The sequence below is a fragment of the Streptomyces cinnabarinus genome (assembly GCF_027270315.1).
GTDB lineage: Bacteria > Actinomycetota > Actinomycetes > Streptomycetales > Streptomycetaceae > Streptomyces > Streptomyces cinnabarinus.
Genome location: NZ_CP114413.1, coordinates 7,916,539 through 8,028,965, shown reverse-complemented (window position 1 = coordinate 8,028,965; position 112,427 = coordinate 7,916,539). Strand labels below are relative to the sequence as shown.

At 72.2% G+C, this 112,427-nt stretch carries 99 protein-coding genes and 2 pseudogenes (2 of these 101 only partly in view); 38 read left to right on the top strand and 63 right to left on the bottom strand.

Annotated features, from left to right (window positions below):
* Positions 1 to 849, bottom strand: the 5' portion of a protein-coding gene (locus tag STRCI_RS36215; RefSeq protein ID WP_269663216.1) for a dihydrolipoyl dehydrogenase family protein. The gene continues 585 nt to the left of window position 1, outside the view; 849 of the gene's 1,434 nt are visible here — the first part of the coding sequence; it begins with the start codon at positions 847 to 849; its stop codon lies beyond the left edge, outside the window.
* A gap of 140 nt (positions 850 to 989) precedes the next feature.
* On the opposite strand from STRCI_RS36215, the gene trxA reads away from it, so the two are divergent.
* Entirely contained in the window at positions 990 to 1,376 is a 387-nt protein-coding gene (trxA, locus tag STRCI_RS36210; protein ID WP_269663215.1) for a thioredoxin, read from the top strand.
* Positions 1,377 to 1,391: 15 nt separating this feature from the next.
* Here trxA and STRCI_RS36205 read toward each other — a convergent pair whose 3' ends face one another.
* The 4 genes from STRCI_RS36205 to STRCI_RS36190 are packed head-to-tail and all read right to left on the bottom strand — an operon-like array spanning position 1,392 to position 5,805.
* Positions 1,392 to 2,828, bottom strand: coding sequence for an aldehyde dehydrogenase family protein (locus STRCI_RS36205; protein ID WP_269663214.1), 1,437 nt, complete (start codon positions 2,826 to 2,828; stop codon positions 1,392 to 1,394).
* 17 nt (positions 2,829 to 2,845) lie between these two features.
* Positions 2,846 to 4,036: a 4-hydroxybenzoate 3-monooxygenase gene (locus tag STRCI_RS36200; protein WP_269663213.1), complete on the bottom strand. Its 1,191-nt coding sequence runs from the start codon at positions 4,034 to 4,036 to the stop codon at positions 2,846 to 2,848.
* Positions 4,037 to 4,054: 18 nt separating this feature from the next.
* Positions 4,055 to 5,068: a LacI family DNA-binding transcriptional regulator gene (locus tag STRCI_RS36195; RefSeq protein ID WP_269663212.1), complete on the bottom strand. Its 1,014-nt coding sequence runs from the start codon at positions 5,066 to 5,068 to the stop codon at positions 4,055 to 4,057.
* 56 nt (positions 5,069 to 5,124) lie between these two features.
* Positions 5,125 to 5,805, bottom strand: a complete 681-nt coding sequence (locus tag STRCI_RS36190; protein ID WP_269663211.1) for a TetR/AcrR family transcriptional regulator — start codon at positions 5,803 to 5,805, stop codon at positions 5,125 to 5,127.
* A gap of 100 nt (positions 5,806 to 5,905) precedes the next feature.
* On the opposite strand from STRCI_RS36190, the gene STRCI_RS36185 reads away from it, so the two are divergent.
* The gene (locus STRCI_RS36185) at positions 5,906 to 6,469 is read left to right on the top strand and encodes an NAD(P)H-dependent oxidoreductase (RefSeq protein WP_269663210.1); all 564 of its coding nucleotides are present in this window, start codon (positions 5,906 to 5,908) and stop codon (positions 6,467 to 6,469) included.
* A 66-nt stretch (positions 6,470 to 6,535) separates the two neighbouring features.
* Here the strand turns inward: STRCI_RS36185 and STRCI_RS36180 are convergent, their stop codons facing one another.
* Positions 6,536 to 7,417 carry an LLM class F420-dependent oxidoreductase gene (locus tag STRCI_RS36180; RefSeq protein ID WP_269663209.1) on the bottom strand — a complete coding sequence of 294 codons (882 nt, stop codon included), beginning with the start codon at positions 7,415 to 7,417 and terminating at the stop codon, positions 6,536 to 6,538.
* Positions 7,418 to 7,570: 153 nt separating this feature from the next.
* On the opposite strand from STRCI_RS36180, the gene STRCI_RS36175 reads away from it, so the two are divergent.
* From STRCI_RS36175 to STRCI_RS36165, 3 genes and pseudogenes are all read left to right on the top strand, one after another.
* Entirely contained in the window at positions 7,571 to 8,494 is a 924-nt protein-coding gene (locus STRCI_RS36175; protein ID WP_269663208.1) for an FkbM family methyltransferase, read from the top strand.
* Positions 8,495 to 8,594: 100 nt separating this feature from the next.
* A pseudogene (locus STRCI_RS36170) lies at positions 8,595 to 9,169 on the top strand (IS607 family transposase).
* On the top strand, positions 9,162 to 10,808 hold the full coding sequence (locus tag STRCI_RS36165; protein ID WP_269663207.1) for an IS200/IS605 family accessory protein TnpB-related protein: 1,647 nt from the start codon (positions 9,162 to 9,164) through the stop codon (positions 10,806 to 10,808). Before STRCI_RS36170 ends, STRCI_RS36165 begins: the two are co-directional and overlap by 8 nt.
* Here the strand turns inward: STRCI_RS36165 and STRCI_RS36160 are convergent.
* Together STRCI_RS36160 and STRCI_RS36155 are read right to left on the bottom strand one after the other, a co-directional pair.
* Positions 10,796 to 11,461: a response regulator transcription factor gene (locus STRCI_RS36160; protein ID WP_269663206.1), complete on the bottom strand. Its 666-nt coding sequence runs from the start codon at positions 11,459 to 11,461 to the stop codon at positions 10,796 to 10,798. The genes STRCI_RS36165 and STRCI_RS36160 overlap by 13 nt on opposite strands.
* Entirely contained in the window at positions 11,458 to 12,633 is a 1,176-nt protein-coding gene (locus tag STRCI_RS36155) for a sensor histidine kinase (protein ID WP_269663205.1), read from the bottom strand. Before STRCI_RS36155 ends, STRCI_RS36160 begins: the two co-directional genes overlap by 4 nt.
* 167 nt (positions 12,634 to 12,800) lie before the next feature.
* Here STRCI_RS36155 and STRCI_RS36150 point away from each other — a divergent pair, with 167 nt between their 5' ends.
* Entirely contained in the window at positions 12,801 to 13,400 is a 600-nt protein-coding gene (locus tag STRCI_RS36150; protein WP_269663204.1) for a DUF308 domain-containing protein, read from the top strand.
* A 30-nt stretch (positions 13,401 to 13,430) separates the two neighbouring features.
* Here the strand turns inward: STRCI_RS36150 and STRCI_RS36145 are convergent, their stop codons facing one another.
* The gene (locus STRCI_RS36145) at positions 13,431 to 14,399 is read right to left on the bottom strand and encodes a helix-turn-helix domain-containing protein (protein WP_269663203.1); all 969 of its coding nucleotides are present in this window, start codon (positions 14,397 to 14,399) and stop codon (positions 13,431 to 13,433) included.
* A 100-nt stretch (positions 14,400 to 14,499) separates the two neighbouring features.
* On the opposite strand from STRCI_RS36145, the gene STRCI_RS36140 reads away from it, so the two are divergent.
* Positions 14,500 to 15,525, top strand: coding sequence for an NAD(P)H-binding protein (locus tag STRCI_RS36140; RefSeq protein ID WP_269663202.1), 1,026 nt, complete (start codon positions 14,500 to 14,502; stop codon positions 15,523 to 15,525).
* A 16-nt stretch (positions 15,526 to 15,541) separates the two neighbouring features.
* On the opposite strand, the gene STRCI_RS36135 is transcribed toward STRCI_RS36140, so the two are convergent.
* Both STRCI_RS36135 and STRCI_RS36130 read right to left on the bottom strand, forming a co-directional pair.
* Positions 15,542 to 15,988: a hypothetical protein gene (locus tag STRCI_RS36135; RefSeq protein ID WP_269663201.1), complete on the bottom strand. Its 447-nt coding sequence runs from the start codon at positions 15,986 to 15,988 to the stop codon at positions 15,542 to 15,544.
* 120 nt (positions 15,989 to 16,108) lie between these two features.
* Positions 16,109 to 16,468 carry a hypothetical protein gene (locus tag STRCI_RS36130; protein WP_269663200.1) on the bottom strand — a complete coding sequence of 120 codons (360 nt, stop codon included), beginning with the start codon at positions 16,466 to 16,468 and terminating at the stop codon, positions 16,109 to 16,111.
* A gap of 194 nt (positions 16,469 to 16,662) precedes the next feature.
* On the opposite strand from STRCI_RS36130, the gene STRCI_RS36125 reads away from it, so the two are divergent.
* Positions 16,663 to 17,121: a MarR family winged helix-turn-helix transcriptional regulator gene (locus STRCI_RS36125; protein ID WP_269663199.1), complete on the top strand. Its 459-nt coding sequence runs from the start codon at positions 16,663 to 16,665 to the stop codon at positions 17,119 to 17,121.
* 9 nt (positions 17,122 to 17,130) lie between these two features.
* On the opposite strand, the gene STRCI_RS36120 is transcribed toward STRCI_RS36125, so the two are convergent.
* The 6 genes from STRCI_RS36120 to STRCI_RS36095 form a co-directional block, all read right to left on the bottom strand.
* Positions 17,131 to 18,000, bottom strand: a complete 870-nt coding sequence (locus tag STRCI_RS36120; RefSeq protein ID WP_269663198.1) for a fructosamine kinase family protein — start codon at positions 17,998 to 18,000, stop codon at positions 17,131 to 17,133.
* A gap of 207 nt (positions 18,001 to 18,207) precedes the next feature.
* The gene (locus tag STRCI_RS36115; protein ID WP_269663197.1) at positions 18,208 to 19,071 is read right to left on the bottom strand and encodes a trypsin-like serine protease; all 864 of its coding nucleotides are present in this window, start codon (positions 19,069 to 19,071) and stop codon (positions 18,208 to 18,210) included.
* Positions 19,072 to 19,167: 96 nt separating this feature from the next.
* Positions 19,168 to 20,349, bottom strand: a complete 1,182-nt coding sequence (locus STRCI_RS36110) for a cation:proton antiporter (protein WP_269663196.1) — start codon at positions 20,347 to 20,349, stop codon at positions 19,168 to 19,170.
* Between the two features lie 164 nt (positions 20,350 to 20,513).
* Entirely contained in the window at positions 20,514 to 22,187 is a 1,674-nt protein-coding gene (locus STRCI_RS36105; RefSeq protein WP_269663195.1) for a tetratricopeptide repeat protein, read from the bottom strand.
* 85 nt (positions 22,188 to 22,272) lie between these two features.
* The gene (locus STRCI_RS36100; protein ID WP_269663194.1) at positions 22,273 to 23,478 is read right to left on the bottom strand and encodes an MFS transporter; all 1,206 of its coding nucleotides are present in this window, start codon (positions 23,476 to 23,478) and stop codon (positions 22,273 to 22,275) included.
* Positions 23,475 to 24,053, bottom strand: coding sequence for a helix-turn-helix domain-containing protein (locus STRCI_RS36095; RefSeq protein ID WP_269663193.1), 579 nt, complete (start codon positions 24,051 to 24,053; stop codon positions 23,475 to 23,477). The genes STRCI_RS36100 and STRCI_RS36095 overlap by 4 nt, the downstream gene beginning before the upstream one ends.
* A 7-nt stretch (positions 24,054 to 24,060) precedes the next feature.
* Between STRCI_RS36095 and STRCI_RS36090 the strand changes: the two genes are divergently transcribed.
* Positions 24,061 to 24,579 (top strand): GNAT family N-acetyltransferase, encoded by a 519-nt coding sequence (locus STRCI_RS36090; protein WP_269663192.1) that lies wholly within the window; start codon positions 24,061 to 24,063, stop codon positions 24,577 to 24,579.
* A 38-nt stretch (positions 24,580 to 24,617) separates the two neighbouring features.
* Here the strand turns inward: STRCI_RS36090 and STRCI_RS36085 are convergent, their stop codons facing one another.
* The 6 genes and pseudogenes from STRCI_RS36085 to pgm form a co-directional block, all read right to left on the bottom strand.
* Complete coding sequence (locus STRCI_RS36085; RefSeq protein ID WP_269663191.1) at positions 24,618 to 25,265, bottom strand: tetratricopeptide repeat protein; 648 nt, start codon at positions 25,263 to 25,265, stop codon at positions 24,618 to 24,620.
* A 70-nt stretch (positions 25,266 to 25,335) separates the two neighbouring features.
* Positions 25,336 to 27,816, bottom strand: a complete 2,481-nt coding sequence (locus STRCI_RS36080; RefSeq protein WP_269663190.1) for a hypothetical protein — start codon at positions 27,814 to 27,816, stop codon at positions 25,336 to 25,338.
* On the bottom strand, positions 27,809 to 28,153 hold the full coding sequence (locus STRCI_RS43425) for an STAS domain-containing protein (protein WP_336298853.1): 345 nt from the start codon (positions 28,151 to 28,153) through the stop codon (positions 27,809 to 27,811). Before STRCI_RS43425 ends, STRCI_RS36080 begins: the two co-directional genes overlap by 8 nt.
* 144 nt (positions 28,154 to 28,297) lie before the next feature.
* Positions 28,298 to 28,609: pseudogene (locus STRCI_RS43420) on the bottom strand (anti-sigma factor antagonist); the annotation flags it as partial.
* 43 nt (positions 28,610 to 28,652) lie between these two features.
* Positions 28,653 to 29,234 carry a hypothetical protein gene (locus STRCI_RS36070; protein WP_269663188.1) on the bottom strand — a complete coding sequence of 194 codons (582 nt, stop codon included), beginning with the start codon at positions 29,232 to 29,234 and terminating at the stop codon, positions 28,653 to 28,655.
* A 1-nt stretch (position 29,235) separates the two neighbouring features.
* Positions 29,236 to 30,876 carry a phosphoglucomutase (alpha-D-glucose-1,6-bisphosphate-dependent) gene (gene pgm, locus STRCI_RS36065; protein WP_269663187.1) on the bottom strand — a complete coding sequence of 547 codons (1,641 nt, stop codon included), beginning with the start codon at positions 30,874 to 30,876 and terminating at the stop codon, positions 29,236 to 29,238.
* A 145-nt stretch (positions 30,877 to 31,021) separates the two neighbouring features.
* On the opposite strand from pgm, the gene STRCI_RS36060 reads away from it, so the two are divergent.
* Positions 31,022 to 31,660, top strand: a complete 639-nt coding sequence (locus STRCI_RS36060; RefSeq protein ID WP_269663186.1) for a class I SAM-dependent methyltransferase — start codon at positions 31,022 to 31,024, stop codon at positions 31,658 to 31,660.
* Positions 31,661 to 31,663: 3 nt separating this feature from the next.
* Here the strand turns inward: STRCI_RS36060 and STRCI_RS36055 are convergent, their stop codons facing one another.
* The 3 genes from STRCI_RS36055 to STRCI_RS36045 form a co-directional block, all read right to left on the bottom strand.
* Positions 31,664 to 35,038, bottom strand: coding sequence for a pyruvate carboxylase (locus tag STRCI_RS36055; RefSeq protein WP_269663185.1), 3,375 nt, complete (start codon positions 35,036 to 35,038; stop codon positions 31,664 to 31,666).
* Positions 35,039 to 35,177: 139 nt separating this feature from the next.
* Positions 35,178 to 36,254, bottom strand: coding sequence for a hypothetical protein (locus STRCI_RS36050; RefSeq protein WP_269663184.1), 1,077 nt, complete (start codon positions 36,252 to 36,254; stop codon positions 35,178 to 35,180).
* Between the two features lie 93 nt (positions 36,255 to 36,347).
* Positions 36,348 to 36,674: a hypothetical protein gene (locus tag STRCI_RS36045; protein ID WP_269663183.1), complete on the bottom strand. Its 327-nt coding sequence runs from the start codon at positions 36,672 to 36,674 to the stop codon at positions 36,348 to 36,350.
* A 201-nt stretch (positions 36,675 to 36,875) separates the two neighbouring features.
* Here STRCI_RS36045 and STRCI_RS36040 point away from each other — a divergent pair, with 201 nt between their 5' ends.
* Positions 36,876 to 39,707, top strand: a complete 2,832-nt coding sequence (locus tag STRCI_RS36040; protein WP_269663182.1) for an AfsR/SARP family transcriptional regulator — start codon at positions 36,876 to 36,878, stop codon at positions 39,705 to 39,707.
* Positions 39,708 to 39,712: 5 nt separating this feature from the next.
* Here the strand turns inward: STRCI_RS36040 and STRCI_RS36035 are convergent, their stop codons facing one another.
* From STRCI_RS36035 to STRCI_RS36025, 3 genes are all read right to left on the bottom strand, one after another.
* Complete coding sequence (locus STRCI_RS36035; protein WP_269663181.1) at positions 39,713 to 40,258, bottom strand: sigma-70 family RNA polymerase sigma factor; 546 nt, start codon at positions 40,256 to 40,258, stop codon at positions 39,713 to 39,715.
* 118 nt (positions 40,259 to 40,376) lie between these two features.
* Entirely contained in the window at positions 40,377 to 41,159 is a 783-nt protein-coding gene (locus STRCI_RS36030) for a hypothetical protein (protein WP_269663180.1), read from the bottom strand.
* Between the two features lie 15 nt (positions 41,160 to 41,174).
* Positions 41,175 to 41,969, bottom strand: coding sequence for a transglycosylase SLT domain-containing protein (locus tag STRCI_RS36025; RefSeq protein WP_269663179.1), 795 nt, complete (start codon positions 41,967 to 41,969; stop codon positions 41,175 to 41,177).
* Positions 41,970 to 42,464: 495 nt separating this feature from the next.
* Between STRCI_RS36025 and STRCI_RS36020 the strand changes: the two genes are divergently transcribed.
* The 8 genes from STRCI_RS36020 (at position 42,465) to STRCI_RS35985 (ending at position 50,548) form a co-directional block, all read left to right on the top strand.
* The gene (locus STRCI_RS36020; RefSeq protein WP_269663178.1) at positions 42,465 to 42,827 is read left to right on the top strand and encodes a hypothetical protein; all 363 of its coding nucleotides are present in this window, start codon (positions 42,465 to 42,467) and stop codon (positions 42,825 to 42,827) included.
* A complete protein-coding gene (locus STRCI_RS36015; RefSeq protein ID WP_269663177.1) occupies positions 42,824 to 43,081 on the top strand; it encodes a hypothetical protein in 258 nt (85 codons plus the stop codon). The genes STRCI_RS36020 and STRCI_RS36015 overlap by 4 nt, the downstream gene beginning before the upstream one ends.
* A gap of 74 nt (positions 43,082 to 43,155) precedes the next feature.
* Positions 43,156 to 43,461: a hypothetical protein gene (locus STRCI_RS36010; protein WP_269663176.1), complete on the top strand. Its 306-nt coding sequence runs from the start codon at positions 43,156 to 43,158 to the stop codon at positions 43,459 to 43,461.
* A gap of 17 nt (positions 43,462 to 43,478) precedes the next feature.
* Positions 43,479 to 44,237, top strand: coding sequence for a DUF8175 domain-containg protein (locus tag STRCI_RS36005; protein ID WP_269663175.1), 759 nt, complete (start codon positions 43,479 to 43,481; stop codon positions 44,235 to 44,237).
* Position 44,238: 1 nt separating this feature from the next.
* A complete protein-coding gene (locus STRCI_RS36000) occupies positions 44,239 to 45,471 on the top strand; it encodes a hypothetical protein (RefSeq protein WP_269663174.1) in 1,233 nt (410 codons plus the stop codon).
* Positions 45,472 to 45,621: 150 nt separating this feature from the next.
* Positions 45,622 to 47,115 (top strand): SCO6880 family protein, encoded by a 1,494-nt coding sequence (locus STRCI_RS35995; protein WP_269663173.1) that lies wholly within the window; start codon positions 45,622 to 45,624, stop codon positions 47,113 to 47,115.
* Complete coding sequence (locus STRCI_RS35990) at positions 47,112 to 48,785, top strand: ATP/GTP-binding protein (protein ID WP_269663172.1); 1,674 nt, start codon at positions 47,112 to 47,114, stop codon at positions 48,783 to 48,785. Before STRCI_RS35995 ends, STRCI_RS35990 begins: the two co-directional genes overlap by 4 nt.
* Positions 48,782 to 50,548 carry a type IV secretory system conjugative DNA transfer family protein gene (locus STRCI_RS35985; protein ID WP_269663171.1) on the top strand — a complete coding sequence of 589 codons (1,767 nt, stop codon included), beginning with the start codon at positions 48,782 to 48,784 and terminating at the stop codon, positions 50,546 to 50,548. Before STRCI_RS35990 ends, STRCI_RS35985 begins: the two co-directional genes overlap by 4 nt.
* On the opposite strand, the gene STRCI_RS35980 is transcribed toward STRCI_RS35985, so the two are convergent.
* Both STRCI_RS35980 and STRCI_RS35975 read right to left on the bottom strand, forming a co-directional pair.
* Entirely contained in the window at positions 50,496 to 51,674 is a 1,179-nt protein-coding gene (locus STRCI_RS35980) for a DUF418 domain-containing protein (protein ID WP_269663170.1), read from the bottom strand. The two genes, STRCI_RS35985 and STRCI_RS35980, sit on opposite strands and share 53 nt — an antisense overlap.
* A 20-nt stretch (positions 51,675 to 51,694) precedes the next feature.
* Positions 51,695 to 52,087 (bottom strand): hypothetical protein, encoded by a 393-nt coding sequence (locus STRCI_RS35975; RefSeq protein ID WP_269663169.1) that lies wholly within the window; start codon positions 52,085 to 52,087, stop codon positions 51,695 to 51,697.
* A 140-nt stretch (positions 52,088 to 52,227) separates the two neighbouring features.
* Here STRCI_RS35975 and STRCI_RS35970 point away from each other — a divergent pair, with 140 nt between their 5' ends.
* Complete coding sequence (locus STRCI_RS35970) at positions 52,228 to 53,256, top strand: C40 family peptidase (RefSeq protein ID WP_269663168.1); 1,029 nt, start codon at positions 52,228 to 52,230, stop codon at positions 53,254 to 53,256.
* 314 nt (positions 53,257 to 53,570) lie between these two features.
* Here the strand turns inward: STRCI_RS35970 and STRCI_RS35965 are convergent, their stop codons facing one another.
* A complete protein-coding gene (locus STRCI_RS35965) occupies positions 53,571 to 53,957 on the bottom strand; it encodes a DUF4913 domain-containing protein (RefSeq protein ID WP_269663167.1) in 387 nt (128 codons plus the stop codon).
* Between the two features lie 143 nt (positions 53,958 to 54,100).
* Between STRCI_RS35965 and STRCI_RS35960 the strand changes: the two genes are divergently transcribed.
* Positions 54,101 to 55,702, top strand: a complete 1,602-nt coding sequence (locus STRCI_RS35960; RefSeq protein ID WP_269663166.1) for a hypothetical protein — start codon at positions 54,101 to 54,103, stop codon at positions 55,700 to 55,702.
* Positions 55,703 to 55,767: 65 nt separating this feature from the next.
* On the opposite strand, the gene STRCI_RS35955 is transcribed toward STRCI_RS35960, so the two are convergent.
* Entirely contained in the window at positions 55,768 to 57,210 is a 1,443-nt protein-coding gene (locus STRCI_RS35955) for a hypothetical protein (protein WP_269663165.1), read from the bottom strand.
* Positions 57,211 to 57,375: 165 nt separating this feature from the next.
* On the opposite strand from STRCI_RS35955, the gene STRCI_RS35950 reads away from it, so the two are divergent.
* Complete coding sequence (locus STRCI_RS35950; protein ID WP_269663164.1) at positions 57,376 to 57,813, top strand: DUF4913 domain-containing protein; 438 nt, start codon at positions 57,376 to 57,378, stop codon at positions 57,811 to 57,813.
* Between the two features lie 83 nt (positions 57,814 to 57,896).
* The gene (locus tag STRCI_RS35945) at positions 57,897 to 58,727 is read left to right on the top strand and encodes a hypothetical protein (RefSeq protein WP_269663163.1); all 831 of its coding nucleotides are present in this window, start codon (positions 57,897 to 57,899) and stop codon (positions 58,725 to 58,727) included.
* Positions 58,728 to 58,811: 84 nt separating this feature from the next.
* On the opposite strand, the gene STRCI_RS35940 is transcribed toward STRCI_RS35945, so the two are convergent.
* Positions 58,812 to 61,727 carry an AfsR/SARP family transcriptional regulator gene (locus tag STRCI_RS35940; protein ID WP_269663162.1) on the bottom strand — a complete coding sequence of 972 codons (2,916 nt, stop codon included), beginning with the start codon at positions 61,725 to 61,727 and terminating at the stop codon, positions 58,812 to 58,814.
* A gap of 193 nt (positions 61,728 to 61,920) precedes the next feature.
* Here STRCI_RS35940 and STRCI_RS35935 point away from each other — a divergent pair, with 193 nt between their 5' ends.
* Positions 61,921 to 63,279: a hydrogenase expression protein HypA gene (locus STRCI_RS35935; RefSeq protein WP_269663161.1), complete on the top strand. Its 1,359-nt coding sequence runs from the start codon at positions 61,921 to 61,923 to the stop codon at positions 63,277 to 63,279.
* Between the two features lie 5 nt (positions 63,280 to 63,284).
* Here STRCI_RS35935 and STRCI_RS35930 read toward each other — a convergent pair whose 3' ends face one another.
* Entirely contained in the window at positions 63,285 to 64,427 is a 1,143-nt protein-coding gene (locus STRCI_RS35930; RefSeq protein ID WP_269664733.1) for a PucR family transcriptional regulator, read from the bottom strand.
* Positions 64,428 to 64,591: 164 nt separating this feature from the next.
* Here STRCI_RS35930 and STRCI_RS35925 point away from each other — a divergent pair, with 164 nt between their 5' ends.
* Positions 64,592 to 66,079, top strand: a complete 1,488-nt coding sequence (locus STRCI_RS35925) for a long-chain-fatty-acid--CoA ligase (RefSeq protein WP_269663160.1) — start codon at positions 64,592 to 64,594, stop codon at positions 66,077 to 66,079.
* Between the two features lie 91 nt (positions 66,080 to 66,170).
* Here STRCI_RS35925 and STRCI_RS35920 read toward each other — a convergent pair whose 3' ends face one another.
* Positions 66,171 to 66,587, bottom strand: a complete 417-nt coding sequence (locus tag STRCI_RS35920) for a MarR family winged helix-turn-helix transcriptional regulator (RefSeq protein WP_269663159.1) — start codon at positions 66,585 to 66,587, stop codon at positions 66,171 to 66,173.
* A gap of 91 nt (positions 66,588 to 66,678) precedes the next feature.
* Here STRCI_RS35920 and STRCI_RS35915 point away from each other — a divergent pair, with 91 nt between their 5' ends.
* Entirely contained in the window at positions 66,679 to 68,304 is a 1,626-nt protein-coding gene (locus STRCI_RS35915) for an MFS transporter (protein WP_418953404.1), read from the top strand.
* A 4-nt stretch (positions 68,305 to 68,308) separates the two neighbouring features.
* On the opposite strand, the gene STRCI_RS35910 is transcribed toward STRCI_RS35915, so the two are convergent.
* Positions 68,309 to 70,021 carry a sigma-70 family RNA polymerase sigma factor gene (locus tag STRCI_RS35910; RefSeq protein WP_269663157.1) on the bottom strand — a complete coding sequence of 571 codons (1,713 nt, stop codon included), beginning with the start codon at positions 70,019 to 70,021 and terminating at the stop codon, positions 68,309 to 68,311.
* A 130-nt stretch (positions 70,022 to 70,151) separates the two neighbouring features.
* Between STRCI_RS35910 and STRCI_RS35905 the strand changes: the two genes are divergently transcribed.
* A complete protein-coding gene (locus STRCI_RS35905; protein ID WP_269663156.1) occupies positions 70,152 to 70,604 on the top strand; it encodes a hypothetical protein in 453 nt (150 codons plus the stop codon).
* 174 nt (positions 70,605 to 70,778) lie between these two features.
* On the opposite strand, the gene STRCI_RS35900 is transcribed toward STRCI_RS35905, so the two are convergent.
* Together STRCI_RS35900 and STRCI_RS35895 are read right to left on the bottom strand one after the other, a co-directional pair.
* On the bottom strand, positions 70,779 to 71,414 hold the full coding sequence (locus STRCI_RS35900; protein WP_269663155.1) for a response regulator: 636 nt from the start codon (positions 71,412 to 71,414) through the stop codon (positions 70,779 to 70,781).
* A complete protein-coding gene (locus STRCI_RS35895) occupies positions 71,402 to 72,568 on the bottom strand; it encodes a sensor histidine kinase (protein WP_269663154.1) in 1,167 nt (388 codons plus the stop codon). Before STRCI_RS35895 ends, STRCI_RS35900 begins: the two co-directional genes overlap by 13 nt.
* Before the next feature lie 137 nt (positions 72,569 to 72,705).
* On the opposite strand from STRCI_RS35895, the gene STRCI_RS35890 reads away from it, so the two are divergent.
* Complete coding sequence (locus STRCI_RS35890) at positions 72,706 to 73,278, top strand: RICIN domain-containing protein (RefSeq protein ID WP_269663153.1); 573 nt, start codon at positions 72,706 to 72,708, stop codon at positions 73,276 to 73,278.
* On the opposite strand, the gene STRCI_RS35885 is transcribed toward STRCI_RS35890, so the two are convergent.
* From STRCI_RS35885 to STRCI_RS35845, 9 genes are all read right to left on the bottom strand, one after another.
* Positions 73,257 to 73,742 carry a hypothetical protein gene (locus tag STRCI_RS35885; RefSeq protein WP_269663152.1) on the bottom strand — a complete coding sequence of 162 codons (486 nt, stop codon included), beginning with the start codon at positions 73,740 to 73,742 and terminating at the stop codon, positions 73,257 to 73,259. The two genes, STRCI_RS35890 and STRCI_RS35885, sit on opposite strands and share 22 nt — an antisense overlap.
* Positions 73,743 to 73,861: 119 nt before the next feature.
* Positions 73,862 to 74,926 carry a TRAP transporter substrate-binding protein gene (locus STRCI_RS35880; protein ID WP_269663151.1) on the bottom strand — a complete coding sequence of 355 codons (1,065 nt, stop codon included), beginning with the start codon at positions 74,924 to 74,926 and terminating at the stop codon, positions 73,862 to 73,864.
* Between the two features lie 28 nt (positions 74,927 to 74,954).
* Positions 74,955 to 75,968, bottom strand: a complete 1,014-nt coding sequence (locus STRCI_RS35875; RefSeq protein WP_269663150.1) for a BMP family ABC transporter substrate-binding protein — start codon at positions 75,966 to 75,968, stop codon at positions 74,955 to 74,957.
* 123 nt (positions 75,969 to 76,091) lie between these two features.
* Entirely contained in the window at positions 76,092 to 76,760 is a 669-nt protein-coding gene (locus tag STRCI_RS35870) for a response regulator transcription factor (protein ID WP_269663149.1), read from the bottom strand.
* Positions 76,751 to 78,529, bottom strand: a complete 1,779-nt coding sequence (locus STRCI_RS35865) for a histidine kinase (RefSeq protein WP_269663148.1) — start codon at positions 78,527 to 78,529, stop codon at positions 76,751 to 76,753. Before STRCI_RS35865 ends, STRCI_RS35870 begins: the two co-directional genes overlap by 10 nt.
* Before the next feature lie 19 nt (positions 78,530 to 78,548).
* The gene (locus STRCI_RS35860) at positions 78,549 to 79,649 is read right to left on the bottom strand and encodes a TRAP transporter substrate-binding protein (RefSeq protein WP_269663147.1); all 1,101 of its coding nucleotides are present in this window, start codon (positions 79,647 to 79,649) and stop codon (positions 78,549 to 78,551) included.
* An 86-nt stretch (positions 79,650 to 79,735) separates the two neighbouring features.
* The gene (locus STRCI_RS35855) at positions 79,736 to 81,304 is read right to left on the bottom strand and encodes a sensor histidine kinase (RefSeq protein ID WP_269663146.1); all 1,569 of its coding nucleotides are present in this window, start codon (positions 81,302 to 81,304) and stop codon (positions 79,736 to 79,738) included.
* A 19-nt stretch (positions 81,305 to 81,323) separates the two neighbouring features.
* Entirely contained in the window at positions 81,324 to 81,659 is a 336-nt protein-coding gene (locus tag STRCI_RS35850) for a response regulator (protein ID WP_269663145.1), read from the bottom strand.
* Positions 81,660 to 81,732: 73 nt separating this feature from the next.
* Positions 81,733 to 82,851, bottom strand: coding sequence for a DUF6777 domain-containing protein (locus tag STRCI_RS35845; protein ID WP_269663144.1), 1,119 nt, complete (start codon positions 82,849 to 82,851; stop codon positions 81,733 to 81,735).
* A 195-nt stretch (positions 82,852 to 83,046) separates the two neighbouring features.
* Between STRCI_RS35845 and STRCI_RS35840 the strand changes: the two genes are divergently transcribed.
* Entirely contained in the window at positions 83,047 to 83,814 is a 768-nt protein-coding gene (locus STRCI_RS35840) for a calcium-binding protein (protein WP_269663143.1), read from the top strand.
* A gap of 65 nt (positions 83,815 to 83,879) precedes the next feature.
* Here the strand turns inward: STRCI_RS35840 and STRCI_RS35835 are convergent, their stop codons facing one another.
* Positions 83,880 to 86,021, bottom strand: a complete 2,142-nt coding sequence (locus STRCI_RS35835) for a SpoIIE family protein phosphatase (RefSeq protein ID WP_269663142.1) — start codon at positions 86,019 to 86,021, stop codon at positions 83,880 to 83,882.
* 254 nt (positions 86,022 to 86,275) lie between these two features.
* Between STRCI_RS35835 and STRCI_RS35830 the strand changes: the two genes are divergently transcribed.
* The 5 genes from STRCI_RS35830 (at position 86,276) to STRCI_RS35810 (ending at position 94,193) form a co-directional block, all read left to right on the top strand.
* Positions 86,276 to 88,768 (top strand): SpoIIE family protein phosphatase, encoded by a 2,493-nt coding sequence (locus tag STRCI_RS35830; protein ID WP_269663141.1) that lies wholly within the window; start codon positions 86,276 to 86,278, stop codon positions 88,766 to 88,768.
* Between the two features lie 224 nt (positions 88,769 to 88,992).
* A complete protein-coding gene (locus STRCI_RS35825) occupies positions 88,993 to 90,000 on the top strand; it encodes an NADP-dependent oxidoreductase (RefSeq protein ID WP_269663140.1) in 1,008 nt (335 codons plus the stop codon).
* Between the two features lie 26 nt (positions 90,001 to 90,026).
* The gene (locus tag STRCI_RS35820; RefSeq protein ID WP_269663139.1) at positions 90,027 to 91,079 is read left to right on the top strand and encodes an alcohol dehydrogenase catalytic domain-containing protein; all 1,053 of its coding nucleotides are present in this window, start codon (positions 90,027 to 90,029) and stop codon (positions 91,077 to 91,079) included.
* A gap of 166 nt (positions 91,080 to 91,245) precedes the next feature.
* On the top strand, positions 91,246 to 92,490 hold the full coding sequence (locus STRCI_RS35815) for a choice-of-anchor Q domain-containing protein (protein WP_269663138.1): 1,245 nt from the start codon (positions 91,246 to 91,248) through the stop codon (positions 92,488 to 92,490).
* Positions 92,491 to 92,528: 38 nt separating this feature from the next.
* Positions 92,529 to 94,193, top strand: a complete 1,665-nt coding sequence (locus STRCI_RS35810; RefSeq protein WP_269663137.1) for a carboxylesterase/lipase family protein — start codon at positions 92,529 to 92,531, stop codon at positions 94,191 to 94,193.
* On the opposite strand, the gene STRCI_RS35805 is transcribed toward STRCI_RS35810, so the two are convergent.
* From STRCI_RS35805 to STRCI_RS35790, 4 genes are all read right to left on the bottom strand, one after another.
* Entirely contained in the window at positions 94,174 to 94,797 is a 624-nt protein-coding gene (locus tag STRCI_RS35805; RefSeq protein ID WP_269663136.1) for a TetR/AcrR family transcriptional regulator, read from the bottom strand. The two genes, STRCI_RS35810 and STRCI_RS35805, sit on opposite strands and share 20 nt — an antisense overlap.
* A 148-nt stretch (positions 94,798 to 94,945) precedes the next feature.
* Positions 94,946 to 95,485 (bottom strand): hypothetical protein, encoded by a 540-nt coding sequence (locus STRCI_RS35800; protein WP_269663135.1) that lies wholly within the window; start codon positions 95,483 to 95,485, stop codon positions 94,946 to 94,948.
* A 62-nt stretch (positions 95,486 to 95,547) separates the two neighbouring features.
* Positions 95,548 to 96,435: a hypothetical protein gene (locus tag STRCI_RS35795; protein ID WP_269663134.1), complete on the bottom strand. Its 888-nt coding sequence runs from the start codon at positions 96,433 to 96,435 to the stop codon at positions 95,548 to 95,550.
* Positions 96,436 to 96,860: 425 nt separating this feature from the next.
* A complete protein-coding gene (locus tag STRCI_RS35790; protein ID WP_269663133.1) occupies positions 96,861 to 97,529 on the bottom strand; it encodes a TetR/AcrR family transcriptional regulator in 669 nt (222 codons plus the stop codon).
* Positions 97,530 to 97,664: 135 nt separating this feature from the next.
* Between STRCI_RS35790 and STRCI_RS35785 the strand changes: the two genes are divergently transcribed.
* Complete coding sequence (locus STRCI_RS35785; RefSeq protein ID WP_269663132.1) at positions 97,665 to 100,463, top strand: helix-turn-helix transcriptional regulator; 2,799 nt, start codon at positions 97,665 to 97,667, stop codon at positions 100,461 to 100,463.
* Positions 100,464 to 100,542: 79 nt separating this feature from the next.
* On the opposite strand, the gene STRCI_RS35780 is transcribed toward STRCI_RS35785, so the two are convergent.
* Positions 100,543 to 100,944, bottom strand: a complete 402-nt coding sequence (locus STRCI_RS35780; protein ID WP_269663131.1) for a hypothetical protein — start codon at positions 100,942 to 100,944, stop codon at positions 100,543 to 100,545.
* A gap of 184 nt (positions 100,945 to 101,128) precedes the next feature.
* On the opposite strand from STRCI_RS35780, the gene STRCI_RS35775 reads away from it, so the two are divergent.
* Positions 101,129 to 102,373, top strand: coding sequence for a cytochrome P450 family protein (locus STRCI_RS35775; protein ID WP_269663130.1), 1,245 nt, complete (start codon positions 101,129 to 101,131; stop codon positions 102,371 to 102,373).
* On the opposite strand, the gene STRCI_RS35770 is transcribed toward STRCI_RS35775, so the two are convergent.
* From STRCI_RS35770 to STRCI_RS35750, 5 genes are read right to left on the bottom strand one after another with little or no spacing between them, the layout of a single operon-like run.
* Entirely contained in the window at positions 102,374 to 103,735 is a 1,362-nt protein-coding gene (locus STRCI_RS35770; RefSeq protein WP_269663129.1) for a cytochrome P450, read from the bottom strand.
* Positions 103,732 to 104,334, bottom strand: coding sequence for a GTP-binding protein (locus STRCI_RS35765; RefSeq protein WP_269663128.1), 603 nt, complete (start codon positions 104,332 to 104,334; stop codon positions 103,732 to 103,734). Before STRCI_RS35765 ends, STRCI_RS35770 begins: the two co-directional genes overlap by 4 nt.
* Positions 104,312 to 104,671, bottom strand: coding sequence for a DUF742 domain-containing protein (locus STRCI_RS35760; RefSeq protein ID WP_269663127.1), 360 nt, complete (start codon positions 104,669 to 104,671; stop codon positions 104,312 to 104,314). The genes STRCI_RS35765 and STRCI_RS35760 overlap by 23 nt, the downstream gene beginning before the upstream one ends.
* On the bottom strand, positions 104,668 to 105,081 hold the full coding sequence (locus STRCI_RS35755) for a roadblock/LC7 domain-containing protein (protein WP_269663126.1): 414 nt from the start codon (positions 105,079 to 105,081) through the stop codon (positions 104,668 to 104,670). The genes STRCI_RS35760 and STRCI_RS35755 overlap by 4 nt, the downstream gene beginning before the upstream one ends.
* Positions 105,078 to 106,373, bottom strand: a complete 1,296-nt coding sequence (locus STRCI_RS35750) for an ATP-binding protein (RefSeq protein WP_269663125.1) — start codon at positions 106,371 to 106,373, stop codon at positions 105,078 to 105,080. The genes STRCI_RS35755 and STRCI_RS35750 overlap by 4 nt, the downstream gene beginning before the upstream one ends.
* 274 nt (positions 106,374 to 106,647) lie before the next feature.
* Here STRCI_RS35750 and STRCI_RS35745 point away from each other — a divergent pair, with 274 nt between their 5' ends.
* Positions 106,648 to 107,583: an AraC family transcriptional regulator gene (locus tag STRCI_RS35745; protein WP_269663124.1), complete on the top strand. Its 936-nt coding sequence runs from the start codon at positions 106,648 to 106,650 to the stop codon at positions 107,581 to 107,583.
* Positions 107,584 to 107,613: 30 nt separating this feature from the next.
* On the opposite strand, the gene STRCI_RS35740 is transcribed toward STRCI_RS35745, so the two are convergent.
* The 4 genes from STRCI_RS35740 to STRCI_RS35725 form a co-directional block, all read right to left on the bottom strand.
* Positions 107,614 to 108,285 carry a DUF2238 domain-containing protein gene (locus STRCI_RS35740; RefSeq protein ID WP_269663123.1) on the bottom strand — a complete coding sequence of 224 codons (672 nt, stop codon included), beginning with the start codon at positions 108,283 to 108,285 and terminating at the stop codon, positions 107,614 to 107,616.
* Positions 108,286 to 108,425: 140 nt separating this feature from the next.
* A complete protein-coding gene (locus tag STRCI_RS35735) occupies positions 108,426 to 108,863 on the bottom strand; it encodes a hypothetical protein (protein WP_269663122.1) in 438 nt (145 codons plus the stop codon).
* 3 nt (positions 108,864 to 108,866) lie between these two features.
* Positions 108,867 to 110,546 (bottom strand): aa3-type cytochrome oxidase subunit I, encoded by a 1,680-nt coding sequence (gene ctaD, locus STRCI_RS35730; RefSeq protein ID WP_418953403.1) that lies wholly within the window; start codon positions 110,544 to 110,546, stop codon positions 108,867 to 108,869.
* Between the two features lie 211 nt (positions 110,547 to 110,757).
* Positions 110,758 to 112,146, bottom strand: coding sequence for a glycoside hydrolase family 43 protein (locus tag STRCI_RS35725; RefSeq protein WP_269663121.1), 1,389 nt, complete (start codon positions 112,144 to 112,146; stop codon positions 110,758 to 110,760).
* Between the two features lie 214 nt (positions 112,147 to 112,360).
* On the opposite strand from STRCI_RS35725, the gene STRCI_RS35720 reads away from it, so the two are divergent.
* Positions 112,361 to 112,427, top strand: the start of a protein-coding gene (locus tag STRCI_RS35720) for an amidase (protein ID WP_269663120.1). Its footprint extends 1,358 nt past the window's final position; only the first 67 of its 1,425 coding nucleotides appear in the window; the start codon lies at positions 112,361 to 112,363; the stop codon falls past the right edge of the window.

The following is a 112,427-nucleotide window of genomic DNA, read 5'->3' as shown; positions in this document are numbered from 1 at the left end:
GTCCAGGCCGATGTCGTCGGTGCGCGGGGCGCGGCCGGTGGCGAACAGGATCTCGTCGGCCTCGATGCGCTCGCCGCCGTCGGTGACGACCACGACGGTGCCGTCCTCCCGGGTCACGGACGCCACCGACGTGCCGGTGCGGACGTCGGCGCCCGCCTCGCCGAGCGCCTCGGCGACCAGCTCACCGGCGAACGGCTCCATGCGGTTGAGCAGGCCCTTGCCGCGGACGAGCAGGGTGACCTGTGAGCCGAGGGCCTGCCAGGCGCAGGCCATCTCCGTGGCGACCACTCCGCCGCCGACCACGATCAGGCGCCCGGGGGCCTCCTTGGCGCTGGTGGCCTCCCGGCTGGTCCAGGGCTTCACCTCGGCGAGCCCGGGCAGTTCGGGCAGGACGGCGCGGGTGCCGGTGGAGACGGCGACGGCGTGCCGGGCGGTCAGGACGCGCTCCGTGCCGTCGGCGCCGGCCACGGTGACCTCGCGGGGGCCGGTGATCCGGCCGTGGCCGCGGTGGACGTCCGCACCGATGCCCTCCAGCCAGCCGACCTGACCGTCGTCCTTCCAGTGGGAGGTGAACGCGTCCCGCCGGGCCGTGATCTTCGCCGTGTCGAGGGGGCCCTGCACCGCGGCGGCGAGGCCGGGCAGGCGGCGGGCGTCGGCCTGGGCGATGACCGGGCGCAGCAGGGCCTTGCTGGGCATGCACGCCCAGTACGAGCATTCACCGCCGACCAGTTCACTCTCCACGACCGCGGTGGACAGACCGGCCGCACGGGTGCGGTCGGCCACGTTCTCCCCCACGGGACCGGCTCCGAGTACTACGACGTCGTACGCGATGGATTCCGTTTCCGTCATGGGGTCAGTCTGGTGGGTGGTGTGCGCCGTGGCCACACGGGTACGTGCGCCGATGCGTGACTGTCCGCGCACGGAATACCTGCCCGTCCGGCCGTGTTGTGCCGACGGCTTCGCCCCGACACAGGAAGAGGGAACACGCCATGAGCAGCACCGTGGAGCTCACCAAGGACAACTTCGACCAGATGGTCACGGACAACGAGTTCGTCCTGATCGACTTCTGGGCGTCCTGGTGCGGTCCGTGCCGGCAGTTCGCCCCGGTCTACGAGAAGGCGGCGGAGGACAACCCGGACCTGGTCTTCGGCAAGGTGGACACCGAGGCGCAGCCGGAGCTGGCCGCGGCCTTCGGTATCCAGTCGATTCCGACGCTGATGATCGTGCGTGACCAGGTCGCCGTGTTCGCGCAGCCGGGCGCCCTGCCCGAGGCCGCCCTGACGGACGTCATCGGACAGGCCCGCAAGCTCGACATGGACGAGGTCCGCAAGGCCGTGGCCGCCCAGCAGGCGCAGGCCGAGCAGAACGGCGAGTAGGCACCCTCGAAATCCTTAGAAGGGGTACGGCGCCACGTCGCCGCGCACCGTCGTCCAGCGCACGTCGGTGAAGGCGTCCAGGTTGGCCTCGCCGCCGAAGCGGGCGCCGGTGCCGGAGGCCGCCGTACCGCCGAAGGGGGCGACCGCTTCGTCGTTCACGGTCTGGTCGTTGATGTGCACGATGCCGGTCGGGATGCGCTCCGCGAGGTCCAGGCCGCGGGCGGCGTCGCCGGTGACGATGCCGAGGGACAGGCCGTAGGCGCTGGCTGCGGCGAGGCCGGCGGCCTCGTCGAGGGTGCTGAAGGACCGTACGGGCGCCACGGGGCCGAACACCTCCTCCGCGTAGGCGGGGGTGTCGTCGGCGACGTCGGCCAGGACCGTGGGCCGGTAGAACAGCTGGTCGTGGGTGCCGCCCGCGGCCAGTTTGGCGCCCTGGGCGGCGCTGGCCTCGACCAGGCCGTGCACCTTGTTCAGCTGGCCGGCGTCGATGAGCGGGCCGAGGTGGACCTGGTCGCGGTGCGGATCGCCGACGGCGAGCGAGTCGGCCTTGGCGGCCAGCCGCTCCACGTACTCCGCGTACAGCGACCGGTGGACCAGGTGGCGGCCGGTCGTCATGCAGATCTGGCCCTGGTGGAAGAAGGATCCCCAGGCGGCGGTGGAGATCACCGCGTCGAGGTCGGCGTCCTCCAGCACGATCAGGGCGGAGTTGCCGCCCAGCTCCAGATGCGCGCGCTTGAGGTGGCGTCCGGCGGTCTCGCCGACAGCCCGGCCGGCGGCGGTGGAGCCGGTGAAGGAGATCACCGGCACCCGCGGGTCGGCCACCAGGGCGGCGCCGGTCTCCGCACCGCCGGGCAGGACGTGCAGCAGCCCCTCGGGCAGGCCCGCCTCGGCGAAGACCGCGGCGAGGGAGAGGCCGCCGCAGACCGCGGTGCGCGGGTCGGGCTTGAGGACGACGCCGTTGCCGAGGGCGAGCGCGGGGGCGACGGAGCGTATGGAGAGGATCAGCGGGGCGTTGAACGGGGCGATCACGCCCACCACGCCGACCGGGACGCGGCGGGTGTAGGACAGCCGGGGCGCCTCGCTGGGCAGGACCTGCCCGGCCGGGCGGGAGGCGAGGGCGGCGGCCTCGTAGCACTCCTGGGCGGCGACGTGCAGCTCGAAGTCGGCCTTGCCGGGGATGGAGCCGGACTCCCGCACCAGCCAGGCGCGCAGTTCGTCGGCGTGCGCGGTGAACAGGTCCCCGGCCCGGCGCAGGACCCCGGCGCGCACGAAGTGCGGCAGACGCGCCCACTCCGTCTGCGCCGCGCGGGCGGCCTCGGCGGCCGGGGCGACGTCCTCGGCGGCGGCCAGGGCGACCGTGCCGAGGGCCTCGCCGGTGGCGGGCTCGGTGACGGTGTGCTCGCCGCCCTTGAGGGGGCGGGGCTGCCAGGACGTGGGGTCGAGCAACGCCATGAGGGCTCTCCGTTCGGTCACCGCGGGACCCACTCGGGGAGCGGAAGTCCCGTGTAGTTCGCCGCCAGTTCGGCGGCCGCGTGGCGGGATGCGGTGATCCGGCGCAGACGTGCGAGCTGCATCCGCTGGTCGAACGCATCCCCGTCTGGTTGAGCGTGCAACATCTTAGTCATGTCATAAGAGAAACGGGTCGCCTGCCACACGCGGGAAAGACACAGTTCCGAGTATCTGTCGACCAGTTGTGTATCGCCTGTGGAACACCAGGCGGTGAGGGCGCGGCTGAGGATGCGGACGTCGGAAACGGCCAGGTTGAGGCCCTTGGCGCCGGTCGGCGGGACGATGTGGGCGGCGTCCCCGGCGAGCAGCAGGCGGCCGTGGCGCATGGGCTCGTGGACGTAACTGCGCATCGGGGTCACGGATCTTGAGGTCACCGGCCCGCGGGCGAGGGTCCAGTCGGCGTCGATCGCGAAGCGGGCGGCGAGCTCGTCCCAGATCCGGTCGTCGGGCCACTCCTCCAGTTCGGTGCCGACCGGCACCTGGAGGTAGAGCCGGGAGACGGACGGCGAGCGCATGCTGTGCAGGGCGAAGCCGCGCTCACCGCGCGCGTAGATCAACTCCTCGCAGGACGGCGGCACTTCGGCCAGGATCCCGAGCCAGGCATACGGGTGGTCGTGGGCGTAGGTGCGGCTCACGGCGGCCGGGATCGCCTCGCGCGCCACGCCGTGGAAGCCGTCGCAGCCGACCACCCAGTCGCAGCTCAGCGTCTCCTCCCGGCCCTCGCGCACGAACCGTACGACGGGCCGCTCGCTCTCGGCGTCCTCCACGGCCAGGGCCCGTGTCTCGAACAACAGCGGTGGCCCCTCGGCCAGTTGGAGGGCGACCAGGTCCTTCACGATCTCGGTCTGGGCGTAGATGGTGACGGTGCGGCCGCCGGTCAGGGTCGGGAAGTCGATACGGTGCCGTTCGCGTGCGAAGCGCAGCTCGATGCCGTGATGGACCAGACCCTCGGCGTTCAGCCGGTCGGCGGCCCCGGCCTCCCGCAGGGCGTTGACGGTGCCCTGCTCCAGCATCCCCGCCCGCTGGCGGTGCTCGACGTACTCACGGGTCCGGATCTCCAGGACCACACAGCCGACCCCCGCGCGGTGCAGCAGCCGGGCCAGCAGCAGCCCGGCCGGGCCGCCGCCGATGATGCCGACGGTCGTACGCATTGCGGTGCCTCCCGTGCGTCAGCTGGAGTCGCGGTGCACCACCGATGCTCCCAGGACCTTGTGCGTCTCGGGCACCGCAGCGGGGTCGCGCACCGCCCGGTCGACCAGTTCGGCCAGGTCACGGCCGGACGGCAGCTCGATATGGACCGTGCTCAGACGCGGTCTGAGGAGCCGCCCGAGCATCAGGTCGTCGGCGCCGATGACGGCCGTGTCCGCGGGGACGCCGAGACCCTCGTCCTGGAGGGCTCTCATCAGCAGCATCGCGTATTCGTCGTTGTAGGCGAACACGGCGTCCAGGCCCCGCTCACGCCATCCGGCGGCGAGCCGGGCGGCGGCCTCCTCCTCGTAGGCGAGGGGCAGCTCCGTCACGGTGGCGTCGGTGCCGGCCAGGGCCCGGCGCACACCGTCGAGCCGGGGCCCGGAGAAGACCTCCAGGCCGCCCTCCGCGGGCACGACGACGCCGATCCGGCGCCTGCCGCGCTCGTAGAGATGGCGTGCCGCACTGAAACCGACCGCCGAATGGTCCATCTGGAGGGCATGGGCGCCCTCGACGCACTCGGGGCCGACGGTGACCACGGCCCGGGCGCCGGAGCGCTTGAGCACCGTCACCCCCTGGGGGCCGAGTCCGGAGCCGGGCACCAGGACGGCGACCGGGCGCAGCTCGGCCCAGGCGCGGGCGGCCTCGTCGCCGTGCAGGCCGACGCTGCCGTACTGGACGACCGTGTAGTCGAGGCGGCCGAGGGCCGACTGGAGGTCGCTGATGAACTGGCTGTAGAGGGGGCCGACGGGGACGGCGGGGGCGGGCATCAGGACCATACGGCTGTGTCCGGCGCGCAGGGAGCGGGCCGCCGCGTGCGGGACGTACCCCAGCTCCTTGGCGGCCTCGTGCACCCGGCGCCGGGTGGGTTCACTGATCCGTACGGCGCTGGTGTTGTTGAGCACGTAGGAGACGGTCGCGCGCGAGACTCCGGCCAGGCGGGCCACATCGGCGCTCGTGGGCACGGAACGCGGTGTATTCGGTATCTGCACCATGACGCACCGCATCCTTGCAGAAGCTGTGAACGGCCGTCCGGGCGGGGCCGTCCGGCCTAACAGGGCGGCACGGAACGGGTGATGCGGTCGACCAGGTCCAGCCAGCCCGCCTCGACGCGGTCGGCCGGCATACCGCAGATCACGGTGCGGTAGTGGATCGTCGCGGGGTCGAGATACGCCATCAGCGTCAGCGCGAGCAGTTCGCAGTCGGCGTCGGGGACTATCTCGCGCAGCAGGATCAGGACATGGCCGCGCAGGAAGCGGCGGGGCGCGTTGGAGTAGCGGCGCTCCGGGCCGGGGTCGGCGGCGAGCTGGAGCTCCAGTTCGTCGGCGGACCGGCGCAGCAGCGCCACGCCGAACTCCTTCAGCCGGTCCAGGGGCGGCGCGCCGGGCCCCAGGGGTGCGGGGCCGGTGATGACCGCGGCCTGGAAGTTCTTCTCGGAGTGGTCGAGCAGGGCCGTGAGCAGGCCGGTGCGGTCGCCGAAGCGGCGGAAGACCGTGCCCTTGCCGACCTGGGCCGCCGCGGCCACCGCCTCCATGGTCACCCCGGCCGCGCCGTGCTGTGCCACCAGCCGGGCCGCGGCCTCCAGCAGCCGGGCCCGGTTGCGGGCGGCGTCGGCGCGCAGGCAGGGCTCCTCGTCCGGCGAGCCGAGCTGGAGCAGCGTGGGCTCGTCGACGGGCTCCTGGGGCAGCGGGAAGGGGGGCAGGGACGCGGACATGAAGCCAGCGTAAAGCATCGGGAATGAAACTGGACCGCGGTCCGCTTAAGGTGCTAGAAACGAAACGGACCCCGGTCCGCTTGCTCTCCCCGCCCCTTGTTTCGCGTCTGGAGTTCCCATGTCTGTTCGCATCCTCGCGCTCGTCGGCAGCCTCCGTACCGGCTCGCACAACCGCCAGCTCGCCGAGGCGGCCGTGAAGCTGGCACCCGAGGGCGCCGAGGTCGAGCTCTTCGAGGGCCTGGCCGAGATCCCCTTCTACAACGAGGACATCGACGTCGAGGGCAGCGTCCCGGCGCCCGCCGCCAGGCTGCGTGCGGCCGCGCAGTCCTCGGACGCCTTCCTGCTGTTCTCTCCCGAGTACAACGGCACGATTCCGGCCGTGCTGAAGAACGCCATCGACTGGCTGTCGCGGCCGTACGGCGCCGGCGCCTTCGGCGGCAAGCCGGTCGCCGTGGTCGGTACCGCGTTCGGGCAGTACGGCGGTGTGTGGGCGCAGGACGAGGCCCGCAAGGCCGTGGGCATCGCGGGCGGCAAGGTGCTGGAGGACATCAAGCTCTCCATCCCCGGCTCCGTGACCCGTTTCGCCGAGACCCACCCGGCCGACGACACCGAGGTCGCGGCCCAGCTGACGGAGGTCATCGCGCGCGTGCACGGCCACGCGGACGCGGCGGCCGCCGCGTAGGCGGACACCTGGGGCGGGGCGGGAACCGACCGACGGTTCCCGCCCCGCTCCGGCATGTCAGGGGGGTCAGTCCAGCTCGGCCAGCCGCTGCACCGCCGGGGCCGCGAAGTCCTCGATGAACGCCGCCGCCTCCCCGGTGCTCGGGGCGAGGATCACCGTGTCGATGCCGAGCTTGGTGTAGCCGGTGATGTCGCGGGTGAAGGTGTCGAGGTCGCCCTCGTTCACGGCGTCCCCGACGTAGAGGACCGTCCGGCGGATCGCGGCCTCGTCCCGGCCCTCGGTGTCGCAGTGGCGGCGCAGCACGTCGAGCTTGTGGGCGATCTCCTCCGGGCTGGACGCGAACAGATTGCACGCGTCGGCGTGCCGGGCGACCAGACGGAGGGTCTTCTTCTCTCCCCCGCCGCCGATCATGATCTCCGGGTGGGGGCTGCTGACCGGCGCCGGGACGCACAGGGTCTCGGCGAGCCGGTAGTGGCGGCCCTCGAAGGGCCCGTTGTCGGCCGGGTCCCACATCTGGCGGCAGATCCGCAGGGTCTCGTCGAGGCGCTCGAAGCGCTCGGCGACGGGCGGGAACTCCACGCCCAGGCCCCGGTGTTCGCGGTCGTACCAGGCCGCTCCGATCCCCAGGGTGGCCCGGCCCGCGGAGAGCACGTCGAGCGTGGTGGCGATCTTGGCGAGCAGTCCGGGATGGCGGTAGGTCACTCCGGTGACCAGCGCGCCGAGCCGGACCGTGGAGGTGTGGCCGGCGAGGAAGCCGAGGGTCGTGTAGGCCTCCAGCATGGGCGCCTCGGCGCCGCCGTTGGTCTCCATCTGGAAGTAGTGGTCCATCACCGACAGCCAGCCCAGCCCGGCCGCCTCGGCGGCGCGTCCCGCCGCGGCGAGCTCGGCACCCAGCGCGGGGCCGCCCCCGGGGTGCTCGAACCGGTTGATGTGCACGCCGACCCGCATGTCCGTCTCCGCTCGCCCCGACCGTCATCGACGCGGATGACGCTAGTTCTTCGAGCGCCCTCCAAGTCAAGCGACAACTCCGGTACGCCATCCGACCGTTGAAATGCGTTCAAACAGGGGACCGATTCCGGTCATCTCTGCCAGGGTGGGCGGATGCAGACCCTTTACCGCAGACTGCTCCAGCTGATGCCCCGTTTCGGCGTACGGGTGACGGACCTGGCCCCGGGGACCGCGCTGGTCTCCCGGCGCGGCCGGTACACGGTGAAACCCGCGGGCAAGGACGCCTGGCTCGTCTCACGCGACCGCGCGTCCGGGGGCTGGACCAGCGTCCCGCTGGGCGAGAGCGGGGCTCGGCTGGTTCTCGGCGAGACGTCGGCGGCGGACGAGCGCAAGCTCCAGATGGCCGCGGCCGAGTACCTGGGCACCCAGCACGTCGGCGCCATGCTCGACCTGTACGGCGTCAACTGCGTCCTGGACGTCGGCGCCAACCGCGGCCAGTACGCCAAGCGGCTGCGCAAGCACGGCTACCGGGGCCGGATCGTCTCCTTCGAGCCCACCGAGGACGCCTTCGCCAAGCTGAGCGAGGCGGCCGCGCGCGATCCGAAGTGGCAGGTGCACCACTGCGGACTGGGCCGCGAGGACACCACGGCCGAGATCCATGTCGGCTGGAACACCATGAACTCCCTGCTCCCGGCGAGCGATTACGGCCGCGACCGCTACAAGCGCTTCCACACCACCCGCACCGAGGAGATCCGCGTCCGGCGCCTGGACGCCGTACTCGACGAGGCCCTCGACGGCATCGAGGACCCCCGCCCCTTCCTGAAGATGGACACCCAGGGCTACGACCTGGAGGTGTTCGCCGGGGCCGGGGAGCGGATCGCCGACTTCGTGGGCCTTCAGTCGGAGGTCGCCGTGCTGCGGCTGTACGAGGGCAGCCCGCCGATGAGCGAGGCGGTGGCCGCGTACGAGGACGGCGGCTTCGAGATCACCGGCATGTACCCGGTGACCAGGGAGGCGGCGACCGGGCGGGTGGTGGAGTTCGACATCGTGATGATGCGTCCCAAGGCCGTTCAGTAGCGGCCCTTCGATACCGCGCTCGTCAGGGATGGTCAACTGATGGTTCTCGACGTCGAGTGAGTGAGCGTCACCATGCATGAGTGAGTGTCGTTGTTGGAGTGTGAATCTGACGGAGTGGGCGAAGGCGCAGGGCGTGCATCCGCAGACCGCGTATCGCTGGTTCCGTGAGGGGACGCTTCCGGTACCGGCTGAGCGGGTCGGGCCGCGCACGATCCTGGTGAACATCGACGCTGCCGCGGCGCCGGAGGCGGTCGGTGGTCTGGGCCTGTACGCCCGTGTCTCCTGCCATGACCAGAAGGCTGATCTGGAGCGTCAGGTTGCCCGGTTGTCGCAGTGGGCGGTCAAGGCCGGTCACCGCGTCGTGCGGGTGGAGGCGGAGATCGCCTCGGGAGTGAACGGTGCCCGGCCGAAGGCGAAGCGGTTGCTGGCCGACCCGCCGTGACCACGGTCGTGGTCGAGCACAAGGACCGTCTCGGCCGGATGAACGTCGAACTCGTCGAGGCCGTCCTGTTCGCGACCGGGCGTCGCCTGGTGGTGCTGGATGACGGTGAGGTCGAAGACGACCTGGTGCAGGACATCGTGGATGTGCTGACGTCGTTCTGTGCCCGCCTGTACGGCCGGGGATCGGCGAAGTTCCGCGCCAGGAAGGCGCTGGAGACTGCCGGGCATGGCTGAGAAGAAGCCGCTCAGGCAGATTGCCCGGCCGTTTGTCGCCGACGGCCCGTCCGGTGTCAGCATCCGGGACCGGCTCAAGGGCTTCACTGTGCAGGATGAGCAGGTCTTGCGGGCCGTGGGCGCTCACATGGGTCGGCTGGCTTCCGCGGATCTGGCCCGCCGCTGCCGTGACGGCCTGGACCATTCCACCGATACGTGGGCTGAGCGGAAGCGGGAGCTGACGGCCGCCTCGTCATCGCGGTGGGCGGGTTCGGTCACCTCCCACACCCACGACCAGTGGGGCCTGTCCCGCCGCGCCCAACACGCTCACCTGCAATCGCTGGACGCCGGCATCGCGACGGTGCGGCACCGGCTGTCGCTGCCGATCGGGGAGAGGGGCTGCAGGGGGAAGCCAGGCGGCTACCGCTCCAGGGGCGAGTGGTTCGCCAAGACCCGCCGCCTGGCAGTCCTCGAAGACCGCTACGAGCAGGTACGCGCCGAGCGTGAAGCCGGGCGCGTCTGCGTCGTACGCGGCGGCAGGCGACTCCTCAACACCCGCCACAACCTGGACGCGGCCCAGCTGACCGAGACCGCCTGGCGTCAGCAGTGGGAGGCCACCCGCTGGTTCCTGACCGCTGACGGCGAGTCCGGCAAACGGCAGGGCAACGAGACGATCCGCGTCACCCCCGACGGCGAGATCAGCATCAAACTTCCGGCGCCGCTTGCTGATCTGGCCAACGCGAAGCGCGGCCGGTACGTCCTCGCCGCGAAGGTGTCGTTCCCGCACCGTGGCGAGGAGTGGCGCGACCGGATCGAAGAGAACCGGGCCGTGGCCTACCGCATCCACCTCGACGTGACCCGTGACCGCTGGTACCTCGACGCCAGTTGGACCCGCAAAGACCTTCCCGTGATCCCGCTGGACGCCCTGCGCCCCGACGGTGTGATCGGTGTCGACACGAACGCGGACCATCTGGCCGCGTGGCTGCTCGACGAGCACGGCAACCCGACCGGCAGCCCCCGCCGCCTCGACTACGACCTCAGCGGCACCGCCGACCACCGGGACGCGCAGGTCCGCCACGCTCTCACCCGGCTTCTGCACTGGGCCAGGACGACGGGCGTGCAGGCCATCGCCATCGAAGACCTCGACTTCACCGACTCCACAACCCGCGAGATGCACGGCCCGAGGAAGAAGTTCCGGCAGCTCATCTCCGGCATCCCCACCGGCCGCCTCCGCGCCCGCCTGCTGTCGATGTGCGCGGAGGCCGGTATCAGCGTGATCGCCGTCGATCCCGCCTACACCTCGATGTGGGGCGCACAGCACTGGCAGAAACCGCTGACCAGCAAAAACCGTAAGACTTCCCGACACGCCGCCGCCTCGGTGGCGATCGGGAGGCGCGCCCTCGGACACGCGATCCGGCGACGGACGACACCGCCCCCTGCACACCAGAGTGATGTGCAGGGGCATCGGACCGCCCAGGCCCGACCACGTGACCGCAGGCGTGAGGAAACCCGCCCCCGCATTCCCGGACCACGGACACGATCCGTGCAGCCGGACGCGGAGCGAACGCGGGCGACCAGGACATCCAAAACCGTTCGGGATGTCCGCAGTGACCAGGGCTGGGTCCAAGACTCACTCCTGCTCACTGATCAGGAACGGTAGAGGCCGGCCCGGAAGGTGAACGAGACGAGCTGCGCCCGATCGCGTGCGCCGACCTTCGTCATGGCCCGCACCGCGTGCGTCTTCACGGTGAACGGGGAAACGGACATCTGGGCCGCGATCTCGTCGTTGCCGAGACCGCTCGCGACGAGGACGACCACGTCCCGCTCCCTGGGTGTCAGCGCGTCGAAGCGGCGCAGCAGTTCCTGGTCGATCACCGGGGGCGGGCTGTCGGTCATATGACCGATCAGCGCGGCCGTCGCGGCGGCCGACAGCGCGCCGCCACCGCCGACGACCTCGGTGATTCCGGCGACGAGTTCAGCGGGGCTCACGGTCTTGCTGAGGAAGCCGTTGGCGCCCGCGCGCAGGGCGGCTAGCACGATGTCGTCCTGGTCGAAGGTGGTCAGCACGATCACCCGCAGCTTTTCCGGCGGGTGCTCCTTGCGGATCCGGCGGGTGGCTTCGACACCGTCGATGCCGGGCATCCGGATGTCCATCAGGACCAGGTCGACGGGGTGCTCCCGGAGGAAGGGGGCCACCTGGAGTCCGTCGGAGAGATCGCCCACGACGACGAGACCCGGGTCGAGCCGGAGCATCGCCCGGATCCCGGCCCTGATCTCGGCCTGGTCGTCGACGATCAGAATCCGCGTCGTCATACGGCCGCTCCCAGGGGGCTGAACTCCGCGTGGACCCGGAATCGCCCCTCGTCACTGTCGATCGTCAGCCGCCCGCTGGAGGACTCGACGCGTTCGCGCATCCCCACCAGTCCGAGCCCGCCGCCGGAAGCCTGCGCTGAACGGCCGACGCGGTTCTCGACGGTGACGCAGATTCTGCCGTCGCGCTCGCACACCTCCACCGTCGCCGCCCCTTCGCCGTGCCGGTAGGCATTCGTGAGTGCTTCCTGGACGACCCGGTAGACGGTCACGCCGACGCTTGGCTCCACGAAACCGGTGGGGAGGTCGATGGAGGGCCGGACTTCGAGACCGATGCTCTCGAAGGAGGCGACCAGACCTGCCAGGCCGCTGAGCGCCGGGGTCGGCCGGAGCGTCTCGTCGTCGGTTCGGGTGTCCCCGAGGCGGAGGAGCGCGAGGATCCGTTGCGTCTCCACGACGACGGTGCGGGCGCTGGACCGGGCGGAGACGAGGGCCTGCCGGGCGGGCTCGGCGTCCTCGGGCAGCCCGATCTCCGCGGCACCGAGATGCATGCTCAGCATCGCGACCTGGTGGCCGATGACGTCGTGGAGGTCCCGGGCGATGCGCAGCCGTTCCTCGGTCACCCGTCGGGTGGCTTCGATCTCGCGGGTGGCGATGGCACTCTCGGCCCGCTCCTCCAGGGTCAGCCAGTGCTCTCGGTGGATGCGCAGCGCGGCGCCGGTCGCGCCTCCCGCCACGGCGGAGAAGAGGGCGGCGGCTCCCACGACCGCGCCGCCACGGAATCCTCCCACCGTCATGAACGCCCCCAGGAGGAACGCCGCCACGATGCCGATCCCGGCCAGCGGCTGCTTCCCCCTGAGGGTGACCGAGAACAGCACCAGCACGGCCATCATCCACACCGACAGGGGGTCGTGGCCCACGGCTGTGACGGCGAAGGACGCCGCGCTCGCCACGACCAGGCCCGTCCACGGCCGCCACCAGGAGAGGGCGACACCGCCACCGGCGAGGAGCACGGAGAGGGCCGTCGGCCAGTCCGACCCGCGCACGACCACCGCCACGATCTGCCCGGTGAACACCAGCGCGGCCAGCGCGTACGCGACGAGATGCAGCACCTCGGGGCGGCGGACCCACAGGGGTGCCACGGGACCGTCGTGATGGTTGTGCGCCTTGCCCATGGCCCGATTCTCATCCACCTGGGCCGCGGCCGTGTACTTCGAATGATGTAGACGCAAATGAAGGGCGGATCTACTTCGCTCGAAGTACGCGGCCCCTCCCGAAGCCGCTGAGACTCCTCATCGAGGCGACCGTCTCACACCGCCACGATCACCGAACGGGACTCCCGATGACTCGGACCACCACCGCGCCTTCGCGTACGACCACACCCTCGACGACGTCCTCCGGGCTCCGCTCGCTCTATCTGATCCGAGTCGCCTTCTCGCTGATCTGGGTGGCACTCGTCCTCGCGACCTCCGCCTCGCTCGTGTCGACGGACGAGCCCACCGCGATCGCGGCCGCGCTGCTCGTCGTCTACCCCCTGTGGGACGCCATCGCCACGCTCCTCGAACAGCGCCTGGCCGGCACCGGCTCCCTGGACCGCGTCGGCGCCACCAACGTGGTGCTCGGCCTCGCCGCCACCGCCGGGATGATCGCCGCCGCCTTCGCCACCGTCGCGACGGCCCTGCTGGTGTTCGGCGTCTGGGCCCTCCTCTCCGGAGCGATCCAGCTCGTCGTGGCGGTCCGCCGCCGACGCACCGTCGGCGCCCAGTGGCCCATGGTCATCAGCGGCAGCCTCTCCGTCCTCGCCGGTGCCTCCTTCGCCGCCATGTCCGCCTCGGACACAAGCGGCCTGTCCGCCCTCGTCGGATACTCCGCCTTCGGTGCCTTCTGGTTCCTGGTCTCGGTCATCGCCCTGAGCGTCCGCGACCGACGCGCGTCCCGGTGATCTCCGGCCTGCGCAAGGGCGCGGGGCGCCCTACGCCCGGGCCCCCAGGTCGCCGTCCGCGCGGGACGCGCGGAAGGTGCGCCGGTAGGCGTCCGGGGGCACGCCCAGGGTGCGGTTGAAGTGGCGGCGCAGGGTCGTGGCGGTGCCCATGCCGGTGGCTGTCGCGATGGCGTCGACGCTGTCGTCGGAGGTCTCCAGCAGTTCCTGGGCGCGGCGGATGCGCTGGTTGAGCAGCCATTGCAGCGGGGTGGTGCCGGTCGCGGCGCGGAAGTGCCGGCCCAGGGTGCGTGAGCTGGTCCGGGCCCGGCGGGCCAGGTCCTCCACGGTCAGCGGCTCGTCGAGGCGTTCCATCACCCAGGGCAGCAGGTCGGCCAGCGGGTGGTCGTCGCGCTCGGGCACCGGTGTGCTGACGAACTGGGCCTGGCCACCGGCCCGGTGCGGCGGCACGACGAGCCGGCGGGCGACGGTGTTGGCGACGGAGGACCCGCGGTCCAGACGGACCAGGTGCAGGCACAGGTCCAGCGCGGCGGCCTTCCCCGCCGAGGTGAGCACGGTGCCGTTGTCGACGTAGAGCACGTCCGGGTCGACCTCCACCCGGGGATGGCGGGCGGCGAGGGCGTCGGTGTGCGCCCAGTGCGTGGTGGCGCGCAGGCCGTCCAGCAGGCCCGCGGCGGCCAGCACGAACGCGCCCGTGCACAGGGACGCCACGCGGCTGCCCGCCTCGTGCGCCGCGCGCACCGCGTCGACCAGGTCGGCGGGCGGATCGACGTCGATGTCCGCCCAGCCGGGGACGATCACGGTGTCGGCCCGCGCGAGCCGGTCGAGCCCGTGATCGGGCTCCAGCAGGAAGCGTCCGACCCGCACCGGGCCGGGCCCGCACACGCTCATGTCGTACCAGGGCCCGGGGATGGCGTCGGGGGCGGATCCGAACACCTCCTGGGCCACGGAGAGTTCGAAGTGCAGCATGCCGTCGGTGAGGGCGAACGCCACGGAATCCATGTCCGGAATTGTATGGGCAGTGTCGTTCCAGACACTCACGCGGGGGCCGACTTTCCGGCCAGGATTACCTCATCGGAACGGACGACAGCGGGGAGTGGTCATGGGACCGGGTCAGAAGGTCGCGGTGTTCGGCGCGTACGGGCACACCGGGCGGTTCGTGGTGGCGGAGCTGCTGGACCGGGGATTCGTGCCGGTGCTGTCCGGCCGTGACCCCGAGAAGCTGCGGGCGTCGGCCGCGCCGGGTCTGGAGCTGCGTCCGGCGTCGGTGGACGACGCGGCCGCACTGGACCGCGCGCTGGCCGGCACGGCGGCCGTGATCAACGCGGCGGGTCCGTTCGCGACGACCGCGGGGCCGGTGATCGAGGCCGCCCTGCGCGCCGGGATCCCTTATGTCGACGTGGCGGCCGAGATCGAGGCCAACGACGACACCTTCACCCACTTCGACGAGCGCGCCCGTGCCGCGGGAGCCCTGGTCGTACCCGCGATGGCCTTCTACGGCGGACTCGGCGACCTCCTGGTCACGGCCGCGATGGGCGACTGGACGAGCGCCGACGAGGTGCATGTCGCGTACGGGCTGAGCGGCTGGCACCCCACCGCCGGGACGCGGATCGCGGGCGATGTGTCCCGGGAGCGGCGCGGCGGCAAGCGGGTCCGGTACGCCAAGGGGCAGCTGGAGTACCACGACGACGCGCAGTCGATCGTGGAATGGCCCTTCCCGGAGCCGCTGGGCTCGCGGTCGGTGTACGCGGAGTTCACGATGGCCGACGTGGTCACCGTGCCCAGCCATCTGACGGTTCCCGAGGTACGGACGTACATGACGACCGAGGCCGCCGCGGACCTCTTCGCCGCGGACACCCCGGCCCCGACCGCGTCCGACGAACAGGGCCGGTCCGACCAGACCTTCCTGGTCGACGTCGTCATCCGCTCCGCGGGCCGGGAACGGCGTGCGGTGGCGCGCGGCCAGGACATCTACGCGGTGACCGCGCCCCTCGCGGTGGAGGCGGTACGCCGCATCCTCACGGGGCAGACGACGGCGGTGGGCGTCGCGTCGGCCGGTGCGGCCTTCGACGCACCCGACTTCCTCAAGGCCCTGTCGGCACACGTCTCGGTCGACCTGCCCCGCTAGCCAGGAGCCCCCGGCCTCACTCAGGGCTGAAGGTCAACACCTGTGACCAGGGGCTCCATCGGTAGCCGGCGCCGGAGTAGGTGACGCGCATGCGTGCCGAGACACCCCATTCGACGTTGTCACCGGGGTATCTCTGCGACCACACACGGCCGTTCACGCGTCTGCTCTGGGGAGACGCGTGGATGCTGCCGGACTGGGCGGGCAGCCACCGCGACCAGTTCCCGTTCCGCAAGGTGCGGTACTGGATCTGATAGCGCACGGAGACGGCATCCACGAAGTTGCCGTTCACGTACCCGTGCACATCGACGGTGACGATGTTGTTGCCGTCGAGATCGTTGTCGACGCACGCGGCACCCCGCGCCTTGCCGATGCCTTTCGGGCTCCCGCACGCCGGGACGTCCGCATGCGCCACGGGCACCGGACCGGCCAGCACGGCCGCGGCTAGCGAGACGACGGCACCCATGTGTCCGAGCTTCCTCAAAGCTCCGCTCCCATCGTTGAGGACCGGGCCACATGCCTACCCGGCCCTCACCGGAAACGCCGCAGGCCGGGACCGTTTCACGCGATGGAGCGACGACAGGCCCTAGGGCCGGAACTCGTGCACGACCTCGATGGTGCCGACGATGTGGGTGTTGAACTCGTCGAGGTCCTCGGCGGGGACCCACAGCTCCAGGATCGTCCTGCCGCCCGCCTGCTGGACGGGGTAGCGGCTGAGGAAGTCGGTCTCGACCTCGAAGCGGGTCACGAAGCCGGCGCCGCTGTGCTTGACGTTCCAGTCGCGGGCGATCTTCACCGCGTACTCCTCGTTGAGGACCGGGTAGAAGATCGGCTGCTCCGGCAGTCGCGGCGGCCAGGCGCGCCACTCCAGCTCACGGACCAGGGCCAGCTCCTCGGGTCCGGTGGGGCGCCAGAGGGTCGTCGTCGCGGGCGGGCGGCTGGTCATCGGGGTTCGCATTCCGTGCGGGGCGCCGGTCGTCGGTGTCGGCCGGTCGGTGATCTTGACGCTAGCGGGAGCGCGCGGGGCGGCGCCAGCGAGTATCGCCAGATAATTGCAGACGGGCTATACTTGCGCACGACGACAATTTCACCGATGGCATATCCTGGGTGACAGTCACACCGGACGGAGGAGACGGCCCCATGACCGCCACAGACCCCGCACTCACCGCGCTCGCCCAGGGCTGGTGCGCCCTATCGCTGCTGCACGGGCGGATCGAGGCCCACATCGAGCGCGCCCTCCAGTCCGGGCACGACCTCAGCGTGCGGGAGTACTCCCTGCTCGACGTGCTCAGCCGCCAGCACAGCGGGGAGGGCGGCCACCTCCAGATGAAGCAGGTCGCCGACGCGGTCGTGCTCAGCCAGAGCGCCACCACCCGTCTGGTGACCCGGCTTGAGGACCGGGGCCTGCTCTCCCGCTACCTCTGCCCCACCGACCGCCGCGGCATCTACACGGATGTCACCGAGGCAGGGCTGAAGCTCCTCGAAGAGGCCCGCCCCACCAACGAGTCCGCCCTCCGCGAGGCCCTCGACGCAGCGGCGCGGAACCCCGAACTGGCGCCCCTGGTCCGGGCCGTGGAGACCCTCCGCGTCCCCGTCTGAGCGACCGCCTCAGCCCGTCGGTGCCGAGCGCGCCGCCGCCAGCGCCTGTTCCGCGTAGCCCCGGCCGAAGAGGACCGCGTGCACCAGGAGCGGGAAGAGCTGGTGCAGCGGGATGCGGGCCGGCCAGCCCTCGCTGAGCGGGGCCGTCCGCTGGTAGGCCGCCAGCAGGCGGTCCAGATGGGGCAGGCCGAAGAGGTGGAGCATGGCGAGGTCGGTCTCGCGGTGGCCGCCGTGCGCGGCCGGGTCGATCAGCCAGGCCTGACCGTCGGCCCCCCACAGCACATTGCCGTTCCACAGATCCCCATGGAGCCGGGCCGGCGGTTCGGGCGGCCCCGCGAGATCGGGCAGCCGGGCACAGACGCGCTCGAAGACCGCGGCCTCGGCCACGCTCAGGGTGCCGGCGTCAACCGCCCCGCGCACATACGGCAGCACCCGGTGCTCCGCGTACCAGCGCGGCCAGTCGGCGCCTTCGGCGTTCCGCATCGGGGCGAGTCCGATGTACGCCTCCCGTGGACCGCCGGGCGGCGGGGCACCGAACGCCGACGCGCCCGTTGCGTGCAGCGCGGCCAGACCACGCCCGAGCCGCTCGGCGGCCTCGGGACTCGGACGACCGGCCGGGACCCGGTCGGTCACCAGCCACTCCTCGTCATGCCCGTGAACGGCGGGCACCCGGACCGTGCCCGCCGCGCCCAGCCAGCGCAGCCCCGCCGCCTCGGCCCGGGTCGCGCCGGGGCCGCCGTCACCGCGCTTGACCATGACCACCCCGCCGCCGTCGAGGGCGACTTCGGCGAGGGTCCCGGACAGCCGCCGCACACCGACCACCGAACCACCGGTGAAGCGGGCCGCCACGGCCGCCGATCCCTCCTCCGCTTCCCTCATGACGGCAGCGTAGGGGCAGGCCCTAGGGCCTGCCGTTTGGATCTGTCCGGCGTCGCGGGCCCTGGCACGCACATCTGCCGCGTTGTCGTCAGTCGCCGACGCTCCGCGTCGACGCCCTCCTCCGCCTTGCAGCTGCACGCACCAGACCCCGCTCGGGCCTGCCGGACTGCGCCCTTCCTGCAACCGGCCTGATCCAAACGACAGGCCCTAGGGCAGATTCACGAACGGCGACAGGAACGCGCGGGCGCCCGGGGTGTCCAGGCGGTACGTCACGTTCGTGGCGTAGCACGGGGTGTCGCCGGTGATCGTGGTGGACGCCAGGATCCGCTTCCCGTCCAGCGTCACGAAGTTGGGGCCGCCCGAATCGCCGTAGCACGCGCCGCCGTTGCCCTGGGGTGCGGTCATGCCGAGGCGGACCCAGGACTTGTTGAGGGCGTTGAAGGTGACCGGTGCCTTCATCCGGACGCCGCCGCCCGGATGGGTGTGGCCGCCGGGTCCTCGGACGGCCTCCTGGGTGCCGTAACCGGCGACGGTCCAGTCGGTGGAGTTCAGAGTCCCCGCGCCGAGTCGGTCGGCCGTGGGCAGGGTGGCGGGGGTGAAGCTCCAGCGGGACGCCATCTTGGCCGCGGGCAGTTCGACCACGGAGATGTCGTGGGTGTCGGAGGCGGGGCCCGGGAAGGCGGGGTGGCTGTGGGCGGTGCCCTCGACGGCGACGGCGTTCGCCTGGGCGGCCGGGTCGCCCGGGTACGTCGTGGCGGAGGTGTCCAGTGCGGACTGCACGTCCTGGTCGAGGGAGACGTAGAAGCGCACGTTGTCCGGCCAGTCGGTGGTGCAGTGCGCGGCGGTGAGGAAGGTGTCCGCGTCGATCATGGTTCCGGAGCAGACCCAGTCGACCCGGTCGGGGGTGGCGGGGTCGTCGTCGTGGTCCCAGGTCGCGACGAGCGCGCCGACCTCGGTGCGTTCGGGTGCGGGCGTCGCGTTGTAGGAGTTGATGGCCGAGGACGGCAGTGCGGTGATGAGCACCGCCGCACAGCCCGCCGCGGTGACGGCGGTGGCACGGATCGCTGACAAAAGAACTACCCCTTCTGCAGGTGGGCTCGGGTGTTCTCCTGTGGGAGGTGCGGCCAAGTGAAACGCCTGGGTGGGGTGGTGGCAAGAGGGGCGCGGTCATCGGACGGCGGGGACCGGATCCCTGGTGAGCAGGCGGGCGAGCAGCGGGGCGCGGCCCGCGGCGACGGGGCCGAGGACGGCGAGGACCAGCACGTACCCGGCGATGAACGGCGCGAGCCGGCTGTCGAGGCCCGCGCCCGCGGCCATCGCGGCGAGGATCAGCGCGAACTCGCCGCGGGCGACCAGGGTCGTGGCGATGTCGGCGGCCGGTCCGGGGCCGTAGCCGTACAGCCGGGCCACCCACAGGCCCGCGATCACGTTCATGACCAGGGTCAGCAGGGCGGCGAGGGCGACCGGGAGCGCCACACCCGCGAGGTCGCCGGGGTCGATCGCGAGCCCGAAGGCGAAGAAGAAGATCGCGGCGAAGGCGTCGCGCAGCGGATGCACCAGGTCCCGGATGCGCGGTCCGGAGGGCGAGCCCGCGAGGATCAGCCCGACCATGAACGCGCCGATGGCGTCGGCGACTCCGAGCACCTCGGAGACGCCCGCGACGAGGACCGCGGCGCCGAGGAAGCTGATGACGAGCAGTTCGTCGTCACGGACCTGGATCGCGCGCCCGACCAGCCGGGTGCCGTAGCGGGCCACGGCGGCCAGCGCCAGCAGGAACCCGAAGGCCTTGGCGGCCTGGAGGACCATCTCGCCGACGCCTTCGGCACCCCCGATGACCGGCTGGAGCGCGGCCAGGTACAGGGCGAGGAAGATGTCCTCGACGACGATGACGCCGAGGATCAGCCGCGTCTCGGGGCGGCCTATTCGGCCCAGATCGATGAGGATCTTGGTGACGATCGCCGAGGAGGAGATCCCCAGCACCCCGGCCAGGACGAGTGCCTCCCGCGTGCCCCAGCCCAGGGCGAAGCCGAAGCCGAGACCGGCACCGACGTTCAGCAGCAGATAGACGCCGCCCGCGGTCAGCAGCCGTCGGCCGCCGCTCCTGAGGTCGTCCAGGTGGAATTCCAGGCCGAGATAGAACAGCAGCAGCACCAGGCCGAGCGCCGAGAGCATCTCGAAGTCGTGCGGGTCCTCGACGATGACGAGTCCCGGGGTGTGCGGGCCGAGCAGGATGCCCGCGAGGGTGAACAGCGGGATGGTGGGCAGTCCGATACGGCTGCCGAGCCGGGCCAGGACGGCCGCGGCGAGGAAGGCCCCGCCCATGGCCAGAAGGCTGTCAGCGTGTCCCACGGTTCACCCCCTCGGGCCGGTGGACCGTCGGGATCATGGCGACCGTGCGGGGGTGGATGAGTGGCTCTCCTTGGATCGGGGGTTCCGGGGTGGCGGCGGATTCGCCGGTACGACGTCACCGTGCCACGCCCGGAAGGCCCGCGACCATCGGGGCCGACACCCATCTATGCGGAGCAGCACTCCCCCGTGCCCGCACTGGTGTCCAGGCGGCAGAAGCAGGACGACTCGATCGGTACGTCCGCCAACGCGGCGGCGACGCGCAGCTGTTGGGCGATGATGCCCGCCTCGCTCTGCTTGCCCTGGCGCATCAGGCACTCATGGAGTCCGTGCAGCGCCCACACGTTGCCGGGGTGCTGGCAGGCCCGGGGCAGGGTGCCGTCCAGACCGAGGTCGGCCCGGTAGACCGCCTCCGCCTCGGCGATGCGGCCCTGTTCCAGCAGGAGGGCGCCGTAGGCGTGCCGGGTGGGCTGCATCCACCCCCAGGGTTCGTCGTAGGGGAGGTTGTCGTCGAGGTCGATGGAGCGTTCCAGTGCGGCGAAGGCGGTGTCGAACCGGCCCTTGCGGTACTCCAGTTCGCCCTCCAGCATCGCGGCGGCGATGGCGAGGATGTCGGCGCAGGTGTTGTTGAAGAGCATGCGGGTCTCGGGGACCCGGGCCGCCGCCTCCTGGAACAGGCGTTGTTCGGCCTCGGCCTCGGGGACGCGGCCGGTCGCGGAGAGGGCGACGCCACGGGCGTAGTGGAGCATCGCGGTGGTCATGCTGTAGAGCGCGGGGTCGGCGGGCAGCGGCAGTCGGAGGATCTCTGACCAGCGGCCGAAGCGGATCAGGACATGGACCCGCATGGCGAGGAAGGCCTCCAGCCAGTCGGCCATGGGAGGGCTCTGCACCCGCAGCAGCTCCTCCGGTACGGCGGCCTCCAGCTGGTCGGCGGTCTCCAGCGCGACCTGGGACTGGCCGAGGAACATCGCGCCGTAGATCCGGAAGTGGTAGTTGTGCGCGCGGTACAGGCTGTAGAAGTTCATGGCGCCGGAGCGCTTGCGGACCTGTTCGTCGGCGAGGATCGCGACGGTGTTGTCGGAGACGACCCGCCGGTAGTCGCCGCACAGCACCTCCAGATGCGAGGGCATGTGGTGCAGGTGCCCGGCGGCGGGCACGAGTCCGCGCAGCCGGTCCGCGGCGTTCAGGGCCACCTCGGGGGTCGGGGACATCTCCATCAGGTGGATGTACAGATGCAGGACGCCCGGGTGCAGCCGTCCGCCGGGCGCGTCGACGACCCGCTCCAGGACCTCCCTGGCCTCGACGGTCCGGGCGCCCTCGGCGGGCTGCCCGGTGTGCAGGTCCCACAGCTGCCAGGGGGTGAGGTTCATCAGCGCGTCGGCGTAGAGGGTCGCGATGTCCGGGTCGTCCGGGGCGAGTCGGTGGACGGCGCGCATGGCGTCTGCGTAGGGCGCGTTCCACACCGAGCAGTCCTCGACGGCCTTCGCCTGCGGGTAGCGGGCGCGCAGGGCGCCGATCAGGGCCTGCTCGACGGGGGTGGCGCCGGCGGCCTTGGCGTGGGCCGCCTCCACGGCGTCATGGGTGCGTTCGACGGTCCGCGCCAGGTCCCGCTCGTCGAAGAACTCCCAGGGCTTGTTGTAGTTCGGCCCGAGGGCGTAGGCGATGCCCCAGTGGGCCATGGCGCAGTCGGGGTCGGCCGCGGCGGCCTTCTGGAAGCACTCCACGGCCTCCTCGTGGTGGAAGGCGTACGTCCAGGTCAATCCCCGGTCGAACCAGAGCTGTGCTTCCGGGGATGCGGTGGTGACGGTGCGGCCGTGCGGGCCGAGATCGAAGTACTCCACGTGTGTCTCCTGACGGTGCCGCCGACTCGGAGATCGGTATTCTTCCGGAGGCCACCTGGTCTGCCCCGGCTCTCACCATTTTGTCTCACTCGTACGAGGGGCTGGGCGCCGTTTCCCCGACTCGTCCGAAGTGCGCGAGCAGCGCGGCGGCGATCAGCGCGCCGAAGGCGACGGTCATGGTGCCGCGCAGGCCGATGCCGTCGATCAGCGGCCCGGCGAGGGCGGTGCCGAGGGCGCCGACGGCGAAGTACAGCACCAGGTACGCGCCGCTGAAACTGCCGGAGTTGGCGGGGTCGATGCCGAGGACGACGCTCTGGTTGGCGGCCTGCGCGACGAAGCAGCCCGCGTCGAACACCGCCAGCCCCACGGCGATGGCGGGCACGCTGTCCGGGGCGAGAGCGATCAGCAGGACGCCGCTCGCCGCGACCGCCACGGCGACGGTCATCACGGTGTGCGGGTCTCGGCGGTCGACGAGGCGCCCGGTGAAGGGCAGTACGGCGAAGCCGAGCAGCCCGGCCAGGCCGAACAGACCGATGGCGGTGGGGTCCAGGGAGTGCGGCGGCCGGGCGAGGAAGAGCGCCAGGCCGACCCAGAGCAGGGTGAAGGCGAGGTACCACAGGCCCCCGGTGGCGACGGCGTGCCGCAGTCTCGCCTCACGCAGCGGGAGCCGGGGCAGCGCGGCCAGCGCGGAGCGGTAGGGGTCGCGGGCCCGGGGGCGGCCGCCGGGCAGGCGGCTGACGGCCGTACCGGCGCACAGCAGGGCGAGGGCGGCGCAGACCAGGAGCATCGCGCGCCAGCCGATCAGGTCGGTGAGGGCGCCGCCGACCAGTCGGCCGAGCAGGATTCCGGCGGACAGTCCGGTCGCGACCAGCGCGACGGCGGCACCGCGGCGGCCGGGTCCGGCCAGGCGTCCGGCGATCACGTTCGCCTGGGCGGCGACCGCGGCGGCGGCGCCGATGATCAGGTGGGCGGCGACCAGCACGGCCGCGTCGGTGGCGGTGGCGGCCAGCACGAGGCCCGCGGCCAGGGCGGTGAAGTGGGCGGCGACCAGGCGGCCCGGGGCGACGCGGTCGGCGAGGGGCAGCAGCAGGGCGAACCCGGCCATCGAGCCGGCGAGCGCGGCGGACGGGACGAGGCTGATCGCGGAGAGCGGGACGTCCAGGTCGGCGGCGACGACGGTGAGGGCGGGCTGGAGGGTGTAGTTGTCGGCTATCGCCGTACCGGCCATGGCGGCGAGCAGGGCGGTGGCGCCGCGGTGCGCGGTGTCGCCCTGGCGTGGGGAGCGGGTCATGGGCGGTCGGTCCGGCTGAGGACCACCGCGTAACGGCAGGCGTCGGTACCGGTGTTGGTGAAGACGCGCGGGGCGGGCTCGCCGAGTTCGACGATGTCCCCCGGGCCGAGGTCGTGGACGGTGTCGCCGTCCTGGAAGGTGAGCCGGCCCTCCAGCACCCAGACGAGCTGGTGGAGGAAGGCGAAGGCGGCGGCCGGGTAGGGGACGCGGGCGCCGGGCGGCAGCTGGATCTCCGCGATCTCGGCGGGGAAGCGCGGGCCGGTGATCTGGCGACGCCGGTACCCGGTCCCGGGGTCGGTCCACTCGACGTCCTCCGCCCTTCGCCGCACGCCCGCCGGCGTCTCGGCCTCCGGATGCGCCTCGCCCTCAGCGAGCAGCGATGCGACGCTGAGCCGGAAGGCCGCGGACAGCTTGCCGAGGACGACGGCCGTCGGGTTGCTCTCGCCGCGCTCGATGCGGTTGATCATCGCGCGGGAGACCCCGGAGGCGTCGGCGAGCTGCGCGAGCGTCCAGCGGCGCCGTTCCCGCTCGTCCCGGATGCGGGTGGCGATCCGCTCCACGAGAGGATCTATCATATTGGACATGATTCCAATATACGAGACGCGAGAGGGTGTGGCGGTCCGGTCGGCCCGGCCGGAGGACACCGAGGCCGTCGTCGCGATCCGCAACCACGCCGTCGAGTACTCGACGGCCCTGTGGACGCAGGTCCCGCACACCCCCGCCGAGGGCCGGGCCTGGTTCGCCGACCATCTCGACCGGGGCTCCGCGCTGGTGGCGGAGGTGGACGGCGAGATCGCCGGCTACGCGGCCTACGCGCCCTGGCGGGCCCTGGAGGGCTACCGCCACACGGTGGAGGACTCGGTCTACGTCCGCGCCGAGCACCACGGCCTGGGCATCGGCGGCACCCTGCTCACCGCGCTGATCGCCCGCGCCCGCGCCACGGGCCAGCACAGCATGGTCGCCGCCGTCGAGTCGGGCAACGTGACGTCGATCCGGCTCCATGAGCGGCGGGGGTTCGAGCACGTGGGGACCATGAAGGAGGCCGGGACGAAGTTCGGGCGGTGGTTCGATCTGACGTTGATGCAGTTGCGGCTGGGGTAGGGCACGGCGCGAGCGCTCCCCGGGTCGGCCGCCCGGGTCTAGGAGCCGATGAGCGTCCGGGCCTGCTCGATCCACCCCGACACGGCCTCGGCACCGCAGCTCTCGGCGACCGACTGGGCCTCGTCGAGGTGGCGGAACGCCGCCGACCGGTCGCCGGATTCGGCCGCGAGGTAGGCGAGCGCCACCAGGCCGGCCGATTCCCCGGCCCTGAAGCCGATCTCGCGGCGCAGGGCCACCGATTCGACCAGCCGCTCGCGGGCCTGATCGAGGTGCCCTGCGTCCTTGTCGGCGAATCCGAGATGGCGCACCGCGTAGGACATCGTCCGCCGGTCGTCGACGGACTTCGCCAGCGCGTACGACCGCTCGAAGTACGGCCTGCCGGTGGCGCCGTCACCCTTGACCACCTGGTGCCAGCAGCCGATCCAGAACAACGCGTCCGCCTCTCCCGAGGCGTCTCCCAGACGCGCGTACAACTCGGCCGCGCGCTCGAACAGCACCAGTTCCTGGCTGTTCTCCTCGCGGTCGTTCAGGAAGCGGACGTGCATCGCCTTGCCCCGCGCCATCGCGAGCGGCGCCTCGACCGCGTCCAGCACCTCGTCGGACCGCTCCAGCGCGGTCGCGTCCCCGCCGAACATCGCCGCTTCGAACAGCTCTCCCGCACGTTCGACCCAGTCCTGCCCTCGCATACTCGGACCCCTCCCCGTTGGACGCCGGCAGCGCCGAGGCTATCGCCCCTGGCGGGGCTTGGCCCCCCGCTCAGGGACTGAGCCCCGTCCTGCGCAGTCGCTCCACCGTCTGCGCGGACGTGGCGCGCGGCGTCTGTGCGGTCAGTGCCGCCAGCAGGCCCTCCCAGGCGTCGGGGAGTCCGGCGTCCACGGCTGCGCGGTAGGCGGTGCAGGCTTCGGTGGAGCGGCCCTGGTCCAGGTAGAGGGCGCCGAGGGCGGCGTACGCCTCCGTGTCTCCGGCCTCGCAGCCGCGGAGGTAGGCGCGTTCGGCGGCTGCGGGATCGTGCAGGGCCTCGCGGACGCGGCCCAGCGCGGTCCAGGTGTCAAAGGCGCCGAGCGCGACGGCTCGCAGCGCCGCGCGCCTCGATCCCACCCGGTCCCCCGCCCGCTCCCGCATCCGGGACAGGGCGGCCCACGCGGCGGGCGAGCCCCGGTCGGCGGCCAGGTCGGCGGCGTGCTCCGCGCCCTCGAGGTCTTTGGCGCGTTCGCGGCCGCGGGCCAGCGTGATCCAGGCCTCCACGTCGCCGGCGCGGGCCGCCTCGGCGGCGGCGTGGGCGGCGCCCGTGTCATCACCGTGATCCGCCCGGTCCTCGGCCAGGGCGGTCCAGGCCTCGGGGTCGCCGGTGCGCACCGCCTGTGCGGCGGCCTCCTCGGCGGCGGTGCGGTCGCCGTCCGCCTCGGCGAGCAGGGCGAGTTCACGCCAGGCCGCGCCGACGCCGAGAGCCGCGGCCTCGCGGTGGGCAGCGGCGGCACCGGACAAGTCCCCGTCGGCGTGGCGCAGTTGAGCGAGCCGGGTCCAGCCTTCCGGGCTTTCGGCGTCCGCTCCCCCGGTGGCCGCGGCCACGGCTGCCGTGGCGTCGCCGAGCGCCCAGTGCAGCCGTACCAGCAGCGCCCACGCCGCGGTGACGCCCGCCTCGGCCGCCCGCGTGGCGTGCCGCACCGCCTCGGGGAGGTCACCGGCGCGCTGGGCGACCTGGGCGAGCCCGAGCAGACCCCATCCGTCGCCGACCCGCACCGCCCGCTCGAACGCCTCCGCCGCCGCGGGGCCGTCGGCCGCGCGCATCCGGCCGAGCGTCCGCCAGGCGAGCGGCTGTCCCGCCGCCGCGGCCTGCGCCGCGACGGCGTCCGCGGCGGCCGGGTCGCCCTCCTCCTGACGGATCCGGGCCATGGCGGACCAGGCCCACGCGTCGCCCGCCTCCGCCGCGCGGCGATACGCCTCGTAGGCGGCGGGCTCGTCGCCCGCGGACTCCCTCGACACGGCGAGTGCCGCCCAGGCGGCGGGGTCGCCCGCCGCTGTCCGTTCGGCGGCTTCCCGCCCGTCGGTTCGCTCCCGCAGCACCGCCCAGGCGGCGCGGGCACGGACCTGGCCCTGCCCGACGGCGTTCTCGTACAGCGCGGCGGCGCAGGTGTAGCGGCGGCGCCGTTCGGCGGCCCGGCCGAAGGCGTAGAGGTCATCGGGGGTTCTGGCCCAGGCCGCGGCGGTCCAGAACTCGGCGGAGGGCGCGAGGTGCGCCCTGACCCGGCGGATGTGCTGCTCCAGATAGTCGTCCGGGCGGTAGCTGTCGGGGTCGCCGACGCCCGGCTCGTGCCGTTCGGCGATCAGTGGCGCGGGGCCGCCGCCGGTGGCGGTCAGCGCGCCGATCGCCGCCGGGAACCACTCCTTGCCCGCGGTCGCGCGTGCGGTGGAGTCCATGAACCCGGCCGCGGCCTCCATCAGCAGCCTGGCCGGGACGGCACTGGCGTGGCCGAGCCTGCGTGCCTCGGCCGCCGCCGTGAGGACGGCGTGTTCGGGCGCGGTGAACCACTGGTCGGGGCCCATGTCCCAGCGGCGGACCAACTCCGGCCCGCCGGTGAGGTGTTGGAGCACACGGTTGCCGGGTCCCGCGGCACGCACGGCGGCCGCCAGGCGAGGGTCCCGGGCCGCTGCCGCCGCCACGTCAGGGGCGTCGCCGGGCAGCGTGTCCGGCACCGTGATCATGGCGTGACGACCCGTCAACAACGCCCGGGTGTGCGGTGCTTCGTCCCCGTCGCCACGGCTGTTCTCGGTCAGTCGCCGCAGGGTCTCCGGCCACATCGTGCCCACCACGGCGAGCGGCGCCACCTGGTCGAGCAGCCGCCCCAGGGTCCGGGCCGAGCGCTCGCCGGCGGCTCCGCACAGATAGCGCTGCGCCTCGTCGAGCCACAGCACGGTGCGCGGACCGATGTCCGCCGCGGCCAGTTCGTCGGCGTCGACGGGACGCACCACGGGCCAGTCGGGCAGGACCGCGGCCACCGCCTCGTAGACGGCGCGGGTCTTGCCGCTCGCGGAACGGCCCACCAGCAGCACGAACACGGCGCCGTGCGTGGCCGCCGTGCGGGCCAGCCGCCGGCGCAGGATGTCGTCGTGCGGGCGGGGCAGGTACTCCGTCAACGGCAGATCGACGGTGCCGTCGGGGCCGGGGGCGGGGTGAACTCCCAGGCGGACGGGGTCCCATTGGACGGCGGTGCGCCGACGGTCCGCAGCGTCAGACATGCGCTCGGGGCACCTGTCGGCCGAGGAACTCCACTGCGGAATCCACCGTGTCGAACTTGGGAAACACAGAGGACAGTCCGGTGATCCGGAACGCCTTCTCCATGCGCAGGGCCGGCACGACCACCGCTATCGCCCCGTCGTGCGGACGCAGGCGCTTCAGGCAGCCGACCAGGACGCCGAGTCCGGTCGAGTCGATGAAGTCGACGAACGTCAGATCCACGACCAGGAAGTGCCGTCCCTGGTTCACCAGATCGGCGAGCACCTTGCGCAGGGCGGGCGCCGTGTAGACGCTGATCTCGGCGTCCAGATCCTTGCTCAGGACGCTCACCAGCGTGATGTCCTCGGAGAGGTGCTCGTAGGTGTACTCGCCCGAGACGATGACGCCCTTCTCCAGTGGCTGCCGCTTTCGGGCGGCGCGCTCCGCGATGGCCGCGCGTCGCTGTTCGATGCCTTCCTTCGTGTAGTCGGCGGCAAGCGTCGTCACCGCGCTCGACACGTCCTCGTGGATGCGGAACAGCTTGGCCAAACGTGTCTTGGCGAAAATGGCGCGCACCCGCTCACTCGGGATGACCAACGCGAGCGTCCCACCCTTGAAGTGCACCCGCTTCAGGCCCCCGACCAGCACGCCCAGACCGGTGCTGTCGATGTCGTCCAGCACGCTCAGGTCGACGACGAAGAGCAGCCGCCCGCCCTCGGTCAACCGCAGCAGTACCTCGCGCAGTTCCGGTTCCCAGTGGCCGGCGCTCTCCACCCGCACGACAGTGATGTCGTCGGACTGGTCCTCGTACGACACCTTCGGCTGCACCAGTCCCCCTTCATCCCGGGCACTGCGGATCTTATCCGTCAGCAGCGGACTGCGCAGTGGCCAGCGCGGCGCGCGCCGCGTCGAGGAACTCGCCCTGGGCCATGGAGTGTTGGGTTCCGGGAGCGGTGGCGGCGAGGGCGCCCAGCAGGTTCTCCGCAGCCGTCGCGACAGGCTCCGGCCCTTCCAGCCGTACGACATTCAGCGCCTCCCCGACCGCGCCCATCGCCACGTCGTACTCCCGCCGCCGCGGCGACTCCTCCGCCGTGCCGATCGCGCTCTGCCAGGCAGCCGAGGCCAGTTGGGCGCTGTCCGTGCGGCTGAGGAACGTCACATAGGCCGCCCTCCGCACCTCCCGCTGCGCCGCGAGCGTCTGTTCGGCCAGCGTGCGGCGGGCCACGTCCAGCTGGGCCGTCGCCTGGAGTTGGCCCGCGTCCCAGGCGGCGGCCGCCTGTTGCCGGCCCGCCTCCCACGCGGCCTCGGCCTGCCGTTCGCCCGCCGCCCAGGCCGCCGCGGCCTGGCGCTTGGCGGCGACGAGCGCGAAGCACCCGGTCAGCGCGCCGCCGCCGATCGCGGCCCCGGCGGCGATCAGCGCCGTCACCACCGCCTCGTCCATGTCAGGCGTCCAGCGCCGCCAGCACCACGGACCTGGCCTCTTCCTGGACCTGGCGCAGATGGTCCGGGCCGAGGAAGGACTCGCCGTAGATCTTGTAGACGTCCTCCGTGCCCGAAGGGCGGGCCGCGAACCAGGCGTTGGCGGTGCCGACCTTGATGCCGCCGAGCGCGGCGCCGTTGCCGGGCGCCTCCGTCAGCACCGTGGTGACCGGGTCCCCGGCGAGGGTGTCGGCGGTGACCTGACTCGGGGACAGCTTGGCGAGCAGGGCCTTCTCCTCACGGGACGCCGGGGCGTCGACGCGGGCGTAGGCCGGGGCGCCGAAGCGCTCGGTGAGCCGCGTGTAGTGCTGGGACGGGGTGCTGCCCGTCACCGCCGTGATCTCGGAGGCGAGCAGCGCCAGGATGATGCCGTCCTTGTCGGTGGTCCATACCGAGCCGTCCCGGCGCAGGAAGGACGCGCCCGCCGACTCCTCGCCGCCGAAGCCGAGGCTGCCGTCGGACAGTCCGTCCACGAACCACTTGAATCCGACCGGGACTTCGACCAGCGGACGGCCGACGTCCGCCGCGACCCGGTCGATCATGCTGGACGACACCAGCGTCTTGCCGATCCCGGCGCCCGCCGGCCACTCCGAACGGTGGGAGAAGAGGTACGAGATCGCCACGGCCAAGTAGTGGTTGGGGTTCATCAGGCCGCCGTCCGGCGTGACGATGCCGTGCCGGTCCGCGTCGGCGTCGTTGCCCGTGGCGATGTCGTAGCGGGCGCGCTGCTCGATGAGCGAGGCCATGGCGTACGGCGAGGAGCAGTCCATGCGGATCTTGCCGTCCCAGTCCAGCGTCATGAAGCGCCAGGTGGGGTCGGTGAGGGGGTTCACCACCGTCAGGTCCAGGCCGTGCTCTTCGGCGATACGGCCCCAGTAGGCGACCGATGCGCCGCCCAGCGGGTCGGCGCCGATGCGCACTCCCGCGGACCGGATTGCTTCCAGGTCCAGGACGCTCGGCAAGTCCGCCACGTACGTGCCCAGGAAGTCGTAGCGGCCCGTGCCGGGGGCGCTCAAGGCGCGGGTGTACGGGATGCGGCGTACGTCCTTCAGGCCGCCGGTGATGATCTCGTTGGCGCGGTCCTGGATCCAGGAGGTCGCCTCGGAGCCGGCGGGGCCGCCGCTCGGCGGGTTGTACTTGAAGCCGCCGTCGGCGGGCGGGTTGTGGGACGGGGTGACCACCACGCCGTCCGCGAGCCCGGAGGTGCGGCTGCGGTTGTGGGCGAGGATGGCGTGCGAGACCGCCGGGGTGGGCGTGTAGCCGTCCGTCTGGTCGATGAGGACCGTCACGTCGTTGGCCGCGAACACCTCCAGTGCCGTGATCCGCGCGGGCTCGGACAGGGCGTGGGTGTCGGCGCCGAGGAAGAGCGGGCCGTCGGTGCCCTGCGCGGTGCGGTACTCGCAGATGGCCTGGCTGGTGGCGGCGATGTGGTCCTCGTTGAACGCCGTCGCCAGGGACGAGCCGCGGTGCCCGGAGGTGCCGAACGCCACCCGCTGGCCGGGCTCTGCCGGGTCCGGGTGCAGCGCGTAGTACGCCGTGACCAGCCGGGCCACGTCGATCAGGTCCTCGGGCCCCGCGACCTGCCCCGCTCGCTCGTCCTGCATCTTCCCGCTCCTCCGCAAGGGTTCGACCGTCGGTCAGGCCCTCATTCTCCCCTGCCGGGGGCGTGCGGACGCGCACCGGCCGCCGTTGTGGCCCGCGTCCGCCGGGTGCGACGATGCGGGCCGACAAGCGAAAGGGAGACCCGACGTGCCGCAAGAGGACCAACGCCCGCCCGCCGCCGTGGTGTTCGACGCGCTGGGCGCCGACTACGAGAAGGCGTTCGCGCACGATCCCGCGCATCTGGCCGCACTGGAGTGGCTGATCGGGCGGCTGCCGACCGCCGCGTGGACACTGGACGTGGGCAGCGGCACCGGGCGGCCCACCGCCGCGGCGCTCGCCGGGGCGGGGCACTCCGTGGTCGGCGTCGATGTCTCCCCGGTGATGGTGGAACTCGCCGCCCGCCAGGTCCCCGACGCCGAGTTCCGCCGGGCCGACATCCGTGAACTCCCGCTGGAGGAGGGCTTCTTCGACGGGGTGTGCGTGTTCTTCTCGCTGCTCCAGATGACCCGCGAGGAGCAGTCCACGCTGGTGCGGCGGCTGGCCCGGGCGCTCAAGCCCGGTGGGCATCTGGTGCTGGCCACCGTGCCCGCGGACGTGGAGAACCTGGAGATCGTCTTCATGGGGCAGCCGGTCCGGGCGACCAGCTTCGCCCAGGCGGACTTCACCGCCCTGGCCGAGGCGGCGGGGCTGACGGTGCTGTCCAGTGACAGCACCGTCTTCACCCCGGACCATCCCGGCGCGGGGCCGGAGCCCCACCTCTTCCTGTACTGCCGCCGGGAGCTGTGAGGCTCAGCCGATCTCCACCAGCAGGTCGCCGCCCTCGACCTGCTGGATCCGGCCCACGGCGAGCCGGGACACGGTGCCGTCCTTGGCGGCGGTGATCGAGGCCTCCATCTTCATCGCCTCGATCGTCGCCACCGTCGCTCCGGCCGCCACCTGGTCGCCCTCGGCGACCGCGAGGGTCACCACGCCCGCGAACGGCGCCGCGACATGGCCGGGGTTGGCGCGGTCCGCCTTCTCGGTGACCGGGATGTCCGAGGCCACGCCCCGGTCGCGGACCTGGATGGGCCGCAACTGCCCGTTCAGGGAGGACATCACCGTGCGCATGCCCCGCTCGTCGGCCTCGCCGACCGCCTGGAGCTCGATCAGCAGCCGCACACCGGGCTCCAGGTCGATCGCGTACTCCTTGGCCGGGCGCAGCCCGTAGAAGAAGTCTTTGCTGTCCAGGACGCTGGTGTCGCCGTAGCTCTGGCGGTGGGTGTCGAACTCGCGGGTCGGGCCGGGGAAGAGGAGCCGGTTGAGGGTGGCGCGGCGGTCCTTGACCAGTCCGGCGCGGTCGTCGGCGGTCAGGGAAGTGGGCGGCTTGGCCTCGGCGCGGCCGCGCAGCGCCTTGCTGCGGAAGGGCTCGGGCCAGCCGCCGGGCGGGGTGCCCAGTTCGCCACGGAGGAAGCCGATGACCGAGTCGGGGATGTCGAAACGGTCAGGTTCCGATTCGAAGTCGGCCGGGGAGACTCCGGCTCCCACCAAGTGCAGCGCCAGGTCTCCGACCACCTTCGAGGACGGGGTGACCTTCACCAGGCGGCCCAGCATCCGGTCGGCGGCGGCGTACATCGACTCGATGTCCTCGAAGCGGTCGCCGAGGCCGAGCGCGATGGCCTGAGTGCGCAGGTTGGACAGCTGTCCGCCGGGGATCTCGTGGTGGTAGACGCGGCCGGTCGGCGCGGGCAGGCCCGCCTCGAAGGGGGCGTAGACCTTGCGCACGCTCTCCCAGTACGGCTCCAGGTCGCCGACGGCGTGGATGTCGAGGCCGGTCGGGCGGGCCGAGTGGTCGGTGGCGGCGACGATCGCGGAGAGGGACGGCTGTGAGGTGCTGCCCGCCATGGACGCGACCGCTCCGTCGACGGCGTCCGCTCCGGCCTGGATCGCGGCCAGGTAGGTGGCGAGCTGTCCGCCCGCGGTGTCATGGGTGTGCAGATGCACCGGGAGGTCGAACTCCCGCCGCAGCGCCGATACGAGGGTGGCGGCGGCCGGGGCCCGCAGCAGTCCGGCCATGTCCTTGACGGCCAGGACATGGGCGCCGGCGTCGACGATCTTCTCGGCGAGGCGCAGGTAGTAGTCGAGGGTGTAGAGCTTCTCGTTCGGGTCGGACAGGTCGGCGGTGTAGCACAGGGCCACCTCCGCGACCGCGGTCTCGGTCTGCCGTACGGCGTCGATGGCGGGGCGCATCTGGTCGACGTCGTTGAGGGCGTCGAAGATGCGGAAGATGTCGATGCCGGTGGCCGCGGCCTCCTGCACGAAGGCGTCGGTGACCTCGGTGGGGTACGGGGTGTAGCCGACGGTGTTGCGGCCGCGCAGCAGCATCTGGAGGCAGAGGTTGGGCACGGCCTCGCGCAGCGCGGCGAGCCGTTCCCAGGGGTCCTCGGCGAGGAAGCGGAGCGCGACGTCGTAGGTGGCGCCGCCCCAGCACTCCAGGGAGAGCAGTCCGGGCAGGGTGCGGGCGACGACCGGGGCGACGGCGAGCATGTCCTTCGTGCGGACCCTGGTCGCGAGCAGGGACTGGTGTGCGTCGCGGAAGGTGGTGTCGGTGACGCCGAGGGTGGGGGACTCGCGCAGGGCGCGGGCGAAGCCCTCGGGGCCGAGCTCGATCAGGCGCTGGCGCGAGCCCGCCGGGGGCAGGCCCTCCGGTACCGGGGGCAGCTTGGCCATCGGGTCGGCCAGGTCGGGCCGCTCCCCGTGCGGCCGGTTCACCGTGACGTCGGCCAGGTAGGTCAGCAGCTTGGTGCCGCGGTCGGCGGAGTGGCGGGCGGTCAGCAGGTGCGGGCGCCGCTCGATGAAGGAGGTGGTGACCCGGCCCGCCTGGAAGTCCGGGTCGTCCAGGACCGCCTGGAGGAACGGGATGTTGGTGGCGACACCGCGGATGCGGAACTCGGCGACGGCGCGCCGGGCGCGGCCCACCGCGGCGGCGAAGTCCCGGCCCCGGCAGGTCAGCTTGACCAGCATGGAGTCGAAATGGGCGCTGATCTCGGTGCCCGCGTGGGTGGTGCCGCCGTCCAGCCGGATGCCGGAGCCGCCCGGTGAGCGGTAGGCGCTGATCCGGCCGGTGTCGGGGCGGAAGCCGTTGGCGGGGTCCTCGGTGGTGATACGGCACTGGAGGGCCGCGCCGCGCAGCGTGATCGTCTCCTGGGCGAGCCCGAGGTCGGCGAGGCTCTCCCCGGCGGCGATCCGCAGTTGCGCCTGGACCAGGTCGACGTCGGTGACCTCCTCGGTCACCGTGTGCTCGACCTGGATGCGCGGGTTCATCTCGATGAAGACGTGGTTGCCCTCGCGGTCCAGGAGGAACTCCACGGTGCCCGCGTTGCGGTAGCCGATCTCGCGGGCGAAGCGCACGGCGTCGGCGCAGATGCGGTCGCGCAGGGCCGGGTCGAGGTTGGGGGCGGGGGCCAGCTCGATGACCTTCTGGTGGCGGCGCTGCACGGAGCAGTCCCGCTCGTAGAGGTGGATGACGTCGCCGTTGCCGTCGGCGAGGATCTGCACCTCGATGTGGCGGGGCTCGACGACGGCCTTCTCCAGGAAGACGGTGGGGTCGCCGAAGGCGGAGGCGGCCTCGCGGGAGGCGGCCTCGATGGACTCCCGGAGCTGGGCGGGATCCTCGACGCGGCGCATCCCGCGGCCACCGCCGCCCGCGACGGCCTTGACGAACACCGGGAAGCCGATGTCCTCGGCGGCGCGGACGAGTTCGTCGACGTCGTTGGAGGGCGCGGAGGAGCCGAGCACGGGCACGCCAGCCGCGCGGGCGGCGGCCACGGCGCGGGCCTTGTTGCCGGTCAGCTCCAGGATGTCGGCGCCGGGCCCGACGAAGGTGATGCCGGCGGCCGCGCAGGCGCGGGCCAGCTCGGGGTTCTCGGAGAGGAAGCCGTAGCCGGGGTAGACGGCGTCCGCGCCCGCGCGCCGGGCCGCCGCGACGATCTCGTCCACGGAGAGATAGGCGCGCACCGGGTGCCCGGGCTCACCGATCTCATAGGCCTCGTCGGCCTTCAGCCGGTGCAGCGAGTTGCGGTCCTCGTGCGGGAAGACGGCGACGGTGCGCGCGCCCAACTCGTAGCCCGCGCGGAACGCCCGAATCGCGATCTCGCCACGGTTGGCGACCAGCACCTTGCGGAACATTCGTGATCCCTTCGCCTGGCGGTGAGGCCCCCATGGTGTCGGCCACACCCCACATACGCCATGTGAACTGGACCACGGACCGACTTAACACACCGCGCTTCACCCGGACGGGACCGCCACCCGTATGCCCCGCTCCTCGCTAGTCGCCGCCTCCTCCTCCGCCGCCGTCCCCACCGCCGCCGTCTCCCCCTCCGCCGTCGCCGCCCCCGGAGTCCCCTCCGTCACCGCCGTCCGAGCCCCAGCCGTCGGCGCCGCCGAGTTCGTTGTCCTCCCGGTCCAGGCCGAGGTTGCTGAACCAGGGGCGGTCCCACCACTCGTCCACGGCGATCGGCTCCCCGAAGTGCGTCCGGCGCCGCTCGGCCCGGAACCGGGCCGCGCCCGTGGTGTCACCGAGCCCGAAGGCCACGGCGAACACATGGGCCATGACGGCGTCCAGCGGGTCGGGGCTCTCGTACTGCACGGAGGCCAGCGGCCGCAGCACCGAGCCCGGCTCGGGTTCCGGCCGGCCCCGGGGTCGGGTGAGCAGGGCCACCGGCCGGTCGTCACGCAGCAGCCGGGAACTCTTCCCGCTCTCCCGCTTCAGCACCCACCGCTGACCGGGCAGCGTCACCTCCACGTACCGCTTGGACTTGCGCTTGCGCGCGTGGAGGACAAGCTCCGCCGAGACCTCGCCGACGGTCACGCGCAGCCCCTGGGCGGGATCGGTGCGCTCGCGGTGGAAGCCGAACGGCGCCCGGATCCGTACGGCGGGGGCGTGCGGTCCCCAGACGTCCACCCGCACCAGGTTCCGGTCCACGGCGACGGCGATCGGCCCGGCCGGTCCGGGGGCGAACCGGCGCGCGATCCACAGCGGTACGCCCTCGGCGCGGGCCATCTCCGCGACGGCCGCCACCTGCCCCGGCCCACCGCTGTGCCGTACCGCCAGCTCTCCCAGCGTGCGGGCGAACTCGGCGGCCTCGCGCACCTTCAGCGGCTTGGTGGTGCCGGTGGCGCGGGTCACCGGGACGACGCCGGGGCCTTCCGGCAGCCCGTTCAGCGGGCGTTCCGTGCCACCGCCCCCGAGCCACTGGCCGCGCTGGAAGGCGTCGGCCATGGCGACGAGGTTCAGCTCGTGCAGCGGCGTGGTCCTGCCGCCCCTGCGCAGCCCGGCATCGGTCAGCTCGACGGTCCGCGCCAGCGGATTCCACGACCGCTCCCCATAGAGCACCTGGCTCACAACAGCCCCCTGTCCTACGTCGTTCCACGGGGTCACCCCCGCCCACACAGAGTGCCACCGGCCCGTCGGCGGTTCCCTTTCGCGCTGCGGAGGCTAGCGCCGCCTGCGTACCGCCCGGGCGCGGCGGTAGGCGGTCCAGGACGCTTCCCGCTTCCAGGTGTGCCGGTGCTGGTCAGGCGGCGGGGTCCGGGGGGTGTGCGGGTCGGTGCGGCCGTGTCCCTCGATCTCCTCGGGCAGCAGCCAGAGGTTGCCGAACGGGTCCGGCTCCCAGGGGGCGCCCTTGGCCATCCGGTCCAGGCGGCGGCGCCGCAGTTCCTGGACGTGTCCCCTGCACAGGCGGGTCTCGTGGCCGGTGACCAGGTGTCCGGATGTGGTCGAGCACCAGGTGCAGGTCTCGGGCGGTCGCACGCGGGCTCGCACGAGAGAAGTCACGGTAGCCGCCAACAGGCCCGCCACGGTGCCGAGTACGAAAGCGGTGATCGGTCGGTCTCCTTCGTGGTGTCGACTGAGTCGTGTCGACTGAGTGGTGTCGACCGTGGGGAACGCCCCCGGGCCGGGCGTCTGGCAGGAAATGACGGTTCGAGCTGACGTTCGGAATTTCGACCGCTACTGTCCTCAGCCGTGGAGGAAACGGAATCAGAGCCCCTCCGGTTCTCCCTGCTCGGCCCGTTGCGGGCCTGGTGCGGTACCAGGGAACTGGCGCTGGGCTCCCCCCAACAGCGCGCCGTTCTCGCGATGTTGCTGCTGCGCCGCGGACACGCGGTCGCCGTGGCCGACCTCGTCGACGGGATCTGGGGGACACAGCCGCCGACGGGCGCGGTGCCGGTGCTGCGTACGTACGCCTCCCGGCTGCGCAAGCTGCTGGAGCCCGAGCGGGGCAAGGCGGAGCCGTTCCGGATCCTGGTCTCGGCCGGGGACGGGTACGCCCTGCGGGACGACATGTTCTCCTCCGACCTCGCCGACTGCACGCGCGCGGTGGCGCGGGCCGAGCGCCATCGCCTGTCCGGCGAGGCGGAACCCGCCCTCCGGCTGCTGCGCGCCGCGCTGGCCGACTGGGCCAGTCCCGCGCTGGCCGGAGTGCCCGGCCCGTTCGCCGAGGCGGCGCGGACGGATCTGGCCGAGCGGCGGCTGAACGCGCTGGAGTCCGCCCTGCGGACGGAGCTGGAACTCGGCCGGCACGAGGCGGTGGTGCCGGAGCTGCTCGCTCTTCGGGACGCCCAACCGCTGCGCGAGACGGTGAGCGAACTGCTGCTCGTCGCCCTGTACCGGTGCGGACGGCAGGCGGACGCGCTGGAGGTCTATGCGCGGACGCGCCGCACCCTGGTCGACGAACTCGGCATCGAACCGGGGCCGTCGCTGCGGACCCTGCACTCCCAGGTTCTGGCCGGGACCGTCCCCGGCGTCGTGGACGCGCCACGTCCGCCGGGGAGTGCCAAAGTACGTCCGTCTCAACTGCCTGCGGACCTCGCGACGTTCACCGGCCGCCGCGCCGAACTCGACTGCGCCGACGCACTGTTGACCACCACCGGCACCACCGCCACCTCCGCCATCGCCGTCATCGACGGGATGGCCGGTGCCGGCAAGACCACGCTCGCCGTGCACTGGGCCCACCGGGTCGCCCACCGCTTCCCCGACGGCCGGCTCTACGTCAATCTCCGCGGCTACGACCCCGGAGGCTGCCGTACGGACCCCGGCGACGCGCTCTCGACGTTCCTCGTCGCGCTCGGGGTGGCCCCGCAGGCCGTCCCGGAGGGACTCGACGCGCAGACCGCCCTGTACCGCAGTCTGCTGGCCGACCGCCGGGTGCTGATCGTGTTGGACAACGCCCGCGACACCGAGCAGATACGGCCGCTGCTGCCCGGGACCTCCGGCTGCCTCACGCTCGTCACCAGCCGCAACCGGCTCACCGGCCTGGTGGCCAGGCACGGGGCACAGCCGTTCGCGCTGGGGCTGCTGAGCGCCGCAGAGTCGCGGGAGCTGCTGGTCCGGCGGCTGGGCGGGGATCGCGTGGCCGCCGAACCGGAAGCGGTCGACGCCATCGTGGGCCTGTGCGCCGGGCTGCCGCTGGCCCTGGCCATCGTGGCGGCGCGGGCCGCCCTCAACCCCTGCTTCCGGCTCGCCGACATCACCGAGGAGCTCCGGGCCGGTCACGGCACCCTCGACGCGTTCGCCGTCGGCCACGACACCGGCACCGATGCCCGGTCGGTCTTCTCCTGGTCGTACCAGGCGCTGTCGCCCGAGGCCGCCGTACTCTTCCGGCACCTGGCCCTGCATCCCGGCCCGGACATCAGCACCGCCGCGGCGGCGGCGCTGGCCGGGGTGCCCCGACGTCAGGTCCGCGCGCTGCTGACCGAGTTGTCCGGGGCGAGCCTGCTCATCGAGCACGCCCCCGGCCGGTTCGTCTTCCACGACCTGCTGCGGGCCTACGCCCAGGAACTCGTCGCCCACCGGAGCGGCGCGGCGGAGCGCGACGCGGTGCTGCTGCGGATGATCGACCACTATCTGCACACCGCCCACCACGCCTCCGCCGTGCTCGGCCCGTACCGGGAGACCGTCCCCCTGACGGCGAGCACAACGGACAGCGGGCCGCTGCGGTTCAACGACAGCAGACAGGCGATCGGCTGGCTCCGCACCGAGCGCCAAGTGCTGCGCTCGGTCGTGGAGTTCGCGACCGCCCACGGCCGTCACGACCACGCCTGGCGCCTCGCCCACGCCCTGGACCTGCACTTCGACCGGCTCGGCTACTGGCACGACCTGATGGAGATCCACAAGGCGGCGCTGCGCGCGGCCCGGGCCCTGGGCGATCCCGTCGGCCAGGCGCACGCCCTGCGCGGACTGGGCTTCGGCCACACCCGCTTCGGGCACGTCGACGAGGCGCAACGGTTGCTGGGCCGGGCGCTGGAGCTCTTCCGGCAGGCGGGCGACGCCTTCGGCGAGGCCCGTACCCGGCGCGCCCTCGCCTACCAGGCCAACCAGTTGGAGCGGTACGAGGTCTCACTCGACCACTACGCGCGGGCCGGCGCGCTCTACCACTCCCTCGGCCACCGCAGCGGCGAGGCCAGTGTCCGCAACGAGATCGGCTGGACGTACATCCTGCTCGGCGATCTCGAACGGGCCCTGGACCACTGCGAGAAGGCCGTCGCCCTGCACCAGGAGGTCGGCGACCTGAGCGGTGAGGCGTCCGCGCAGGACAGCGTCGGCTACGCCCACCATCATCTCGGCGCCTACGCCGAGGCCGTCGCGCGGTTCGAGCAAGCCGTGGAGCTGTACCGGGAGATCGGCAGCAGTTTCCTGGAGGCCGACACCCTGCGCCACCTCGCTGACGCCCATCTCGCCGCCGGCGATCACGGACCGGCCCGCGAGGCGTGGGCGGCGGCCCTGGCCCTGCTGGAGGAGGGCGGCCACGCGGAGGCGGACGAGGTCCGGCGGTCCCTGCGTGAGCTGGAGTCCTGATCCCGCTACCGCACGCCTCGCTCCTCCAGTGCTGTTCGCAGACTGCGCAGGGCGTAGTACACGCGGGACTTCACGGTGCCCTGCGGGACGCCCAGCACCGAGGCCGCCTGCTGGGTGGTGCGGTCGGCGAAGAACGTCGCCAGGAGCACTTCACGGTGCGCGGGTGTCAGTGCCTGGAGGGCGTCCCGCACCACGATGGACGACAGCATCCGGTCGATGTCGTCGGCCTCGATGCCCAGTTCGCTCACCCAGGTCGCGCCGCTGACCTCCTGCGGTCGCGCCGCCCGGGTGCGGTGCCCGTCGATGACGAGGTTGCGGGCGACGCGGAACATCCACGGACGTACCGCCATCCCCTCGTCGTCCACCAGGTTCTGCTTGGTCCAGCAGCGCAGCAGCGTCTCCTGGACCACGTCCTCGGTGCGGTGCGTGTCCCCGCCCAGCAGCCGCAGGACGTACGAGTGGAGCGCCGGTCCGTGCTCCACGTACAGGTCGCGCAGGGCGCGTTCCTCCGCGGACGCCGCGCCCGCCGATCCGATCACCGTCACGTTCATGGTGTTCTCCCCCTCTGTGTGTCGGCTGGGCACGGAGTGTTGCGAGGGGCGTTCCACGTTCGTTTGACGCCGGTTGTACGGATCGATGGACGCGCAGGTCAGCAGTGCCGGAAGAGCCTCAGACGTACGCCGCGAGGGCGTCGACATGTCTGCGGACCTGTCCCACGAGTGCGGCATCGCCGGGTGGCAGCAGGCCCTGTAGGTCCAGCTGGCCCCACATGTGCAGGAGTTCACGCCCGTGCACCACGGCGGCCCGGTCGTCCTCGATCCGCTGCCAGGCCGCAGCAGCGCGTGCCACCTCCGCCGACGCCTGCCCGTCCCCGGTACCGCACCGGATCCGGGCCACCCCCAGCGCGAGCACAGTGGCCTCCCGGTGGTCGCCGCGCAGATGCGCGAGGTAGGCCTCCATCGACCGGGCCTCCAGCGCGTGCGGATGCTCGGCGCCGAGTGAGCCGGTGAGGCTCTCGCGCAGCGCGCCGGCGTCGGCGTATGCCTCATCGAGTCGGCCGTTGGTCGCCGACTCGTTGATACGGCGGATGCGTTCGGCGTGCTCGGTGGGGAGGTCGGCGACGATCGCCGGGACCTGGGTGACGGCGGCGCGGGCCGCGGCGGTGGCGCGGGCACGGGCGACCGCGGTGGCCACGGCGGAGACGGGCTCCGGTGGCTCCTCCTCGGTGTCGAGGACACGGCTCGAACCGTCCGGACTCACCTGGAGGACGAAGTGGGCGGCGCCGGAGCCGTCGTTCACCGTGGCCCGCACGGCGGCGGCGCGCTCCTGCGCGTACTGCTGCAACCGGTCCAGTACGGCGTCGTGCACCGACTGGCCCGGCTCGGGGACGAGGGGGTGTCCGTCGATCTCGGCGTGCTCCTCCTCGGTGATGTGCACCTCGAAGCGGTCCATGACTCTCCTTCCTTGTCAGGCGGAACCGGGGGTGACGCCGGGAGTCGCTCCGGCGGGCGGGGCGGCGATGCCCTCGTACTTGGCGAACTGGGCGCGGACGGCGAGGACATAGCCCTGGGCGTCGTTGGTGTTCGGTACGCCCTTGGCGGCTCGGACGGCGTCCATGCCGAGGTGGTAGCCGGCCAGGGCGAGGTCCAGGACGGAGTTGGTGGTGCCGGTCTGCACGACCTCGCCGCTGTCGATCATCTGCTGGGCCTGTTCTGCCAGTTCGCACATGTAGCGGCCCTGCGCCATGATCGAGTCCTCCGCGTCCAGCGCGGAGGTCTTGTCGTTGTCGTCGTCGTCCTCGCCGTACTGCTCGAAGATGTCGGGCGGCAGTTGCGAGATGCCCTGCTTGCCGTCCGGGCCGACCTTGGCCGCGTCGAAGCCGGACTCCTTCTCGATCTGGGACGCGATCACGATCGGGCCGATCGCACCGCACAGTTCACCGGCGTCCTCGATGGGCTCGACCAGGTCCTCGGGGACGGTCGCGGGGTCCAGCTCGCCGGAGCCGTCGCCCTGGACGGAGGCGATCACCTGGTTCGCGGTGGCCTGGTTGTCGGAGTCGCTGCCGCCGCCGCTGAAGAGCAGGATCAGCGCGATGAGCGGGGCCAGCAGCACCCCGAACCCGCCGATGATGATCACGACGATCACGGTGCCGACCAGGACGACCGGCGACAGCAGGCAGCCGCAGCCGGTACCGGCGGCGACGGTGTTGCGGACGGCTGTCGAAGTGCCGCCCTCCGGGGTGTCTCCCGTTGCGGAACCCATGGGCTCGTGCCTTCTTCCCCTCGCCTTGAACCGCTGTGGCCGGACGGCCCGTTGTGCAGTCCGACGGGCTCGGCAGATCGAAACGGGCCCCGGAGCGAATAAGTTCAAAACGGTGGAAACCAGATGAGTCAGCGCAGTGGAAGCACGAGCGAAGAGGGGGGCGGAGCGCACATGGGCACACCTTCGGCAACGCCGTCGAGCCCGTCCGGATGGGTGCGGGGGCCGAAGTCCCCTCGCCCGGCAGCACAGTCCGCCCCCGACGGCACGGCCCCGGCGCCGGCCACGGCCCCCGCCGTACAGCCCACCGCCCCCACGCGCGCCCCCGCCGGGCGAGCCGCCCCTGCCCGCCGCACCACCCCCAACCCGCCCGCCGAGCCCTCCTGGGGCGAGCCGCGGCGCGGGGTGTCGGGGCGTGGGCGGTCCCGGAGTGAGGTCGGGTGGGTTCAGGCGCATGGTGGGGCCGGGGCCACCTCGTTGGCCGAGGCGCTCGGTGGGGTGGATCTCGGGGTTCGGTGGCCGCAGCCGACCCGGGGTGAGCCGCGGCGGATCGTGCTGGTCGGCCGGACCAGCGCGCGCGGACTGCGTACCGTCTCCCAGGCGTTGGGCGCGCTGAAGGAGGGGCGCGCACCGCAAGGGCTCGAACTGCTGGGCGTGGTCCTCGTCGCCGACGCCCCGGGCCGGCTGCCGCTCGGTCTGCTGCGGAGGATCCGGGTGCTGCGCTCGGCCACGCATGTGCACCGGGTGCCGTGGATACCGGCCTGGCGCCTGGGCTCCACCCCGCGGGCCATGCCCCGGCAACTCGTCTCGCTCGCCGAGCTGGTGGGCAGCGAGGCGCGTCAAGAGGAGGCGGTGTCGTGAATCTGGCCGCCTACAGCCCGCCCGCGGGCGCCGGCGAGATCCTCGGCCTCCTCGCCTGGTGCGCCACCGCCGCCGGAGTGGCCGGCCTGCTGATCGTCGGCATCAACATGGCGATCCAGCTCAACCGGGGTGAACCCGGCGAGGGCGCCGCGCACTTCCGCGGGATCTTCTTCGTCACCCTCGGCTGCCTGGTCGCCTCGTCGGCCGGCCCGCTCGTCGCCGCCCTCGGCGACCTCTCCCTCCTCGGTCCCTGAACCCCGACACGCACCACCAGTTCCGCTCACGCCCGCCGTTTCTCGGGCAGGGCCCCTACTCCTCGGAGAACCGCATGTCATCACTGCTGCTCGAAGCCCACAACATCCTCGCCGCGGCGCCGGCCCCGGGCGGCGACATACCCCAGCCGACCAGTGACGCCCCGGACCAGCTGAAGGACAAGGTCAACACCGTCCTCGGCATAGCCGCCTGGGCGGGCACCGCCGCCGGTGTCGCCGGGGTGCTGATCACCGGCGCGATGATGGCGATCTCCCTCAAGCGGGGCGAGAGTTCGGAGCACATGAGCCGGCTCGGCATGGTGCTCGGCGGCTGTGTCCTGGTGGCCACCGCGGGCCCGCTGGTCAGCTTCGTCTTCACGTGAGTCGGCGGGCGGTCGAGATGTTCACACGCAGACAGCGGTGGGGCGACGAGCCGGAGCCGTACTGGAAGCAGCGCAGCTGGCAGCTGTCGGCGGGGTTCCTCGCCGTCGTGCTGGTGCTGGGCGGGATCGTCGCGCTGACGTCCGGCGGGAAGACCGTCGCGGACGGTGCGCGCGCGGCGGCGACCGGCCCGCTCTCCGGCGACGCCGCCCCGCGCGACGGCCGCCCGCAGGGCTGCGTCACCGACGACAGCGCCGGTGACGCGCTGCCCAAGGCCCCGCCTCAGGACGTCAGTTGGCACACGCTCGGCATCACGCGCGTGCCGGTGTCCGCCTCGGCGGGGCCCACCCGGACGACGGGGACCCTGCGGTGGTGCTTCGCGCGTACGCCCATCGGCGCCGTGCTGGCCGCCCACGTCATCCCGTCGCAGATGAGCGGCTCCGGCTGGCGGACCGTCACGGAGCAGCAGGTCGTCGCCGGGGCGGGACGCGACATGTTCGAGTTCCAGCGCTCCACCGTCCAGGACATCGACAGCGGCGAACAGACCGGCGACGCGGCCGTCGCCACCTACGCCGGTTTCACGGTGACCTCGTACAAGAGCACGGCCGCGAGCGTGAAGCTGCTCCTGCGGACCGGGCAGGGCTACGCGGCGACCACCATCGTGCTGCGCTGGAGCGGCGGTGACTGGAAGGTCCTGCCCAACGGCGACGGCTCCCTGCACACGCCGGTGACGGCCGTCCAGGGCAACACCAGCGGCTACACCCTGTGGGGGGACTGACATGAACTGCCCGACCGGGAATCCGGTCATCGACCTGATCAAGGGCTTCTTCGACTTTCTCGGCAATCCCATCGGGACGGTCATCGAGCTGATCGCGAACTCCATCCTCGCGGGTGCGATCGCGGTGTTCGGAGCCCTGATCACCGGAGTGCCGACCCTGACGGGGACGGCCACCGCCAAGGACGTCGGCAGCCAGACGCAGTGGCTGGTGGTCTACCTCGCGGTCGGTTCGCTGATCTTCGCCTCGGTCCGGATGGCACTGGAACGGCGGGGAACCGCGGGCGTGACCGCCCTGAAGGGCATCCTCCGGGTCATCCTGGTCTCGGGCGCGGCCACCACCGTCGTCACGGCCGCGGCGGCCGTCGCCGACGACTACGCCACGTTCCTCTTCAACGCGGGCGCCAAGGCGCAGTTGAGCAATGTCGGGGCCTGCAAGAGCGGCGAGAACGTGGAGTCGTTCCTGCTGCTGATCCTCGCCTTCCTGCTGCTGATCTCCGGGATCATCCACACCATCCTGATGTACATCCGGCTCGGCGTGATGATCCTGCTGCTCGGCACCCTGCCGGTGGCCGCCGCCGCCTCGATGACCGACTGGGGCGCGGGCTGGTGGCGCAAGCACATCGGCTGGATGATCGCCTGGCTGCTGTACAAGCCCGCGGCGGGTCTGGTGCTGTACTCCGGGTCCGCGATGATCTCGCAGGGCGGTCAGGGCGGTGACATCAACGAACGCATCGCCGGTATCGGCCTGATGCTGCTGTCCGCGGTCTCGCTGCCCGCCCTGCTGAAACTCGTGGTGCCCGCCACGGCCGCCCTCGGCGGCGGCAACCCCGTCTCCGGCGCGCTGTCGGCGGCGGGCGGCGCGCTGGCGACCGGCGCCCGCTCGCTGGGCGGCGCCGCCGGCGGCACCGGTGGACAGGCGGGTGGCGCCGGGCCGAAGGGGCCGTCCGGCGCCGGCAGTTCGGGCGGCGGCTCGCAGGGCGGCGCCCCCGGACCCGGCGGGCCCGCGGGCGGCAACGGTTCGAACGGCGCGGGCTGGGGTGGTGCCGCGGGTGCCGGTGCGGGCGGCGGCGGCTCGGGAGCCGCGGCCGGTGCGGGCCGGGCGGCAGCCGCGGCCGGGGGCCCGGTCGGTGCCGCGGTCACCGCGGCGGTCACCGCCGCGCAGATCGTCGGCAGCACCGCCGCGGGCGCGGTGGACGGCGCCGACGGCGACCTGGGTCACAACACCGGCCGGTGACCCGGGCGGCGGTGCCGGACGGACCCGTACCGAGGGCCCCGGCCCCGCCGCCCTCCAAGCGACTGCCGAACTCCCGCTTCCCCCCTGGGAGTTCGGCGGTCTCGCCGACCCTCCGAACCGATCATCCTCACGAAGGGAAACCGGACCCTCATGTCCACGGAAGCCGTCACCCATCCGACCTACGGGAACTGGCGCCGGCCGAGGCGGCCCGGGCTCGGACCACTCGGTCTCGTCGGCACCTTCGGTGTCTTCGGCGGACTGGTCGTCACCCTGCTCGCCTCACTGATCTCGCTGTACGCCGCGCTGATCGTGCTGGTCCCGGTCGTGGTGTTCCTGGTGCCGCTCGCCATTCGCACCCAGGACGGGCGCAACGTCTACCAGTTGATGACCCTGCGCGTCGGCTGGTGGCGCCGTAAGGCCAAGGGGTCGCATCTGTACGTCTCCGGGCCGCTGTCCGCCCGGCCGGGCGGCCGGTTCCGTCCGCCGGGCCTGCTCAACAAGGTCACCTCGACGGAAGGCCGGGACGCCTACGACCGGCCCTTCGGCGTCCTGCACCACCCGGCCCGCAACCTGTACACGATCGTCCTGGGCTGCGACCCCGACGGCGGTGCCCTGGTCGACCCCGACCAGGTCGACGTCTGGGTGGCGCTGTGGGGCGAGTGGCTGGCCCGGCTGGCGCACGAACCCGGGCTGCGCGGCGCCTCCCTGATCGTGGAGACCGCCCCCGACCCGGGAACCCGGCTCGCCCACGAGGTGCTGCCCCGCATCCACCCGGACGCGCCGCCCGCCGCGCGCGCGGTGATGGAGGAGGTCGTCGAGCGCTATCCCACCGCGTCCTCCGAGATGCACACCTACGTCACCCTCACCTACGGCGTCCCGCCCGGGCAGCGGCGCAAGCCGGAGGATGTCATCTCCGACCTCGCGATCCGGGTCCCGGGCCTGCTCAGCGGGCTCGTCGCGGCCGGTGGCGGCTCGGCGTACCCGCTCTCGGCCGAGCGGATCGCCGAGGTCGTGCGGGTCGCCTACGACCCCGCCGTCGCCGCCGATGTGCTCGACGCCCGCGCCCGGTACGGCGGAACGGGCCTTGAGTGGGACGACGCGGGACCGGCCGCCGCCGTGGAGACGGTGAACAGCTACCAGCACGACTCGGGGGTGTCCCGGACCTGGCTGCTCACCCTGGCGCCGCGCGGCACGGTCCGGTCCTCGGTGCTCAGGGGCATGCTGGAGGCGGCCCCCGGCACCCGCCGCAAGCGGGTCGCGCTGATCTACCGGCCCATCGACCCGGCCACCTCGGCGCGGATCGTCGAGGCGGACCGGCGCAGCGCCCAGTTCATGGCGACGTCGGGCCGCGGCATGGTGCAGGCCCGCGCGGCCTCCGAGATGCGGGCGGCGGAGCAGACCGCGGCCGAGGAGGCGTCGGGCGCCGGGCTCGTGGAGTTCTCGCTGATGCTGACGGTCACCGTCGACAGCGCCGCCGAGCTGGCCGACGCGAGCGTGACGATCCGCAATCTGACCGCCGCCTCCCGGGTGCTGATGCGGCCCGCCGACCGGATGCAGGCGGCGGCGTTCACCTGCACGCTGCCCGCCGGGATCCTCCCGTGGGAACAGACCCTGATCCCGCACGAGTTGCAGGAGGCGCTGTGAGCCGCCGGAGCGAGGAGCGGAAGGCCGAACAGGCCGACCGGCTGGCCGAGAAGCAGGCGCGCGAGGCCCTGGCCTCGGGCCTTTCCGAGCGGTCCGGGCTGGACCCGTCCTGGACGCAGAAGCCCGTGAAGCCGGGAAAGAAGGGGCGGCAGGCGAAGACGGACAGCGACAAGGCCCGCCCCAGGCAGCCGTACGTCCCGCCCCGCGGATGGCTCGGCCCCGGCGGCGGACGCGTCGGCTACATGGATCCGCCCACCATGTGGCGGGCCACCACCGTGCAGGCGTGCGGCATGTGGCCGTTCGCCGCCGGTTCCGGCTCGCCCATGACCGGCGTGCCGCTCGGACAGCACCTGTTCACCGGCGCCACGGTCTGCGGCGACCCGCTGAACTGGTTCACCCGGGCCCGCTACATCTCCAACCCCTCGCTGTTCATGCTCGGCATGCCGGGCCTCGGCAAGTCCACCCTCGTCAACCGGATGCTGATCGGGCTCGCCGCGACCGGCGTGGTCCCGCTGGTGCTCGGCGACCTCAAGCCCGACTACGCCGACACCGTGCGGGCGCTCGGCGGACAGGTGATCTCCATCGGGCGGGGCCGGGGCGGCATCAACGTCCTGGACCCGGGCGCGATGGGCGAGGCGGCGGCGCGGATCGGCGGCGAGGCCGGCGAGGTGCTCAAAGCGGAGACGCACGGGCGGGTGCTGAACATGGTCGCCGCGCTGATCACCATCGTGCGGGGCCGTCCGATGGACGACCACGAGCAGTCGGTGCTCAGCGCCTGCCTGCACCATCTGCGCGAACGCACCCCGGTGGGCGGCACGGTCCTGCTGCCCGATCTGCTGCGCGTGCTCACCGAGGGCCCCGACCGGGTCCGCGCGGTCACCCTGGACCGCGGCGACGACACCCGCTATCGGGACGCCGTCGACCCGCTGCACCGCTCCCTGCTCGGCATTCTCGACGGCCCGCTCGGCGACACCTTCGCCTCCGAGACGTCCACCCGGATCAACCCCGGCGCGCCCGCCGTGTGCATCGACATCTCCGGTATCGGCGAGGCCGACACCCAGCTGACCGCCGCGGCGATGCTCGCCGCCTGGTCCGACGGGCTCGGCACGGTGGCCGCCTCGCACGCCCTCGCGGACGCCGGACTCGCGCCCCGGCGCTGGTTCTTCACCGTGCTCGACGAGTTGTGGCGCCCGCTGCGCGCCGCCTCCGGCATCGTCGACCGCATCGACGCGCTGACCCGGCTCAACCGCTCCCTCGGCCTCGGCGACGCCAAGATCACGCATACCCTCAAGGACGCCGAGGCGCTGGGCACCGACTCCGACCGGGCCAAGGCGCGCGGCTTCGTGGAGCGGGCCGGGATGGTGGTGTGCGCCGGACTGCCGCGGGCCGAGATGGAGGAGCTCGGCAAGGTGGTGGGGCTGTCCCGGCGGGAGATCGAGCTGGTGTCGTCCTGGTCCTCGCCGCCGGGCTGGGGTGTCTCCGGCGAGCACGAGGAGCCGCCGGGGCGCGGCCGTTTCCTCATCAAGGTCGGCGGCCGGCCCGGCATCCCCATCAAGGTCGCCATCACCGACGCCGAGCGACGGCTGCACAACACCAACACCCGCTGGACGCCCAACGAGGAGAGCGTCGAACAGGCCGTGGCGCGGGCGAACGGGGGGTGGACCGTATGAGCGGCCCGCGCACCGGCGGCGGCTACCACGAGCAACTGCCGTGGGCCGTGGTCGCGCTGGCCGGCACCGGCCTGACCCTGTTCACGGTCGTCTGGTCCGGCGGCACCCTGGGCTCAGGTCTGACCGGCCACGGATTCCACGCCCCGCCCTTCGCCATGTCCACCGTCGTCCGCCTCACCACCGACGGCCCGGCCGCGCTGTGGCCCACGGCCCCGGCCGCCGCCGTCTACGCGGGCATGCTCGGCCTGCTGGCGCTCCTCGCGGCACCCGCCGCCCTGGCCGTACGGTTCCTGATGGAGCGCGCCGCCCGCCCCAAGGGCCTGGCCGGGCGCCGTGAGCTGGCCGCCATGTGCCCCAAGGGCATCGAGGCCCGCGCCCGTGAACTGCGCCCCAGTCTCAAGGGCCGGGAACAGCTCCGCCCGGACGAGACCGGCAACCTCCTGGGCGACCTCGACCCCAAGGGCCCCGAGCTGCGCAGCAGTTACGAGGACGTGGAACTCGACCTCATGGCGCCCCGGGCGGGCAAGTCCACCGGCATCGCCGTCCCCCGGGTGCTGCGCGCCCAGGGCGCCGTGCTGCTCACCTCCAACAAGTCGGATGTGTACGCCGTCACCCGCGCCGCGCGCGAACAGGCGGGCACGGTCTGGACGTTCGACCCGCAGGGCATCGCCCACTCGCCGCGCGCCATGTGGTGGGACCTGCTCGGCGAGTGCCACACCATCGAGGGCGCCCGTCGGCTCGCCGGCCACTTCGTGGCGTCTGTCAACGACGACACCGCGAAGAAGGACTTCTGGATCTCGGCCGCCCAGAACACCCTCACTGCCCTCTTCCTCGCCGCGGCGCGCGGCAAGGCACCCGTCGTCGAGCTGCTCGGCTGGCTCGCCGACCCCGCCGACCGCACCCCGATCGACCTGCTCCGTGAGGCGAAACTCGTCGCGATGGCCGAGCAGTTGCAGGGCACGGTCCGCGGCGCCGTGGAGACGCGGGACGGCATCTATGAGACGGCCCGCCAGACCGTCTCCTGTCTGCTCGACCCGGAGATCCTGGCCTGGGTCACCCCCGACCCCGAGCTGCCCGAGTTCCTCCCCCACCAGCACGTGCTCGGCACGGACACCCTCTATCTGCTGTCCAAGGACGGCGGCGGCTCGGCGGCGGGAGTCATCGCGGGCCTCGCCGACGCGACGATGCGGGCGGGGGTGGTCGCCGCCGAACGCATGGGCGGCAGGCTCGACCCGCCGCTGACCGCGGTCCTGGACGAGGCCGCCAACGTGTGCCGGATCTCCGATCTGCCCGACCTCTACTCGCACTTCGGCTCCCGCGGCATCAACGTCGTGACCCTGCTCCAGAGTTACCGGCAGGGCGCCCGGGTGTGGGGCGAGGTCGGCATGGACGCGCTGTGGAGCGCGGCCACCGTCAAGCTGCTCGGCGCGGGTCTGGACGACGCCGACTTCGTGCAGAAGATCTCCACCCTCGTCGGCCAGCACGACGTACGCACCCCGAGCGTCTCCCGCAGCAAGGACGGCACCTCACGCTCGTACTCCTACCGCCAGGAGGCCGTTCTGCCGCCCGACCGGATCCGGGCCCTGCCCAAGGGAACCGCCCTGCTCCTCGCCACCGGAGTCCGGCCCGCCCTGATCCGGCTGCGCCCCTGGTACAAGGAGCCCGGCGCGGCGGCGATCTCGGCGGCGGCCAAGGCGGAGACGGACGCGATCACGCGGCGGGCCGCAGCCCGTCTGCCGGGTGTGACCCTCGGGAAGCGGTAGGGCGCCCCGCCAGGGTGACGGTACGCAGCAACAGCTCGACGGGCCCGTACCGCACCCGGCTCATCAGCTGTGCGCCGACGGTGAGTTGGGCGCCGTACAGCAGCACACAGCCCGCGAGGACGGTCGCGGGGCCGACCCGGTCGTAGAGGCCGAGTCCGTAGCCGGTGAAGACGCAGGCGAGGACCAGGGACTGGGTGAGGTAGTGGGTGAGTGCCATCCGCCCGGCGGCGGCGAGCAGGTGGGCCGCCGTCGGGCGCACGGCGTCGAGCAGCAGGAGCAGCCCGCACGCGTACGACGCCGTCAGCGCCGGCGCGGTGAGGACCGCTACCGCTTGTCCGACGTAGAACCACCGGTTGTCCAAGGGCCAGTTCACACAGCAAGCGGTGACCACGCCACCGGTCAGGCCGACCGGCAGCCACCGTACGACGATCCCGCGCAGCCACGGCCGGTCCCGCCCGCGCCGCTCCACGAGCCGGGTTCCGGCCGCAGCGAGCCCGGCCAGGAAGGCGGCCAACAGGTCGGGCGCGTACAGGAGATCGGCGCCGATCGCCGACGGCAGGTCGCGGAGATGGGCGCCCAGGACGGACAGGGGGTCGCCGCGGTGTGCGGCGACGGAGTCCGCGATCCGAGGGGCGTAGTGGTCGGGGGTGAAGGGCTCGGCGAGCGCGACGGTGAGCAGTCCGTAGCCGAGCAGGACGACCGCGAGGCCGACGATCAGCGCGGCGGCGAGGCGCAGGGCGATGCGCGGGGCGAGGCCGCGCAGGCCGTACAGGACCAGCGACAGGACCGCGTAGGTCATGAGGATGTCGCCCGGGTACAGCAGCACGGCGTGGGCGGCGCCGAGCGTGAACAGGCCTGCCGCGCGCCGTAGATGGCGGGGCGCGAACGCGGCGCCCGCGCGGCGCGCGGACCGCTCCTGGAGGACGAAGCTGTAGCCGAACAGGAAGGAGAACAGCAGATAGAACTTGGTGGAGACCAGCGCGGTCACCGCCCAGGCCGCCGCCCGGTCCAGCCCGGAGGCCCCCGGACCGCCGCCGGACGCCGCGTACGGTCCCGCCATCATCAGGGCGTTGACCAGGAGGATGCCGAACAGGGCGAAGCCGCGCAGCACATCGAGTTCGCTCACGCGTGAGGACCTGTCCGGCTTCATGACGCCACCACGACGCCGGTGCCGAAGCTCAGTGTCGAGGACAGGAACCAGCCGAACGACGGCGCCAGCAGATGCCGCAGCGTCCACAGCCGGGCCGCCGTCGGCCGGGCCCGCGCGTAGACGACGGTGATGTGTCCGCCGACCGGCGGCAGTCCGCACAGCGGCCCGTACCGCCCCGGATCGAGCACCAGGTGCCGCCCGAGGTGGTCGGAGAACACCACCAGGCCCCCGTGCCGCCGGTCGGCCGCCGCGCGGGCCGCCACCACGCCCGTCACGCGCAGTCCGCGCAGCCACAGGCGCACCGCCGCCAGCGAGGCCCGCAGGGCCAGCAGCAGAAAGCCGAGGCCGCACCCCGTGCACAGCGCCAGCAGTAGCAACTCCGCGTCCATACAAGCCCCTTCCGCGTCCCGTCCGCGCACCCTTCGGCAGCACAACGAGCCTCGGGCCGGGCCCGGTTCAGCCGCCTTGAACCGCCGGACGGGGCGGGCGCGTTGTGCGAACGACCCATGACGAAGGGAGCTTCAGCCGGATGAGCCAGACAAGACGGACGGCGGTGACCCTCACCCTGGCCTGTGTCCTGACGGCGACGTTCCAGCAGCCCGTCCGCGCAGAGCCCGGTGCGCCCTCGACCCTCCCCGAGGTGCGGGCCGAACTCCGGCGCCTGTACCGGGACGCCGAGCGGGCCACGGAGAAGTACAACGCCGTCGACGAGAAGGTGACCCAGCAGGAGAAACGCGTTCGCACACTCGCCTCCCGAGTCAGGGCGGCCGAGCGGAGACTGGGCCGTCTCACCTCGCTGGCCGGGGCCGCGGCCCGTGCCCAGTACCGGTCCGGCGGCGTGCCCGCCGAGGTGCAGTTCGTCCTGGCCGGCGATCCCGAAACCGCCCTGGACAACGCCTCCTTGGCGCGCCGGGCCCAGCAGTCCACGGAGGGCGTCCTGACCGCTCTGGCCGAGACCCGCGAGGATCTGAGCGCCCGCAAGGACGACGCTTCGGAGGAGCTGGACGGCCTGCGGTCGAACCGTCGCTCCATGGCCGCCGAGCGCAGGACGATCGAGAAGAACATCGCCGCCGCCCGGAAGGTGGAGTCACGCCTGAAGGCGGAGGAGCGCAGGAGACTGGCCGCACTCGAGGAGAGGGAGGCCGACCGGGCGCAGGCCGAGTGGGAGCGCACGGGCATCCTCGACCAGGTCGGCACCGAGGCGACCCCGGCCGGCCGCAAGGCCATCGCCTACGCCACCCGACAGCTCGGCAAGCCCTATGTCTGGGGTGCCGAGGGCCCCGACTCCTTCGACTGCTCCGGCCTCACCTCCCAGGCATGGCTGCACGCGGGCGTCACCATCCCCCGCACCTCCGAGGAACAGTGGCGCCGGCTCACCCGGATCCCGGTCGAGAACATGCGCCCCGGCGACCTGGTCATCTACTACGCCGACGCCAGTCACGTGGCGATCTACATCGGCGACGGCGAGGTCATCCAGGCCCCGCGCCCCGGGCGGTGGGTGTACGTGTCGCCGGTGGCGTCGATGGAGATCCTGGGGGTGGTGCGGCCGGACGCCTGACCCGCCTCGGGCGACAGCTCGAATCCCGGCGGCAGCGGGAGCAGTCCGGCGGGCAGCGGCACCTGCGGAGGCCGCGCTGCCCGGCCGGACTGCGGCGGCGGGTCCTGCCGTACGGTCGCGCCGTCCGGGTCGGTCACCGGCCGGCGCCGGGCCAGCAGCCCGCGCGGAGGGAGCGGAACGGATTGACGGAGCGGAACGGACTGCTGGGGTTCGGACATGTGCTGACCTCCGGTACCTGTCCACTGCGGGGCATCGGCCCGGTCGGCTGCCGGCGCCGGTTCGACAGGCACAACGGGCGTCGTGCGAAGGGTGGTTCAGTCCTCCGGATCCTCCGGCCGCGGTCCGAACGGGTCCATGGCGTCGACGGGAGGGGTCTCCTTCGCGCGGTGGGCGCCGGGCTTGCAGCCGGCGAACGGGCCGGCCGGGTCCCGCAGGCTCAGCATGGCCGGGCCCAGACAGTCCCGGTGCCAGGAGGCGGGGCCACTGCCCGGGGAGTCGGAGTCGGTCAGCTCCTCCCAGGCGAGCCACAGAGCGTGCAACTGGGCCACCGCCTCCGGATGCTCCCACCAGCGAGAACACCACGGGGCCGTGGAGGTGACCTCCCGGCCGTAGACCGGCAGCAGCACATGGTGGACCCACAGGGTCAGCTTGCGCAGCGTCCGCCCGTACTCCGGACCTTCCTGGTACAGGATGAACCTCATGGGTGCCCTCTCCTCGGCGCGCGGCGGCTCTCGGCAGCACAACGCCCCTTGCGTGGTGCGGGGTTCACGCTGATCCCTCGTTGAACCGCCCTTGGATCGCGGGCCGTTGGGTCTCACGACACCGTCGAAGGGGAGGCCTCACGATGGCGGGCTTCAACCAGGAGCAGTTCGACCGCGACAGAGACTCGGTCAACCGGCGGCTGCGCCGCTACAACCTGCACAAGGACCGTGACTTCATGGCCGCGTTCAACGCCTACGCCGACCGGCTTCAGGTCGAGGGCCAATGGATCGCCGGCGGACACACGCCCAACGAGAACTGGGTGGGCCAGGAGCAGGTCGACAACCTGATAGGGCAGTTCGACGCCAGGAACGCCTTTCATGTCCCGGCCGGCTGGTGGCACGACCATCGCAACGACCGGGGGTTCGACCAGGCGCGGGCGGCCATGGCCGACCAGGCCCGCACGCACGGCTATCTGTGGTCCAAGACCGAACCGGGGCCCGCGGCGAAGAGGGCGGCCGAGGAGGGGGGACTGATCCTGGAGACGTCGGTCCCGGGCAAGCTGTTCGACGGGAAGAACTTCGGGTTCGAGAAGTGGTCGGACTCGCCCACGATGGGCAAGCTCTGGGAGAACTTCTCCACCCACTACGTGGACGGCCTGGACGGACCGGTCAAGGCCGTGGTGCTGGACGGGATCGTCGACAACAGTGTGCTGACCCGGCTGGAGTGGCCGCACCTGCGGGAGCGGATCGAGGCCGGGGAGATACCCAGCCTGCGGGTCAACGTGATGAACATCGTCGGTGACCGCAGCGACTCGCGCAGCTGGACGCTCCGGACCGTGGCGGGTTTCGACGTGCACTCGCAGCAGTCCTTCGACGAGCTCCCACGCGCCGGGGGCACGGAGTTCTGGACCACTCAGGGCCGGTGGCACGACCGGCAGCGGGCCGAGGCCGGCAGCTCCTCGGACAGCGCTTCGAGCGGCTCCTCGGGCGAGTACACGCTGGACAACTTCCACCAGGTCTTCGACCAGCCCAACACCGTTGTCGTCCTGTCGGACCCCGACTCGGGGCCGCCCCGGATCACGGCCAGCCCGGAACAGCTGTCCAGGGTGGTGACCAACCAGCTCTCCAGGACGGCCTCCGGCGAAGCCCTGGCAGGGCAGGACGGGCAGGCCACGCCCGAGAGCGCCCGGTCGCGGTCGGGTGCGGATCGGCTGGCGCTCGCGACGCTGGACTACAAGCTGGACCTGTTGCAGGCGGAGCAGGAGCGAAGGGGCAGCGACTCCAACTCGCCGGAGCGCTCCGAGTCCGCCGAGCAGTCCCGGTACGACCTCTCCCAGATGGCCTCGGACCTGCCGGGGACGGCTCCCCTGACGTCCCCGGGCGGCTACGTCCCGTCGCAGATCGCGGTGAGCACGGTCCGGCAGGCTCTGGCGGACCAGGCGGCGGCCGGCGGCTACCCTGCCCCTCCGGTCAGCGGCACCCGCTCGTTCAACCCGGGTGGGAGCGACGCCGAGCGGACCCCGAGCACGGCGTCCTCGGAGTACTCGGGGCCCGAACTGACGCGGGTCGAGCGGATCCCCAGTGATCCGCCCGCCGAGCCGACACGCAGCCGGCCCGGTCCCTCCTCGCGCGGGGACGAGCGCGAGCGCGACCCCGGGGGCGGGAGCAAGAAGCACAAGGAGCCGCCCGCCTGGTTGAAGTACATGGCAGGGGCGGGGTCGTCCGGGCAGAAGAAGAAGAGGTGACGTCGCGGCAGTCGGGCCGTCGCCCCGCCTCCGGCTGACGCGAGGCGGGGCGACGGCCGGACCCGCTACTTCGACGGTCCGGTCGCCGACCGCGTCATCTGGGGCTTCGCCGGAGGGCTCGCGGCGGAGTCGGTGAGGCCCGGCCGCTCCGGGGACGGATTCCGGGGCATGCTCAACCCGGCCACCTGCTGGCGGAGTTCATCCATGTTCATGTTCAAGCTCCCGGTCGGACTCGGGGTGCGGCGCGGCGAATTGTCCGCCGACGTGGAGTAGTGCACCTCGTAAGGCAGGTGAGCGGGCTTGCTCAGCCCTCCCCCGCGCAGCTCGGCGGCCTCGCGGACCCCGTAGTTGCTGACCTGGACGAGGGTCACGTTGCGGTCCGCCGCGAGCCCCGTCACCTGGCCCGGGTCGGCCGCGGGCGTCGTCCGCCAGCTGTTCTGGTTGTCCTTGCCCAGGCTCAGCTGCGGCAGCACCCGCACGTGGCCGACCTGGTACGCCCGCATGGTGACGTCCTGCCAGGCTGCCGGGTCCACCTGGAGCATCGGCATGTCCTGCGCGCTCCCTCCGGGCGGCGTCGTGGGCGTGCCGTAGACGAGATGGACGCCGTCGGCGAGCGCGCTGACGGCCATCCGGCCGATGATGTCCGCGCGGCTCGGGTCCTGCGTGTTGTACTTGGCGCCCAGCAGGTTGTCGTCCGCGAGGTTGACGCGGTCGGGACGGAATCTCTGGCTGTCGTCGTTCGGGCGGAAGGTGACGTTGCCCTTGCGCACTTCGTCCTGGGACATCTGGCCGAGATAGCCGATGTACTGGTTCGCGGCCGCCTGCGCCACCTCCTGCCCCCGCGTACCTTCCCGCGTGTACATGGCGAAGACATCGAGGTGGGGCATCATCTGAGGGTCGATCTCCGCCGCGCCATGGTGCGGCGTCATCGCCATGAAGCTCGCGTTCAGCACGTGCCGCATATTGGCGTCCTGGCCGTGCGACAGGTCGACGACCTTCAGCTCGGCGGTGGAGAAGTCGAACGGCGCCACCGCGTCCTGGCTGAACCGGGGGTCCGCCTTTACCGCGTCCCACTCGACGTCCGTCATGCGGTGGTGGGACAGGTCGAGGCTCAGCCCGGTCTCGGTGCCCCGCAGGGCGAAGGTGGCCAGGTCCTTGGCGGCGATGTAACCCCGGTTGCTCATCTCCATGCTGAAGATGTCGTCGAGCGTCTGCTTGCCGTACTTCGGCGCGACGGCGGCGGCCAGCCGGTCCGTGTGATCACGGATGTGCAGTACGTCGACGCCGTACGGCTCCGCCTCGCTCCGATAGCCGTCGAGGAGCTGCTCCACGTGCCGGCGGCCGGTCTCGCCGGGAAGGCGCCGGGGCATCACCACCAGTTCCTTCGCCGAGTTCGGGAACCGCTGGCTCAGTGCCCGCAGTCCCGCCCTGGCGTTGTCGCTCATCTCCTCGCCGAACCAGATGAACTGCACCTTCTCCGGTTCGGTGACCGGGTTCCGTTCAGGCATGCGCGCGTTCCCTTCCGCCGGGCGGCCGGGCGCCACCGGCTCGCCCGCACAACGGCCCGCGCGGGCCCGCTGGTTCATCGCCGGTTCCTCGCCGGTGAACCAGCGGGCACGCCGGGGCCGTAGTAGCGGCGACGACGACCTCGACACGGAACCCGGAGTACCTACATGACCCTCGCGCCGGAGCAGACCGAACGGACCGGGCAGACCGGGCAGACCGGGCAGACCGGGCCGCAGCAGGACGACGGGCCCGCCTTCATCCTGTATCTGGAGGGATCCGAGTACGACGACGGGCTGCACCGGCTGACCCTGTGGGTACGCCACCTGCTGCTGCCGGTGTACGGCAGGGAGGTCGGCTCCACCGCCCCCTGGTGCTCCAGCTGGTGGAAGCATCCGGAGGCCGTGGCGCAGCTGTACGGGCTGTGGATGGCCTGGCAGGAGCTGACCGGCTCCGGTTCCGGCGCCACCGGGCCCGCGACCTGGCACCGCGACCATCTCGCCCATGTGATGGCCGCGCTGCGTGACCCGTCGGGCCCTTTCGTGGGCTGCAAGCCCGGCACTCACCGGGCCAAGGAGGCGCCGGGGATGGACCCTTATCCGGGCTGACGCTCCGGAGGTGTTGAACCGCTCGCCCACGTCCGCCCGTTGTCGCTCTTGTCAGCGCTGTCGACTCGCGGGAGAGGGGCATCGTGGCGGATGACGACTCGGCTTCCCGGACCAGGAACCGGTTGACCAAGGAGAGCCCCGAAGTCGCGCTGGCGCGGGACGTGGCCAGGGCCGATCTGGCCCTGCGGGACGGGCAGCGCGTCAACGCGGAGCACCCCGCGCAGGCTGAGCGCCACTGGGCGGAACTGGTCGGCGAACTGCGCCGGTTGTGGGAACGCTTCACCGGCCGTCAGCAGTCGACGGCGGCGCCGACGGCGGACGGCGCGGACACGTCGTACGCCCCGAACACGTCGTACGCCCCGACCGTGCCGTACGCCGCGACCACGCCGTACCCGGCGCCTCTCGGCCCCCGGCAGCCGTCCGCCTCCGAGACGGCAGCGCACCAGGAGAGGGCACGCCTGGAGAGCCGGATCGACCGGTTGCCGCCGGACTCGCGCAGGGCGTTCGAGGACGCGATGCTGCGTCTGGTCAGGAGCGACGACACCTTGCGGGCGGCCTTCGAGCGGTCCCCGCAGAGCATTCCGACGGTCGCGAAGTACGCCGTCGCGGCGCACTACCGGGAGTCCCTGCGGGACAGACCCCAGCCCGCGGCCGAGGCGGCCATGAACGCCGCCCGGGACCGGATCATGGCCGACGACGCCCGGCAGTTCGCGGCGCTGCGGGAGCGCTGGGAGCGCCCGGCACCCTCACCGGACCGGCCGCCCCTCGCGCCCCCGCTGCTCGGCCACGAGGGGCAGGTACTCCTCCGGGAACAAGTCGCCACAGCGAGGCGGCCGGCCCGCGGCACCGAGAACGGCGGCACAACCTCCCGGCCCGCCTCCCCCGTACCCAACGCGCAGCCCCGAACCCGCTGACCCACCGCGACCCGTGCCCCAGAGAGGCCCGTTCCTATGCGCACCCTGCACCGCATGCGCGGTCCTACGGCACTTCGGGCGTGCCTACCGCGACACGGACCCGGCCCGGTGGCCGTGTGGGGCGTCCGCCGGCCGGCCGAGTTTCTCGCGGACCTTCTCGGCGTCCGGGTGCTCGAACTCCGAGAGAATCTCCAGTGCCCGCCGCCAACTGGCGCGCGCTGCCTCCGGGCGGCCCGCGTCCAGCTGCACGTCACCGAGATTGCTCAGGGTGTGACCCTCCCCCCACCGGTTGCCGACCTTCCGATGCGTCCGAAGGGCCTGGTCGTAGTGGTCGGCGGCGGCGTCGAGGCGGTCCAGCCGGTGGTGGACCGTGCCGAGGATGTCGAGTGCGACGCCGGTGACCCAGTCGTTGTCGCTCGCGCGCAGGACGGTCAGCGCCTCCTCCAGGCAGTCGAGGGCCTCGTCGTGACGGCCGAGCCGCTGGTAGGCGTCGCCGAGATTGGTCAGGGCGATGCTCTGTCCCCAGGCGCTGTCGAGGGCCCGGTCCATGACCAGCCCTCGGCGGACGTACTCGACGGCCTTGTCGAGTCGGCCGGCCTGGAGGTAGGCGTCGCCCAGGTTTGCCACGGCCGACACTCTGGCCTCGATGTCCCCGATGTCCCGGGCGGCGGCCATGGCCTGGTGATAGTGGTCGATGGCCTCGTCGTACCGGCCGAAGCAGCGCAGCGCGGCCGCCGTGTCGGCGAGGGCCCGCGCCTCGCCCTGGCGGTCCGCGGCGGAGCGGGCGGCGGACAGACCCGTCCTGGAGGTGTCCAGCCACGCGTGCAGATGGCTGCGGAGGTAGAAGAAGCCCCACAGTACTGCCGGCAGTCGCCAGGCGATGCCCGGCTGCTGTCCGCCCTCTGCGGCCCGGCGCACCGCGCAGACCAGGTTGGTCAGTTCGGTCTCGCACCAGTTCAGGGCGGCGTCGTAGGACGTGAACTCCAGTGGCCGGCAGTGGTCCGGCAGCGGTTCGAGGGGTATCCGGCGGCGGTGCGGGGTGAGGTGCGGGTAGGCGGCGTCCGCGGTGTGCAGATACCAGGCGAGCAGCCGCTCGACGGCCCGCTCCCGCTCCTGCGGTGTCTCCTCGGCGTGGACGCGTTCGGCGGCGTAGACGCGCAGCAGGTCGTGCTGGGCGTAACGGCCGGGGAAGTGCTCGGTGAGCAGATGGGCGCGGGTGAGTTCGACGAGCAGGCCACCCGTCTCCCGCGGGGTGAGTCCCGCGAGGGCCGCCGCGGCGGGCGCGGAGATGTCGGGTCCGAAGTGCAGGCCCAGCAGCCGGAACAGGCGCGCGGCCGGGGCGGACAGTGCCTTGTACGACCAGGAGAAGACGGCCCGGAGGTTGGTGGTGATGTCGTCGCCCCCGGCGAAGGCGTCGAGGCTGCCGTGGCTGTCGGCCAGCTCCTCGGCGATGGCGCTGAGCGGGAAGGCGGCGTGCGCGGTGGCGTGGGCGGCGACGATCGCGAGCGCCAGCGGCAGCCGGGCGCACTGCCGGATGATCTCGTCCGCCGCCTGCGGCTCGGCCGCCGGCCGTCCGCTGCCGAGGCGGCGTACGAGGAGGTCGTGCGCGTCGGCGTGGGTCAGCTCGTCCAGGGTCAGCGGATGCGCCCCCTCACCGACGACCAGGCCGGTGAGCTGGTTGCGGCTGGTGACGATGACCAGGCAGCCGGGGGAACCGGGCAGCAGTGGACGGACCTGGCCGGCGTCGCGGGCGTTGTCGAGGAGGACCAGCACCCGGCGCTCGGCGAGCACGCTGCGGTACAGCGCCGCCTGGGCGTCCAGCGCGGCGGGGACGCGCACCGGCGGGACGCCGAGCGAGTCGAGGAAGATCCGGATGGCTGTCTCCGGCGCCACGACCGAACCGGTCGGATCGAAGCCGCGCAGGTTGATGTAGAGCTGTCCGTCGGGGAAGCGGTCGGCGATCTCGTGCGCCCAGTGCACGGCCAGGGTGGTCTTGCCGATGCCGCCCATGCCGCCGATCGCACTGATCACGACCGCGGCCGGCGGGCCGGAATGGTCGGGCAACAGGGCTCGGACACGGTCGAGTTCGGCCTTTCGGCCGACGAACGCGGGCAGATCGGCGGGCAGTTGCGCCGGGCGGGCCGGGTGCGTGGGGACGGGGCTTTCGTGGACCGGGAGTTCTGGCTCCGCGGGCGGGTCCGGCCGCGCGGGCGGGGCCAGGTCGAGGGAGGTGTCGGCGCTGAGGATGCGCTCGTGCAGGTCCTTCAAGGGGGCGCCCGGGTCGATGCCCAGCTCGGCCGCCAGGGTGGTGCGTGTCCTGTGGTAGGCCTCCAGCGCCTCGGCCTGTCGGCCGGACCGGTACAGCGCCAGCATGAGCAGTCGGCACAGCCGCTCCCGCAGGGGGTGGGTGCCGGTCAGGGAGATCAGTTCGGCGATCACCTCGCCGTGCCGTCCGAGGTCGATGTCGGCGTCCAGCCGGGCCTCCAGTACCGTCATCCGCTCCTCGGCCAGCCGGTTCCGCTCGGACTCGGCCAGCGGGCCGGGGACACCGGCGAGTGCCGCTCCCTGCCAGCCGTCGAGCGCGGTGTGCAGCAACTGCGCGGCGTCGGACACCAGCCCGGCGGCCCGTAACTTCTTCGCCTCCGTGACGCGGCGCTCGAACACGGCCAGATCCAGGGCGCCTTCGGGGATCCGGGCCAGGTATCCGTCCCCGACCGAGACGACCACGCGGTCGGACTCGGGCCCGTCCCGCCCGGGTTCCAGCACCTTGCGCAGCCGCGACACATACGTGCGTACGACGGACACGGCGGCCGCGGGCAGGTCCTCGCCCCACACGGTGTCGAGAAGCTCGTCGAGCGTGACCGGGCGGCCCCGGCGCAGCAGCAACGCCACCAGTACCGCCCGCTGTTGCGGCGAGCCCAGGTCCAGTTCCCGTTCGCCACGCCATGCCCGGACCGGCCCCAGCACGGCGAAGCGCACGGAACCCTCGTAGACATTCATGCCCGGACTCTACTGACCGGTGAGTTCAGAAAGTTTCCGTTGCTGGAACGCCATATGCCGTATCCCTCACACCCGTTGGTGGCGCCCCGGTGAGTTGAACCGGATCCGCCGTGCCGTCCGTTGCGGTACGAGGGCCCGCCGAGGCGGGCCCGGCACAGGCCGTAGGGCCGGAGAACATCGGGAGGGAACGGGCATGGACCGGGGCGAAGAGACGGGCGCGCATTTCGAGGTGGTCATCTCCGGTGACGGCTCCGCCGTCATCGAGGGCGAACCCGTGCCGGTGGCGGAGGGAATGACCCTCGACGCCGCGATCCTCGACACCCTGCACGGGCACGCACGCGACCGCAACGCCGCCGTAACGGCGGACATCGCCGATCCGTCGGTGGGCTATGTGGCCTACGTCGAGGTGGCACCGGACGGTTCGAGCAGGCTGCTGGAGGAGCGCCGGGAGCAGCCTGAAGCGGATGATGACACCGACGGGTTCACGGCTGCCGAAGACACCGACGACGCCGACGAGTTCGACGCCACCGCGGAGGAACCGCCCCGGCCCGCAGGCCCTCCGCTCACGCCTCGCCCCGAGCCGAACCCCGCCTCGGCCCCCCACCGGGATCCCACTCCGGATCCCGCCCCGGCCCCCGCGCCGCGCCCGCGCATCGGCCGCCGGAACGGCCCGCGTCAGTCGGACGACGAGTTCCAGGCGCCCGGTCTGCTGCACCGGCCGCTGGTCGTCGGGCCGGTGGCGCTCGGCGTGGCCACCCTCATCATCGTGCCGCTGGTGATGCTGGGCGGCGGCGGATCGGGCGGCGGGGACGACACCCGGGCAGCCGGCGCCGACGACGTGGCGGGCCCGAGCCCTTCGGCCGAGACCGGAAACCCGGCGCCGACCGTGTCCGTGTCCGTGTCCCCCAGCCTGAGCTCGTCGCCCGGCGCCTCCGCCACCAAGCCGAAGCCCAAGCCCAAGAGCACGCGGAAGGGAGGGTCGGCCGACAAGGACACCGGCGGCAAGGTCACCGTCACCGTGACCGCCGAGCCCCCGCGCACCACCGTGACCGCGAAGCCCCCGCAGGACACTGCCGCCACGGCAGTGAACCGCCTCGCCAGGAGCGACCCGTCCGGTCGGCACATCTGCTACCGCGTCCATCTCTCCGGATCGGGGTGGCAGAAGCCCGTGTGCGACGGCACGCTGGCCGGTACGACGGGACAGAACAAGCCGATCAAGGCCATCAACATCGCGGTGACGGGCACCGGAGGCTCGGCCGCCAACGCCTTCCGCCACGACCCCGAGTCGACCGACGGCCAGGGCAAGTGGGTGGAGGAGTGGACCGCCATCACCGCCGACGGCAGGAACAACTACATCGGCAGCACGAAGCAGGGCGCCCCGTACATGACCGGCTTCGCCATCAACATCGGCAGCGGCCGGATCTGCCAGACCGCCAAGGTCCGCGGCTACGACTGGGGCGGCCAGGACTGCGCCGACCAGCGCCCCGACTTCGTGTTCGGCGGCACGCTGGAGAACACGCGCTGGCTCGAAGCCGTCAAGTTCACGGTCTGAGCCCTTCAGGAGGGGCGGGCGGCCAGCAGGGCGGCCCCGATGTCCGCCACCGCCCGCGGATCGGACAGCGAGCGCCCCGTCAGCTCCTCGACGCGGCGCAGCCGGTAGCGGACGGTGTTGGGGTGGACGAAGAGGCTCCGCGCCGCGTCGCCGGCCGAGCCCGCGGCGGTGTACCAGTGCTCCAGGGTCTCCAGGAGCCGGGCGCGCTCGGCGGCCGGGAGGTCGAGCACGGGCCGGAGAACCACCTCGACGAGGTGCGCCGCCTCGGCCGGGGCGGCGGCGACCACCATGGCCAGCGGGTCGTCGTCGAACCGAGCGACACCGGGTCCGGTGCCCCGGAGCCCGGCGAGCGCCAGTCGGGCGAAGCGCAGCGCCCGGGGGGTGTCGCGCAGCGAGTCGAAGCACGGGCTGACGCCGACGCGGGCGCCCGCCTGGCGCAGGATGCGCAGGCAGGTGTTCTCCGCGGTCGCGGTGGGCAGGGCGGCCAGACCGATCTGCTGGTCGGGCAGCAGCCGCCAGGCGAAGGGGATCTGGGCCTGGCGCAGGGCCGCTTCCGTGCCCGCCAGCGGTTCCTCGCCGGGGGCGTCGGCGGCCGCCGCGGTCACCACGTAGGGCCCGCGGTCGGGCAGTCCCAGTTCGCGGGCGGCCTCCCAGAGCGTGCGGTCGGCGATGACGCCGGTGAACAGCGCCTCGACCAGGGCCGAGCGGCGGGCCTGGCGCCGCGAGGTCAGTTCGGCGGTGGTCTCCCGGTAGGCCGCCGCGACCGCCTCCGCGTAGCGGCCGAACAGGGCCCAGATCTCCGCGGACTGGGACACCAGCTGGGCGTCGGTGACTTCGGGATGCGTGCGGGCCTCGGCGAGGATGTCCGTCCACAGGAGCTCGAAGCCGATCCGGTACGCGTGCAGGGTGTCCGCCAGCGGCACGCCCTGCTCGGCGCGCAGGCGGCCGGTGTCCCGGGCGGGGCCGGGGGCCTGCGCGTCCTCGTGACCGAGCTGGTTCAGGAGCAGGTCGGCGTTGGCGGTGCAGGAGCGGCGCAGCGAGTCGAAGGGGATCAGCGACTCGTCCTTGTAGGCGTCGACGTCGGAGCGAATGCGTTGCGCCATCCGCTCGCCCAGTTGCGGCAGCCGTGCGTGAAGCGCCGAGAACACCCCTGAGAGGTTCATTTCCGCAGCGTAACCCAGCTGTTTTGTTCCCGGGAACAATCCCTGGGAGCAGACGCTGTCGGGCCGCACATAGGTCGTCGCCAGGGACATCTGCACGATGTCGGCAGCGTGAACAGCGGATTTCGACGGTGACGTTCGTGGAGGCGGTCATGGCCAATTTGGCTCAGTTCCTGGTGGAGACGGCGCGACGGCAGCCGGACCGGCCCGCACTGCGCCTGGGCGACCAGGTCACCAGCTACGCGGAGCTCGACGAGCGCAGTGCCCGCGCCGCCGCGATGCTGCGGGCCGAGGGCGTACGTCCGGGCGACCGCGTCGCGCTGATGCTGCCCAACGTTCCCGAGTTCGTCGTCCTGTACTACGGCGTCCTGCGCGCCGGCGCGGTCGTCGTACCGATGAACCCGCTGCTGAAGTCCCGGGAGAGCGAGTACCACCTGCGTGACTCGGGCGCCCGGCTGCTCTTCGAGTGGCATCAGGCGCCGGGCGAGGGCGCGCAGGGCGCGACCGCCGCTTCCGTGCGGCACGTGGCCGTGGAGCCCGCCGCGTTCGCGGGCCTGCTGGCCGGTCATGAGCCGCTGGCGGAGGTGAGCGAGCCCGACGGCGAGGACGTGGCCGTGCTGCTGTACACCTCCGGCACCACCGGCCGCCCCAAGGGCGCCACGCTGACCCACTCCGGGCTGCGGCACAACACCGAGGTCAACACGGTCCATGTGCAGCAGATGACGGCGGACGACGTGGTCGTGGGCTGTCTGCCGCTGTTCCACATCTTCGGCCAGATCTGCACGATGAGCGTGACGGTCCGCGCGGGGGCCACGCTGATCCTGGTCCCCCGCTTCGACCCGCAGACCGTGCTGGACGCCATCGCCCGCGACCGGGCGACGATCTTCGAGGGCGTGCCGACCATGTACGCGGCGCTGCTCCAGCACCCGTCCGAGGCCGATGTGTCCACGCTGCGGATGTGCGTCTCCGGCGGAGCCTCGCTGCCGGTGGAGGTCCTGCACGGCTTCGAGCGGCGCTTCGGCTGTGTGGTGCTGGAAGGCTTCGGCATGTCCGAGACCAGTCCGGTGGTCACCTTCAACCACCCCGACCGGCCGCGCAAGCCCGGCTCCATCGGCACCCCGATCAAGGACGTGGAGGTACGGCTCCTCGACGACAAGGGCCAGGACGTGGCTCCCGGCGAGATCGGCGAACTGGCCGTCCGCGGGCCGAACGTGATGAAGGGGTACTGGAAGCGCCCGGAGGAGACCGCGGCCACCATCCCGGACGGCTGGCTGCGCAGCGGTGACCTCGCGCGGCGGGACGAGGACGGCTATCTGTACATCGTCGACCGCAAGAAGGACATGATCATCCGCGGCGGCTACAACGTCTACCCGCGCGAGATCGAGGAGGTCCTGCACGAGCACCCGGCGGTGGCACTGGCCGCGGTGGTGGGCGTGGCCGACGCGCACCTGGGCGAGGAGATCGCGGCCGCGGTGGTGCTGCGCCCGAAGGCTCAGGCCACGCCGGACGAGCTGAGGCAGTTCGTGAAGGACCGGGTGGCGGCGTACAAGTACCCGCGCGAGGTCTGGCTGGTGGACGCTCTGCCGACCGGCCCCAGCGGCAAGATCCTCAAGCGGGAGATCAGCGCGCCGACGACGTGAGTCTTCGTGGACGCGTACGAGCCCCGCCTTCTCACGGAAGGCGGGGCTCGCTTCTTTTGCCTGTGGGCCTCAGCTCTTTCGCCTGTGAGCCTCAGCGCGGGAAGACGACCGTCAACAGGCGGAAGAGTTCGGCGCGCTCGTCGTCGGACAGCTGGTCCAGGCCCGTCTGCGTGCGCTCCATCCGCTCACGGATGGTGTCGATCGCCTTCTCGCCCTCCTCGGTGAGGGCGACGTTCTTCACGCGGCGGTCGGTGGCGCTGACCTCGCGGTGGACCAGGTCGCGCTTTTCGAGCCGGTCGATGATCCCGGTCATGTTCGACGCGTCGCAGGAGAGGGTGACCGCCAGCGAGCGCATCGAGGCGGGCGCGCGACGCAGCACCGAGAGGGTCTTCGCCTGGCTGGAGGTGAGGCTCATGTCGGCGGCGGCGGCGGTGAAGTCGGCGTAGTGCGTGCTGACCGAATGCGCGAGCAACTCCATGAGCTGCGCCTTGGACGGGGTGGGGGACATGCGTCGAGGGTAGCGCGAAAGCTTGAGTACCTCAAACTTTGACATCCGCCAGGAGCTTATTGTTTGATGTCCTCAAGCATCGAATATCTCAATGGTTTGGCACCTCGACCTTCGATGCCGCCATCCTTCGTCCTTCGGGCACCCCTCCACCGGAAAGAAGACCGTGAAGTCCTCCCTTGCCACCGCGCCGGAGCGCCGCACCGGCAGCCTCAGTCTCGTCCTGGTGCTGGGACTCGCCGCCATGGTCGTGTCGATGATGCAGACCCTGGTCATCCCGATCCTCGGCATCATCCAGAACGACCTCGGCGCCACGACGGCCCAGGTCAGCTGGGTCACCACCGCCACGCTGCTGTCGGCAGCGGTCTTCACGCCGCTGCTGGGCCGTTTCGGCGACCAGCACGGCACGAAGCCGACCCTGCTCGCCGTACTGGTGGTGATGGTCGCCGGATCCGTGCTCGCCGCGACCACGAGTTCCATGCTGTGGCTCATCGTGGCCCGCGTGATGCAGGGCGCCGCCACCGCGATCTTCCCGCTCGCGCTGTCCGTGCTGCGCGCGGAGATCGAGCCCGCGCGACTGCCCGGCGCCATGGCTCTGGTCAGCGGAACCCTCGGGTTCGGCAGCGGCCTGGCCCTGGTGAGCGCCGGACTGCTCACCCAGGGCGGGAACCCCGACTACCACCAGGTCTTCTGGCTGGCCGCCGCGCTCGCCGTCGCCGCGCTCATCGCGGTCGCGGTGGCCGTCCCCGCGCCCCGCACCCGGACCGGCGGGCGCACCGACTGGCTCGGCGCCACCGGTCTCGCCCTGCTGCTCGTGCTGTTCCTGCTGCCCGTCTCCCAGGGTCACACCTGGGGCTGGACCTCGGCCCGCACGCTCGCCCTGTTCGCCGGTGCCGTCGTCACGACCGTCGTCTGGGTCCTCGTCGAACGCCGGGTCAGCGACCCCCTGGTCGACATGAAGATGTTCGTCCACCGGCCGGTGCTCTTCACCAACCTCGCCGGGCTGCTCGTCGGGTTCGCCATGTTCTCCCAGTTCATCGGCGTCTCCTACCTCGTCCAGACGCCCGAGGAGATCGCCGGTTACGGCTTCGGCGCCTCCGTCCTGCGCGCCTCCGTCGTCTACCTGCTGCCCTCCGCCCTCGTCTCGCTCGTCGCCGCCCAGTTCGGAGGCGTGCTGGTGCGCCGCGTCGGCGCGCGTCTCACGCTCGCCGTCGGCGGCGTCTTCGGTGTCGTCGGTTTCGCCTGGCTGACCTTCGCCCACGGCACCACCGCGTCGGTGATCCTGGCCGGCATGGTCGTCGGCATCGCCATCAGCTTCGGCTACGCCGCGATGCCCGCGCTGATCGTGGCGGGCGTCCCCCACCACCAGACCGGCATCGCCAACGGCATCAACTCGATCTCCCGCTCCACCGGCAGCGCGATCGGCAGCGCCGTCATCACCTCGCTGCTCGCCTCCAAGACGCTCGACAACCTGCCCGCCGGGGCTCCCGCACTCCCCGCCGAGAGCCAGTACACGCTGAGCTTCGCCCTCGCCGGGATGGCGTTCGCACTGGTCATCGGCGTGGCCATGGTCGGTCTGGCGATGCGCCGCAGGTCTTCCTCACCCAGCACGGACGCGCCCGCTCCGCAGGCCACGGCGTCGGCATCGGCATCGGCATCGGCATCGGCATCGGGCGACGAGGAATCCGAGCCGGCGCGCCCGGCCGCCGTCACCGCCTGACCCGCTAGAAGCCGAACACCTGGGTCCAGGTCCAGTCGTCGTCGACCACGCCGACGCCCATGGTGGTCAGGTCGCAGTTGAGGATGTTCTCCCGGTGACCCTGGGAGTTCATCCACGACTCCATCACGGCCTGCGGCGTGCTCTGCCCCTGAGCGATGTTCTCTGCCCCGGGTGACGGGTGCCCCTGGGCGGCGGCCCGGTCGGCGAAGGTGCGGCCGTCCTGGCTGGTGTGGTCGAAGTACTGGTTGGCCGACATGTCCTCGCTGTGCAGTTGGGCGGCACGGGCGAGTCGGGCGTCGAGCGTCACGGGCCGGCAACCGGCCTTCTCCCGCTCGGTGTTGACGAGGGCCAGGACCTGCGCGCCGGCCGAGGTGTCCGCGGGAGCCGCGGCGGGGGTCGTGGACGGGCGGGGCGCGGATGTCGTCGGCTCCGCCGCCGGCTTCGTACGCGACGGTGTCGGCTTGGGCTTCGGGGACTTGGCGCGGGGCTTGGCGGAGGACTCACCGGCCGACGGGGACGCGGACGCCGAGGAGGCGGGCGACTCGGAGGAGGAGTCCAGGGTCGGCGTCCCGGACGGTGTGTCGGCGGCGGACCGGACCGTGTCGCCCTCCCCGTCCGACTGCACGCTCAGGGTCGCGACGGTGCCACCCGTGATCAGTACGGCGACCGCGGCGGCCACGCCGGTGATGCGGCCGCGCTGGGTTATTCGCCCCGGTTTGCGGTGACCGTGCCGAGACCCACGAGGACGTGCGGCGCGCACGGGCGCGAGTACGGCCGTGGGGTCGCCCGTTCCGGCTCCCGTGCCGGACTCCGGGTGACCGAGTGCGTAGTCGTGCTCCGCCGCACCCATGGGATGCCCGTGGTCCGGCTGCCCCGGCACACCGAAGGCCACCGCCTCGGTCGCGGTATCGGCGCCCTGGAAGGCGGTCAGCCCGGCCATACCGGTCAGCGCGGCGGCCACGGGCACCAGGCCCAGGCCCACCAGCAGCCCCTCGGCCGGGAACAGGTCGGCCTGGTGGCCCGAGCACGCCACACAGTCCCGTGCGTGCCGGGCGATGCGCTTGCGCCACAGCGGCGACGGACGGCCGTCCCAGTTCCCGATCAGCTGGTCGAGGCCATCGCACAACGGCGTCGCGGACAGCGCCCGCACCACCAGGCGGGCGGTCTCCAGCTGGGCCTTCATCCGCTGCACCCGTACGGCCGTGTGCTGCGGCGACACCTCCAGCGCCGCGGACACCTCGGCCCGGCTCAGCTCGCCGACGGCCTCCAGCCACCACAGCGACAGCAGTACCCGGTCGTCGCCGTCCAGCCAGCGGGTGGCCTCCGCCACCTCACGCCGCTGGCCCTCCAGACCGAGCCGCACGATCGTCAGGTCCACGAAGTCCGCACCGGGGTCGGCCACGTCATAGGCGTCCTGGAGCTCCGAACCCGTCGGTGCCACCTGCTGCCGGAACTGGTACGTGCGGATCTGGTTCATCGCGATCGCCACCAGCCAGGACCGGAAGTTGCCCGGGTGATGCAGCGAACCGAGGCCACGCAGTGCGCGCAGCATGGTCTCCTGCACGACATCGTCGACGTCGGCGTGCCCGTTCAGGGCCCGGCCCACGATGTTGTACACGAGCGGCAGATACGCGCCGACCAGCTCGTCCTGCGCCCACAGGGCACCCCGCTGAGCCGCCTCGACCACGGCGTACTCGTGCTCTCCCCTTGCTGCCATGTCTGACCACATCCCCTTCCGGTTCCCGCATTCTTTCGCCGGTACAAGGGGAGACCTTCGGCCGGGGGTGCCATAACAGAAACTGGTCCCGGAGATGTTCCGGCGGAGGCGGCCAGTAGCCTCGGGCGCCATGGGGATACAGATCGACGTCGTGGTGAGTTACCCGATCAACGACGAGGTGGAGCGGGTGCTCGGCCTGGCCGAAGCGGTCGGCGAGCCGGTCACGGTCACCTTCGTGTGGGAGGGGGACCGGGACACGGAGTACGCGGTGCTGGTGCCCGCGGCCACGCTGGCGCTCTGGGAGCACTGGGCGCCCACGGCCTATGAGCACCCGGCCACGAGGGAGGAACCCGAACTGGCCCACCCGGAGACATTCGGGGCGTTCACGCTCTTCCGCCGTCGCGCGGGCGGGCGTACGGCGGTGGTCCGCGACGGCGTGGTGGTCGCCGAGCTGCTGCACCCCGAAGAGGCCCACTGGCTCGACGAGCGGGCCCGCAACGTCCGCCAAGGCTTCATGGACCCGAAGCAGAAGGCCGCCTTCGAGGAGTTCCTCGCCCGCCAGGCGTCCCTCGACGAGCAGTGACGCCCAGCTTCCCGCAAGAGCGACAGGTGGTCATGTACAGCTCGGTGTCGGCGGACGGCTTCATCGGGGACGAGTACGACCGGCCCGGCCTGATGTTCGAGGGGCTGACCAGCGGTGACGTCCCGTTGGACGAGAGCGTCCAGTACGGCGGGCGCGGCATGGCACCCCCGCCCGTCACCCCCGGTTCCAGCCGTCCTCCTGGACCCGGTGGGCGAGGTCGATCTTCGTGAAGGTGGGGCGGCCCATCTGCTGGTACTTCTCCTTGACGCGGTCCAGGTAGTACTTGGCCGTGTGCGGGCTGATGCCGGTGCGGCGGGCCGTGGCCTTGAGGGTGAGGCCGGAGGCGTAGGCGAGCAGGACCTCGGTCTCCTTGGGCGACAGACGCGGGCGGGCCGAACCGTCGTCGTGGGCCCAGGCGAAGGCCAGCTCGGGCGAGTGCGCCGTGCCGCCCCCGGCGACCTCCTCGACGGCGCGCACCAGGGTCGGGAGGTCGTGGTCCTTGGTCAGATAGCCGTCCGCGCCCGCGGCGACGGCACCGACGATCTGCCCTCGGTCCGCCACCGTGCTGATGACCAGCACCCGCGCGCCCGCCGCCCGCAGCCGCGCGATGTTGTCGGCCGGTGCGGACGCGTCCCGCAGCATCAGGTCGAGAAGGACGACGTCGAAGAGCGCCCCCGCGCCGAGCAGCCCGTCGACCGTGCCGGCCGTGGCGGTGAGGCGCAGGCCCGACGCGTCGCCCAGCCAGGCCCGCAGCCCGTCGAGCAGCATCCGGTCGTCGTCGACGACGGCCACGTCGATCACGCCGGCCACCGCAGCTCCACCCGCGTTCCCTCCCCCGGCGCGCTGTCCACGTCCGCTGCTCCGCCCGCTTCCCGCATCCGCCCCTGCACCGAACACCGCAGCCCGAAACCTTTCTCCACGGCCTCTGGGGCAAAGCCCACACCCCGGTCGACAACGGTCACCACGAGCGAGCGGCCCTCCCCCTCCGGCCGCCCCGTCACGGTGACGTACGCGTGCGACGCCCCGGAGTGGCGCAGCACGTTGTTCAGCGCCTCCGTCGTCGCGCCGACGATGGCGCAAGCGGCATGGTCCGGTATCTCCGGCACCGCGTGATACTGGGCGCTGACCCGCAGCCCGAGGCTCTCCGCCGACCGTACGGCGCCCTCCAGCGCCGCCGCCGTACCCGGCGGGAGATCACCGTTGAACTGGTGCTGGACGAGCCGCCGCAGATACGCGGCCTCCCTGGCGCACCGTTCCCGCACGGGCTCCGCCCCGGGTTCCGCCCGGCCGCTCGCGATCGCCGTCAGGGTGGCCAGCACGGTGTCGTGCAGCGCCCGGTGATGGGCCATCCGCTCGGTCAGCCGGGCGCGCCGCGCCTCGGCCGTGAGCGCCCGCGAGGTCGCCGCGTCCAGCAGCGAGCCCTGGCGGCGCAGGTACCACCAGAAGACGGCCGCGAGTACGGCGGAGGAGACGATCGAGTTGAGGCTGCCGGCCACCACCCCGGCCTCCGCGCCGGTGAGCCGGTAGCCGACCGCGTGCACCAGGCACAGCCCGGCCACGGTGCCCACCACCGCCGGCCACCGGGTGAACGCCACCGCCGCCACCGCGCTCGCGGAGCCGCCCAGCACCATGACCCACGCCACCTCGGCGGTCGTCGCGTCGCCCGCACCCGCGACGAGGGGCAGCGCGCCGCCCACCACGACCACGTCGGCCACCGCCGGTACGGTCCCGAACCAGCCGCGCGCCCGAGCCGTGCCGAACACCGCGGCACTGCTCGCCAGCGCCATCCCGAGAACCGCCCACGCCAGGGGCCGCTCCTGCTGGTGCTGGGTCACCGCGACCACCCCGGCGGCCAGATGACTGGCCCGGTACAGGCCCGTCGCAAGGATCATGAACGCCTGGGCCCGGTGGAGCCCCGATCCCAGACCGTCGCGCGCCTCCCCCTGCACGCCCTTCCCTCGCACACAACCCCCCTGAACGAGCGGTACAGCCCCGCACCCCTGCGCCGCTACGTTCGGGGCGGCACCGGTGGCGACGAGTCATCAGATCATCGCCGGGTGTCACGGTGCACGTCGGAAATCGGACAGAGAAGGAACGCATAGTGGCCCGAACCGCTCGCGCAGGACTCCTCGTCGCCGCCCTGGTGTCGTTGCTGGCCGTGCTCATGCCCGGCACCGCCAACGCCGCCGACCCGCCCATCCGTTACACGACCTCACTGCGCAACGCCGCGATCTACGAGATGCGCGCCTCGTACTCCTGGCAGTGCATGGACGTGCGCGGCGGGTCCACCAACCCGGGCGCGATCATCCAGCGCTACGACTGCAACGGCAAGCTGCACCAGCGCTTCTACTTCACGCAGTCCGGCACACCGGGGCTGTTCTTCATCGGCACCCTGGGCAGGTACTGCCTCGGCGCCAACCTCACGCCCGGCCCCGACTACTACAAGACGGTCGTGTCCAACCACTGCCAGGGACCGGGCCAGCACTTCCGCTGGGTCGACCGGGGCAACGACCACTGGGAGATCGTCGAGGCCCAGTCCGGCCTGTGCCTGCACGACACCGGCCGCCGCAACGCCCTGGAACTGCGCGCGTGCGGCAACATCACCGAGCCGTATCCGAGCCTGTGGACGCCGCGCTACCACAGGCAGTACGACTACGGCAGCATCTGGGGCTGACCACCGGGAGCAGCATCCGGGGCGGGCCGGAGCACTCTTCCGGCCCGCCCTTCCGTCAACTCCGGGAGGGCGGGCGGGCCGCCGGGCCGCGAAGGGCCGCGTTCGTCCGGGAAGAGGCGGTGCAGCGGCCGTACGAACAGGCAGGTCAGCCGCCAGGCGACGAGGAGCGCGCCGACCGGCACGGCCAGGCGCAGCAGTCCGGCGGCGAGGTCCGGCAGCGCGAGTGCGGCCAGCGCGAGGGTGCCGCCGACGCTGAGGAACCAGGCCACCGACGTCAGCAGGGACAGGGCGACCGCCACGGGGACGCCGCCCATCCCCCAGGGGCCCAGGTCCGCGTCCTCGTCGAAGGTGCCGACGGCGGTGAGCCGTACGGCGACCAGCAGCCAGAAGCACACGAGCATGACGACGGCGGCCGTCAGCACGATGGTGGGCAGACCGATGGTGGCCATCACAAGCGTCCGCATCCGCATGGTCCCGCCCCCCTTGTCGGTGCGAGCCATGCTGCACGGCCGGTCGCCGTCCGCGCATTGCCGGTTCCCGGCAGTGTTCGCGCGGGTCTGCATGCCGACGGCCCGCTGAGCGGTCATCGGTCTCCGCACGGCGCCGGCGGGTCCGCCGCGGGGAGGGATTTCTTGAGGGTGCGGATGCGCCGGATGAACTCCTTGGTCCGCGCGTCCCGTTCGAGGGAGGCGTAGACGGGTGCCACGGCCCGCTCCAGCGCGGCGAGTTGGGCCGGGCTCGCGTGCACGACCCGGCCGCCGGCGGCGCAGTGCGTCCTGGCGTCCCGATCGTCCGAAGGGGCGTTGGCGAGCGCCCAGTCCCGGGCGGCGGCGGCCGCCTGGCGCAGCGTGGAGCGCTGGCCGTCCGTGAGGCCCTGCCACACGGCCCGGTTGACGGCGATGACGTTCACCTTGGGGAAGTACGTCACGTTGCCCGTGGCGATCGTCGGGGTGTGCAGGTTGCCGCTCCAGGCGAAGGCCGACTCCGCGGCGTCGAGGATTCCGGCGTCCACGGCGTCACCGAAGGCGTCTGCCGGATAGTCGTCCGGGAACGCGCCCAGGGCCTCGAACAGGTCGTGGGTGACCTGGGAGCGCGGTACGCGGACGGCGGCCCCGCGGTAGTCGTCCGGGCCGCGCAGCGGTCGGTGGTAGGCGAACGGGTGGCGGAGCCCCTCGGGCAGCAGGGCGAGACCGACCACGCCCAGGCGCTCAAGACCGGACATCATGTCCTCGGCGAGCGGGTCCGTCACGACCCGCTCGACCAGCGCGTCCGAGGTCACGAGGAAGGGCGCCTGGAGGGCCCGCAGGCTGGTGACACCCTCCGTGTCCCAGCTGCGGGCCGGGATCACTCCCGCGTCGAGACGGCCCCGCACCACCCGCCGCAGCGCCTGCTGGTCCCAGTCGTCGCCGGGCGGGTCCTGCGCCTCCCAGACCGCCCGGATGCGCAGGGCGCCGTGCGAGCGGCGGTCCACCTGGCGGACGAACTCCTTGAGCTGCCCGCTGACGGGGGCGTCCGACTGCTCGGCGGTGCCGATCGTGAGCGTCACGGGCTCGACGCCACCTGCCTTGTCGGCGGTTCCTCCGGTGCTGCATCCCGCCGCCAGGGTCAGTCCGAGAACTGCCGCCGCCAGTCGTGTCGTTGCCCGCATCGGTACCGTTCCTTCCGCCTTCGTGCGGTCAGCGGGCCGGCACCCTGATCCGGCCTGCCACGATCTGTGCCTTGAGCGCTTCCAGCCGCGGCACGACGTCGTCGGCATGGCCACCCGAAGTCGTGTAGCCCACGCCGTTGTTGGCGAGGTCGAACGGGATCTCTCCGGGCCGGAAGTCGCCGCGGTGGGAGTCGACGATGGTCCGGCGGACCGCCAGGTCCAGTCGTTTGACCATCGAGGTGAGGATGACGTCCCGCACCTCGGGTGCCGCGGTGCGGTACTCGTCGACGTCAACCCCCACCGCCAGTCCGCCGGCTTCGCGGGCCGCGTCGAACACGCCCGGCCCGGAAAGGCCGGCGGCCTGATACACGACGTCGACGCCGGTGGTGTACATCTCGGTGGCGATGCGCCGGGCCCGCTCGGGATCGTCGAAGCCGCCGGGACCGTCGTCGATCCAGGCGTTGTCCACCGTCACGTCCGGCCGCACCGCCAGCGCGCCGGCGGTGTAGCCCGCGCGGAAGCCCTCCAGCTCGCGGGTGTGCATGCCGCCCAGGAAGCCGATGCGCCCGGTGCGGGACTTCAGGGCCGCGGCGGCGCCGACGAGGTAGGACCCCTCGGGTGTGGCGAAGACGAGGTTGGCGATGTTGGGGCCGGTGATCTCACGGGCGTCGGCGACGGCGAACCGGACGTCGGGGAAGTCGGCCGCGACCATGGCGAGCGAGCCCGCGTACTCCCCGCTCACCGCGACGACCAAGTCGCATCCCTCATCGGCGAGTTGCCGCAGCCGCTCCGCCTTGTGGTCCTCGGTGTCCTCGTCCCCCGGGGAGAGCTCGACGACCTGTCGTGGGCCCAGCCCCACGTCCGCGCGCGCCTTCTCGACGCCCGCCGCGGCCAGATCGTTCAGCCAGTTGTCGCCGCGGCCCGGCCATCCGTAGGCCACGCCGACCTCGCACCCGCCCGCGGCCCGGGCGCCGCTGTCGCAGGCCGCGCCGCCCGTGAGCAGCACGACCAGCGACAGCGCGACCCCCGTCCATCGGCGCACCGTTCGCACCTCCCCCTTGTCCCGACCGGTACGACGGGTGTGCCGCCGACAAGTACGACGCTACGAGCGGTCCGCCCCGCCGGCATCCGTGCTACCCCTGAACCCGGGGCGGCGGGGATGCCGTCACGGCTGCCGCAGGGCGTCCGGATGGGCGCGCAGATAGGTGAGCACGACCTGGACCCGCCGGTGCGCGTCCGCGTGGTCGGCGAGGCCCAGCTTCTGCAACACCCGGGTCACATGGGCCTCGACCGTGCGCTCGGTGATGAACAGCCGCATCCCGATGGCCTTGTTGGACAGCCCTTCGGCGACCAGCCCGAGCACCTCGTGCTCGCGCGGCGACAACTCCTGGAGCGGGTCGGGGCGGCGTCGGCGGCTCATCAGCCGACTGACGATGGCGGGGTCGATCACCGTCTCGTCGTCGCGGATCCGGCGCAGTGCGTCGGTGAGGACCGCCACGTCGGACACCCTCTCCTTCAGCAAGTACCCGACGCCTTCGGGGCGTTCCTCGATGAGCCGGAGCGCGTAGCTGGGCTCGATGTACTGGGAGAGCACCAGCACCCCGGTCCCGGGCTGCTCGGCCCGGATGCGCTGGGCCGCGACGAGTCCTTCGTCGGTGTGGGTGGGCGGCATGCGGATGTCGACGACCACGGCGTCCGGTCGCGCCACGCGGGTCCGGGCGATCAGGTCGTCCCCGTCCTCGGCCTGTCCCACGACGTCGTGTCCGGCGTCCTGGAGCAGCCGGGCGATTCCCTCCCGGGTGAGCATCGTGTCGTCGGCCACGACTAATCGCATGGAAACCCCGCCCGTGTGCCGTCCTGCGTGTTCTCGATCCACCCGCCCAGCGCGCCGACCCGGTCGGCGACCCGATCGTACGGGTCGAGCGTCACTCCTTGTAGATGAACGACCACAATCGGCTCGTCCCGCTCGACACGGACCTCGACGAAGGGCGCCCCCTGGCGCTGAGCGGCGTCCACGGCCGCGCCGACGACGGCGTACACCGCCCGCTCGACGGGGTGCGGCAGCCGCTCCGGCGGCACGGCCTCGATCCGCACAGGTACGGTCGCCCGGTCGGCGAGCGTCCACAGCGCGGGCTCCAGTCCCCCTTCGTACAGGACGACGGGGAAGATGCCGTGGGCCGTCTCGCGCAGCTCGGCCAGGACCGCGAGCGCCTCGTCCACGGCGGCCGCCAGCTCGGGGGCCCGTGGATCACCGGCGGCCGCCGCGGCGCTGTGTGCGAGCCGCAGTTCGTAGGTGACGGCCAGCAGCCACTGCTGGGCGCCGTCGTGCAGATCGCGTTCGAGGCGGCGCCGGGCCTCGTCGCCGGTCTCGACGATGCGGGCGCGCGCTGACCGGAGCTGGGCGAGCCGGGCCAGCAGGGAGGCCCGCAGCCGCTCGTTGTCGATGGCGAGCCGGGCCGCGGAGCCGATCTGCTGCTCCAGCTGCTTGTCGTGGGCGTCGGCCCGGTGGTGCACGACGACCGCGATCGGCTCGCCGCCCCGGTGGATCGCGGTCACCACCCGCTCGCGATCGGCCGCGGGCGATGCCGGGGCGCCGGTGGCGTCGACGTACTCGTCGGATTCCGGCAGCCGGTACAGCACCTCCAGCCGGGTGTCGCCGAGGGCGTCGGCCAGGGCCGCCCGGAGCGAACCGGGCGGTGGGGCGGCCCCCAGTCCTGCGGCCAGCCGGGCGACCGCGATCCGGCGGCGGCGCTGGCGCACGGCCCACCGGGCGAGGCCGAGGACGACCAGGGTCAGGGCGGCGGCCCGAGCGACGAACAGCCCGGCGAAGGGTTGCCGGGCCGGGTCCTCCGCCCGGTGCGCGAGGAGCGTGGCGGCGTACGCGGCCTCGGCGAGGGCCGCGACGGCGACGGGTATCAGGACGTACGACCGCCGTGTGTGCCGTACGCCCCGGGTGGCGACGGCGTCCGCCGCCACCGCCAGAGCGAGCAGCACGCCCACCGCGACGACGAACACCGCGGACGCCGCCTGCACCGCTCGGGTCAGACCGGGGTCGGCGTGCAGCACAGTCGGCCCGGCGACGCACACGCGCCAGCAGTGCGGGTCCAGATACGGATCGTAGAAGAGCAGCAGGCCCGCACCGACCGCGCCCGCCGAGGCGTGGGCGGCGACGGTCAGCGCCCGTCCGTGGGGGACCGGTCGCGCGGCCACGGCGAGGTGCAGGAGCGCCGCCACCGCGAACGGCGTTACGGCCAGGGCGATCACGCGCAGCAGCGCCGGCCCCTCCCCGGGCGCGTGCAGCAGCGAGCGCACGGGCGTCTCGCCCTGCCAGCCCGCCCACAGCGGCGCCAGCCAGACAACTCCCAGCAGCAACAGGGGCAGTTGGGCTTGGGTGAGCGGGGGGCGCCGCAAGATCTGCGCGGCCGCGAGCAGACCCAGCCCCGGCAGGAGTGAGAGTACCGCGAACGGTGTGGACATCCGCGCGTACGACGTCACCGACGCGGTGCCGACGGCCATGACGGTGGCGGCACCGGCCGCGTAGGCCGACATCGTCACGAACACCACTGCCCGTGCGGTTGCCGGGCGCGGCAGACGTACGGGCACGGCACTCCCCCTCGGTGCGCTACCGGGCCCGCTGGGCCAGGCAGTCGGCGGGCACGTCGAGGGCCGGCTGCCGGGGCAGCCTCGCCTTCAGCCGCTCGATCTCCGCGATGAAGGACTTGGTGCGCCCGTCCTGCCCGAGACGAGCGTATTCCGGCCGCAGAGCGTCCCGCAGTCCCTTCAGGTCGGCCGCGGAGGCCAGGGCGAACCGGACCCCGGACTCGCACAGCTGCACGACCAATTCGCCGTCCTGGTCCGACAGTTGCGGCGAGCGGCGGGCCGCGTCCGCGGCAGCCTCGCGCAGCCAGTCGCGCTGCGCGCCGGTCAGTCCGCCGAGCAGATCGGTGTCGGCGATCAGCGCGGCCGTCTGCGGCCACAGGTGGACGTTGGCCGTGATGTACGGGGCGCGCAGGGCGTAGTTGTTGATGTGGTGGCCGATGAGGTACATCTCGAATCCGTCGATCCGGCCCTGTTCCAGGGCCCGGTCGCGGATCGGGCCCATCCCTTCGAACGGCTCGGCACCGAGGCCGCGCAGAGCGCTCGACTGCGCTTCGGAGCGGGCCGTGCCGAAGGCGATCCCCCGCCAGTCCGCCGGTCCGAGCAGCGGCTTGCGCACCCCCACCGGCCTGCGCAGCCCATCGGCCAGAAGCGCCAGTCCCGTGACGCCGAGCGGCTTGAGATCCGGCAGCATCCGCTCGGGAATGCCGCTGTCGAGGACGGCACGCTGCAGGGCGTGGCTGTCGACGAGCAGCGGCGCGGTGAGTGCCTGGAACCCCCGTACCCCCAGCGAGTCGAAGGCCCGGGTGCCCGCCCAGCCGAGGTCGGCCCTGCCCGCCGCCACGTCCCGGACCACGCGCTGTTCGGAATCGACGGCGAAGTCCCCCCACTCGTGGGCCACTTCGATGCGCAGCGCCCCGCCGGACACCTCGTCCACCCGGTCGACGAAGTACGCCACGGCCGGTTCGTAGTCCAGGTTGGCGTAGCCGTTCGCGAGCGTGAGCACCCGCGGAGCGCCCGGCCCCCCGGCCTTGTCCCCCTGCCCGTCCGCCGTCGTGCAACCCGCCGCCACGACCGCCGCCAGCACCGCCGCGGCGCTCCGGCGACCCCACCGCCTCATGCTCATCCGGGCCCCCCTTCAGGCATGCACCGACCGTAGGCTCCTGGTGTCGTCCTGGCATCGTTGCCGGCACGGATGCCGGGTCCGCCCGTTCATCGGCGGGTGAGGGGAATGCGGGCCGAAAGGACGCTCCCCGTCCCCCGGTCGGAGACGAGACCGAACGTGCCGCCGAGCGCCTCGACGCGGTCGGCGAGCCCCTTCAGACCGCTGCCGAGGCCCGGGTCGGCACCACCGACGCCGTCGTCCCGTACGGTGATCAGGACCGCGGTGTCCGCGCGCCGCACCTCGACCTCGGCCCGGGACGCTTCCGCGTGCTTGACCACGTTCGTCAGCGCCTCCGCGACGGCGTAGTAGACGGCAGCCTCGAACTCCGCGGCGAAGCGCTCGTCGACCACGTCGAGCCGGACCGGCAGCGCCTGGCGCGCCGCCAGGGTCGTCAGGGCGCTGTTCAGCCCGTCGCCCAGTTCGCGCGGATGCAGTCCGAGGGCGAGCGTGTGCAGTTCGGCCATGGTGTTGTCGAGGCGGTCGGTGGCCCGCGCGAGGGCCTCGGCTCCGGGACCATCCGGCTCCGTGCCGAGCGCGTGCAGCGTCTCGCGGAGGGCGGTCAGGCGCTGCTGGGGGCCTTCGTGCAGCCGTCGTTCCAGCTGCCGCCGTTCCCCGTCGGCGGCGAACAGCAGGCGTCGCCGGGAGGCTTTCACCTCGTCTATCTGCGCGCGCAGTTCGGCATGCAGGGCGGCGTGCGCGGCGGTCAGCCGGGTCGCGGACTCCACGGCCGCCACGAGGGCCGGGTCGTCGAGTACCGCCGGGTCGTGGACGAGGACCGCGAAGGCGTGACCGTCCCGCTCGATCCGTGTCACCGTACGGCCGTCCGCCGCGCCCGGCAGCGCCACGGGCCGCCCGGACGGGTCGAGGTACGTCCCGTGGGACGCCTGCCAGTAGCCGACCACCAGCGAGTCGTCGTCGAGGGCCCGCACCAGGGCGTCACGCAGCAACCCGGAGCGGTGCTCCCCGAGTTCCACGACGAGGTCGGTCACCGTCGCGGGTTCGGACCGCCCGCGGGCGCCCTGGGCCGCCAGTACCGCGACCGCGCACAGGGCGGCCTCGTACAGCCACAGGGCGGGCGTCATGGCGGCGGAGGCCGCGCCCACGGCAAGCCGTGCCGCGGCGCCCGATGCCAGCGCGGTGCACAGGGCCGTACCGGCCCACAGGACGACGCGGCGGTGCCGTGCTCCGCGGCCGCGCGTGCGGGTGTGCTCATGGAGGAGCAGGCCCATGACTGCCGCCGACAGCACGAGGGTTGCGGCATCGTGCCGCCACCAGTTCCCGATGGATGCCGCATAGCCGACCGCGACACCGGCAAGCGCGGGGCGGGAGCGCGGCCACAGGCCGGGGTGGGCGAGGAGCAGGTGGATCAGGGCTCCCCGGTGCCAGAACAGCAGTGTCCCGGGCTGGAGGTTGGCCGCGAACCACGCCACGGAGGTCAGCGCGAGCAGGCCCGCGGCTCCGCGCGCCCTTGGCCCGACCCGGCAGGCGGCCCCGGCGAACGTGACGCCGACGACGAGGTCGGGGGCCCATCGCCCGGGCTGGTCCCAGCCGAAGGCGAGGGACTCGGAGACGATGCCGAAGCCGGTCACGGCCGCCATCGCCAGGACGGCGGCCATGACCGGCCAATGGGCCGCCCTAGGCGAGAAGAAGGCGCAGCGCGGCACCGGACAGCTCACTCTTCAACAGGAAGCCACGCACGGGGGCACGGTCGACGCGCGGGCCGTAGGTGACGGCGGGACGGCTGGAGACCAGGACGACCTGGGGCGGATCGGCCAGCCGCGCGAGCCGGCCGGCCACCTCGAACCCGTCGATGTCGGGCAACCGGACGTCCAGCACGACCAGTTCGGGGCCGTACCGGTCGGCGGCCCGCACCCCGTCCACGCCCGTGGCCGACTCGGCGACAACCACGAACCCGTCCGCCTCCAGCAGGAGCCGCGCCGAGGCCCGGAACGCCTCATGATCATCGATCACGAGCACCGTCTCCCTCACCGAGGCATCGTCCCACGCCCATGAGCGATCCTCCCTCGGACGCTCTTCGTCCCGGTCAACCGCCCGTCCCGTCAACGGAGTCCGCGGCCGGGGCACCCTCCACGCCGTCGGCGGAGGGGACGGAGCCGTCCGTGGGCCCGTCCGTCACCGGAGCGTCGGTGACCAGGGGTGGACCGCTCGCCACGACGAGGGTCACCACGGAGTCGGGCAGGGCGGTTTCGCCGGGCAGCGGACTCTGGGCGATGACCGTGCCGGGTACCTGGGCGTCGGACACCTCCTCGGTCGTCTCGGAGAGCAGTCCCTGACTCTCCAGCAGCTCACGCGCCTCGTCGACCTGCATGCCCGTGACGTCGGGGAGCGTGGCCGAGGTCGGTGTCTCCTCGGACGACGGTTCGCCGGTCGGTGACGGCGACTCGGGCAGGACCTCGTCGTCGGTGCCGTCGGAGCCTGCCCCGCGGGCCAGACCGGTGTCCGGGTCCTCGACGTCGACGAGTTCGTACACCTCCACGGGCTCCTCCTCCGGTGCGGGCCTCACCTTGGTCATCTTCTTCTCGTCGTACGAGGCCCACTTCTTGTTGTCGCCCTTGAACTCCACCCGTGCGCCACCGATGTCGCGGTCGTAGGCGGCGAGCGGGTTGCCGCAGCTGCACTGCACGGCCGGTCGCCCCAACTCGTCGACCAGGACGGCGATGCCCGCTTCGAGCAGCGCGTAGAACTCCGTGGCCTTGCCCTTGGCGTAGTCGTGGTTCTTGACGAGCGTGTCGCCCCGCAGCAGTACGGGCGTCAGCTTGCTCACGTAGCCGGGGATCTCACGCACGCTGCCGAGCTTCTGGACCCTGGCCCACTCCTCGGCCTTGCGACGGTTCTCCGGCCTGCCCAGAAAGTCGACGAGTTTCGCCTTGTCGCAGCGGGCGGAGTCCTTGGCCCCGCCGTACAGTCCGGGTTCGTCGCCCCGTACTTCACCACCGATCCTGCTGAGCGCCTCGCCCAGGGCTATGTCCGCCCCGAGGCCCATCGCCTTCTTGAAGAAGGGAGATGCCGTCGGCACCCCGCGCGCGACGGCCTGCACCGCGATCCGGCCGGCGCCGGCGCACGCCGTCGCCATCAGTGCGCCGACGACCACAACCACCACGAGCGCGACAAGACCGTGCGCCCTCCCCCGAGTTCGTTTCATGATCGCTCGTCTGCTTCCTTCCGCACGTGGATCCACGGCCGCCGGACGACGCGCCGCGGTGACGTCAGTGTGGAAGGGGAACAGACGGCGGCACATCCGTGCAGGCACGGTAAGAAGTCCGTACAACTCGATGATGTCCTCGCGGGTCTCCCTCACCGTCCGGGCCATAATCCGGCCCCAAGTGCCGGGAGAACCATGCACAAGCGCTCCGCGACGGTCGTCACCCTCGCTCCCCTGGTCGTCCTCGCCGCCGTGGCACCCGCCGCGCACGCCGACACGACCGTGGGGGACGCCCGCATCACGTCCGTCACCTTCGGCAAGGCGACCACCGGCGTCGGCGCCACGCTCGGGGCATCGGTCGGCGTCACGCTGACCGCTACGGACGACTCCGGCATCGACAGCGTCATCGGCCCCAAGATCGTCGGCCCCGACGGGCTGGTCATCCGTCCCACCCGCAAGGCGTGCACCGTGCAGAGCGCGACCACGGTGCAGTGCGTCTACAGCTTCCCGCTCTCGCCGGACGGCACGGACGCACAGGACCTGCGGAACAGTTCGGCGGGCGCCTGGCACTTCGAGGCCAAGGCCGTGGCCGCCGACGGCGACTCCCACCACGTGTCACCGGGCGTACCGCTGAGCGTCAAGCGGCACGCCACGCTGGTGGCCGCCCAGGCCACGCCCGAGCCGGTCGGCAAGGGCGACAAGCTCACCGTCACGGGCTGGCTCCGGCGGGCCGACTGGGACACCAACGTGTGGGACGACTACGCGGGCAAGTCGGTGGCTCTCCAGTTCCGCAAGTCCGGTACCGACACCTTCACCACCGTCAAGAAGGTCACCACCGACAGCCTGGGTGAGCTGCGCACCACGGTCACCGCGAACAGCTCCGGCACCTGGCGCTGGCGGTTCACCGGCAACACCGTCGCCACGGGTGCGACATCGCAGGGCGACCGGGTCGTGGTGAGCTAGCGACCGAGCCTCACGGGCTGCCGTGGTCGCGGCCCCCGACTGGCCTCGCGGTGAACGGACTCGGGCTACAGGATCTCCTGCTCCACCCAGATGACCTTGCCGTCCGCGGTGTAGCGCGTACCCCAGCGTCGCGACAGCTGTGCCACGAGGAACAGGCCACGCCCGCCCTCGTCCAGGGTGCGGGCGTGCTGCAGTCGTGGGGAGACGGTGCTGGTGTCGAAGACCTCGCAGGTCAGGACGGACTCGCGGATCAGCCGCAGCCGGATGGGGCCCGAGGCGTAGCGGATGGCGTTGGTGACCAGTTCGCTCACCAGGAGCTCCGTGGTGAACACCATGTCGCCCAGGCCCCAGGCTTCGAGGCACCGCCCCGCCACCGCACGCGCGCCGGACACGGCCGCCGGGTCGGAGGCGATGTCCCAAGAGGCCACCCGGTCGGCCCCGAGCCCGTGGATGCGAGCGATCAGCAGGGCCACGTCGTCGTCCCGCCCCTCGACCTCCAGCGTGCTCTGCACCTCGCCGCACATGTCCTCGACCGGCCGGTCGGGATCGGCCAGGGCCGCGCGGAGCCGCTCCAGACCGACGTCCGGGTCCTGCCCGCGGACCTCGAACAGGCCGTCGGTGTACAGCGCGAGCAGGCTTCCCTCGGCCAGCTCGATCTCCGCGGACTCGAACGGCAGACCGCCCAGACCGAGCGGCGGGCCCGGCGGGAGGTCGGGGAGGAACACCGACCGGTCGGGGCCCACGACCGCGGGCGGCGGATGACCGGCCCGCGCCATGACACAGGTGCGGGCCACCGGATCGTAGACCGCGTACAGACAGGTCGCGCCGAGTTCCGACGGTGCCTGTCCGCGCTCCTCCGGGGAGTCCTCGGCGATGAGCCCCAGCATCAGATCGTCGAGATGGGCCAGGATCTCCTCGGGCGGCAGATCGAGATCGGCCAGGGTGCGTACGGCGGTGCGCAGCCGGCCCATCGAGGCCGCCGCGTTGATGCCGTGTCCGACCACATCTCCGATCACCAGGGCGACGCGGGCCCCGGAGAGCGGGATGACGTCGAAGAAGTCACCGCCCACGCCTCCGCCGGAGGGCAGATAGCGCGTCGCCACCTCGACCGTCGCGTGCGCCGCGATCCGGCGGGGCAGCAGGAAGCGCTGCAAGGCCAGCGCGGTGTTGCGTTCCTTGGTGTACTGGCGGGCGTTCTCGACGCCGAGTGCGGCCCGTCCGACGATCTCGTCGGCCACCAGGAGGTCGTCCTCGTCGAAGCCCTCGCGCGGGGCACGTCGGAGCAGGGTCGTCATCCCCACCACCCGGCCGTGCGTCCTGACCGGGACCAGCAACAGCGCGCACGGACCGAGGTCCGCCGCCGCCGGGCCGAGCAGTGCGTCGGCGGCGATCCAGCCTTCGCACCCCTGCCGGGACAGGGCCTCTCGGTGCGGGGTTCCGCCGGCCAGGCAGCGCGCGCCGGGTGAGTCCGGCGGGTACTGCACCGGACGCCCGGCCGCCGCGATCCCCTCCGGCGCGTCGCCGTCGGCGCTGCGGACGGCGACCCGCCGCAGCCGCTGGCCGCCGGACAGCGCCCGGTCGAGGGGCTCGCCCTGGAGGACGGAGTCGAGGAGGTCCACGGTGATCAGATCGGCCAGGTCCGGAACACAGACCTCGGCCAGCCCCTCGGCGAGACGGAAGACGTCGAGCGTCCTGGCCGTCCAGGCGCCGACCCGGCTCAGCAGGGCGAGACGTTCCCGGGCACGCCATCGGTCGGTGACATCGAGGACCATGTAGCCGACACCCCGCACGACCCCCGTGTCGTCCGCCAGCCGGAAGAAGGACGTGGAGTAGGCGTGTTCCCGGTCGGGGTCGGCGCTGGTGCGGCCGTGGTACTCGACATCGACGGCGGGGCACCCGGTCTCCAGCACTTCCCGCATGACCGACTCGATGGCCGCCGCGTCGAGCCGTGGCAGCACATCGCTCAGCCGCTTGCCCATGCGCTCCTCGCGGGCCACGCCCCCGAGCCGTTCCAGGGCGTCGTTGATCCAGACATAGCGCAGGTCGGTGTCCATGACGGCCATGCCGATCGGGGACCGGGCCAGGAACTGCCCCACCAGGGAGTGACCGATCTGCCACTCTCCACTTCCGTCGTCGGCGCGATCCGTCCAGGAGCCCGAGGACGCCGCGGGCGGGTCCTGCGCCCGGCCTTGGTCGCTGGTGTTCATCGCTGCCTCGCCCCTGGCCGCTCCCGGCCGATGAGGCCGTCCTCTCCAGGATGGCATCGCGATTCCAGGATGACACCGCGATCGGGCCCCGGCACGGGTGGGCCAGGTGCGCCGCGGCCGGGCCGTTCAGGGCGCCCGCGGGGCCGCCCCGCGCCGGAGACCTCCGGGGTTTCACCCGGTGCCCTTCCGTACGAGAATGGTGCAGACGCCTCACGCACGGATGCCGCGCCGCCGGTGCGGTGATCGGGGGCAGCATGTCGTCCACGGACCATGGCTCGGGTGCGCGCCCCTTCGGCACGACAAATGCCGAGAGGGCGGCGGAGCGCGACGACGCGCTGGTGGACGCGGTCCTCAGGGCCGTGGAAGTGAGCGGGGCGCACGCAGCGAGCGTCTTCCTGGTCTCGGCCGACGGCAGTGCGCTGGTGCTGGCCGCGGCGGCGGGAATGCCACCCTCGCTGCTGGGTGGGTGGCGGCGGATCGCGGTCAACAGCCCGATTCCGGTCGCGGAGGCGTTCCGCGTCGGGCGGACGGTCCATCTCACCGACGCCGAAGCGACCGTACGGCGGTTTCCCCAGCTCGCCATCGCCGTGCCGTATCCGTTCGGCTCGGCCTCCGTACCGGTGGCGGCGGGGCGGGACGTCCTGGGTGCGCTGGCGGTGGTGTGGGCCGCCCAGTCCGGCGGTCAGGGGCTGTCCAAGGCCCAGCGGCGGCACCTGCGCACCACGGCCGGCCGCCTGGGCACCGCGCTGGCCCGGCTCGGGGCGGGCGACGCCGACGCGGGCAGCGGCACCCCGCAGGCTCCGCTGGAGATCCCGATCCCGGCCGCCTCCGCCGTACGGGTCGGCCTGTTCGACTGGGACGTGAGCACCGGGCGGCTGACGGCGGACGCCACGGCGTGCGCGATCTTCGGTCTGAAGCCCGACGAGTTCGACGGGCGGGCGGCGACGCTGGCGGCTCAGGTGCACCCGGCGGACCGGCAGGCCTTCCGGGCCGCCGGCCGGGCCGCGGTGCGCAACGGCCGTGTGCTGGCCCGGTGCGTCCGCATCCCGGAGACGGGCGGCGGGCACCGCACGATCGAGCTGTGGGGCCGGGTGCCCACCGGCCATGGACGCGCGGGCGCCGCGTCCCACGTGGTGGGCGGCGTGCTCGACCTGGGCAGCGGGATGGCCGCCGCGGCAGCGCTGGAGCGGCTGGCGGACGGCTTCTTCGCGCTCGACCGGGACGGGCGCGTCACCTACGCCAATCACCGTCTGGTGCGGCTGGTGCACACGCGCCGCGGTGATCTGGTGGGGCGGCGCCCCTGGGAGGCGCTGCCGTGGCTGGCGGATCCCGCCTTCGAGGACCGGTTCCGGGCCGCCCAGGTCTCCCAGCAGCCCGTCTCGTTCCTCGCCCGCGGCCCGCACGAGCGGCTGCTGTTCTCGTTGCGGCCGGACACGCAGGGCACGACCGGGTGGGTGACCCCGGCGGCGGATCCCGGCCCGGCCACGGCCGGTGCCCGGCCCGGCCCGGATTCCGCGGGCGGCCCCGCGCCGACCCGTCCGGGGGCCCTCTACCGCATCCTGGAGATGAGCAGCGCGCTCACCGAGGCGGTCACGGCTCTGGACGTCTGCCGCGTGGTGGCCGACCAGCTGCTGCCCGCGTTCGGTGGCCATCGGCTCGCCGCCTATGTGGTGCGCGAGGGACGCCTGTACCTGCTGTGCCAGCGCGGCTATCACGAGAGCTTCCTGGACCGGTTCGAGGGCATCTCCCTGCGGCAGACCTGGGGGCCCGTGACCGGATCGCTGGCCGGCGGCACCCCGCTGTTCATCGAGACACCGGAAGAACTGGCGCGGGCCTACCCCGAGTTGGAGGCCCAGTCGCGCTCCTTCGGGTTCCTGCCGCTGCTCGCCTCCAGCCGGCCCGTGGGAGCCCTCGTCCTCGGCTTCGACGAGGAGCACCGGTTCACCGGCGAGGAGCGCAGTGTGCTGACCGCGCTCAGCGGCCTGATCGCCCAGGCGCTGGAGCGGGCCCGGCTCTACGACGCCAAGAACGCCCTGGCCCACGGCCTGCAGCACGCCCTGCTCCCGCACGAGTTGCCCAATCTGCCCGGGGTCAGCGTGACCGGCCGGTACCTGCCCGCCACCGCGTGGATGGACATCGGCGGCGACTGGTACGACGTGATCGGCACCGACCACGGCATCGCCCTGGTCGTCGGCGACGTCGAGGGCCACAACGTCGCCGCCGCGGCCACCATGGGGCAACTCCGCAGCGCGGTGCGGGCGTTCGCCTCCGCGGACCTGCGGCCCAGCGAGGTGGTGGCCGCCACCAACCGGCTCCTGATCGACCTCGGCCCCGGCCCCCTCGCCAGCTGCTGCTACATCCTGCTCGATCCCGCCACGGGCATCGCCCATGTGGTCCGCGCCGGCCACTGCCCGCCCCTGCTGCACCGGCCCGACGGCCGCACCGAGACCGTCGACCCGCCCGGCGGACCGCTCCTCGGCATCGACCGCGACGCCGACTATCCGCAGGCCCACCTGGCCCTGTCGCCGGGGTGCCTGCTGGCCCTCTACACCGACGGGCTGGTCGAGACCCGGGACGCGGACATCACCACCGGCATCGACCGGCTGCGCACCCGGCTCGCCCACGCCGACACCGACTCGCTGGACAAACTCGCCGACGCCCTCCTGCACAGCGCCAAGCACGCCCCGAACCGCACCGACGACATCGCGCTCCTCCTCACCGAGTACACCCACGCGGTCGGGATGTGATCTGCCGCGTGGCCGGATCCCCTACGTGACACGGCAGGGGCCGTATCGCGCCATCCGGCTTGTCGCCACCGGCGTCTCTTGCCTCCCGCGCCTCGGCCCCGTACGCTCACCGCTCATACCGACCGGCTGGTATGCCGCGTAACCGCCTCGGTCCACGACCACGGGCGACCTGCCGATCGGCACGCGCCGCCAGTCCCCCGCGACCGTCCGAGGAGCCGCCGAAGATGAGCACGATCAACCACCAGGTGCGCCTGGCCGCCCGTCCCGTGGGAGAGCCGCAGCCCGCCGACTGGCAGCACGTGGAGGAGCCGGTCGGGCAACCGGGCGACGGGGAGTTCCTGGTTCAGGTGCTGGCTCTGTCGATCGACCCGGCGATGCGCGGCTGGATGAACGCGGGCCGGTCCTACATACGCCCGGTGGAGATCGGTGAGGTCATGCGCGCCGGTGCGGTGGGACGCGTGATCGCCTCCCAGCACCCCGGGTTCGCGGTCGGGGACCATGTGTCGGGCTCCTTCGGCGTGCAGGAGTACTGCGTGACGAACGGGCTGGGCGTCACCAAGGTCGACCCGGCGGCGGCCCCCCTTCCGACGTACCTCGGCACGCTCGGCATGTCGGGCCTGACGGGCTACTTCGGGCTGATCGACATCGGCCGCCCCGAGCCGGGCCAGACGGTCGTCGTCTCCGGTGCGGCGGGCGCGGTCGGCAGTGTCGTCGGCCAGATCGCCAAGATCCTGGGCTGCCGGGTCATCGGCATCGCCGGTGGCGAGGCCAAGTGCCGGATGATCGTCGACGAACTCGGCTTCGACGCCGCGATCGACTACCGCAGCGAGGACGTCCGCAAAGAGCTGCGCCGGCACGCCCCCGACGGGGTCGACGTGTACTTCGACAACGTCGGCGGCGAGATCCTGGACGCCGTGCTGCTGACCCTGGCGCGCGGTGCCCGCATCATCGTCTGCGGCGCGATCTCCCAGTACAACAGCACCAAGCCGCAGGGCCCCGCCAACTACCTCTCCCTGCTGGTCAACCGGGCCACCATGACCGGCATGGTCGTCTTCGACTACGCCGACCGCTACGCCGAGGGCATCACGCAGATGGCCACGTGGCGGGCGGAGGGCAGGCTCAAGTCCCTTGAGGACGTGGTCTCCGGCGGCGTGACCGACTTCCCCGACACCCTGATGCGCCTGTTCCGCGGTGAGAACCACGGCAAGCTCGTGCTGAAGATCGCGGACTGAGCGGGCGACGGGGACGGAGCACCGAGATGAAAGCACTGAGCTACCACGGCCGTCATGACATCCGCTACGGCGACGTCCCCGACCCGGCCGTCACCAGCCCCACCCACGCGGTCGTCCAGGTGACCACGGCCGGTATCTGCGGCAGCGACCTGCACATCTACCACGGCAATCCCTTCAGCCCGGAACTGGGCTACACACCAGGCCACGAATGCGTCGGCGTGGTCGTCGAGACCGGCGACCAGGTCACCCGCTTCAGGCCCGGCGACCGGGTCCTCGTACCCGCCTCGGCCGGTTGCACCCAGTGCCGGTCGTGCGCGGCCGGGTTCACCGCCCGGTGCGAGCGCGCCAAGACCAGTACGGAGCTCTGCTACGGCGTCAGCCCCCAACTCCCCGGCAGCCAGGCCCAGGCCCTCGCGGTGCCGTACGCCGACATCAATCTGGTGGCCCTGCCCGAGGGGATCTCCGACGAGGCCGCCGTCGTCCTGACGGACAACGCCCCGACGGCCTGGTACGGCTGCCGCCGCGCCCGGATCCAGCCCGGCGAGACCGTCCTGGTCATCGGCCTCGGCCCGGTCGGACTGATGGCCGCGCAGTCCGCCTTCGCGATGGGCGCCGCGCGCGTGCTCGGGGCGGACCTGGTCGCCGAGCGCCGCGCCTTCGCCGCGGGCTTCGGGGTCGAACCGGTCGAGGGTGACGACGCGAAGGCCGCCGTGCGGGAGATGACCGGCGGACGCGGACCGGACGCGGTGGTGGAGGCCGTCGGCTCGGACGCCACCATCGACCTGGCCCTCAAGTCCGTCCGGCAGGCCGGCCGGGTCAGCGTCATCGGAGTCAGCCAGAACAAGGCGTTCCCCTTCCACATGGGGCTGGCGCAGATCAAGGAACTCGAGTTCGCCATCGGGCTCTGCTCGATCCACTACGAACTCCCCACCCTGATCGCCCTCGCCCAGGCCGGCCGGATCCAGCCGGAGGTCGTGGTGTCCCACCGCTTCCCCCTCTCCCAGGGCCCCGCGGCATACGAACTGTTCGCCGACCGCTCCGACGGGGTCCGCAAGATCCTCCTCGATCCCACCGGCTGACCGATTCGGTCAATTTCCCTACCCGTCAGTAGACACGGGCCGTTCTGAATGGAACGCTCGCTCCAGAACACGCAGACCGCTTGCGTCGCACGAGCCGCGCACCTCGCACCATGCACACCGGCAAGTCCTAGTACGCCCGGAATCCTCGCCGAGAGGAGTGCATTTCATGAGGGTCCGAGTCACCACGGCGGTGCTGACCGCCATCGCCATCGCCGCGGGAGTGCACCTCGCCCCCGCATCCGCATCCGCATCCGAATCCGCCGCCGAACCGGCGGAGTTCACCGTGGACACCACCGCCGACGCGGTCGACGCCGACCCGTCGGACGGCCGGTGCCGCACCGCGTCCGGCGCGTGCAGTCTGCGCGCCGCGGTGATGGCCGCCAACTCCCTGCCGGGCAGCACGATCACGCTGCCGCCCGGCCACTACCGGCTGACGATCCCGCCCGACCCCGAGCTGATCGTCGGCGACAATCCCGACCCCACCACAGGGGACTTGAACGTCGACGCCCCCACCACCATCACCGGATCGGGCGCGCGCACCACCGTCATCGACGCCAACCTCCTGGACCGGGTCTTCCGCCTGCGGGCGGACACCCGGATGTCCGACGTGACGATCACCGGGGGCAGGGCCGTACAGCGTGAACTGCCCTTCACCGACACCGGTGGCGGCGGCATCGCCAACGCACACCGTCTGACCCTGCGCCGGGTCGCCGTCACCGGGAACTCCGCCGGGTACGGCGGCGGCATCTTCAACGTCCCGGACTCCCACCTGGATCTCGTCGACAGCACGGTCAGCCGGAACGCCGCGGGCGAGGCCGGAGGCATCAGATTCGACGACACCGGGACCGTCACGAACTCGACGATCACCGACAACCGGGTGACGGACCCCGGCGACCGTCCCGGCAGCCTCGGCGGCTACGGCGGAGGCATCGACATCCGCGGCAGGGGAACCGTGGAGATCCTCAACTCGACCATCGCCCGGAACAGTTCCAGCGACGGCGGGGGCGGAATCAACATCGCCCCGGCCTACCTCGACAGCCTGCCCGCGCCCCTCCCCGACCTCATCGACCTGCCCCTGGGCCGCATGACTTTGCGCAACTCCGTCATCGCGGGCAACACGGTCGACGGCGCCGCCGCCAACTGCAAGCGGGCCTTCGCCACCATCGACTCGCTGGGCCACAACATCGACACCGACGGAAGCTGTCGCCTCACCGCCGCGGGCGATCTGCCCAGCCGCGACCCGCTGCTCGGGCCGCTCGCGGACAACGGCGGCCCGACCGACACCTCGGCGCTCCTGCCGGGCAGCCCCGCCCTGGACGCGGCCGCCGACTGCCCCGCCACCGATCAGCGCGGCATCACCCGCCCCCAGGGCGCCGCCTGCGACATCGGCGCCTACGAGCACAGGCCATGACCCCGCACCGCCATCAACGCCGATGAGGATGCGATGAGATGAGCTCACCGAGAACCCGCCACCCCCTTGCCTGGGCCGTGGCCGCTGTCACGGCCCTGCTGTTGTCCCTCACCACTCCCCCGGCCACGGCCGCCGCCGACGCCGGCCACGACTCCCTGGTCGTGCGCACCGACCGCGGCTCGGTGCGCGGGGCGGCCGGCCGCGACGGCGGACGGGTCTTCCAGGGGATACCGTTCGCGGCCCCGCCCACCGGCGAGCTGCGCTGGCGTCCACCGCGCCCCGCCGCGCGCTGGCACGGCGTACGGGACACCATCGCACCCGCACATCCCTGTCCCCAACTGCCTTTGACACTGCTCCCCGACGGCGGCCCCGTCCTGCCCGGCGAGTCCAACCGCACGGGCAGCACCACGGAGGACTGCCTGTACCTCAATGTGTGGACCCCCGACAAGGTGCGACCCACCGGCCGCCCCCTGCCGGTGCTGGTCTGGCTGCACGGCGGCGGCAACGCCTACGGCGCGGGCAGCGACTACGACGGCTCGGCGCTCGCCGCGAAGGGCCTGGTCGTGGTTACCGTCAACTACCGCCTCGGAGCACTGGGGTTCCTCGCCCACCCGGCCCTGTCGGCGGAGAGCGCGGACCACGCGTCCGGCGACTACGGCCTGATGGACCAGCAGGCCGCGCTGCGCTGGGTGCGGCACAACATCGGCGCCTTCGGCGGCGACCGGAACCGGGTGACGCTCGGCGGCCAGTCCGCGGGATCGGCGGACACCTGCGCCCATCTCGCCTCACCGACCGCGAAAGGCCTGTTCCACCGGGCGATCCAGCAGAGCGGAAGCTGCGCCTCGCCCGGCGCCCTCACCCCGCTCACGCTCGACGCGGCCGAGCGCAAGGGCAGCGGCTTCGCGGCGTCCTTGGGCTGCGCCGACCCGACGACCGCGGCGGCCTGTCTGCGCACCGTGCCCGTCTCCGCGCTCATCGGCACCACCGGAACCGGTCCCGCGTCCCTGTGGGGCCCGAACACCGGGCCACGCGTCCTGCCCCGCCCTCCGCGGGCGGCATGGGCCGAGGGACAGGTGAACGCGGTACCGACGCTGAGCGGCAACACCCATGACGAGTACCGCTACTTCACCGCGCTGTACGTGGATCTGCTGGGCGCCGGCCCCCTGACCCCGTCGTCGTACGAGGCCCTGATCCGGCTCCAGTACGGCGAGCAGGCGGCCGCGGTCCTCGACGCGTACCCGGCCTCGGCGCACCCGACCGCCAACCTGGCGTACTCCGCCGTCGGCACCGACCAGCGGTTCGCCTGCCCGGCACGCTCCGACAGCCGGCTGTACAGCACGCGGGCACCCGTCTACGCCTACGAGTTCAGCGACTCCCAGGCACCCCCGTTCATCCCGGCCCCGCACACGCCACAAGGCGCCTTCCACGCCTCCGAACTGGCCTACCTCTTCCCCATGGACGCGGACGCGGTACGGCCCCTGACACCGGCCCAGCACCGGCTGTCCGCGACGATGACCGCCTACTGGGCCCGGTTCGCCGCGACCGGCAACCCCAACGGGCTCGGAACGCCCTCCTGGCCGCGCTACACGCGGGACGGAGACCGCATCCAGGAACTGGCACCCGGCCGGGTCGCCCCCACCACCGGGTTCGCAGCCGACCACCAGTGCACGTTCTGGCAACCACTCACCCAGGCGCACCCCTGACCGCCACCCCGTGATGTGCCGCCAGCGCCCGCAACGCCACCCGCAACGCGCCGGTCTCCAAGGCGGCACCCGCATCGAACCAGCGGGCCACGGCCGTACCGCTCGCCATCCTCAGCGTGAAACGCGCCAGTTCGTCCGCCACCTCGGGGCGATCACGAAGCCCGAAGACACAACTCAGCGCGTCCCGGGCCCATTGCGTCAGCGCGTCCCGGTAGTGCCGCACCTCGGCCACGGCCGCCGCGGTGGCGTCCTGCTGCACCATCCCCAGCCCCAACAGCAGCCGCACACTGGGCTGATGGCGCTGGAACGCGTCCCCGACCTCGGCGAGAAAGGCCTCCAGCCGCTCGTCGAGGTCGCGGCCCGGCACCTGGGGCGGGGGCAGGGCGGCCAGCAGCGTGGTCCTGGCCCGCTCCAGCACCGCGACGTAGATCCCGTCCTTGCTGCCGAAGTGCCAGTAGAGGGAACTGACCGGCAGGCCGCACGCGGCGGAGATCATCGAGATGGACGTGGCGGCGTAGCCGTGCCGGGCCATCAGTTCCCCGGCGGTGTCGAGTATCGCGTCCCGTGACCGTGCGCCTCGGTCCCGGGCCGGTGCCTCCGTCATGCGGCCGACTCTAGAGGAAGCGCAGGCAGCGCGTCGTGCGGCAAGCTCCACGTGGGCAGCCGTTTCCAGCACTACGGGTACGGCGCGCCCGGCCATGGAAGGGGACGCGACGGCTGACCGGGTCGCGCACCCCTCGGGGTCCGCTCCGTCATGACTGGCTGTTGAGGAATCCGATCGTCAGGGCTCCCCACCAGCCCAGTTGGGAGACGACGGCCGAGATCACTGCACGCCCGAGCAGCCTTCGGGAGGGCCGGGTGCCTGCCTGGTCGACCATGGTGCGGTGGAGAACCTGTGCGTGGACTCCGTTGAGCGCGATCAGGAGGACGAGGACCAGCTTGACCTGTGTGAGGGGTACCCGTGGGTCGGGGTCGAGGGCGGCCCCGCTCAGTACGAGGCCGGCCAGCCCTGCCCACACGGGCACATGCAGCGGGCCGGCGAACTCCAGGACCTGATGCAGGCTCCGTCTTCCCAACAGCCACAGCGTGCCGTAGTAGTCGATGGTCAGCACCGCGCCCAGCCCGATGACCAGCGCCCCCAGATGTGCGAACAGCGCGACCGTGCGTATCCCTGGGCCGGGCTCCAGATGGAGCGCCGCCCACACGCTGCCCGCCCAGGCCAGACAGATGAGCACGTCGGCGCCGATAAGTGTCCAGCCGCGCCGGCCTCTGCCGGACGGACCCGGATTCATATGATCACCTCCGTGGCGAGGCGGTGGAGCGGCCACCCGCGTGCCCCACCGCCCGAGGCGGATCAGTTCTGGGCCACCCAGCCGGCCATGATCCCCATGACGTCGCCGTGCGCGTGACCCGTGCTTTCGTACCGGCTGGTGATTTGCAGAACATCCCCCCGGTGGATCGTGCCGAGGGGGGCACCGCTACAGGGCGGCATGTCCGAGATCTCGGTGTTGCCGTGCAGGTCGATGAACTCGGGGCTGCCGCCTTCCTCCGCCACGATGGTGCACAGCCCCTTGCCGGTGGTGAGGTTCTCGGTTCGCACCGAGCGACCGCCATGATGGAGATGGCCGCGCATGTGCACCAGCGTCCCGGAGATCGAGGATCGCCACCGTCGGGTCTTTTCACTGACGCCCTGCGGAACGTCGTACGCGCTGCCGAGGCATCCGCCCGCGTCCATCCAGATCGGTGTCACCGGTTCGAGCCGCGAACCAGCGGCGGGTTCGTGCGTGTAGGTGACGGAGATGTATACCGTCTTCTTCTCCGGGGCGTGGTTCATCAGGTCGTAAAGCATGTTCCACCGCTCGCCTCTGCCGACCCTGATGCCGTATCCGGAGGGCAGGACGCTCTCCACCCGCTCGTTACCGGAGGCGAATATGCGCTGCGGACCGCTGCATACGACATCGTTCTTCCAGTGGTTTCCCATCACGACGTGATGCAGCATCGGGCCGGTGTTGACATTGGCGTTCGCCCCGTTCTCGTAGACCAGGTTGGGCTTGAATCCGGTGATGTAGCAGTCGTCACACGGCTTCTGGACGTTGAACGAGAGTCGGTTGCCCGTCTCGCCGTGGTCGTGCCCGGACGCGGCCGCGATGGTGACCGGGCCGTACCGTACGGTCGTGACCTGCGGACCACGGTTCTGCCGTGTTGTGTCGGGGGCAGTGGCAGCGGAGGCGGCCAGGGGCATGGAGTTGAGCGTCAGCGTCGCGGCGACGATGGTGGCACTCGCCGCGAATTTTCGGTGCAGCACGTTTTCCCTCCCTTGTCGGAAAGAGGTCTCTCCGAATCAGCCGGTGCTCAGGGGAATTGAACGTCGACCGGCGCCGGAACGTGGTGCTCTCCCCCGGGCAGGAACCCGGACAGGAACGGCTTGACGGTCGATGAATCAAGAGCGGACAGCGCTTATCGAGGGGGTCTCCCTCACCGATAATTGCCTCGCTTGACTGCCCGTAGAGTGACGTGCGGCCTTTCCGCTGTCAACCGATCCATTCCCGCGCTGAAAACGCGGAGATTCCTGCTGAGTTGCTGACCAGCCCGTACGCGGCATGCCGGCTCCTCGGGCCGGCGCAACACCGGCGACTTCACCGATTCGCGGTCGTGTAGGCTCGTGGTTCAGCCGCTGGTCTGCCGCGAAGGCCCCCCGGCCGGCCTCCGGCCGCCGGTCACGGTGCGGCCGGTGACCTGAGCCAGCCCGGTGAAGAGCCTGTGCACCAGTGCAGTCCACGCCTTGCGGTCCGGGCCCTCGAAGTCCACGGCGGTGAGTACGTCCACCCCGAGGGACACGCACAGCACCAGGCGTGCGCAGGCCGCCGCGTCGACCTCGGGGGCCAGTGAGCCGTCCCGTTGGGCGAATTCGACCAGTTCCGTCAATCTGGCCTCCGCCCTACGCAAGGCCGAGTGGACCCTTCGGGCGACCTCGTCGTCCCGGCGCGCGGCGGAGAGCGCCTCACTCACCAAAGGCGCCCACGTTCGCCTGCGCGGGTCGGAGAGGTCGGTGGTGACCATCTTCAGCAGGTCGGTGGAGGCCGCCCCCCGGTCGAGCTCCTCCACCAGCTTGCGCGCGGCCGCTGCCAGACCGCGGTCGACCGCCTCGGCGAGAAGGTCGGCCTTGTTCCTGAAGTTGCCGTAGATCGCACCGGTGGACAGTCCGGCGCGACGGGCGATGTCCTGCACCCGCGCCCGGTCGTAACCCTTCTCACCGAACTCGAGAACGGCCGCCTCGATGAGCCGGTCACGGATCAGGGCACCGGGCTGCCTTGCCAGGGAATCAGGCTCTACCACGGCCCAAGCCTAACCGTGCGGGCAGAATCCAAAGGGCTCTCACAGAACGGCACTTGGGCTGACACCGACCCTTGCGCTCCCCGTCGAGAATAGTCATTATTCTCGACCTGAGGCGTCGAGCCGGGAGCGTGCGTCATGACGTACGGAACCGAGCAACCCCCCATCATCGGCAGACAGGCCGAGTGCCAGCGGCTCGCGGCGGCGGTGGGCGCCTGCCGCGGAGGCTGCGGCGGCGCCGTGCTTCTGACCGGTGGCCATGGCATCGGCAAGACCACGCTGCTGCGCTACGCGTCCCAACTGGCCCATGGCTTCCGCATGGTCAGGGCCGACGGGGTACCGGCGGAGCAGAACCTGGCGTACGGAGCGGTGCAGCGGCTGGTCAAGCCGCTGGCTCTCGACATCCCCCAACTGCCGTCCCAGTCCCGTGAGGTGCTGGAGCGGCTGCTGCTCGGGCACGTCTCGTCGCCCGGAGAGCGAACCCTCATCGGCGTCGCCGTGCTGGCGCTCCTGGCGCAGGCGAGCGGCCACACTCCGGTGCTGGTCGTCGTGGACGATCTGCACCGGGTCGACGCCGAGTCCCGGTACTCCATCGGCTTCGTGGCCCGCAGGCTCAGCTCCGAGAAGGCCCTGATACTGGCCGCGACGGAAAGCCACACGTGCGCCGCCGGGTCAGGAGTGCCGCTACTCCGCCTCGCGAGGCTGAGCGACCAGGACTGCCTGACGCTCATCGCACGGAACCGGTGCTCTCCAGTGGCGCTCACGGTTCGCGAGGTACTCCTCCATGAAGCCGACGGCAATCCCCTGGTTCTGCTGGAGTTGCTGCGGACGCTCACCCCCGCAGAGCTGAGCCGGCTGCCGCGGCTGCCCGACCCCTTGCCCCTCCCACCTCGCCCGGCGCGCCTCTGGCTCACCGAGTTCCGTCGGCTTCCCGAGGACTGCCGGAAGCTGGTGTTACTGCTGGCCGCGGAACCGGGTCTGGACCCCCTGACCCTCCTCCGCGTCGCCCGACGGACGAGCATCGACCCGTCAGCCCTGAAACCGGCCGAGGCCGCGGGCCTGCTCACCGTCTCCAGGACCGCGATCTCATTCCGGCACGACTACCTCGGCCGGGCCATCCACCAGGGATCGGATCTCGCCGAACTGCACTGGGCACACGGCGAATTGGCGCGTGCCTTCACCGACACGCACGACGATCGTCGTTACTGGCACGAGGCGGCACTGCGGTCGGAGACAGACGCCGACCTGGCCGACGAGCTGGAGCAACAGGCCACCCACGCACGTCAGTACGGCAGCCCGGCCCACGCGGCGGCGCTCATGGAACGCTCGGCCCAGCTGAGCCGCGAGGACCACCGGCGGGGACGCCGCCTGGTCACCGCGGCCGACTACTGCCATCGCGCCGGGCAGCCCAGGCGGGCGGCCCGGCTGCTGGATCGGGCGGAGACGCTGACCGGCGGGGACCAGCCGGCGTTGCGGGGACGCATCGCCTACTTGAAGGGCGTGATCTCCGTGCAACACACCGCCGCTCCGGATGCCTGCGCCGAACTGTTGACCGCCGCCGACCTGCTGGCCGGCGACGACCCGTCACAGGCCGTCAAGGCTCTGGTGGCAGCAGGGGAAGCGGGCCTGCACGCGGGCAACGCAGCCCTGTGCGCGCAGGCCGGCCGCCGCGCGCAGGCGCTGCTCAGCGGCTCGGCGAGGCGGGAGACAGAACCGGCGAGCCGATGGGCCGTCGATGTTCTGCTGGCGGTCGCCGATACGCTGCGAGGACGGCCGGCGACAGCGGTGCCCCGGCTGCGCGAACATCTCGACACGGCGCCGCAGACGGAAGATCCTCTGCTGCTCGCATGGGCATCGCACGGTGCGCTGTTCATCGCCGACGACGCCCGCGCGCGTGCACTCGCCGGCCGCGCGGTGGCGCTGGCGCGCACGGCAGGTGACACACCGGCGATGGTGCACGCGATGCAGTACCTGTCGTATCCGGAATGCTGGCTGAGCGGGCCGGGCACCGCGACGCTCACCGCCACCGAGGCGCTGCGGCTCGCCCGCGAGACGGGCCAGCTCACCTGTGTCCGCAATCTGATGGGGATCCTGATGCTCGCTGCCGGCGTCACCGGAGACACGGGGACGTGCGGGCAATACGCGGACCGCGTCGTCGGCGAAGGACAGGCGCACGGGCTGGGCCTGGCATCCTCCCTCGGCCTGTGGGGCTTGGCGCACCTCGATCTCGCCTCCGGAAACTGGGCCGAGGCGGCTGCCAAGCTTCGCCGACTGGTCCGTACGAGGCTCGGGCATCCCGGTGTCGCGATCGAGGCCGTGCCCAGCTACGTGGAGGCCGCCGTCCGAGCCGGGGACCCGCAGCGGGCCCAGCGCGCCGCGGCTGCTTTCGCCCCCTGGGCGGAGGCGATCGGCCGGGGGTGGCCCATCGCGTTGGCGGCCCGGTGCCGCGCCCTGCTGGGAACCGGCGACATGGAGCACGATTTCCGGCGCGCTCTTCGTCTGCATCCGGTCGGCGACCGCGAACTGGAACTGGCCCGCACATGCCTGCTCTACGGCGAGTACCTCAACCGCGAGCGCCGACGCGCGGATGCCCGCGCCCAGCTCCGGGAGGCGGCCGACATCTTCCGCAGACACCAAGCGCGGCTGTGGCTCGACCGGGCACGGGCCGAACTGCGTGCGACCGGGGACGACTGGAACTCCGCGGAGGATGAGGTCCCCGCTCCTGACGCCCGTTGCGCAGCTGCCCTGACCTCCCGCCAGCACCAGATCGTCCGGTTGGTCGCCCAAGGGGCGACCAACAAGGAGGTGGCGGCCCGGCTGTATCTGAGCCCACGCACCGTCGACTATCACCTGCGTCGCGTCTTCGAGCGCCTGGGTATCACTTCACGTGCCGACCTGATCCGCCGCTGCGGCGCCGGCAGCGCTTCCCACCCGTGATCACCGGGTCGGCGGTGCGACGCCATGACATGCCGCGGGTCCCGCCCCGGCCGGGCTCAGGATCGGCCGGGGCGGGTGTTCAGAGGGTGGGGGACGTCTCGCGGAGGAGGACGGTCGCACCGAGGGCGGAGTGCAGGCGGAAGGTGTTCGTCCACTCGTGGTCACGCGTCGGAGGGATCTGCCAGCACAGCCCGGGGCACGTGACGCGGTGGAGCGGAGGGATCGCCACATGGCAGCCCCGGCCCAGGACGCGCGCCTGCGGGACGTGCCAACCGGCGGCGGAGCCAGGTGGGATCAGCCAGTACAGGCGCTCGCCGAAGCCGTCCCTGATCACGGCTCCGGTCTCGTCGCCGAGGTGACGGAGGACGTCGATGCCGAGGTCGAGCGGTACGCGTACCGCATCCCACCAGCTCCCCGCGCCCACGGTCCGCACCTCGACGCTGCCCGGTTGCATCCACCACGAGGTTCTGCCGACTGCCATCGTCCTCACCGGCCTCCCGATCCGACACCCCGAACCGTAGAGCGGGAGCGAACCGCCGACTTGCGGCCGGGCGCAGAGAAGTTGTCCCCGTGCGCAGGGCGTGCCGGGGCACTCTCGCCCGGGCACGCTACGTCCAAGTAGCTTTACCGGTCGTATTGTTGTGCGAGCGCCTGGGAGGCCGCCCATGGGACACCCCCGCCCCTTAGTGATCGACCCGACCGGTCGGGACATCCACGGCGAGGCCACCCGGATCCGCGAGCGCGGACCGGTGACCCTCGTGGAACTGCCCGGCGGCGTCCGGGCCTGGGCCGTCAGCAGCCCCGACCTCCTCAAGCGCCTGCTCACCGACCCACGCGTGTCCAAGGACCCACGCCGGCACTGGCCCCAGTGGATCAACGGTGAGATCTCCCCGGAATGGCCGCTGTTCACCTGGGTCGCGGTGCAGAACATGTTCACCGCCTACGGGGGCGAGCACAAACGGCTGCGCGCCCTGGTCTCCAAGGCGTTCACCGCACGGCGCACGGCGGCGCTCCGGCCGCGGATCGAGGAGATCACCGCGGCCCTGCTGGAGCGGATCGAGGAGGCCGGACGGCACGGCAGCCAAGTCGTCGATCTGCGCGAGGAGTTCTGCTATCCGCTGCCGATCGCGGTGATCAGCGAGCTCTTCGGACTGCCCGAGGAGCAGGGTGCGGAACTGAGGGCCGTCGTGGACGGCGTGTTCCACACCTCCGCCACCCCGGAGGAGGTCACCGACAACTACGCGCGGCTGTATGCGGCGCTCGGCGAACTCGTCGCCCTGAAGCGGAAATCGCCCGGCGACGACCTGACCTCCGCGCTCATCGAGGCCCGTGACGAAGGCGACGCGCGGCTGAGCGAGCAGGAGTTGCTCGACACCTTGGTGCTCATGGTGAGCGCCGGCCACGAGACCACGGTCAACCTGATCGACAACGCCATCCACCTCCTGCTGACCCACCCGGAGCAACTCGCCCACGTCCGCTCCGGCCGGGTCACCTGGGAGGACGTGGTCGAGGAGGCACTGCGCGTGGAAGCACCCGTCGCCAGTCTGCCGCTGCGCTACGCCGTCGAGGACCTGAAGCTCAGCGAGTTCGGCGGCCCGGACGGGGCGGTGATCGGCAAGGGCGAGGCCGTCCTCGCCGCGTACGCGGCCGCCGGACGTCACCCGGGGAAGTACGGCGAGGACGCCGACCGGTTCGACGTCACCCGCGCCGACAAGGAGCACCTCGCCTTCGGCTACGGCGTGCACTTCTGCCTGGGCGCCCCACTGGGCCGACTGGAGGCCCACATCGCGCTCCGGGCGCTCTTCGACCGCTTCCCCGGGCTCCGGCTCACCGCGTCCAAGGACGAGTTGGAGCCGGTCGACTCCTTCATCTCCAACGGCCACCGCACCCTTCCGGTCCAGCTGTCCTGATCACTCGCCACGCCACCACCCCAGCAGCCGGGCGGCCCATCCGCGCCGTGCACGAGTGACCTCGGGCGCCGCGGACGGGCGGGGTGTCGGCGCGGCGCCCTGCACGGGCGACGCCTCGGGGGCGGCAACCGGAGTGACAGCGGTCGGCGGATACGTCACCGGCAGCGCGGCCAGCGCGCGGTGGAAGGGCCCCGGCCGCCACGCCAGGTCCTCCACCGGTACGGCGAGTTCGACGTCGGGAAGCCGGTCGAGCAGCTTCTCCACGGCCACCGCCGCGATCAGCCGGGCCGGACTCTGCGCCGGGCAGTTGTGCGGGCCCGCGCTCCACGCCAAGTGGGCGCGGTTGCCCGCACGCTGATCGGTCGTCAGGGCGGGGTCGGTGTTCGCCGCGGCGAGACTGACCACCAGCGGATGGCCCGCCCGCAGCAGCGAGCCTTCGTACACGACGTCATGGACCGGGTAGTGCACGGCGTAGTTGGCCATGGGCGGGTCGGTCCACAGCACCTCGTCCAGGGCCTCCTCCACCGGCAGGCTGCCACCGGAGAGGCTGCCCGCGAACCGGTCGTCGGAGAGCAGCAGCCGCAGGCTGTTGGCGATCAGGTTCTGCTGCGGCTCGGTGCCCGCGCCCATGAGCAGGACGAGGGAGTGCACCATCTCCTCGTCGGTGAGTTCGGCGGAGTGGGCCATCAGCCAGGACGTCACATCCGGGCCAGGCCGCCGTCGCTTCAGCGTGACGAGGTCCAGCAGGGTCGTCGCGAGCAGTTCGTTGGCCTGCTCGGCGTCCACCCCGTCGAAGATCCCGGACATGCCGCGCACCAGCCGCTCCCCGTAGTCGGCCGGGCAGCCGAACAGCCGGTTGAACACCAGCAGGGGAAGCACCTGGGCGTACTCGCCGAGCAGGTCCGCCCGTCCGGCCGGGGCGATACGGTCGATGAGCGTGTCGGCGCTCGCCTCGACGTGGCCGCGCAGGGTGGCGGAGTCGATCCGGGCCAGGCTGTCCGTGATGGCGCCGCGCAGCCTGCGGTGTTCCGTGCCGTCGGCCCACAGCGCGTTCGGCCGGTACATCATCATCGGCACGACCGGGCTGTCCGCGGGAACGGTGCCGTCCGCCAGGTCCTTCCAGCGGCGAGCGTCCTTGGAGAACGTCTCGGTGCCGCGCAGCACGTGCAGGGCGGCGTCGTATCCGACGACGAGCGAGGCCCGCACCCCGGGCGCCAGCTCGACCGGCGCGATCGGGCCGACGTCGCGCAGCCGCCGGTAGACGGCGGCCGGGTCGGCGGCGAACTCGGGCCCGTACAGGGACTCGTGCGCGGGGCAGCCCGGCGGTGGGACGGGCGGGGGTACGGGGGATGCGGTGGTCACGCGTGCTCCAAGGGGCCGGTGCGGGTGAGGAGGTACTCGACGAGGCTGATGAGAGCCCGCGTGGAGGAGACCCGGTCGCGGGCGTCGCAGCGCACGAGGGGGGTCTCGGGCAGCAGGTCGAGGGCTTCGCGCACCTCGTCGAGCTGGTGGTCGGCGGCGCCGGGGAACTGGTTGACGGCGACCGCGTACGGCAGTCCGTGCTCCTCCAGTACGCCCATGACCTCGAACGACTGGCTGAGGCGGCGGGTGTCGGCGAGGACGAGCGCGCCGAGCGCGCCGCGTGTCATGTCCTGCCACAGCCGGGTGAAGCGCTGCTGGCCCGGGGTGCCGAACAGATAGAGCACCAGGCGGTCGTTGAGGGTGAGCCGACCGAAGTCGAGGGCGACCGTGGTGGTCTTCTTGTCCCGCATGCCCGCCAGGTCGTCGACGAGGGCGCCGGCCTCGGTCATGACCTCCTCGGTGCGCAGCGGCCGGATCTCGGAGAGCGTGCCGACGAACGTGGTCTTGCCGACCGCGAAGTGGCCCACGATCAGCAGCTTGACCGCCGTCTGCACACTGGGCTTCAGATAGACGTCGTCAGAGGCGGGCGCGGAGTGCATCGAGCACCTCCTGGAGGATTCGGGCGTCGGCCGGGCGGGCGGCGGGGATCGGCGCGCGGGTGACGATGTGACCGCTGTCCATGAGGTCGGCGATCAGCACCTTGGTCACCCCCACCGGCAGCGACAGGTGTCCGGCCACCTCGGCGACGGACAGGGCACCGGGCCGGCACAGCTCCATGAGCCTGCGCTTTTCCGGGTTGAGTCCGGTCAGCGGCAGATCGTCGGCCGCGATCAGCAGGGTGACCAGGTCCAGGGTGTTGCGGGTGGGGTGGGCGCGGCCGTCCGTGACGACGTACGACCGCACCAGCCGGTCTGTGGGGCGGCGCCGGGGAGTCATTGCGGGCTGCCGGTGTCCTGCCGGGCGGGACTGGTCAGTTCCTTGCCGAGCCGGTCGACGAGCTTGTGCATGCGGTAGGTGACCGCCTCCATGTCGACGTCCTCTCCGGTGGAGACCGCGAGGTAGGCGCCCTCGCCGGCGGCGACCAGGAAGACATAGCCGTGCGCGAACTCGATCAGGGTCTGCCGCCACGGGGTGTTCGGGGTGCCGCAGAACTCGGCCGTGCTGCGGCTGATCGACTGGACCCCGGACAGGCCCGCGGCCAGCCGTTCGGCGTCGTCCCGGTCGATGTCCTTGGAGAAGGCGCGGAGCATGCCGTCGGCGGAGAGCAGGATCGCGTGCCGCGCCCGCGGGACCTTCAGCACCTCGTCCAGCATCCAGCCCAACGTGTTGTCGGTCGGCCCGGTCATTCTTGGCTGTTCCCTTCGTTTTCGTGGAGCGTGTGCCGGGCGGCCCGGCCGGAGCTGGTGCCGCGTGCGAAGGCGCCCATGCGCCGGGCGTTCTCCTCGGCGGAGCGGCCGCCGACCTCGTCGGCCGGGGCGGGCTGCGGCGCGGGTTGCCGTGCGGAGCGGCGACGGCGCTTGGGCAGGCCACCGAGCGTGGTCGCCTCCGCGGGTTCGGGGCGGGGTTCAGGTGTGGGCTCCGGTTCAGCCGCGGGTGCGGGTGCGGGATCGAGGTCGGCCGGAGCACCGACGGGATCCGCGTCCAGGTGGGTGAGCAGCGCGGCCGGCAGGAACACCACGGCGCGTACACCGCCGTACGGGGAGAGCGTGTCCACGGAGACGTTGAACCCGTACCGCTCGGTGAGCGCTCCGATGACGGCGAAGCCGAAGCGGGGCGGGTCGCCGAGCCGGGTGACATCGACCGCGTGGGTGCCGGCGAGCAGCTCGGCGGCGTGCTCGGCGGCCCGCGCGTCCATGCCGACCCCGGCGTCGTCGATCACGACACAGGCGCCGTTGTGCACGGTCTGGACGGTGACCTCGACGTTCGTGCCCGGCTGCGAGTGACGTGCGGCGTTGTCGAGCAGCTCGGCGACCGCGAGCACCACGGGTTCGACAGCCCGGCTGCGCACGGCGATGTCGACCTCGCCGTTGATGCGGATGCGCCGGTAGTCGCGGATGCGGGAGGTGGCGCCGCGGACCGCCTCGATGAGCGCGGAGGTGGCGCGCTGGCGGCCGGGCCAGGAGCCGCACAGTACGGCGATGGCCTGGGCCCGGCGGCCGAACTGGGCGTTGGCGTGGTCGATCTCCAGCAGGTCGCGCAGCACGCCGGGGTTGTCGTGCCGGTCCTGCATCTCGGCGATCGACACCTGTTGCTCGTTGGCCAGGGCCTGGATGGAGCGCATGGACGCCTTCAGGGCGGCTTTGGCCGACTGGTCGGCGCGCGAGCGGGCGTGCTCCACGGCGCCGGCGAACCGTTCCAGTACGCCGTCGAGGCATTTCGCGAACTCCGTGTCGGCGAGCCGGCCGTCCAGCAGACCGACGGCCGGGGCCTGCGGATGGGGCGCGTCCTCCAGGGCGGGGAGCCGGGCCGCGACGAGGTGGCGGAGTTCCTCGTCCCGGGCCCGCAGGCCGTCCTTGAGCTCGGCGTTCCGTGTGCGCTGCCGCGCGCTGATGCCGCGTTCGCGCACGAGCAGCACGGCGACGGCGATCAGGCCCACGGCCAGGCACCAGATCACCGCCTCCGGTATCCGTTCCGTCATCAAGTCCTCACAGCAGGTGGCGGGTCGACGGCGCACGACGGTAGTGGCGTGTTCGCACCCGCACTTGTTCGTGCGCGCAAGGAAGTTCCCGTGGGACGCAAATACGCTCGTGGGACCGGCCCGATCGCGACAGCCCCGCATGTGGCATAGGCCAATGAAGCTGGGACGACTTCCGGAAACCGATTGCCCATCTCTAGGCTGCGCTGAGTAACAGACTGGGCCGTTCGGGTCACGTCGCGGCGAAAGGCATGCGTTGCCCACGGGAAGCTATGTCGTGGAGACGACGAGGACCATCGAGGTCGCGGCACGCGAGCAGACCGACCTGTGGAGTGAGCGCGTCGGGACCTACCAGACCCGGATGGACTACCGATACGGGCGCGCCGAGGTCTTCCGCGGTGAGATGACCCGTCGGCGCAGCGACACCTACCAGGTCGTCACCTGGCACAGCGACCAGATCGAGTACGCCCGCACACCGGGCCTGATCCGCCAGGAGCCGGACCCCGACTACCGGTTCCTCTTCCCGCTCTCGGGCGAGATGCGGCTGCGGCAGGACGACCAGGAGGTGCGCCTGGCACCGGGCACGGGCAGCCTGTTCACCCTGGGCGCGCCGTTCGAACTCCGGCACGGCGCGTCCCTGCGCGGGGTCATCATGTCGATCCCGGCCCAGGAGATCGACGGCCCGCTGAACCGGAAGGCGCCGCTGGCCACCGGTTTCGATCTCACCAAGGGGCTGGGCCGCGTGGTGCACGCCGTGATGCGCAGCCTGGACGAGGAGTACGAGCACCTCACCACCCCGCAGTTCGACGCCGTCTGCGACCGGGTCGTCGAACTGCTCCGCATGCTTGCCTGCGGCGACGACCGCCCCGGCGCCCCGGGGCAGCTGACCGAGGTCGAGGCCATGGTCCGCCGCTACGTGCGCGACCACGCCGCCGACCCCGGCCTGTCCGGTACGTCCATGGCCCGCGCCCTGGGCTGGTCCCTCCGCCAGATCCAGCTCGCCCTCCAGCAGGTGGGCACCACGCCCCGCGACCTGATCCGTGAGGAGCGCCTGCGCCTGGTCCGCGAGCGCCTCCTGTGTGCCGACTGCGACCACATGACGATCACGGACCTGGCGCACGCCTCGGGCTTCTCCTCGGCCAGCGCCATGAGCACCGCCTTCCACCGCCGCTTCGGGGTCAGCCCCCGGGAGATGCGCCACAAGGCCCGCTGATCCCGCGCCACGGGCCGGTGTCCGACGCGTTCAGCCCTTCGCCGCAGACGCCAGGCGGGTCAGGCTCCGGTCGTGCAGGCGGCCGAGGATCAGCAGTGAGCAGGTGGCGCCGATCAGCGCGCAGAACATGTCCCACTGGGTGTCCCACACATCGCCCTGGGTGGCCAGGAACGCGTCGGCGGCCTGTCCGCCGATCACGGCCGCCGCCCACTCCAGCATCTCGAAGACCGTGCTGAAGGCGAGGCAGGCACAGACGGTCAAGGGAGCGAGCCAGCGGCTGCCGCGCAACGGCGATGTGCGGACAAGGAGTTCCCGGACGAGGATCGCCGGCACGAAGCCCTGCATGAGGTGACCGAAGCGGTCGTAGGGGTTGCGCTCCAGGCCGAACCAGTCACGCACCCAGTCACCGGCGGGGACCTCCGCGTAGGTGTAGTGCCCGCCCACCACGAGGACGAGCGCGTGCACGGCCAGCAGACCGCACAGCAGGCCGCTCAGCGGGAACCGTCGGCGCAGCAGGACCGCCAGCGGCAGGCCCACCATCACCCACACCGTCTCCAGCAGCCAGGTGGCCGGGTCCTTGGCGCCGAACGCGGACACCACGAGCGCCGCGGCGACGAAGAGCGCGAGCACGGCAGGCAGTCGGCGGGCGGCGGCCGGGCCCGCGTCCGGCGACGGGCTGACGTTCGGGTGGATGGCGGACATCGCCGGCTCCTCGTGTCTGGGGGGTGCGCCCCAGCTTCCGGCCCGCGGTGCAGCCCCGGCATGAGTGCGCGTACTCAACCGCCACACCCAAGTACCCGGTTCGAGGCTCGGACGGCATCCGCCTGGCGCCTCACTCGCCCCTAATACCCTGTGGCCAGTTGAAGGGCCGTAAGGGCCACGGCCGCGACCAGACCGGAGCCGAGCAACGCCGCGAAGGTGTACCGGGCAGAGCGGTGGCTCCGGCGGTCCGGGGGCGGGGTGTGGCGCAGGGCCGCCCAGTGGCGGGCGGTCTGCCTGGCCTCCTCCCGGTGCCGCACCGCCGCGCGGATCCACAGGCCGACCGTGATGGCGGCGCCCGCGACGGCGACGGAGGCGGGCGCCCACCATGACTCCGGCACCAGCAGCGCCACCGCGGTGACCGCCGGGGTGGCCCAACCCGTGAGGCAGGCCGTCGCCCCCGCGCGGCGGGAGTGCGGCCGGTCGGCTCCCGCCCGCAGGTCGGCCAGGGCCGGCAGGTACCAGACGCTGCCGGCCGCGGTCACCAGCGCGAAGCCCAGCGCCAGAACAACGCGGGACACGAGTCAGCGCACCGCTTCGAGTTCGGCGATCTCCGGGTGGTGCAGGTCGAACGCCGGCGACTCGGAGCGGATGCGCGGGAGCACGGCGAAGTTGTGGCGCGGCGGCGGGCAGGACGTCGCCCACTCCAGCGAACGGCCGTAGCCCCAGGGGTCGTCGACCTCGACCCGCTTGCCGTACTTGGCGGTCTTCCACACGTTGTAGAAGAACGGCAGGATCGACAGACCGAGCAGGAACGCCCCGATCGAGGACAGGGTGTTGAGGGCGGTGAAGCCGTCGGCGGCCAGGTAGTCGGCGTAGCGGCGCGGCATGCCCTCGGCGCCGAGCCAGTGCTGGATGAGGAACGTCAGGTGGAAGCCGATGGTGAGGGTCCAGAACGTGATCTTGCCGAGGCGTTCGTCGAGCATCTTGCCGGTGAACTTCGGCCACCAGAAGTGGAATCCGGCGAACATCGCGTACACGACCGTACCGAAGACCGTGTAGTGGAAGTGCGCGACGACGAAGTACGAGTCGGACAGGTGGAAGTCCATCGGCGGCGAGGCCAGGATCACGCCGGTCAAACCACCGAAGACGAACGTCATGAGGAAACCGGTGGTCCACAGCATCGGCGTCTCGAAAGACAGGCTGCCCTTCCACATGGTGCCGATCCAGTTGAAGAACTTCACCCCGGTCGGCACGGCGATCAGGAACGTCATGAAGGAGAAGAAGGGCAGCAACACCCCGCCGGTGACGTACATGTGGTGCGCCCACACCGTGATCGACAGACCCGCGATGGCGATCGTCGCCCCGATCAGTCCCATGTAGCCGAACATGGGCTTGCGGCTGAACACCGGGATCACCTCGGAGACGATGCCGAAGAACGGCAGCGCCAGGATGTAGACCTCGGGGTGCCCGAAGAACCAGAACAGGTGCTGCCACAGCAGTGCGCCGCCATTGGCCGGATCGAAGATGTGGCTACCGAACTTCCGGTCGCACTCCAGCGCGAACAACGCCGCCGCCAGCACTGGGAACACGATCAGGATCAGCAGCGCGGTCAGCAGCACGTTCCAGGTGAAGATCGGCATGCGGAACATCGTCATGCCGGGTGCGCGCATGCAGATGATCGTGGTGATGAAGTTGACCGCACCCGCGATCGAGCCGAAGCCGGAGAGCGCCACACCCATGATCCACAGGTCGGCGCCGAGCCCCGGCGAGTGGACCGCGTCCGACAGCGGGGCGTACAGGAACCAGCCGAAGCTGGCGGCGCCGTCCGGAGTGAGGAAGCCGGCGGCGGCGATCGAGGAGCCGAAGAGGAAGAGCCAGAAGGCCAGCATGTTCAGCCGGGGGAACGCCACGTCCGGGGCGCCGATCTGCAGCGGCATGATCCAGTTCGCGAATCCGGTGAAAAGCGGCATCGCGAACATCAGCAGCATGATCGAACCGTGCATCGTGAACGCCTGGTTGAACTGCTCGTTCGACATGACCTGCAGCCCTGGACGGGCGAGTTCCGCGCGCATCATCAAGGCCATCACACCGCCGACGATGAAGAAGACGAACGCGCTGACCAGGTACAGCGTCCCGATCTTCTTGTGGTCGGTGGTCGTCAGCCACTCCACCCACGACGGCCGGCCCGCCGTCGGCGCGGTAACCGTGACCTCGGTCCCCGGTCGTGCGGTCGTTGCCTGACGTATCTGTGCCTTGCCCACCGGACGAAGTCCTCCCCATCGCTCATGTCGCCGACGAGCCGGGAAGTGCCTGGCACGGGCTGTGGACCTGGCCCTTCCCGGCCGCCGCCACATGATCGCCCCAGGGGTACCTGGTCCCACTAGGGCCCAACGACCCCTGCCGGTGCCCGGCGGATGGGGACCAACGGCCCTTCTTCGCGCCGGCGGACCGGCACCCCGAGGGGGCGACCGGCTACCCGGCCCAGACTGCCGCCGCCGTGAACGAACTGTCCTGCCGGAACAGGTCGGTCCCGTCCGACCGTTCCACCCGGAGCTGGTAGCCGTAGTGCCGCAGGTAGTGGCCCGGGTAGTTGTACGACTCGAACCGCAGCGAGCCCGACGCCGATCCCGTGCGGGCGATGAACGTGGCGTCCCGCGCGAAGGTCGTCGTGCCGTTGTTCGCGTCGAACCGGGCCCGGAAGTCGTAGTGGCGCAGATAGGCGCCGGAGGCGTCGCGGAAGGAGTAGCCGTTGGCGTCGGCCAGGCCCGCCGTGACCGTGAACGACGACGCCTGCTTCTCCGCCGCCGTGCTGGAGGCGGTCACGACCGGGAGGTTCAGCAGGGAGGACTGCTGCTGCCAGTAGCGGGTCGGGTAGTTGGCCGACTGGAAGGAGCGGGTCACGTTGCGGGCGAGGCTCGGGCCGCCCGTCACCGTCTCCTTGACCACAGTGAAGTGGCGTGCCGTGCCCGAGATCGACGGGAGTGCCGTCGGCGCCGACCATGTCGCGAAGGTGTCGTGGCTGTCGCTGTAGTAGTAACGGCCATCGCCATAGCCGTCGAAGAACAGCCGCCAGGCTCCGTTGTCGAGCTGGATCAGGGCCGGGCCCTCACGGTAGCTGCCCCAGCCCGCCCAGTTGCCGGTCCGGGAGATCGCGTACGGGCCGGTCAGGTTCGAGGCCGTGCCGTACTCGATGTACTTCGTCGTCTCGTTCTTGGTGAAGGCGTGATAGGTCGAGCCGATCCTCACCAGGAAGGTGTCGATGTGGTTGGCGCCGATGCCCGACAGGGCCACCGGTGAACTCCAGGCTGTCAGCGCGGAGTTCGTGGCCCGCAGCAGATACGGCGTGAAGATCCACTCGTCGTTGGTCGTCGAGCAGGACACGATGATGTTCACGCTGCCGTCGCCGTCGACGAAGAACTCCGGGGCCCAGGCGCGGGAGAGGTTCGCGATCGGGACCGGATAGTCGTAGAGGAAGGTCCAGTTGAGCCGGTCCGCGCTGCGGGCGAAGCCGATGGTGGTGCTGGTGTCCTGCCAGGTGTGGGTCGTGTAGGTGGCGTAGTAGTAGCCGTTGGTGTGCCTGATGACGCTCGCGTCGCGGATGCGGTTCGCGGGCGGGGTGTAGGCGGAGGCGCGCAGCAGGCGGAAGTCGGTGGCGTCGTCGGACTGGTAGACGTTCACCGTGCCGTCGTCGCTGTTGAGGAACGGCACGATCGTGTACCGGGTGGCGGAGCCGCTCGGCGGGGCGGCGGCGAGGGCCGTGCCGAGCAGGCCGGGGGCTTCGGACAGCAGCAGCGCGGAGGCGGGGGCGGCGGCCATCGCGCGCAGCAGGGCACGGCGGGACGGAGCGGGCTGGGGGGTCATGGGCGGCTCTCCCTCTGACACGTCACACCGACTAGTTCGGAATTTCGAACTCAGTTCGGCAAGTCGGTCAGAAGTTAGGGGTGGGGCGGAAGTGCGTCAATGGTTCGCGCAGGGCTGCCACGGCCGCTCAACTCCGGCCGGCACCGAGGTCGTTCCGTCGCGGCCCGGCAGAGGTTACTGTTCAGTAGACAAGGCCGTCCCCGGAGGTGTCCGTATGACGTTCGACCGTTCCGCAGGGCTGGCGGAATCCGCCCACGCGCTGGCCGACGGCGAGGTGACGT

What these genes read in the sequence shown, in the direction of transcription:
- STRCI_RS35910 (WP_269663157.1), bottom strand. Translation starts at nt 70,021, where the DNA reads ATGGCAGCAAGGGGAGAGCACGAGTACGCCGTGGTCGAGGCGGCTCAG.
- STRCI_RS35765 (WP_269663128.1), bottom strand. Translation starts at nt 104,334, where the DNA reads ATGCACTCCGCGCCCGCCTCTGACGACGTCTATCTGAAGCCCAGTGTG.
- STRCI_RS35860 (WP_269663147.1), bottom strand. Translation starts at nt 79,649, where the DNA reads ATGAGCATGAGGCGGTGGGGTCGCCGGAGCGCCGCGGCGGTGCTGGCG.
- STRCI_RS36140 (WP_269663202.1), top strand. Translation starts at nt 14,500, where the DNA reads ATGGGACCGGGTCAGAAGGTCGCGGTGTTCGGCGCGTACGGGCACACC.
- STRCI_RS36180 (WP_269663209.1), bottom strand. Translation starts at nt 7,417, where the DNA reads ATGCGGGTCGGCGTGCACATCAACCGGTTCGAGCACCCCGGGGGCGGC.
- STRCI_RS36090 (WP_269663192.1), top strand. Translation starts at nt 24,061, where the DNA reads ATGATTCCAATATACGAGACGCGAGAGGGTGTGGCGGTCCGGTCGGCC.
- STRCI_RS35915 (WP_418953404.1), top strand. Translation starts at nt 66,679, where the DNA reads ATGGTTTGGCACCTCGACCTTCGATGCCGCCATCCTTCGTCCTTCGGG.
- STRCI_RS35955 (WP_269663165.1), bottom strand. Translation starts at nt 57,210, where the DNA reads ATGCCTGAACGGAACCCGGTCACCGAACCGGAGAAGGTGCAGTTCATC.
- STRCI_RS35880 (WP_269663151.1), bottom strand. Translation starts at nt 74,926, where the DNA reads ATGCGGGCAACGACACGACTGGCGGCGGCAGTTCTCGGACTGACCCTG.
- STRCI_RS35725 (WP_269663121.1), bottom strand. Translation starts at nt 112,146, where the DNA reads ATGACCCCCCAGCCCGCTCCGTCCCGCCGTGCCCTGCTGCGCGCGATG.
- STRCI_RS35760 (WP_269663127.1), bottom strand. Translation starts at nt 104,671, where the DNA reads ATGACTCCCCGGCGCCGCCCCACAGACCGGCTGGTGCGGTCGTACGTC.
- STRCI_RS35775 (WP_269663130.1), top strand. Translation starts at nt 101,129, where the DNA reads ATGGGACACCCCCGCCCCTTAGTGATCGACCCGACCGGTCGGGACATC.
- STRCI_RS35885 (WP_269663152.1), bottom strand. Translation starts at nt 73,742, where the DNA reads ATGCGGACGCTTGTGATGGCCACCATCGGTCTGCCCACCATCGTGCTG.
- STRCI_RS35840 (WP_269663143.1), top strand. Translation starts at nt 83,047, where the DNA reads ATGCACAAGCGCTCCGCGACGGTCGTCACCCTCGCTCCCCTGGTCGTC.
- STRCI_RS35835 (WP_269663142.1), bottom strand. Translation starts at nt 86,021, where the DNA reads ATGAACACCAGCGACCAAGGCCGGGCGCAGGACCCGCCCGCGGCGTCC.
- STRCI_RS35870 (WP_269663149.1), bottom strand. Translation starts at nt 76,760, where the DNA reads ATGCGATTAGTCGTGGCCGACGACACGATGCTCACCCGGGAGGGAATC.
- STRCI_RS35810 (WP_269663137.1), top strand. Translation starts at nt 92,529, where the DNA reads ATGAGCTCACCGAGAACCCGCCACCCCCTTGCCTGGGCCGTGGCCGCT.
- STRCI_RS36100 (WP_269663194.1), bottom strand. Translation starts at nt 23,478, where the DNA reads ATGACCCGCTCCCCACGCCAGGGCGACACCGCGCACCGCGGCGCCACC.
- STRCI_RS35825 (WP_269663140.1), top strand. Translation starts at nt 88,993, where the DNA reads ATGAGCACGATCAACCACCAGGTGCGCCTGGCCGCCCGTCCCGTGGGA.
- STRCI_RS36085 (WP_269663191.1), bottom strand. Translation starts at nt 25,265, where the DNA reads ATGCGAGGGCAGGACTGGGTCGAACGTGCGGGAGAGCTGTTCGAAGCG.
- STRCI_RS36130 (WP_269663200.1), bottom strand. Translation starts at nt 16,468, where the DNA reads ATGACCAGCCGCCCGCCCGCGACGACGACCCTCTGGCGCCCCACCGGA.
- STRCI_RS35780 (WP_269663131.1), bottom strand. Translation starts at nt 100,944, where the DNA reads ATGGCAGTCGGCAGAACCTCGTGGTGGATGCAACCGGGCAGCGTCGAG.
- STRCI_RS35985 (WP_269663171.1), top strand. Translation starts at nt 48,782, where the DNA reads ATGAGCGGCCCGCGCACCGGCGGCGGCTACCACGAGCAACTGCCGTGG.
- STRCI_RS35940 (WP_269663162.1), bottom strand. Translation starts at nt 61,727, where the DNA reads ATGAATGTCTACGAGGGTTCCGTGCGCTTCGCCGTGCTGGGGCCGGTC.
- STRCI_RS35800 (WP_269663135.1), bottom strand. Translation starts at nt 95,485, where the DNA reads ATGAATCCGGGTCCGTCCGGCAGAGGCCGGCGCGGCTGGACACTTATC.
- STRCI_RS36000 (WP_269663174.1), top strand. Translation starts at nt 44,239, where the DNA reads ATGAACTGCCCGACCGGGAATCCGGTCATCGACCTGATCAAGGGCTTC.
- pgm (WP_269663187.1), bottom strand. Translation starts at nt 30,876, where the DNA reads ATGCAGGACGAGCGAGCGGGGCAGGTCGCGGGGCCCGAGGACCTGATC.
- STRCI_RS36205 (WP_269663214.1), bottom strand. Translation starts at nt 2,828, where the DNA reads ATGGCGTTGCTCGACCCCACGTCCTGGCAGCCCCGCCCCCTCAAGGGC.
- STRCI_RS36200 (WP_269663213.1), bottom strand. Translation starts at nt 4,036, where the DNA reads ATGCGTACGACCGTCGGCATCATCGGCGGCGGCCCGGCCGGGCTGCTG.
- STRCI_RS36030 (WP_269663180.1), bottom strand. Translation starts at nt 41,159, where the DNA reads ATGGACCGCTTCGAGGTGCACATCACCGAGGAGGAGCACGCCGAGATC.
- STRCI_RS36165 (WP_269663207.1), top strand. Translation starts at nt 9,162, where the DNA reads ATGGCTGAGAAGAAGCCGCTCAGGCAGATTGCCCGGCCGTTTGTCGCC.
- STRCI_RS36010 (WP_269663176.1), top strand. Translation starts at nt 43,156, where the DNA reads ATGTCATCACTGCTGCTCGAAGCCCACAACATCCTCGCCGCGGCGCCG.
- STRCI_RS36155 (WP_269663205.1), bottom strand. Translation starts at nt 12,633, where the DNA reads ATGGGCAAGGCGCACAACCATCACGACGGTCCCGTGGCACCCCTGTGG.
- STRCI_RS35755 (WP_269663126.1), bottom strand. Translation starts at nt 105,081, where the DNA reads ATGACCGGGCCGACCGACAACACGTTGGGCTGGATGCTGGACGAGGTG.
- STRCI_RS35805 (WP_269663136.1), bottom strand. Translation starts at nt 94,797, where the DNA reads ATGACGGAGGCACCGGCCCGGGACCGAGGCGCACGGTCACGGGACGCG.
- STRCI_RS35970 (WP_269663168.1), top strand. Translation starts at nt 52,228, where the DNA reads ATGAGCCAGACAAGACGGACGGCGGTGACCCTCACCCTGGCCTGTGTC.
- STRCI_RS36145 (WP_269663203.1), bottom strand. Translation starts at nt 14,399, where the DNA reads ATGGATTCCGTGGCGTTCGCCCTCACCGACGGCATGCTGCACTTCGAA.
- STRCI_RS36125 (WP_269663199.1), top strand. Translation starts at nt 16,663, where the DNA reads ATGACCGCCACAGACCCCGCACTCACCGCGCTCGCCCAGGGCTGGTGC.
- STRCI_RS36195 (WP_269663212.1), bottom strand. Translation starts at nt 5,068, where the DNA reads ATGGTGCAGATACCGAATACACCGCGTTCCGTGCCCACGAGCGCCGAT.
- STRCI_RS36150 (WP_269663204.1), top strand. Translation starts at nt 12,801, where the DNA reads ATGACTCGGACCACCACCGCGCCTTCGCGTACGACCACACCCTCGACG.
- STRCI_RS36070 (WP_269663188.1), bottom strand. Translation starts at nt 29,234, where the DNA reads ATGGACGAGGCGGTGGTGACGGCGCTGATCGCCGCCGGGGCCGCGATC.
- STRCI_RS36160 (WP_269663206.1), bottom strand. Translation starts at nt 11,461, where the DNA reads ATGACGACGCGGATTCTGATCGTCGACGACCAGGCCGAGATCAGGGCC.
- STRCI_RS36055 (WP_269663185.1), bottom strand. Translation starts at nt 35,038, where the DNA reads ATGTTCCGCAAGGTGCTGGTCGCCAACCGTGGCGAGATCGCGATTCGG.
- STRCI_RS36135 (WP_269663201.1), bottom strand. Translation starts at nt 15,988, where the DNA reads ATGGGTGCCGTCGTCTCGCTAGCCGCGGCCGTGCTGGCCGGTCCGGTG.
- STRCI_RS36120 (WP_269663198.1), bottom strand. Translation starts at nt 18,000, where the DNA reads ATGAGGGAAGCGGAGGAGGGATCGGCGGCCGTGGCGGCCCGCTTCACC.
- STRCI_RS35740 (WP_269663123.1), bottom strand. Translation starts at nt 108,285, where the DNA reads ATGTCCGCCATCCACCCGAACGTCAGCCCGTCGCCGGACGCGGGCCCG.
- STRCI_RS36080 (WP_269663190.1), bottom strand. Translation starts at nt 27,816, where the DNA reads ATGTCTGACGCTGCGGACCGTCGGCGCACCGCCGTCCAATGGGACCCC.
- STRCI_RS36175 (WP_269663208.1), top strand. Translation starts at nt 7,571, where the DNA reads ATGCAGACCCTTTACCGCAGACTGCTCCAGCTGATGCCCCGTTTCGGC.
- STRCI_RS35935 (WP_269663161.1), top strand. Translation starts at nt 61,921, where the DNA reads ATGGACCGGGGCGAAGAGACGGGCGCGCATTTCGAGGTGGTCATCTCC.
- STRCI_RS35855 (WP_269663146.1), bottom strand. Translation starts at nt 81,304, where the DNA reads ATGGCCGCCGTCCTGGCGATGGCGGCCGTGACCGGCTTCGGCATCGTC.
- STRCI_RS36005 (WP_269663175.1), top strand. Translation starts at nt 43,479, where the DNA reads ATGTTCACACGCAGACAGCGGTGGGGCGACGAGCCGGAGCCGTACTGG.
- STRCI_RS35785 (WP_269663132.1), top strand. Translation starts at nt 97,665, where the DNA reads ATGACGTACGGAACCGAGCAACCCCCCATCATCGGCAGACAGGCCGAG.
- STRCI_RS35975 (WP_269663169.1), bottom strand. Translation starts at nt 52,087, where the DNA reads ATGGACGCGGAGTTGCTACTGCTGGCGCTGTGCACGGGGTGCGGCCTC.
- STRCI_RS35845 (WP_269663144.1), bottom strand. Translation starts at nt 82,851, where the DNA reads ATGAAACGAACTCGGGGGAGGGCGCACGGTCTTGTCGCGCTCGTGGTG.
- STRCI_RS35750 (WP_269663125.1), bottom strand. Translation starts at nt 106,373, where the DNA reads ATGACGGAACGGATACCGGAGGCGGTGATCTGGTGCCTGGCCGTGGGC.
- STRCI_RS35830 (WP_269663141.1), top strand. Translation starts at nt 86,276, where the DNA reads ATGTCGTCCACGGACCATGGCTCGGGTGCGCGCCCCTTCGGCACGACA.
- STRCI_RS35820 (WP_269663139.1), top strand. Translation starts at nt 90,027, where the DNA reads ATGAAAGCACTGAGCTACCACGGCCGTCATGACATCCGCTACGGCGAC.
- trxA (WP_269663215.1), top strand. Translation starts at nt 990, where the DNA reads ATGAGCAGCACCGTGGAGCTCACCAAGGACAACTTCGACCAGATGGTC.
- STRCI_RS35950 (WP_269663164.1), top strand. Translation starts at nt 57,376, where the DNA reads ATGACCCTCGCGCCGGAGCAGACCGAACGGACCGGGCAGACCGGGCAG.
- STRCI_RS35960 (WP_269663166.1), top strand. Translation starts at nt 54,101, where the DNA reads ATGGCGGGCTTCAACCAGGAGCAGTTCGACCGCGACAGAGACTCGGTC.
- STRCI_RS35920 (WP_269663159.1), bottom strand. Translation starts at nt 66,587, where the DNA reads ATGTCCCCCACCCCGTCCAAGGCGCAGCTCATGGAGTTGCTCGCGCAT.
- STRCI_RS35965 (WP_269663167.1), bottom strand. Translation starts at nt 53,957, where the DNA reads ATGAGGTTCATCCTGTACCAGGAAGGTCCGGAGTACGGGCGGACGCTG.
- STRCI_RS36185 (WP_269663210.1), top strand. Translation starts at nt 5,906, where the DNA reads ATGTCTGTTCGCATCCTCGCGCTCGTCGGCAGCCTCCGTACCGGCTCG.
- STRCI_RS35995 (WP_269663173.1), top strand. Translation starts at nt 45,622, where the DNA reads ATGTCCACGGAAGCCGTCACCCATCCGACCTACGGGAACTGGCGCCGG.
- STRCI_RS36190 (WP_269663211.1), bottom strand. Translation starts at nt 5,805, where the DNA reads ATGCTTTACGCTGGCTTCATGTCCGCGTCCCTGCCCCCCTTCCCGCTG.
- STRCI_RS36025 (WP_269663179.1), bottom strand. Translation starts at nt 41,969, where the DNA reads ATGGGTTCCGCAACGGGAGACACCCCGGAGGGCGGCACTTCGACAGCC.
- STRCI_RS36095 (WP_269663193.1), bottom strand. Translation starts at nt 24,053, where the DNA reads ATGATAGATCCTCTCGTGGAGCGGATCGCCACCCGCATCCGGGACGAG.
- STRCI_RS35815 (WP_269663138.1), top strand. Translation starts at nt 91,246, where the DNA reads ATGAGGGTCCGAGTCACCACGGCGGTGCTGACCGCCATCGCCATCGCC.
- STRCI_RS35925 (WP_269663160.1), top strand. Translation starts at nt 64,592, where the DNA reads ATGGCCAATTTGGCTCAGTTCCTGGTGGAGACGGCGCGACGGCAGCCG.
- STRCI_RS35905 (WP_269663156.1), top strand. Translation starts at nt 70,152, where the DNA reads ATGGGGATACAGATCGACGTCGTGGTGAGTTACCCGATCAACGACGAG.
- STRCI_RS36035 (WP_269663181.1), bottom strand. Translation starts at nt 40,258, where the DNA reads ATGAACGTGACGGTGATCGGATCGGCGGGCGCGGCGTCCGCGGAGGAA.
- STRCI_RS35795 (WP_269663134.1), bottom strand. Translation starts at nt 96,435, where the DNA reads ATGCCCCTGGCCGCCTCCGCTGCCACTGCCCCCGACACAACACGGCAG.